Annotated in this window: 107 protein-coding genes, 2 tRNA genes, 1 other RNA gene and 2 pseudogenes (2 of these 112 running past the window's edge); 68 read left to right on the top strand and 44 right to left on the bottom strand. The window is 62.3% G+C overall.

Annotation, left to right across the window (positions count from 1 at the left end; genetic code table 11):
- From ptsP to A2I95_RS05945, 7 genes are all read left to right on the top strand, one after another.
- The coding region (gene ptsP, locus A2I95_RS05975; protein ID WP_291728806.1) for a phosphoenolpyruvate--protein phosphotransferase at window positions 1–2,110 on the top strand (2,110 nt) is incomplete at its 5' end.
- A gap of 176 nt (window positions 2,111–2,286) precedes the next feature.
- On the top strand, window positions 2,287–4,581 hold the full coding sequence (locus A2I95_RS05970) for a bifunctional salicylyl-CoA 5-hydroxylase/oxidoreductase (RefSeq protein WP_291728804.1): 2,295 nt from the start codon (window positions 2,287–2,289) through the stop codon (window positions 4,579–4,581).
- Window positions 4,578–5,303, top strand: coding sequence for an SDR family NAD(P)-dependent oxidoreductase (locus tag A2I95_RS05965; RefSeq protein ID WP_291728802.1), 726 nt, complete (start codon window positions 4,578–4,580; stop codon window positions 5,301–5,303). Before A2I95_RS05970 ends, A2I95_RS05965 begins: the two co-directional genes overlap by 4 nt.
- Window positions 5,300–5,752: a MarR family transcriptional regulator gene (locus A2I95_RS05960; protein ID WP_291728800.1), complete on the top strand. Its 453-nt coding sequence runs from the start codon at window positions 5,300–5,302 to the stop codon at window positions 5,750–5,752. Before A2I95_RS05965 ends, A2I95_RS05960 begins: the two co-directional genes overlap by 4 nt.
- Complete coding sequence (locus tag A2I95_RS05955; RefSeq protein ID WP_291728798.1) at window positions 5,749–6,555, top strand: enoyl-CoA hydratase family protein; 807 nt, start codon at window positions 5,749–5,751, stop codon at window positions 6,553–6,555. Before A2I95_RS05960 ends, A2I95_RS05955 begins: the two co-directional genes overlap by 4 nt.
- 91 nt (window positions 6,556–6,646) lie before the next feature.
- The gene (locus A2I95_RS05950; protein ID WP_291728796.1) at window positions 6,647–7,807 is read left to right on the top strand and encodes an acyl-CoA dehydrogenase family protein; all 1,161 of its coding nucleotides are present in this window, start codon (window positions 6,647–6,649) and stop codon (window positions 7,805–7,807) included.
- 1 nt (window position 7,808) lies between these two features.
- The gene (locus A2I95_RS05945; RefSeq protein WP_291728794.1) at window positions 7,809–9,422 is read left to right on the top strand and encodes an AMP-binding protein; all 1,614 of its coding nucleotides are present in this window, start codon (window positions 7,809–7,811) and stop codon (window positions 9,420–9,422) included.
- A gap of 3 nt (window positions 9,423–9,425) precedes the next feature.
- Here the strand turns inward: A2I95_RS05945 and A2I95_RS05940 are convergent, their stop codons facing one another.
- The 4 genes and pseudogenes from A2I95_RS05940 to A2I95_RS05925 form a co-directional block, all read right to left on the bottom strand.
- Window positions 9,426–9,548, bottom strand: coding sequence for a hypothetical protein (locus A2I95_RS05940; RefSeq protein ID WP_291728792.1), 123 nt, complete (start codon window positions 9,546–9,548; stop codon window positions 9,426–9,428).
- Window positions 9,545–9,814 carry an IS66 family insertion sequence element accessory protein TnpB gene (tnpB, locus tag A2I95_RS05935; RefSeq protein ID WP_291728790.1) on the bottom strand — a complete coding sequence of 90 codons (270 nt, stop codon included), beginning with the start codon at window positions 9,812–9,814 and terminating at the stop codon, window positions 9,545–9,547. Before tnpB ends, A2I95_RS05940 begins: the two co-directional genes overlap by 4 nt.
- Window positions 9,808–10,011 (bottom strand): hypothetical protein, encoded by a 204-nt coding sequence (locus A2I95_RS05930; protein ID WP_291728788.1) that lies wholly within the window; start codon window positions 10,009–10,011, stop codon window positions 9,808–9,810. The genes tnpB and A2I95_RS05930 overlap by 7 nt, the downstream gene beginning before the upstream one ends.
- Before the next feature lie 587 nt (window positions 10,012–10,598).
- Window positions 10,599–11,232, bottom strand: a pseudogene (locus tag A2I95_RS05925) (integrase core domain-containing protein); the annotation flags it as partial.
- Between A2I95_RS05925 and A2I95_RS05920 the strand changes: the two are divergent.
- The 6 genes from A2I95_RS05920 to A2I95_RS05895 all read left to right on the top strand — a co-directional run bounded on the left by A2I95_RS05920 (window position 11,225) and on the right by A2I95_RS05895 (window position 15,647).
- Window positions 11,225–11,572, top strand: a complete 348-nt coding sequence (locus tag A2I95_RS05920; RefSeq protein ID WP_291728786.1) for a hypothetical protein — start codon at window positions 11,225–11,227, stop codon at window positions 11,570–11,572. The pseudogene A2I95_RS05925 and the gene A2I95_RS05920 sit on opposite strands and share 8 nt — an antisense overlap.
- Window positions 11,573–11,619: 47 nt before the next feature.
- Complete coding sequence (locus A2I95_RS05915; RefSeq protein ID WP_291728784.1) at window positions 11,620–11,868, top strand: tail fiber domain-containing protein; 249 nt, start codon at window positions 11,620–11,622, stop codon at window positions 11,866–11,868.
- Window positions 11,869–11,871: 3 nt separating this feature from the next.
- Window positions 11,872–13,452 (top strand): hypothetical protein, encoded by a 1,581-nt coding sequence (locus A2I95_RS05910; RefSeq protein WP_291728782.1) that lies wholly within the window; start codon window positions 11,872–11,874, stop codon window positions 13,450–13,452.
- Entirely contained in the window at window positions 13,449–13,748 is a 300-nt protein-coding gene (locus A2I95_RS05905) for a hypothetical protein (protein WP_291728780.1), read from the top strand. Before A2I95_RS05910 ends, A2I95_RS05905 begins: the two co-directional genes overlap by 4 nt.
- Before the next feature lie 268 nt (window positions 13,749–14,016).
- Window positions 14,017–15,336, top strand: a complete 1,320-nt coding sequence (locus A2I95_RS05900) for a cell envelope integrity protein TolA (RefSeq protein WP_291728778.1) — start codon at window positions 14,017–14,019, stop codon at window positions 15,334–15,336.
- Window positions 15,337–15,344: 8 nt separating this feature from the next.
- On the top strand, window positions 15,345–15,647 hold the full coding sequence (locus tag A2I95_RS05895; RefSeq protein WP_291728776.1) for a hypothetical protein: 303 nt from the start codon (window positions 15,345–15,347) through the stop codon (window positions 15,645–15,647).
- Here the strand turns inward: A2I95_RS05895 and A2I95_RS05890 are convergent.
- Genes A2I95_RS05890 through A2I95_RS05875 form a run of 4 tightly spaced genes read right to left on the bottom strand, consistent with a single transcriptional unit; the run spans window position 15,634 to window position 17,103 of the window.
- On the bottom strand, window positions 15,634–16,176 hold the full coding sequence (locus tag A2I95_RS05890) for a hypothetical protein (protein ID WP_291728774.1): 543 nt from the start codon (window positions 16,174–16,176) through the stop codon (window positions 15,634–15,636). The genes A2I95_RS05895 and A2I95_RS05890 overlap by 14 nt on opposite strands.
- The gene (locus A2I95_RS05885; RefSeq protein WP_291728772.1) at window positions 16,139–16,402 is read right to left on the bottom strand and encodes a hypothetical protein; all 264 of its coding nucleotides are present in this window, start codon (window positions 16,400–16,402) and stop codon (window positions 16,139–16,141) included. Before A2I95_RS05885 ends, A2I95_RS05890 begins: the two co-directional genes overlap by 38 nt.
- 27 nt (window positions 16,403–16,429) lie before the next feature.
- Window positions 16,430–16,687, bottom strand: a complete 258-nt coding sequence (locus tag A2I95_RS05880) for a hypothetical protein (protein WP_291728770.1) — start codon at window positions 16,685–16,687, stop codon at window positions 16,430–16,432.
- Window positions 16,688–16,722: 35 nt separating this feature from the next.
- Entirely contained in the window at window positions 16,723–17,103 is a 381-nt protein-coding gene (locus A2I95_RS05875) for a hypothetical protein (RefSeq protein WP_291728767.1), read from the bottom strand.
- Between the two features lie 110 nt (window positions 17,104–17,213).
- Between A2I95_RS05875 and A2I95_RS05870 the strand changes: the two genes are divergently transcribed.
- The gene (locus A2I95_RS05870; protein ID WP_291728765.1) at window positions 17,214–17,411 is read left to right on the top strand and encodes a hypothetical protein; all 198 of its coding nucleotides are present in this window, start codon (window positions 17,214–17,216) and stop codon (window positions 17,409–17,411) included.
- A 20-nt stretch (window positions 17,412–17,431) separates the two neighbouring features.
- Window positions 17,432–18,058 (top strand): recombinase family protein, encoded by a 627-nt coding sequence (locus A2I95_RS05865; RefSeq protein WP_291728763.1) that lies wholly within the window; start codon window positions 17,432–17,434, stop codon window positions 18,056–18,058.
- A 111-nt stretch (window positions 18,059–18,169) separates the two neighbouring features.
- On the opposite strand, the gene A2I95_RS05860 is transcribed toward A2I95_RS05865, so the two are convergent.
- Both A2I95_RS05860 and A2I95_RS05855 read right to left on the bottom strand, forming a co-directional pair.
- Window positions 18,170–18,243 (bottom strand) — tRNA-Cys (locus A2I95_RS05860).
- Between the two features lie 105 nt (window positions 18,244–18,348).
- Window positions 18,349–19,062 (bottom strand): CbiX/SirB N-terminal domain-containing protein, encoded by a 714-nt coding sequence (locus tag A2I95_RS05855; protein ID WP_291728761.1) that lies wholly within the window; start codon window positions 19,060–19,062, stop codon window positions 18,349–18,351.
- 173 nt (window positions 19,063–19,235) lie between these two features.
- Here A2I95_RS05855 and A2I95_RS05850 point away from each other — a divergent pair.
- From A2I95_RS05850 to A2I95_RS05835, 4 genes are all read left to right on the top strand, one after another.
- A tRNA-Gly gene (locus tag A2I95_RS05850) sits at window positions 19,236–19,309 on the top strand.
- A 166-nt stretch (window positions 19,310–19,475) separates the two neighbouring features.
- A complete protein-coding gene (locus A2I95_RS05845) occupies window positions 19,476–21,275 on the top strand; it encodes an ABC transporter transmembrane domain-containing protein (RefSeq protein ID WP_291728759.1) in 1,800 nt (599 codons plus the stop codon).
- A gap of 208 nt (window positions 21,276–21,483) precedes the next feature.
- Complete coding sequence (locus tag A2I95_RS05840; RefSeq protein WP_291728757.1) at window positions 21,484–23,376, top strand: acyl-CoA synthetase; 1,893 nt, start codon at window positions 21,484–21,486, stop codon at window positions 23,374–23,376.
- Window positions 23,377–23,492: 116 nt separating this feature from the next.
- Window positions 23,493–24,428, top strand: a complete 936-nt coding sequence (locus A2I95_RS05835; protein ID WP_291728755.1) for an alpha/beta hydrolase — start codon at window positions 23,493–23,495, stop codon at window positions 24,426–24,428.
- On the opposite strand, the gene A2I95_RS05830 is transcribed toward A2I95_RS05835, so the two are convergent.
- The 9 genes from A2I95_RS05830 to dtd form a co-directional block, all read right to left on the bottom strand.
- Window positions 24,425–24,982, bottom strand: a complete 558-nt coding sequence (locus A2I95_RS05830; RefSeq protein WP_291728753.1) for a DUF4453 domain-containing protein — start codon at window positions 24,980–24,982, stop codon at window positions 24,425–24,427. The genes A2I95_RS05835 and A2I95_RS05830 overlap by 4 nt on opposite strands.
- A 67-nt stretch (window positions 24,983–25,049) precedes the next feature.
- Window positions 25,050–25,886: an alkaline phosphatase family protein gene (locus A2I95_RS05825; protein ID WP_291728751.1), complete on the bottom strand. Its 837-nt coding sequence runs from the start codon at window positions 25,884–25,886 to the stop codon at window positions 25,050–25,052.
- Between the two features lie 147 nt (window positions 25,887–26,033).
- Entirely contained in the window at window positions 26,034–26,858 is an 825-nt protein-coding gene (locus tag A2I95_RS05820; RefSeq protein ID WP_291728749.1) for a DUF2182 domain-containing protein, read from the bottom strand.
- 7 nt (window positions 26,859–26,865) lie between these two features.
- Window positions 26,866–27,507 (bottom strand): DUF1326 domain-containing protein, encoded by a 642-nt coding sequence (locus A2I95_RS05815; protein ID WP_291728747.1) that lies wholly within the window; start codon window positions 27,505–27,507, stop codon window positions 26,866–26,868.
- Between the two features lie 224 nt (window positions 27,508–27,731).
- Window positions 27,732–29,369 (bottom strand): ABC transporter ATP-binding protein, encoded by a 1,638-nt coding sequence (locus A2I95_RS05810; protein WP_291728745.1) that lies wholly within the window; start codon window positions 29,367–29,369, stop codon window positions 27,732–27,734.
- Window positions 29,366–30,181 (bottom strand): ABC transporter permease, encoded by an 816-nt coding sequence (locus A2I95_RS05805; RefSeq protein ID WP_291728743.1) that lies wholly within the window; start codon window positions 30,179–30,181, stop codon window positions 29,366–29,368. Before A2I95_RS05805 ends, A2I95_RS05810 begins: the two co-directional genes overlap by 4 nt.
- Entirely contained in the window at window positions 30,178–31,134 is a 957-nt protein-coding gene (locus A2I95_RS05800; RefSeq protein ID WP_291728741.1) for an ABC transporter permease, read from the bottom strand. Before A2I95_RS05800 ends, A2I95_RS05805 begins: the two co-directional genes overlap by 4 nt.
- Window positions 31,135–32,718: an ABC transporter substrate-binding protein gene (locus A2I95_RS05795; protein ID WP_291728739.1), complete on the bottom strand. Its 1,584-nt coding sequence runs from the start codon at window positions 32,716–32,718 to the stop codon at window positions 31,135–31,137.
- 448 nt (window positions 32,719–33,166) lie between these two features.
- Window positions 33,167–33,613 (bottom strand): D-aminoacyl-tRNA deacylase, encoded by a 447-nt coding sequence (gene dtd / locus A2I95_RS05790; protein ID WP_291728737.1) that lies wholly within the window; start codon window positions 33,611–33,613, stop codon window positions 33,167–33,169.
- A 196-nt stretch (window positions 33,614–33,809) separates the two neighbouring features.
- Between dtd and A2I95_RS05785 the strand changes: the two genes are divergently transcribed.
- A complete protein-coding gene (locus A2I95_RS05785) occupies window positions 33,810–34,229 on the top strand; it encodes an Hsp20/alpha crystallin family protein (protein ID WP_291728736.1) in 420 nt (139 codons plus the stop codon).
- 93 nt (window positions 34,230–34,322) lie between these two features.
- Here A2I95_RS05785 and A2I95_RS05780 read toward each other — a convergent pair whose 3' ends face one another.
- From A2I95_RS05780 to A2I95_RS05755, 6 genes are all read right to left on the bottom strand, one after another.
- Entirely contained in the window at window positions 34,323–35,444 is a 1,122-nt protein-coding gene (locus tag A2I95_RS05780) for a TFIIB-type zinc finger domain-containing protein (RefSeq protein ID WP_291728812.1), read from the bottom strand.
- A gap of 84 nt (window positions 35,445–35,528) precedes the next feature.
- Window positions 35,529–36,716 carry an SPFH domain-containing protein gene (locus A2I95_RS05775; protein WP_291728734.1) on the bottom strand — a complete coding sequence of 396 codons (1,188 nt, stop codon included), beginning with the start codon at window positions 36,714–36,716 and terminating at the stop codon, window positions 35,529–35,531.
- Between the two features lie 26 nt (window positions 36,717–36,742).
- Entirely contained in the window at window positions 36,743–37,684 is a 942-nt protein-coding gene (locus tag A2I95_RS05770; RefSeq protein WP_291728732.1) for a DUF2927 domain-containing protein, read from the bottom strand.
- 5 nt (window positions 37,685–37,689) lie between these two features.
- Window positions 37,690–38,880: a toxic anion resistance protein gene (locus A2I95_RS05765; RefSeq protein ID WP_291728731.1), complete on the bottom strand. Its 1,191-nt coding sequence runs from the start codon at window positions 38,878–38,880 to the stop codon at window positions 37,690–37,692.
- Window positions 38,881–38,898: 18 nt separating this feature from the next.
- Window positions 38,899–39,792 carry a 5-bromo-4-chloroindolyl phosphate hydrolysis family protein gene (locus A2I95_RS05760; RefSeq protein WP_291728729.1) on the bottom strand — a complete coding sequence of 298 codons (894 nt, stop codon included), beginning with the start codon at window positions 39,790–39,792 and terminating at the stop codon, window positions 38,899–38,901.
- 173 nt (window positions 39,793–39,965) lie between these two features.
- On the bottom strand, window positions 39,966–41,042 hold the full coding sequence (locus A2I95_RS05755; RefSeq protein WP_291728727.1) for a pseudouridine synthase: 1,077 nt from the start codon (window positions 41,040–41,042) through the stop codon (window positions 39,966–39,968).
- 43 nt (window positions 41,043–41,085) lie between these two features.
- Between A2I95_RS05755 and A2I95_RS05750 the strand changes: the two genes are divergently transcribed.
- From A2I95_RS05750 to A2I95_RS05735, 4 genes are all read left to right on the top strand, one after another.
- Window positions 41,086–41,535 (top strand): nucleoside deaminase, encoded by a 450-nt coding sequence (locus A2I95_RS05750; RefSeq protein WP_291728725.1) that lies wholly within the window; start codon window positions 41,086–41,088, stop codon window positions 41,533–41,535.
- Window positions 41,536–41,631: 96 nt separating this feature from the next.
- Window positions 41,632–42,213 (top strand): TetR/AcrR family transcriptional regulator, encoded by a 582-nt coding sequence (locus A2I95_RS05745; RefSeq protein ID WP_291728723.1) that lies wholly within the window; start codon window positions 41,632–41,634, stop codon window positions 42,211–42,213.
- Between the two features lie 21 nt (window positions 42,214–42,234).
- Window positions 42,235–42,528, top strand: a complete 294-nt coding sequence (locus A2I95_RS05740) for a YciI family protein (RefSeq protein ID WP_291728721.1) — start codon at window positions 42,235–42,237, stop codon at window positions 42,526–42,528.
- On the top strand, window positions 42,525–43,148 hold the full coding sequence (locus tag A2I95_RS05735; protein ID WP_291728719.1) for a DNA-3-methyladenine glycosylase I: 624 nt from the start codon (window positions 42,525–42,527) through the stop codon (window positions 43,146–43,148). Before A2I95_RS05740 ends, A2I95_RS05735 begins: the two co-directional genes overlap by 4 nt.
- A 118-nt stretch (window positions 43,149–43,266) precedes the next feature.
- On the opposite strand, the gene A2I95_RS05730 is transcribed toward A2I95_RS05735, so the two are convergent.
- Window positions 43,267–43,959, bottom strand: coding sequence for a metal-dependent hydrolase (locus A2I95_RS05730; protein WP_291728717.1), 693 nt, complete (start codon window positions 43,957–43,959; stop codon window positions 43,267–43,269).
- Window positions 43,960–44,135: 176 nt separating this feature from the next.
- On the opposite strand from A2I95_RS05730, the gene gatC reads away from it, so the two are divergent.
- The 7 genes from gatC (at window position 44,136) to A2I95_RS05695 (ending at window position 48,927) form a co-directional block, all read left to right on the top strand.
- The gene (gatC, locus tag A2I95_RS05725) at window positions 44,136–44,423 is read left to right on the top strand and encodes an Asp-tRNA(Asn)/Glu-tRNA(Gln) amidotransferase subunit GatC (protein ID WP_027259502.1); all 288 of its coding nucleotides are present in this window, start codon (window positions 44,136–44,138) and stop codon (window positions 44,421–44,423) included.
- Window positions 44,424–44,428: 5 nt separating this feature from the next.
- Window positions 44,429–45,916 (top strand): Asp-tRNA(Asn)/Glu-tRNA(Gln) amidotransferase subunit GatA, encoded by a 1,488-nt coding sequence (gatA, locus tag A2I95_RS05720; protein WP_291728715.1) that lies wholly within the window; start codon window positions 44,429–44,431, stop codon window positions 45,914–45,916.
- 41 nt (window positions 45,917–45,957) lie between these two features.
- A complete protein-coding gene (locus tag A2I95_RS05715) occupies window positions 45,958–46,734 on the top strand; it encodes a hypothetical protein (protein WP_291728713.1) in 777 nt (258 codons plus the stop codon).
- On the top strand, window positions 46,734–47,435 hold the full coding sequence (locus tag A2I95_RS05710; protein ID WP_291728711.1) for an N-acetylmuramoyl-L-alanine amidase: 702 nt from the start codon (window positions 46,734–46,736) through the stop codon (window positions 47,433–47,435). Before A2I95_RS05715 ends, A2I95_RS05710 begins: the two co-directional genes overlap by 1 nt.
- 154 nt (window positions 47,436–47,589) lie before the next feature.
- Window positions 47,590–48,017: RNase P RNA component class A (rnpB, locus tag A2I95_RS05705), an RNA gene on the top strand.
- A gap of 119 nt (window positions 48,018–48,136) precedes the next feature.
- Complete coding sequence (gene rpmG / locus A2I95_RS05700) at window positions 48,137–48,304, top strand: 50S ribosomal protein L33 (protein WP_008554190.1); 168 nt, start codon at window positions 48,137–48,139, stop codon at window positions 48,302–48,304.
- 209 nt (window positions 48,305–48,513) lie between these two features.
- A complete protein-coding gene (locus A2I95_RS05695) occupies window positions 48,514–48,927 on the top strand; it encodes a hypothetical protein (RefSeq protein ID WP_291728691.1) in 414 nt (137 codons plus the stop codon).
- A gap of 15 nt (window positions 48,928–48,942) precedes the next feature.
- Here A2I95_RS05695 and A2I95_RS05690 read toward each other — a convergent pair whose 3' ends face one another.
- The 3 genes from A2I95_RS05690 to A2I95_RS05680 form a co-directional block, all read right to left on the bottom strand.
- Complete coding sequence (locus A2I95_RS05690) at window positions 48,943–49,416, bottom strand: GNAT family N-acetyltransferase (protein ID WP_291728689.1); 474 nt, start codon at window positions 49,414–49,416, stop codon at window positions 48,943–48,945.
- Window positions 49,417–49,502: 86 nt separating this feature from the next.
- Complete coding sequence (locus A2I95_RS05685; protein ID WP_291728687.1) at window positions 49,503–50,279, bottom strand: Bax inhibitor-1/YccA family protein; 777 nt, start codon at window positions 50,277–50,279, stop codon at window positions 49,503–49,505.
- A gap of 197 nt (window positions 50,280–50,476) precedes the next feature.
- Complete coding sequence (locus tag A2I95_RS05680) at window positions 50,477–50,713, bottom strand: DUF1127 domain-containing protein (protein ID WP_291728686.1); 237 nt, start codon at window positions 50,711–50,713, stop codon at window positions 50,477–50,479.
- Between the two features lie 125 nt (window positions 50,714–50,838).
- Between A2I95_RS05680 and A2I95_RS05675 the strand changes: the two genes are divergently transcribed.
- Window positions 50,839–51,720 carry a LysR family transcriptional regulator gene (locus A2I95_RS05675; protein ID WP_291728684.1) on the top strand — a complete coding sequence of 294 codons (882 nt, stop codon included), beginning with the start codon at window positions 50,839–50,841 and terminating at the stop codon, window positions 51,718–51,720.
- Between the two features lie 54 nt (window positions 51,721–51,774).
- Here the strand turns inward: A2I95_RS05675 and A2I95_RS05670 are convergent, their stop codons facing one another.
- Window positions 51,775–52,743: an NADPH:quinone oxidoreductase family protein gene (locus A2I95_RS05670; protein WP_291728682.1), complete on the bottom strand. Its 969-nt coding sequence runs from the start codon at window positions 52,741–52,743 to the stop codon at window positions 51,775–51,777.
- Window positions 52,744–53,095: 352 nt separating this feature from the next.
- Between A2I95_RS05670 and A2I95_RS05665 the strand changes: the two genes are divergently transcribed.
- The 3 genes from A2I95_RS05665 (at window position 53,096) to A2I95_RS05655 (ending at window position 55,815) form a co-directional block, all read left to right on the top strand.
- Window positions 53,096–53,467, top strand: coding sequence for a helix-turn-helix transcriptional regulator (locus A2I95_RS05665; RefSeq protein WP_291728680.1), 372 nt, complete (start codon window positions 53,096–53,098; stop codon window positions 53,465–53,467).
- Window positions 53,468–53,564: 97 nt separating this feature from the next.
- Complete coding sequence (gene hisN / locus A2I95_RS05660; RefSeq protein WP_291728679.1) at window positions 53,565–54,356, top strand: histidinol-phosphatase; 792 nt, start codon at window positions 53,565–53,567, stop codon at window positions 54,354–54,356.
- 118 nt (window positions 54,357–54,474) lie between these two features.
- Window positions 54,475–55,815: an 8-oxoguanine deaminase gene (locus A2I95_RS05655; RefSeq protein WP_291728677.1), complete on the top strand. Its 1,341-nt coding sequence runs from the start codon at window positions 54,475–54,477 to the stop codon at window positions 55,813–55,815.
- 40 nt (window positions 55,816–55,855) lie between these two features.
- Here A2I95_RS05655 and guaD read toward each other — a convergent pair whose 3' ends face one another.
- On the bottom strand, window positions 55,856–57,142 hold the full coding sequence (guaD, locus tag A2I95_RS05650; RefSeq protein ID WP_291728675.1) for a guanine deaminase: 1,287 nt from the start codon (window positions 57,140–57,142) through the stop codon (window positions 55,856–55,858).
- A 144-nt stretch (window positions 57,143–57,286) separates the two neighbouring features.
- Between guaD and mgtE the strand changes: the two genes are divergently transcribed.
- The 5 genes from mgtE to A2I95_RS05625 all read left to right on the top strand — a co-directional run bounded on the left by mgtE (window position 57,287) and on the right by A2I95_RS05625 (window position 62,410).
- Window positions 57,287–58,675, top strand: coding sequence for a magnesium transporter (gene mgtE, locus A2I95_RS05645; RefSeq protein ID WP_291728673.1), 1,389 nt, complete (start codon window positions 57,287–57,289; stop codon window positions 58,673–58,675).
- Between the two features lie 9 nt (window positions 58,676–58,684).
- The gene (locus tag A2I95_RS05640; RefSeq protein WP_291728672.1) at window positions 58,685–59,248 is read left to right on the top strand and encodes a 5-formyltetrahydrofolate cyclo-ligase; all 564 of its coding nucleotides are present in this window, start codon (window positions 58,685–58,687) and stop codon (window positions 59,246–59,248) included.
- Window positions 59,249–59,361: 113 nt separating this feature from the next.
- A complete protein-coding gene (locus A2I95_RS05635) occupies window positions 59,362–60,174 on the top strand; it encodes a TIGR00282 family metallophosphoesterase (protein ID WP_291728670.1) in 813 nt (270 codons plus the stop codon).
- A 214-nt stretch (window positions 60,175–60,388) separates the two neighbouring features.
- On the top strand, window positions 60,389–62,167 hold the full coding sequence (locus A2I95_RS05630) for an SLC13 family permease (protein ID WP_291728668.1): 1,779 nt from the start codon (window positions 60,389–60,391) through the stop codon (window positions 62,165–62,167).
- A 111-nt stretch (window positions 62,168–62,278) separates the two neighbouring features.
- On the top strand, window positions 62,279–62,410 hold the full coding sequence (locus A2I95_RS05625; RefSeq protein WP_291728666.1) for a hypothetical protein: 132 nt from the start codon (window positions 62,279–62,281) through the stop codon (window positions 62,408–62,410).
- Between the two features lie 42 nt (window positions 62,411–62,452).
- Here A2I95_RS05625 and A2I95_RS05620 read toward each other — a convergent pair whose 3' ends face one another.
- Window positions 62,453–64,228, bottom strand: a complete 1,776-nt coding sequence (locus A2I95_RS05620) for an SLC13 family permease (RefSeq protein ID WP_291728664.1) — start codon at window positions 64,226–64,228, stop codon at window positions 62,453–62,455.
- 122 nt (window positions 64,229–64,350) lie between these two features.
- Between A2I95_RS05620 and A2I95_RS05615 the strand changes: the two genes are divergently transcribed.
- Window positions 64,351–65,091 (top strand): YebC/PmpR family DNA-binding transcriptional regulator, encoded by a 741-nt coding sequence (locus A2I95_RS05615; protein WP_027259484.1) that lies wholly within the window; start codon window positions 64,351–64,353, stop codon window positions 65,089–65,091.
- A gap of 640 nt (window positions 65,092–65,731) precedes the next feature.
- On the opposite strand, the gene A2I95_RS05610 is transcribed toward A2I95_RS05615, so the two are convergent.
- Complete coding sequence (locus A2I95_RS05610) at window positions 65,732–65,854, bottom strand: hypothetical protein (RefSeq protein WP_291728660.1); 123 nt, start codon at window positions 65,852–65,854, stop codon at window positions 65,732–65,734.
- 129 nt (window positions 65,855–65,983) lie between these two features.
- On the opposite strand from A2I95_RS05610, the gene A2I95_RS05605 reads away from it, so the two are divergent.
- Window positions 65,984–66,571, top strand: a complete 588-nt coding sequence (locus tag A2I95_RS05605; protein WP_291728658.1) for a hypothetical protein — start codon at window positions 65,984–65,986, stop codon at window positions 66,569–66,571.
- 218 nt (window positions 66,572–66,789) lie between these two features.
- On the opposite strand, the pseudogene A2I95_RS05600 reads toward A2I95_RS05605, so the two are convergent.
- The 5 genes and pseudogenes from A2I95_RS05600 to A2I95_RS05580 all read right to left on the bottom strand — a co-directional run bounded on the left by A2I95_RS05600 (window position 66,790) and on the right by A2I95_RS05580 (window position 71,448).
- Window positions 66,790–67,611, bottom strand: a pseudogene (locus A2I95_RS05600) (IS5 family transposase).
- Window positions 67,612–67,842: 231 nt separating this feature from the next.
- Window positions 67,843–68,844: a DUF1036 domain-containing protein gene (locus A2I95_RS05595; protein WP_291728656.1), complete on the bottom strand. Its 1,002-nt coding sequence runs from the start codon at window positions 68,842–68,844 to the stop codon at window positions 67,843–67,845.
- 86 nt (window positions 68,845–68,930) lie between these two features.
- Window positions 68,931–69,767: a hypothetical protein gene (locus A2I95_RS05590; RefSeq protein WP_291728654.1), complete on the bottom strand. Its 837-nt coding sequence runs from the start codon at window positions 69,765–69,767 to the stop codon at window positions 68,931–68,933.
- A gap of 88 nt (window positions 69,768–69,855) precedes the next feature.
- Window positions 69,856–70,548: a nitroreductase family protein gene (locus tag A2I95_RS05585; RefSeq protein WP_291728652.1), complete on the bottom strand. Its 693-nt coding sequence runs from the start codon at window positions 70,546–70,548 to the stop codon at window positions 69,856–69,858.
- Between the two features lie 12 nt (window positions 70,549–70,560).
- Entirely contained in the window at window positions 70,561–71,448 is an 888-nt protein-coding gene (locus A2I95_RS05580) for a LysR family transcriptional regulator ArgP (RefSeq protein ID WP_291728651.1), read from the bottom strand.
- A gap of 89 nt (window positions 71,449–71,537) precedes the next feature.
- Here A2I95_RS05580 and A2I95_RS05575 point away from each other — a divergent pair, with 89 nt between their 5' ends.
- The 4 genes from A2I95_RS05575 (at window position 71,538) to A2I95_RS05560 (ending at window position 75,235) form a co-directional block, all read left to right on the top strand.
- Entirely contained in the window at window positions 71,538–72,140 is a 603-nt protein-coding gene (locus tag A2I95_RS05575; RefSeq protein WP_291728648.1) for a LysE/ArgO family amino acid transporter, read from the top strand.
- A gap of 84 nt (window positions 72,141–72,224) precedes the next feature.
- Window positions 72,225–73,169, top strand: coding sequence for a pirin family protein (locus A2I95_RS05570; RefSeq protein ID WP_291728646.1), 945 nt, complete (start codon window positions 72,225–72,227; stop codon window positions 73,167–73,169).
- Window positions 73,170–73,249: 80 nt separating this feature from the next.
- A complete protein-coding gene (locus A2I95_RS05565; RefSeq protein ID WP_291728644.1) occupies window positions 73,250–74,140 on the top strand; it encodes a DMT family transporter in 891 nt (296 codons plus the stop codon).
- 66 nt (window positions 74,141–74,206) lie between these two features.
- Window positions 74,207–75,235 carry a DUF1036 domain-containing protein gene (locus A2I95_RS05560; RefSeq protein ID WP_291728642.1) on the top strand — a complete coding sequence of 343 codons (1,029 nt, stop codon included), beginning with the start codon at window positions 74,207–74,209 and terminating at the stop codon, window positions 75,233–75,235.
- A 3-nt stretch (window positions 75,236–75,238) separates the two neighbouring features.
- Here A2I95_RS05560 and betI read toward each other — a convergent pair whose 3' ends face one another.
- Entirely contained in the window at window positions 75,239–75,814 is a 576-nt protein-coding gene (gene betI, locus A2I95_RS05555) for a transcriptional regulator BetI (protein WP_291728640.1), read from the bottom strand.
- A 159-nt stretch (window positions 75,815–75,973) separates the two neighbouring features.
- Between betI and A2I95_RS05550 the strand changes: the two genes are divergently transcribed.
- The 5 genes from A2I95_RS05550 to A2I95_RS05530 all read left to right on the top strand — a co-directional run bounded on the left by A2I95_RS05550 (window position 75,974) and on the right by A2I95_RS05530 (window position 82,535).
- Window positions 75,974–77,182, top strand: coding sequence for a BCCT family transporter (locus A2I95_RS05550; RefSeq protein ID WP_291728638.1), 1,209 nt, complete (start codon window positions 75,974–75,976; stop codon window positions 77,180–77,182).
- Between the two features lie 124 nt (window positions 77,183–77,306).
- Window positions 77,307–78,815, top strand: coding sequence for a choline-sulfatase (betC, locus tag A2I95_RS05545; RefSeq protein ID WP_291728636.1), 1,509 nt, complete (start codon window positions 77,307–77,309; stop codon window positions 78,813–78,815).
- A 62-nt stretch (window positions 78,816–78,877) separates the two neighbouring features.
- The gene (gene betB / locus A2I95_RS05540) at window positions 78,878–80,335 is read left to right on the top strand and encodes a betaine-aldehyde dehydrogenase (RefSeq protein WP_291728634.1); all 1,458 of its coding nucleotides are present in this window, start codon (window positions 78,878–78,880) and stop codon (window positions 80,333–80,335) included.
- Window positions 80,336–80,442: 107 nt separating this feature from the next.
- Window positions 80,443–82,098 (top strand): choline dehydrogenase, encoded by a 1,656-nt coding sequence (gene betA / locus A2I95_RS05535; RefSeq protein WP_291728632.1) that lies wholly within the window; start codon window positions 80,443–80,445, stop codon window positions 82,096–82,098.
- 197 nt (window positions 82,099–82,295) lie between these two features.
- Window positions 82,296–82,535 carry a YdcH family protein gene (locus A2I95_RS05530; RefSeq protein ID WP_291728631.1) on the top strand — a complete coding sequence of 80 codons (240 nt, stop codon included), beginning with the start codon at window positions 82,296–82,298 and terminating at the stop codon, window positions 82,533–82,535.
- Between the two features lie 248 nt (window positions 82,536–82,783).
- On the opposite strand, the gene A2I95_RS05525 is transcribed toward A2I95_RS05530, so the two are convergent.
- Together A2I95_RS05525 and A2I95_RS05520 are read right to left on the bottom strand one after the other, a co-directional pair.
- Window positions 82,784–84,172, bottom strand: a complete 1,389-nt coding sequence (locus A2I95_RS05525) for a short-chain fatty acyl-CoA regulator family protein (protein ID WP_291728629.1) — start codon at window positions 84,170–84,172, stop codon at window positions 82,784–82,786.
- 74 nt (window positions 84,173–84,246) lie between these two features.
- Window positions 84,247–85,458, bottom strand: a complete 1,212-nt coding sequence (locus tag A2I95_RS05520) for a multidrug effflux MFS transporter (protein WP_291728627.1) — start codon at window positions 85,456–85,458, stop codon at window positions 84,247–84,249.
- Window positions 85,459–85,640: 182 nt separating this feature from the next.
- Between A2I95_RS05520 and A2I95_RS05515 the strand changes: the two genes are divergently transcribed.
- The 8 genes from A2I95_RS05515 to A2I95_RS05480 all read left to right on the top strand — a co-directional run bounded on the left by A2I95_RS05515 (window position 85,641) and on the right by A2I95_RS05480 (window position 93,528).
- Window positions 85,641–88,415 (top strand): hypothetical protein, encoded by a 2,775-nt coding sequence (locus A2I95_RS05515; protein ID WP_291728626.1) that lies wholly within the window; start codon window positions 85,641–85,643, stop codon window positions 88,413–88,415.
- The gene (locus A2I95_RS05510; protein ID WP_027259467.1) at window positions 88,412–88,795 is read left to right on the top strand and encodes a hypothetical protein; all 384 of its coding nucleotides are present in this window, start codon (window positions 88,412–88,414) and stop codon (window positions 88,793–88,795) included. Before A2I95_RS05515 ends, A2I95_RS05510 begins: the two co-directional genes overlap by 4 nt.
- Before the next feature lie 20 nt (window positions 88,796–88,815).
- On the top strand, window positions 88,816–90,051 hold the full coding sequence (locus A2I95_RS05505; protein WP_291728625.1) for a hypothetical protein: 1,236 nt from the start codon (window positions 88,816–88,818) through the stop codon (window positions 90,049–90,051).
- A 167-nt stretch (window positions 90,052–90,218) separates the two neighbouring features.
- A complete protein-coding gene (locus A2I95_RS05500; protein WP_291728624.1) occupies window positions 90,219–91,751 on the top strand; it encodes an acyl-CoA carboxylase subunit beta in 1,533 nt (510 codons plus the stop codon).
- A 79-nt stretch (window positions 91,752–91,830) separates the two neighbouring features.
- The gene (locus A2I95_RS05495) at window positions 91,831–92,259 is read left to right on the top strand and encodes a hypothetical protein (protein WP_291728623.1); all 429 of its coding nucleotides are present in this window, start codon (window positions 91,831–91,833) and stop codon (window positions 92,257–92,259) included.
- 119 nt (window positions 92,260–92,378) lie between these two features.
- On the top strand, window positions 92,379–92,759 hold the full coding sequence (locus A2I95_RS05490; RefSeq protein WP_367150889.1) for a DUF6497 family protein: 381 nt from the start codon (window positions 92,379–92,381) through the stop codon (window positions 92,757–92,759).
- A 214-nt stretch (window positions 92,760–92,973) separates the two neighbouring features.
- Window positions 92,974–93,114: a hypothetical protein gene (locus tag A2I95_RS05485; protein ID WP_024089507.1), complete on the top strand. Its 141-nt coding sequence runs from the start codon at window positions 92,974–92,976 to the stop codon at window positions 93,112–93,114.
- A 69-nt stretch (window positions 93,115–93,183) separates the two neighbouring features.
- Window positions 93,184–93,528: a hypothetical protein gene (locus tag A2I95_RS05480; RefSeq protein WP_291728621.1), complete on the top strand. Its 345-nt coding sequence runs from the start codon at window positions 93,184–93,186 to the stop codon at window positions 93,526–93,528.
- A gap of 95 nt (window positions 93,529–93,623) precedes the next feature.
- Here A2I95_RS05480 and A2I95_RS05475 read toward each other — a convergent pair whose 3' ends face one another.
- Complete coding sequence (locus A2I95_RS05475; protein ID WP_291728620.1) at window positions 93,624–94,766, bottom strand: DcaP family trimeric outer membrane transporter; 1,143 nt, start codon at window positions 94,764–94,766, stop codon at window positions 93,624–93,626.
- Window positions 94,767–95,443: 677 nt separating this feature from the next.
- Here A2I95_RS05475 and A2I95_RS05470 point away from each other — a divergent pair.
- From A2I95_RS05470 to A2I95_RS05460, 3 genes are all read left to right on the top strand, one after another.
- Entirely contained in the window at window positions 95,444–95,647 is a 204-nt protein-coding gene (locus A2I95_RS05470; protein WP_129370421.1) for a hypothetical protein, read from the top strand.
- Between the two features lie 137 nt (window positions 95,648–95,784).
- Window positions 95,785–97,830, top strand: a complete 2,046-nt coding sequence (locus tag A2I95_RS05465) for an acetyl/propionyl/methylcrotonyl-CoA carboxylase subunit alpha (protein WP_291728619.1) — start codon at window positions 95,785–95,787, stop codon at window positions 97,828–97,830.
- A gap of 159 nt (window positions 97,831–97,989) precedes the next feature.
- Window positions 97,990–98,481: a hypothetical protein gene (locus tag A2I95_RS05460; protein ID WP_291728618.1), complete on the top strand. Its 492-nt coding sequence runs from the start codon at window positions 97,990–97,992 to the stop codon at window positions 98,479–98,481.
- A 22-nt stretch (window positions 98,482–98,503) separates the two neighbouring features.
- Here the strand turns inward: A2I95_RS05460 and A2I95_RS05455 are convergent, their stop codons facing one another.
- The gene (locus A2I95_RS05455; RefSeq protein WP_291728617.1) at window positions 98,504–98,938 is read right to left on the bottom strand and encodes a DUF4174 domain-containing protein; all 435 of its coding nucleotides are present in this window, start codon (window positions 98,936–98,938) and stop codon (window positions 98,504–98,506) included.
- Window positions 98,939–99,115: 177 nt separating this feature from the next.
- Here A2I95_RS05455 and A2I95_RS05450 point away from each other — a divergent pair, with 177 nt between their 5' ends.
- Window positions 99,116–100,048 carry a hypothetical protein gene (locus tag A2I95_RS05450; RefSeq protein WP_291728616.1) on the top strand — a complete coding sequence of 311 codons (933 nt, stop codon included), beginning with the start codon at window positions 99,116–99,118 and terminating at the stop codon, window positions 100,046–100,048.
- Window positions 100,014–102,143, top strand: coding sequence for a methylmalonyl-CoA mutase (gene scpA, locus A2I95_RS05445; protein ID WP_291728615.1), 2,130 nt, complete (start codon window positions 100,014–100,016; stop codon window positions 102,141–102,143). The genes A2I95_RS05450 and scpA overlap by 35 nt, the downstream gene beginning before the upstream one ends.
- Window positions 102,144–102,253: 110 nt before the next feature.
- Here the strand turns inward: scpA and A2I95_RS05440 are convergent, their stop codons facing one another.
- Window positions 102,254–103,270: a hypothetical protein gene (locus A2I95_RS05440; protein ID WP_291728614.1), complete on the bottom strand. Its 1,017-nt coding sequence runs from the start codon at window positions 103,268–103,270 to the stop codon at window positions 102,254–102,256.
- A gap of 73 nt (window positions 103,271–103,343) precedes the next feature.
- Between A2I95_RS05440 and A2I95_RS05435 the strand changes: the two genes are divergently transcribed.
- Window positions 103,344–103,952 (top strand): VOC family protein, encoded by a 609-nt coding sequence (locus tag A2I95_RS05435; protein ID WP_291728613.1) that lies wholly within the window; start codon window positions 103,344–103,346, stop codon window positions 103,950–103,952.
- A complete protein-coding gene (locus A2I95_RS05430; protein ID WP_291728612.1) occupies window positions 103,949–104,470 on the top strand; it encodes a GNAT family N-acetyltransferase in 522 nt (173 codons plus the stop codon). Before A2I95_RS05435 ends, A2I95_RS05430 begins: the two co-directional genes overlap by 4 nt.
- A gap of 9 nt (window positions 104,471–104,479) precedes the next feature.
- A protein-coding gene (locus tag A2I95_RS05425) for a molecular chaperone DjiA (protein ID WP_291728611.1) crosses the window boundary here: on the top strand, window positions 104,480–105,176 show its 5' portion. 2 nt of this gene lie beyond the right edge of the window; 697 of the gene's 699 nt are visible here — the first part of the coding sequence; the start codon lies at window positions 104,480–104,482; the stop codon is cut by the window's right edge — 1 of its three bases falls inside, at window position 105,176.
- Window positions 105,159–105,176: the 5' end (the start) of an endonuclease/exonuclease/phosphatase family protein gene (locus A2I95_RS05420; RefSeq protein WP_291728610.1), read on the top strand. The gene runs 978 nt beyond the window's last position; only the first 18 of its 996 coding nucleotides appear in the window; it begins with the start codon at window positions 105,159–105,161; its stop codon lies beyond the right edge, outside the window. Before A2I95_RS05425 ends, A2I95_RS05420 begins: the two co-directional genes overlap by 20 nt.

The raw sequence follows: 105,176 nt of genomic DNA, 5'->3' as shown, positions 1-105,176 counted from the left end.
GGTGTGTTCGGTCTATCTGTTCCGCGATGACGAGACGCTGGAGCTGTGTGCAACCGAAGGCTTGAACACCGAATCTGTGCACCAGACCCGGATGCGCATCGGCGAGGGCCTGGTGGGGCGGGTGGCGAGATACGGCAAGGTGGTGAACACGCCGGATGCGCCCAATGCCAAGGGGTTCCGTTATATGCCGGAAACCGGGGAGGAGCGGTTTTCCTCCTTCCTCGGGGTGCCGGTGCAGCGGCTGGGCGAGATGCTGGGTGTTCTGGTGGTCCAGTCCAAGGAGGGGCGCGAGTTTTCAGCCGATGCGGTCTATGCGCTGGAAGTGGTGGCGATGGTCATCGCGGAGATGACCGAGCTGGGCGCCTTTGTCGGCGAAGGCGCGGCTCTGTCGCCGTTGCACCAGCAGCCGGTTCTGATCCACGGTACCTCGGCCCAGGAGGGCGCGGCAGAAGGCCACGTCTGGCTGCATGAGCCGCGGGTGATCGTGACCAATCCGATTGCCGATGATCCCCAGCGTGAGCTGGAGCGGATGAACGCCGCGGTCGAGGAACTGCGAGTCGGCGTTGACAAAATGCTGGAAGTTTCCCGCAACGGCGACAAAGACCAGCTGCAAGTTCTTGAGGCCTATCGGATGTTTGCCAATTCCAAAGGCTGGATGCGGCGGATGGAAGAAGACATCGCCCGCGGTCTGAGCGCCGAAGCCGCAGTGGAAAAAGAGCAATCCCAGGCCCGCGCCCGGATGAGCCAGGTTCAGGACGCCTACCTGCGCGAGCGGCTGAGCGACCTGGACGACCTGTCCAACCGCCTGCTGCGGATTCTGACCGGGCAGGGGGCAGACACCGGGGCCGAGCTGCCGGATAACCCCATCCTGATCGCCCGCAACATAGGACCGGGGGATCTTCTGGAATATGGCCGCGGCCTGCGGGGCATCGTGCTGGAGGAGGGCTCGGTCGGATCCCACGCCGCGATTGTCGCGCGGGCACTGGCCATTCCGCTGGTAGTGAATGCCAAGCGGGTCACCACCGAGGCGCTGAACGGCGACCACATCATGGTGGATGGCGATCAGGGTGTGGTGCATCTGCGGCCCGATGAAACAGTTGTCGGCGCCTTCCGCGACAAGATCGCGATGCACGCCCAGGCGCAGGAGCGCTATGCGTCAATCCGCAGCAAGCCGGCGGTCACCACTGACGGCCAGCGCATCAATATGGTGATGAATGCAGGTCTGATGGCGGACCTGCCGTCGCTGGATAGTTCTGGTGCCGAAGGTGTGGGGCTGTTTCGCACGGAATTGCAATTTCTAGTGCGGAATCAGATGCCCAAGCGCTCGGAATTGGTTGCTTTGTACAAGCGGGTGTTGGATGCCGCCCATGGTAAACCGGTGATTTTCCGCACTCTGGACATCGGATCCGACAAGGTTCTGCCCTATATGAAACCGACGGATGAACCGAATCCTGCACTGGGCTGGCGGGCGATCCGGGTGGGGCTGGACAAGCCTGGCATCATGCGGATGCAACTGCAGGCGCTGCTGCGCTCGGCCGAAGGGCGGCCGTTGTCGATCATGTTCCCCTTTGTTGCCCAGTTCGAAGAATACCGCGCGGCCAAGGCCGAAGTGGACAAGACCATCGAGCGCGAGCGTATTCTGGGCCATGTGCTGCCAGCTGAGCTGGAGATCGGCGCAATGCTGGAAACGCCGTCGCTGGCCTATGCGCCGCAGAAGTTCTTTGACGAGGTTGCCTTTATCTCGATCGGCGGCAATGATCTGAAACAGTTCTTTTTTGCCGCCGACCGCGAGAATGAGCGCGTGCGCCGCCGCTATGATACGCTGAATGTGAGCTTTCTGACCTTCATTGAGCGCATTGTAGAGCGCTGTGTAATCTCAGGCACGCCGCTGAGTTTCTGCGGCGAGGATGCGGGCCGCCCGGTCGAGGCCGTGTGCCTGGCTGCCATGGGCATTCGCACGCTGTCGATGCGCCCGGCCTCCATCGGGCCGGTCAAATCGCTGCTGCTGCGGGTGGATCTGGGCGAGCTGCGCAAGATCATCTCGGATGCGCGCCACCGCGGCGACCAGGCGGTGCGCCCGGCGGTGATGAAATACCTGCGGGAACTTTGACCGGCGCGGACCCTGAGTCCGGCAGATGATTTCATTGGGTTTTTGAGCAGACCCGGCAGGGACTGTGCTAAAGCTCCATGCCCATTTACTTCAAGCTTAAAACTTTAGGCTTGAAGTTTTTTTGGACCTGCTTATCCTGACCATCAGAGACGTGCGCTGAGCGGGAAGGGATGATCATGAAAGTCGCCTGTTTGGGAGGAGGGCCTGCGGGTCTTTACTTTGCCATCTCGATGAAGCTGCGCCAACCCGAGGCTGAGGTCACGGTGATTGAGCGCAACAAATCCGATGATACCTTTGGCTGGGGCGTGGTGCTGTCGGATGATGCGCTGGAGAACCTGACTGCAAACGACCCCCAGAGTGCGGCGGCGATCCGGGAAAGCTTTGCCTATTGGGACGACATCGCAGTTGTCCACGACGGAACCCGCACGGTGTCGGGCGGCCACGGCTTTGCCGGGATCGGGCGTAAGCAGATGCTCTTGCTGCTGCAGGACCGGGCACGCGAGCTGGGGGTGGACCTGCAGTTTGAAACCGTGGCCAAGCCTGCGTCGGAGTATCAGAAAGATTATGATCTGGTGGTTGGCTGCGACGGGCTGAATTCCAGTGTCCGCAATGAGTTCGCGGAACATTTTAATCCGGAAATCGACGTGCGCCCCTGCAAGTTTATCTGGCTCGGTACCCATCAGAAATTCGACGATGCCTTCACCTTCATCTTCGAGAAGACCAAACACGGCTGGATGTGGGTCCACGCCTATCAATTTGACGACAACACCGCGACGGTGATCGTCGAATGCTCTGCCGAGACCTGGGAGGCCTGGGGCTTTGAGGGCATGAGCAAGGAGGAGACCGTCCGTACCTGCGAGGAGATTTTTGCCGATCACCTGGGCGGCCACCGGCTGATGTCGAACGCGGCCCACTTGCGCGGCGCGGCGGTGTGGATCAACTTTCCGCGGGTGCTCTGCGAAAAGTGGCACCACGAGAATGTCGTGCTGCTGGGCGATGCCTCGGCCACGGCGCATTTCTCGATCGGGTCGGGCTCGCGGCTGGCGTTTGACAGTGCGATTGCACTGGCGGAACTGGTCAGCACCGAACCCGCACTGGAGCGCGCATTCGAACGCTATCAGGAGGAGCGGCGTCTGGATGTGCTGCGGCTGCAGTCAGCGGCGCGCAACTCGCTGGAGTGGTTCGAGGAGGTTGAACGTTATCTGGATATGGACCCGGTGCAGTTCAATTATTCGCTGCTGACCCGGTCGCAGCGGATTTCCCACGAGAACCTGCGCCTGCGGGATGCGGAGTGGCTGCAAAGCGCCGAGAAATGGTTTCAGGCCAAAGCCGGAGCGCCCGCTGATGCGCCGGTGCGGCCGCCGATGTTCGCGCCCTACCGTCTGCGCGGCATGGAGCTGCAGAATCGCATCGTGGTCTCGCCCATGGCGCAATACAAAGCGGTTGAGGGCTGCCCCGCAGACTGGCATCTGATCCACTATGGCGAGCGCGCCAAGGGCGGGGCGGGGCTGGTTTATACCGAGATGACCTGTGTGTCGGCTGAGGGCCGGATCTCGCTGGGCTGTCCGGGGCTGTATGCGCCGGAGCATGAGGCAGCGTGGAAGCGCCTGACGGACTTTGTGCATGCGGAGACGAACGCCAAGGTCTGCTGCCAGATCGGCCACTCGGGCCGCAAGGGCTCAACCCAGCTGGGCTGGGAGGAAATGGACGCGCCCTTGCCTGACGGGAATTGGGAAACAGTATCTGCGTCGGCCATCCCGTGGTCGGACAACAATCCGGCCCCGAGGGAGATCACGCGGGCGGAAATGGGTCAAATCCGGGACGAATTTGTTGCATCCGTCCAGATGGCAGAGCGCGCAGGATTTGACATGATCGAACTTCATGCGGCGCATGGTTACCTGATATCCTCCTTTATATCGCCAAAATCGAACATTCGGGCAGATGAATACGGTGGCAGCCTGGAAAACCGCCTGCGCTATCCGTTGGAAGTGTTCCAGGCCATGCGCGCGATGTGGCCGGAGGGAAAACCGATGTCGGTGAGGATCTCTGCCAACGATTGGGTTGGCAACGATGGCGTGACGCCGGAGGAGGCGGTGGAGATTGCCAAGGCCTTTACCGCGGCGGGAGCGGATATCATTGATGTGTCGGCCGGGCAGACCTCGACAGAGGCGCAGCCGGTCTATGGCCGGATGTTCCAGACGCCGTTTTCCGACCGCATCCGCAATGAGGCCGGGATTGCCACCATGGCGGTGGGCAATATTTATGAAGCAGACCATGCCAACTCGATCCTGATGGCGGGGCGGGCGGATCTGGTCTGCGTGGGCCGGCCGCATCTGGCGGATCCCTATTGGACCCTGCACGAGGCGGCGCGGATCGGCGACCGGCACGGGCATTGGCCGCTGCCCTATCATGCGGGCCGGGATCAGGCCTGGCGCCTGGCCGACCGCGAAGCGGAGGTGATCCGGGCATGACACGCAGGGTACTGGTCACAGGCGGCGGCACCGGGATTGGCAAGGCAATTGCCCATGCCTTTGCCGCGGACGGCTGCCATGTCACCATCGCCGGCCGCCGCCGGGCACCGCTCGAAGCGGCGGCGGAAGGGCTGAATCTGGATATCCGCGAGGCGGATGTGACGGATGAGGCGCAGGTGGAGGCGCTGTTCGACACGCCCTACGACGTGGTGATTGCCAATGCAGGCACCGGGGTTGCGGCGCGGATCGAGGATGTTGAGCTGGAGGATTGGCAGCGCACGCTGACTGTGAACATGACGGGCACGTTCCTGACCTTCCGCGCTGCGCTGCGGGCGGGGATGAAACCGGGCGGGCGGCTGATGGCCATTGCCTCAACCGCGTCCTTGCAGGGCGGGGCGCAGATCCCGGCCTATGCGGCTTCCAAACACGGGGTGCTGGGGCTGGTGCGCTCGGTGGCGCAGAGCGTGGCCAAGCGCGGGATCACCTGCAATGCGATCTGCCCTGGGTTTGTTGATACCGAGATGGCGGAGAGCGCGATCAACGGGCTGATGGCCCGGCATGATATTGCGCGGGAGAAGGCGCTGAAGATGGTGGTTGGCGGCAATCCGATGCAGCGGCTGATTGCACCGGAAGAAGTGGCCGCAACGGCAGTGTTTCTGGCATCCGCGGGCGCGTCTTCGATCAACGGGCACGCGATGAGCGTTTCGGGGGGAGAGATTTGAGCACGACATCAAAAGACCGGCTGCGGCTGTGGCTGAAGGTGCTGAAGGCCACCAAGGCGGTGGAAAGCGACGTGCGCGAAAACCTGCGGCGGGAGTTTGCAACCACGCTGCCGCGGTTTGACGTGATGGCGGCGCTGATGCAGCACGAAAAAGGCCTGAAGATGAGTGAGTTGTCGGGCGTTCTGAAAGTGTCGAACGGCAACGTGACCGGCATTGTCGAGCGGCTGGTCGAGGACGGCCATGTGTTGCGCGAGAAGGTTGAGGGCGACCGGCGCGCCAATCTGGTGCGGCTGACGGCGGCCGGCCAGACGGAGTTTTCGCGCCAGGCCGAGGCGCATGAGGGTTGGATCAATGCGGCCTTCGACGGGCTGACAGCGAATGAGGCGCAAGCGATTGCGGAAAGCCTGGACGCGGTGGCGCGGCGGCTCGATGAGGGAGGAAAGGCATGAAGGTGAACACGGAGCCGAAGCATTTTCTGTGCCGGATCGAGGAGGGGGTTGCCACAATCTCGCTGGACCGGCCGGAGCGGAAGAACCCGCTGACCTTCGACAGCTACGCCGAGCTGCGCGACTGGTTCCGGGACCTGCATTATGACGACACGGTCAAGGCGGTGGTTTTTGCGTCCAACGGCGGCAATTTCTGCTCGGGCGGAGATGTGCATGACATTATTGGGCCACTGACGAAGATGAGTATGAAGGAATTGCTGGCCTTCACCCGGATGACCGGCGATCTGGTCAAGGCGATCGTGAATTGCGGCAAGCCGGTGATTGCGGCGATTGACGGCATCTGTGTGGGGGCGGGGGCGATTATCGCCATGGCCTCGGATATCCGGATCGCCACGCCTGAGGCAAAGGTAGCCTTTCTGTTCACCCGTGTCGGGCTGGCGGGCTGCGACATGGGCGCCTGCGCAATCCTGCCGCGGATCATCGGCCAGGGCCGGGCGGCGGAGCTGCTGTACACCGGTCGGTCGATGAGCGCCGAAGAGGGCCACGCCTGGGGCTTTCACAACACGCTGGTGGCGCCGGATGAGCTGGAAGGTGAGGCACAGGGCTGGGCGGAGCGGATCGCAGCCGGTCCGAACTTCGGCCACATGATGACCAAAACAATGCTGGCGCAGGAATGGTCGATGTCGATCGAACAGGCCATCGAAGCCGAAGCGCAGGCGCAGGCGATCTGCATGCAGACGGCGGATTTCGAGCGCGCGTATCATGCCTTTGTGAACAAGGAAAAGCCGGTGTTCGAGGGCGGTTGAGCCGCTTCTGGCCGCGGGCCGCGCGCCGGAGGAGGGTAGAGGAGCCTCCGGCGGAGTATTTGAACAAAGGTGAAACAGGGAGGGCCGCGCCATGGCGGACAAGTCGTTTCTGAACTGGCCGTTCTTTGAGGATCGGCACCGGGCGCTGGCGGAGGAGCTGGAGGCCTGGGCCGGGGCGCATCTGGCGGGCATCGATCATGCGGACACGGATGCCGCCTGCCGGGCGCTGGTGGCTGCGTTGGGCGCGGGCGGCTGGACGCAGCACTCCGGCGCCATGGCAGGCGAGCAGCTGGATGTGCGCGCACTGTGCCTGATCCGCGAGGCGCTGGCGCGCCATGACGGGCTGGCGGATTTCGCCTTTGCCATGCAGGGGCTGGGCACCGGGGCGATTTCGCTGTTCGGCACCCCGGAGCAGCAGGCGGAATGGCTGCCGCTGACACGCGCGGGCAAGGCGATTTCGGCCTTTGCCCTGACCGAGCCGCAGTCGGGGTCGGATGTGGCCAATTCCACTATGACGGCCACCCTGGACGGCGATCAGTATGTATTGAACGGCGAAAAGACCTGGATCTCGAATGGCGGGATTGCCGATGTCTACACGCTGTTTGCCCGCACCGGCGAGGCGCCAGGGGCAAAGGGGTTGAGCGCCTTTATCGTGCCGGCTGGCCTGCCGGGGTTTGAAGTGGTGGAGCGGCTGGAAACCATTGCGCCGCATCCACTGGCAACCTTGCGGTTCAGTGACTGCCGGATCCCTGAATCCGCCTTGCTGGGGCAGCCGGGGCAGGGCTTCAAAATCGCCATGTCGGTGCTGGATGTGTTCCGCTCCACCGTGGCGGCGGCGGCGCTGGGGTTTGCCCGCCGGGCGCTGGATGAATCGCTGGAGCGGGTGACCGCGCGGCAGGTTCAGGGGGCGCCGCTTTTTGATCTGCAGATGGTGCAGGGGCACATTGCCGATATGGCTCTGGATGTGGATGCCAGCGCACTGCTGGTTTACCGCGCGGCCTGGGCCAAGGATGCAGGCGCCGCGCGGGTCACGCGGGAGGCCGCGATGGCCAAGCTGTTTTCCACTGACCAGGCGCAAGCTGTGATTGACAAGGCGGTGCAGCTGCATGGCGGCGACGGCGTGCGCCGGGGCCAGAAGGTGGAGGAACTCTACCGTGATATCCGGGCCTTGCGGATCTACGAGGGTGCCTCGGACGTGCAGCGGGTGGTGATTGCCCGCCAGACCCTTGGCGCCTTTCAGGGAGGGAACTGAGATGCTGGGACCAACCGCGCATGCGGACACATTTGCCCGGGACAACCTGCCGCCCATGGACCAGTGGCCGGAGTTCCTGCTGGAGGGGTTTGAGTACCCCGAGTACCTGAACGCCGCGGTCGAACTGACCGATGCGATGGTGGAGAAGGGGTTCGGCGACCGCACCGCGCTGATCGGCAACGGCCGCTACCGGACTTACAAGGAGCTGGCGGACTGGACCAACCGGCTGGCGCATGTGCTGAGCGAGGATCTGGGCGTGAAACCGGGCAACCGGGTGCTGATCCGCTCAGCCAACAATCCGGCGATGGTGGCCTGCTGGCTGGCGGCGACTAAGGCGGGTGCAGTGGTGGTCAATACCATGCCGATGCTGCGCAAGGGCGAGCTGGCCAGGATCGTCGACAAGGCCGAGATCTCCCACGCGCTTTGCGACACAAGGCTGAAGGATGAGCTGGTTGCCTGCGCCAAGGAGTCGAAATTCCTGAAGACGGTTGTCGGCTTCGATGGCACCTCCAACCACGACGCGGAACTGGACCGGCTGGCGCTGGAAAAACCAGTGGCCTATGAGGCGGTGCAAACGGGGCGCGATGACGTGGCTTTGCTGGGCTTCACCTCCGGCACCACCGGGTCGCCCAAGGCGACAATGCATTTTCACCGCGATCTGCTGATCATTGCCGACGGCTATGCGCGTGAAGTGCTGGATGTGCAGCCCGAAGATGTGTTTGTCGGCTCGCCGCCGCTGGCCTTTACCTTCGGGCTGGGCGGGCTGGCGATCTTCCCTTTGCGGTTCGGCGCGGCGGCGACACTGCTGGAAAACGCAACGCCGCCCAACCTCATCGAGATCATAGAGAAATACAAGGCAACCGTCTGCTTTACCGCGCCGACGGCCTACCGGGTTATGCTGCGGGCGATGGAGAAGGGGGCGGATTTGTCCTCGCTGCGCGCGGCGGTGTCGGCCGGCGAGACCTTGCCCGCACCGGTCTATGATGAGTGGATGCAGAAGACCGGCAAACCGATGCTGGACGGGATCGGCGCGACCGAGATGCTGCATATCTTCATCACCAACCGGTTCAGCGATCACCGGCCTGCTTGCACCGGCAAACCGGTAGGCGGCTATCAGGTGAAAGTGCTGGATGCAGACGGCAACGAGGCCCCGCACGGCAAGGTCGGACGGCTGGCGGTCAGGGGGCCTACCGGATGCCGATACCTGGCTGATGACCGGCAGGCTGAATACGTGCAGGACGGCTGGAACATCACCGGGGACAGTTTTATCCGGGATGACGGCGGGTATCTGCATTTTGCCGCCCGCAACGACGACATGATCGTCTCGTCCGGCTACAATATTGCGGGCCCTGAAGTGGAGGCCGCCCTGCTGGCGCATGAAGCGGTGGCGGAATGCGCGGTGATCGGTGTCCCGGATGAAGCGCGCGGCGAGATCGTGCAAGCGCATGTAGTGCTGGCCGATGAGCAGGCGGGGTCGGATGAACTGGTCAAGCTGCTGCAGGATCACGTGAAGTCGGAAATCGCGCCTTATAAGTATCCTCGTTCAGTGGTATTTACCGCAGCATTGCCGAAGACCGAGACAGGCAAGATCCAGCGTTTCAGGCTGAAGGCCTAGCTGTCAGGGCGTTTCCTGGGGCTTATCCTGCTGGTGGCTGTCAAGCCGCTGGCCGGAGAGCTGCCGCAGCCGCCGCCAGTCCGGCCCGGCAAACAACGCCTCGAATTGGGCACGGTTTGAGGTCATCGCCCCGCACGGATGGCGGGCCAGGTGAACGTGCTCTCCTCAAGGCGCTTGTATGCCATGACGAGGCCGCTGGGCTCCGCCCGTTTGGCGCGGAACATGAAGACCGTGCCGGTGAACGGATCTTCCGCCAGCGCTGACTGCACGAGCGCTGCCAGACCGTCATGGCCTTTGCGGAGCAAGCCTTGGGCGCCATTGGTTTGAGCCCAATGGCGAGCCACCGGTTTCGCTGCCACCAGAATCCGGACGCCCTGTGAGGGCATCAGCATGGCGAGGCCCCTAGCGCATGCACCATCTTGGCGGTCCGGGTTGCGGGCGTGCCGGGCGCCAGATCGATCCTGACTTCGCCCGAGACGAGCCGGATCACCTCTTCCGATGCGGCAATGTCCGGCTCGGGCTGCACCTCCGGCACATCGCAGACCACCAGCGGGGCGAAGACCGGGTCGTCCAGCTCCGCCGCTGGCAATACCAGTTTCCCCGGCGTCGCCTGCCGGCGCCAAGCTGATAGCTGGTGTGACGGCCCCCATACCGCGCCGCCACACCAGTCACCGTTGCGCCCGGCTCAAGCGTATCCGCCACCGCCCGGGCCTTGTCCCGCGCCGCCTGTTCCAGCGTCACCTGCGGGGAGGGCCGGGGAGAGAGCCATCTTATTCGGCACGGTTTTCTAGCCATGACGGCATTCGATCATAGCCGACGCGCTGGTTTTCGAAGAAACGGCAAGATTGGCCATAAATTTGGAGACACGGTTGGCCCGTCAAACGGTGTGTTGAGGGCAGCGAAAATCGCAGCTTTGTCGCGGCTGTTACAGCTCAGTATGTCCTCAAGACTGAACAGCGTATTAGGACCGCTAAGAATGGAACGATAGTCCGGCATCAGATTTGCGACGCGCTCGCGGGCAAGGCTCAATAGCTCGGGATAGAGTTTCAAATCGGCCCATAGCGTCGCGCCGATGATACGCACACCTGCAACTTCGGTCGCCGCGCCGTGCAGAGCGCGAATATTCAGACCTTCGGCCCTGAGCTGTAAAACTTCAGACTTGATCTGACGGACACCTCAGCTTTCCGTGCTGAGAACGGGCTGGTGGCTGTCCGATGGTCCGGAAGCCGAGATTGTCTTGTCCCTGGCAATATGTAGCGTTTCGCGGAAAGTCTGCATAGGCGTCTTGCCATAGCAGTATCGTCCCGAATGCGGCCGCTGCTCGTTGTATTTTGCCAGCCAGGCGTCCAGATCCACCTGCAAGTCCTCCACCGTCCGGTAAAGCTTCTTGCGGAGTGATGAGGATCAGAAAAGGCCCCAGTGGGGCGTTTTCCCGAAGAACGATGTCGTAGAACTCGTCCTTGATGGTCCGGTGGAAGCGCTCGCAGATCCCGTTGGTCTGGGGGCTGTTCGCCTTGGTCCTGGTGTGGTCCACGTCCTCGACGGCCAGATAGAGCTGATAGGCATGGTTTTCGACCTTGCCGCAATATTCGGTGCCGCGGTCCGTCAGGATGCGCAGCAGGCTGATGCCGTGTTCAGCAAAGAAGGGAAGGACCCGGTCGTTCAGCAGGTCGGCCGCAGTGATCGCGGTTTTCCCGGTGTAGAGCTTGCAGGCCGCCACCCACTCGTAGGTGTCGATGAAGGTCTGCTGATAAATCCGGCCGACGCCCTTCCTGCTGGGCGGCCAGAAGAGCGTGTACCGCGTGTTTAGTGAAGATGATGGCCGTGCCGGCCGTCTCTATGGGCATTGGGTCCAGAGGCTGCCAAAGGAGTACCGGCGGCAGCTCACCATCAATGGCAAGCCCACCGCAGAGCTGGACTATGGCGGGATGCAAATGGCCCTGCTGTATGCCCGGCAGGGCAAGCCGATGCCGGACACTGAGGACCTTTACGCCGTGCCTGGATTCCACCGGGACGACATGAAGTCGGTGTTGACGCGGTCTGTCGGCACAAGCACCCGTGCAGAGGCTCTGGGAGCCTTGCGGAAGCTGCTGTTGAATGAGGGTCGCTACCGTGAAGGGCGTGAGCTGGAGCTGTACGAGGCCTTCTAGGGCTTTCACGAGGGTATGCCGTCTCATCAGGGTGGCAACCAGGCAGCTTGGGCAGAACTGCAGGCCATGGACAGCCGTCTGGCCCTCCGTGTCCTGGGCAACCTGTTGGAGCAGGGGGTAACCGCCGGATTGGCCAGACTGACGGCGGCCTGACGGTTTATGTCTACCGCTACAAGGGCGACAATACCTTCCATATGGGCGTTATGGCGCAGGAGGTCGAGGCGGTGCAGCCGGAAGCGGTTGTGGAACGCCCGGACGGCCTGAAGGCTGTGCGTTACGACCTGATCGGGGCCTAAGGCATGTTTGACCTGCGGGACGGCATCCAGCGATCTGCGGGCGCCCTTGGCGTGTCGCCGGTGGATCTGGCCACGGCCATTTCCTATGAGACTGCCGGCACATTCGACCCGGCCAAGGCTGGCCCGACAACACAGTGGGGGCAGCACCGCGGCCTGATCCAATTCGGAGAACCGCAGGCGCAGAAATACGGCGCCGACTGGGATAACCCGGTCGGCTCCCAGCTGGGCGAAGACGGCGCAGTGGTGAAGTACCTGCGGGACACGGGCGTAAAACCCGGCATGGGCCTGCTGGACATTTACAGCGCGATCAATGCGGGCGGCGTGGGCCGTTATGGCGCATCCGACGCGAGCAATGGCGGAGCGCCCGGCACCGTGCGCGACAAGGTTGAGCAGCAGATGGCAGGGCACCGCCGGAAGGCTGAAGCCCTGTTTGGCGGCGGCAGCACACCGGGTTTCATGGCAGGCGGCGAAGGCAGCGACAGAATGGGGGCACCTATGCAGCAGGATCAAGAGCAACGCGGCGCGTTCGGCATCAAGCCGGAACTGGCGATGGCCCTGGCGGGCGGCTTCTACAACATGTCCCGGCCCGTCAGCGGCGACCAATTCCTGCAGAACGCCTATCAGATGAGGGCGCGCGGCGAGAAGGACGCCAAGGCGACAAAATCGCGCAACCAAACAGCGGAATGGCTGCGCGGCAATGGCTACGGTGAGTTTGCCGAGCTGGTGGACAGTGGCGCGGTGAGCGCTGGCGACGTGTTCAATGTCGTGATGAAGGAGCGGATGCAGGCGCCCGAGGACAACCGGACAAACGACCTGATCGAGTACGAATACGCTAAAGCACAGGGATTTGACGGCTCCTTTGTGGACTTCCAGCAGCAGAAGCGCGCTGCGGGGGCGACCCAGATCAACAACACGGTCGGCGGCGCTGGTGCGCCCGGCCTTGGCAAGCTGTCTACCGATTACGGCTATGTGCTTGACCCGGCGACCGGCGGGGCGCGGATCGACCCGGAGACGGGGCTTCCGACCGCTGCGCCCATCCCTGGATCCCCGGCGGAGCTTGAGATCCAGGCGCAGGCGGCGGCGGCAGCAGAGCGAGGGGGGCAGGCCAACAGGTCCGCAAACATCGTTCTGGAGGATATCGACCGCGCGCTGGGGCAGTCTGAGGGCTGGGGCACAACCGGAGCTGTCGGCGGGGTTCTGAGCGGCCTTGGCGGGACGGGCGCCCACGACCTGCAAAACACCCTGCGGACCGTGCAGGCGAATATCGGCTTTGACCGGCTGCAGCAGATGCGGGAAGCGAGTCCGACCGGCGGCGCCCTGGGCGCGGTCTCAGAGCGCGAACTGACCGAGCTGCAGGCCGTTCTAGGCAGCGTGCAGCGGTCGCAAAGCAAAGAGCAACTGCAGCGCAACTTGCAACGCCTCCGGGTCGTTTATGACGGCATCAAGCAGAAAGCCGAGGCGTATCCGAACGCCGCAGAATTTGGCTTCGAGCCAGCCGCGCCGCAGGGCGGTGTTATCCCGCCGGGAATCGCCCCGGAGGATTGGGAGTTTATGACCCCCGAGGAAAGGGCTTTGTTCCAATGACACCAAAGCAGCAGAAAGCCCTTGCGCTGGCGCGCGCGAGGCGCCGCCGGGCCGCGGCGCAGCAGCCGCAGGAGCAGGAGGCAGTGGCGACACAGGAAGTCCCTCAAACCAATCTGGTTGAGCAGACCATGAACGGGGTAAACGAGGGGCTGGCAGAGCTGGCAGGCTTGCCTGTAGATCTGGCAACTGGCGCCCTCAACCTTGGGATTTCCGGTGTCAACGCCATGGCGGGAACGGACATTGACGCGATTTCCGACCCGATTGGCGGTAGCGGCTCGTTCAAGGGCGCGCTGTAGGGAACTGAATCCATCACTGACGCGCAGCCGGAGACGGCGGGGCAGCGTTACGCTCGGAGCATCGGGCGTGAGGCTGGCGCCATGGTTATCCCAGCAGGCCTTACAGCAAGGACGGCTAAGGGGTTGATGCCCCTTCTAGGCCTCGAAGCCGCATCGGCGGCAGGGGCGGGTGTTGGTTCACAGGTGGCGCGCGATATTGCCCCTGACAGCCAAATCGCAGAGTTTGCGGGCGGCCTGCTGGGTGGGCTTGCGCCCATTGCTACCTCTCGTGCGGTGCGCGCTACGCCGATACCACGATCAGGACGACGAAAGCGACGACCTGTCGATGCGCCGGGTGCGTTACACTGAGGCCTATATGCGGGTCGATGTGGAGGGCACGGGCGTTGCGCAGCTCTATGCTTTCATCATGGCTGGCAGCAAGTACAAGCTGCTGGACCACTACCCGGTGGATGACACGCCGTTTGCCATCTTTGAGATCGACCCGGAGCCGTATACCTTCTTTGGCCGGTCCTTGGTGGAGCTGATCCAAGAAGACCAGAACGCCAGCACCGCCTTGCTGCGGGGCATCTTGGACAGCGTGGCACTGGGCAACTCCCCCCGCGGGGCTTTCGATGAAGACAACGTTGATTCCGATGACATGATGAACGGCGAGGTGGACGGCCTTGTGCGCGTGAAGGGTACGCCAGCTGACAAGTTCCTGCCGTTGAACACCACATTCCCGGCGGCTGATGCGCTGGCCGCGGCGCAGTATCACGACGTTGTGACGCAGAACAAAACAGGCATCACCGAAGCGGCCAGCGGCCTGAACCCGGACGCGCTGCAGAATGCAAACGTTGGCGCGGTGAACATGCTGGACCGGGCGGCGGCCGCGCAGCCCGAGGTGATGGCGCGGCACCTTGCCGAGGGCGGCATGACGCGGCTTTTCCGCATCGTTCTGCGCCTGCTGAAAAGCGGCGAGGCCGGGCCGGTCACTATGCGTCTCAATGGTCAGTTCACCGAGCTGGACGTGTCGCAGTTCGATCCGGATCTGGATGTGACAATCAACGTCGGGCTGGGCAACGAAGGCGAAATGGTCAAGGTCGCAATGCTCGGGCAGACCTTTGATCGCCAAATGGGCATCTGGAGCGAATTCGGGCCGGAGAATGGCCTGGTGACCATGACCAACATTCGCAACACCCTGGCCGACAGCCTGATGCTGTCCGGGCTGCACAATGTGAGCCGCTACTGGCAGCCGATGAATGAGCAGATCGAGGCGGAGCTTGCCGAGAAATCGGCGGCAGATGCTGCGAACCAGCCGGATCAGCCCGCCCCCCTGGTGCAGGCGGAGCAGGTCAAGGCGCAGGCGATGATCCAGAAGGCGCAGCAGGATGCGCAGATCAAGATTATGCAGAGCCAGCAGAAAGCCGCGCTTGACGTTCAGAAAGCGCAGCAGGACGGCAGCATGAAGATGGCCGAACTGGCAATGAAAGATGACCTCGCCCGCGATCAGATGCTGCAGGATGGCATCTTCCAGGCCGCTGAATACTTGATGCAGCACGGCGTGGGTGTGGACCTGGATCAAATCTACCAGATGCAAGCACAGAACTGAGGGTATCAATGACCGAAAAGACCGAAAAGGCCACTCGCGCGGAAGCGCTGCAGGCCAGCAAACTTTTTCAGGAATACCATCAAGAAACCGTTGAAGAACAAGTGAAAATCTTCGAAAATACGGATGCGAAGATGGAAGATACTTCCGAGGCGCATGCGATGCTTCGCGCCCTCGGGAAGCTCAAGGCGAAGATGGCAAGAGCGGTGACTGCCGCCAAGCTGGAACGCCGGCCGAAGCTCAAGGGCCGAAGCCGCCAACTGCCCCGCCGTGATGGCGACGGCTTTCCTTTAAATGGAGTTACAAATGACTGAAATCAGCACCGGGGCGGATGCCGCGACTGAATCCATGTCCTTTGATCAGATGGTTGACAGCTTGATTGAGCCGGAAGCCGAAGACGACACGCAGGACGACCATGCAGAAACCTCCGACGCACCTGATCTTGAGGAAGATCAGACGGACGATGGCGACGATGAGCGCGATGCGGAAGACGCCGATGACGACGGCGAACAGGATGATGAAGACGAGGAAACCGAGGTAGGATCCGAGGCCCAGCTTTTCACCGTCAAGGTTGACGGCAAGGAAGAACGGGTATCTCTGGAAGAACTGCAGCGCGGCTATTCCGGTCAGAAGTACATCCAGCAGGGGATGCAAGAAGTCTCTGAGGCCCGCAAGCAGGTCCAGACCTACGGGCAGACCATGCAGCACCAGCAGCAGCAACTTGAATACCTGGTTCAGGCGGCCGAGCAGGGCGGTTTCAATCCCCCGCAGCCCCCGGATCACGAATTGCTGCGGACCGACCCGCTCACCTACATGCAGCAGCAGGCGGCGTACAATGAGCATTGGCGGGCAGGGCCTCAACGCCCTTGGGTGTCAGCACGGCGATCTTTGCATCGTCGGTTTTCGGGGCCTTCTCCCATTTGGCCAGGCCGTCAGACATGACCCGGCCAACTACGGTTGGTTGCGAGGGGCCAGTGATCCGCCAGGCTCCATATCCGAAACGGTGATATTGAACTTGGCCATCTTTGATGTGCTGCAGCGCCTGCTGCTGTTTCGGTGTCGGTTTCATCGGTTCCTCCGGGCGGGGATTTCTGGATTACAGGGCGGCAGTGATGGCCAGCAATCCCAGCCATCCACCAAAGATCACGAACAGAAGTCCGTACCAGCCAAGCGCCACCCACATGGCCCACGCCAGCGGCGAGACCTCTGCGGCCAGGCGCGGCTCAATGAACCAGCAGAGCGCCGCCGCTACCCATGCCAGCGCGGCTGGGATGCCGATCAGCGACCACGCAACGCCGTTACCGGAAGCGTGTTCAAGCCAGTGAAAGTTGGTCATTCCGTCGCCGTTAGACATGGCGGTTCTCCTGGTGGTGTTTTATGGATTGGCGGCTAAAGGCAGGCGCGGGCTATGGTGTCAGCAGCACTATTGGCGCCGCGCAGCTGGGCCTTGAGTGTCTCAATCTCTGCTGCAGCTTCAGAAAGCGCCTGTGACAGTTCCTCCTGCGCGGACCGCAGTGTATCGCGTTCAGTGGTCAGCGCGTGGATGCGAATGTCTTTCTCGCAATCGGCTCCGCTCTGAACCTCGCTTTCATGTTTGAACGTAATCCCGTCGCGCGGGCCATTTGGGCCGTTTGGGTGGGAATAGGCGAAGGCATCAGAGTGGGTGAAGCGCCCGGCTTCGTCAGCGTGCAGGGTGTAGCCTTGCGCGCCGGGGCAGTACCATCCGCGCCCGTCCTTGTGGATCAAGTATCCTGTTTCTTGCTGTGCCATAGGGCCTCCGGCGGTTGTTGGAAGTGTTGTTGCATGAATAAGCGATATCGCTTAATGCGGAGCTGACCAGAAAATTGACAGACTTACCGATATCGGATACCGCCACCCCCATGGGTAGACCGCCGCTCAAAGTGAAGCCGACTGTGGTGCGATTGGCGCCAGAAGACCTTGAGCGCATCGACGCGCTGGAGGGGCCTAACAAGCGTGCAAAGTTCATCCGTGAGGCTGTTAAGGAAAAGCTCAATCGTGAAGGGGGGCAGGGCGATGCCGTGTCCAGAAAGCAGTCCAACAATTCGAGCAGCGACTAAGCTGCCGCGTAGAGAAAACAGTGACAGAATCCGAAAAGTTTGCCGTGGGCTATGCCCGCGTTTCAACCGTCGACCAAAACCTTGATATGCAGATCGCAGCCATCAAAAAGCACGGCGTGCCTGATCATCTGATCTTCACCGACAAGATGAGCGGCGCCAGCCAGAAGCGGCCCGGCCTTGATGAGGCGATCCGATCAAGCCGCCGCAGTGGCGCTGAATTCGTGGTCTGGAAGCTGGACCGCCTGGGCCGCACCATGCGCGGCATCATCGACACGATGCATGGGTTTGAGCGCGACGGCGTGCGCCTGGTCAGCCTGACAGAGAACTTTGACCTTGGCACGCCGATGGGCAAGGGCATGTTCCATATCATGGCGGCGCTGGCGCAGATGGAGCGTGACTTGATCCGGGAGCGCACCATGGCCGGGCTGAAGGCGGCTAAGGAGCGCGGGGAAGCGCACGGCCGCCCGCAGACCATGACGCCGGAAAGGGTGGATAAGGCGCGGGAACTGGTGTTGGCTGGCAAAAGTCCGATGCAGATCCTGCATGAGCTGCAGGCGATTGAAGGCCCCAGGATTGGCCGGTCCCGCGTGTATCAGTGGGTGAAGGATTTCAAGTCGCTGTCGCCGGTCGCTCCGGTGGCCGCGTGATACATCAAAGGAGCATGAGAACGGAACGGAACCGAAACAGGAATGTTGAGAGACTTGTTGAGAGCGCTTTTCGCGGGCTTGGGAAAATCAGCGTAAGGGCTTGATTTTGCTTGGAGGCGAGTACCGGAATCGAACCGGTGTACACGGATTTGCAATCCGCTGCGTCACCACTCCGCCAACTCGCCATCCGTGGTGTAGGAGGTGATTAATCATATGCCCGCGGCCGGTGCAAGAGGCGTTTTGCCTCTGTCAGGGCCAAATTTTGCTTTTCTTTCCGGAAGGGTGGAAACTCACCCTCCTGCGCTTTGGTCAAGTGCTGCCACGCGGATGGCTTCGGCGATCAAGGCGGGAATACCGGGCAGCGCACCTGTGACGGGCAGCAAAATTCCTTGGAAACCGGCAGTCTCAAGCGCTTGGGGGATGTCTTGTTTCACATGGTCACCGGCTTGGGCAAAGAATGGCAAGCAAATGGAACAGGCGGGCAGGGACATTGCGGCTGCATCAACCCGGGGGGGCTGTTCCACATAGCCCGGCGAGAGTGTGCAGCCGGGCAGTAAAGGACGCAAGCGGGCTGCAAAATGCTCTGCGGCCTCTGCCGCCTTGGGGCCGCGGGCAGAACCGTGCGCGGCAAGCAGAAGATGCGTTTCCGTTAGTGGCCAGCTTAGCCTTTCTGCGGTCTGTCGGATGGCCTGTGCCGCAAGGGCGGGAAGGGCAGCATCCAGACCAAAAGGCGGGGCCATGCGGTAGCAGCGGCCCTGCAGGCGGTCGGGCAGAACTTTGGCCGTGAACCATCCCTGCGACATGAAAAACGGGTAGATCACCGCGCCTTCGGAGATTTCTTGCTCCAGCCGTCCAGGCGTGGCGAGGGTGGCAGAGCGCACATCCCAATCCGGCAGAAACGCCGCAACCTCTGCCGCAAGACCGGCCAGGGCAGCTTCTGCCGGAGCGGGGTCGGAGGGCTGGCCATGGGCCGTTATGACGGCGGTGCGTGTGGTCTTCGTCAAGGTGGAGGTCCGGATCGTTGAAGTTGCAGACGTTGGCAGAATTGTTCCTATATTTGGGGGGCTTGCCGGGCATCCCGCAAGGCATGGAGAGATTTTATCTGCGGCCCGTTGAGAAACGAAACCTAGGTGGTTGACCTTCCCCGGTGCTTCACCTAAATCAGCAAGCACTCTGAGCGGGTATGGTGAAATGGTATCATAAGAGCCTTCCAAGCTTAAGGTGCGGGTTCGATTCCCGCTACCCGCTCCAGATCCTTCCCGATTGCTATTCTGCTACTCCGTTACGCGGGTTGTCCGCGCTTTCATGTGCTTTTTGAAACGGCTCAGTGCTTGACGCGCGGGGCCTTCAGGGCCATGAACCTTGGCGAATGCGCGGGGTTTCATACCCGCCAGCCCAAAGTGCAGAAGGATCCGGAATGGCGCGGAGACAAGCGGCCCCGAATGCGGAACAGGAGCGCGAAGGCTCCCGGAAAATTGGCGTGCTGTCGGCGTTGTGGCCGTTCATGCGGCCGTACCGCCTGTTGATGATAGCTGCGACCTGCGCGCTTGTAATGACCGCGGCGCTGTCGTTGACGCTTCCTTTGGCGGTGCGTCGGGTGGTGGACAATTTCCGGGTTTCGGATGCTGAACTGCTGAACCTTTACTTTGGTGCGGCGCTGGGGATTGCGGCGCTGCTGGCGGCTGGCACCGGCGTGCGTTATGCGCTGGTGACCCGGCTGGGCGAGCGGGTGGTGGCCGATATCCGTAAGGCTGTGTTTGACCGGGTGATCGGGATGAGCCCTGAGTTTTACGAACGGGTCATGACCGGTGAGGTGCTGAGCCGGATCACCACAGACACCACGCTGATCCAGTCGGTGCTGGGATCCTCCGTTTCAATCGCGCTGCGCAACCTGCTGATTTTCCTGGGCGGCATGGTGCTGATGCTGCTGACCTCGGCCAAGCTGACGATGATGGTGCTGCTGATCGTGCCGGCTGTCATTGTGCCGATCCTGGTTCTGGGCCGCCGCTTGCGGGCGATCAGCAAGGAAAACCAGGATTGGATTGCGGCGTCCTCGGGTAATGCGGGCGAGGCTTTGGGGGCGGTGCAGACCGTGCAGGCCTTTACACATGAGGCCGCCAGCCGCCTGAAATTCGGCGAGATGACCGAAACCGCCTATAATGTTTCCTGCCGCCGGATCCAGACACGGGCCTATTTGACCGTCATTGTCATTTTCCTGGTGTTCTCCGGCATTGTCGGCGTGTTGTGGATGGGCGCCAATGATGTCCGCGCCGGTGCAATGTCCGAAGGCACGCTGATCCAGTTTGTGATCTATGCTGTGCTGGTGGCGGGTTCGGTTGCGGCGCTTTCGGAAATCTGGAGCGAACTGCAGCGCGCTGCCGGCGCGACCGAGCGGCTGGTGGAGCTTCTGAATGCGAAGGATACCGTGCTGGATCCGGTTGCCGCACAGGTGCTGTCGGCGCCAGTGAAAGGCGAGATCACGTTCGAAAATGTGTCGTTCCGCTATCCGTCGCGCCCCGATGTTTCGGCGCTGGACGCGGTGTCCCTGGCAGTAAAGCCGGGCGAGACCGTGGCCTTTGTCGGGCCTTCCGGGGCGGGCAAGACCACCATCATTCAGCTGCTGCAGCGTTTCTATGATCCAAACCAAGGCGCGGTGAAGCTGGACGGCGCAGCGCTGACTGCGCTGCAGCGGGACGAGTTCCGCCGCCATATCGCACTGGTGCCGCAGGATCCGGTGATCTTTGCCGCTTCAGCGCGCGAAAACATCCGGTTCGGCCGGCCTGAGGCCTCGGATGCCGAGGTTGAGGCCGCGGCCCAGGCGGCTGCCGCGCATGAGTTCATCTCGAAACTGCCCGAAGGCTATGACAGCTTTGTCGGTGAACGCGGGGTGATGCTGTCGGGCGGTCAGAAGCAGCGGATTGCCATCGCCCGCGCCATTCTGCGCGATGCGCCGGTACTGTTGCTGGACGAGGCGACCTCGGCGCTGGATGCCGAAAGCGAACGTTTGGTGCAGGCCGCGGTGGACGAGCTGAGCCAGGGCCGCACCACGTTGATCGTGGCGCACCGTCTGGCGACAGTGAAAAAGGCCGACCGGATTGTGGTGATGGATCAGGGCCGGATCGTGGCCACCGGCACCCACGATGAACTGGTGGCGCAAGGCGGGCTGTATGCGCGTCTGGCCAAGCTGCAGTTCACCGAAGGGCTGGCGGCGGAGTAAACGCCAACTCCTGCAAAACACCCTGCACCCCGGACCGGTTCCGGGGTGTTTTTCGTTTCGGAAACTGCAATGGGCGGGAAAATGGCGCCACGTCATGCCGCAACCTGCCTTGGCGTGACCCTGCACCGGCGCTTGCGCAATTGCGTGTTTGCAATAGTCTGGGCGCAAATAGAACACCCCATGCATTGGGGGAACGGGGAGGAGATTTATGGGATTTTCCGGAGTCGCGGACCGCGACGCGCTGCAGAATGAAATGCCGTGGGAGGCGCGGAATCTGCCGGCCACGCTGTACGGGCTGCTGTCACGCACGGCGGGCAAGTATCCGAACAGCAAGGCGGTCAGCTATCAGATTTTTTCCGGCCCCCAGGACAAGGCGGAAACCTTGACCTGGAGCACGCTGAAGGATCAGGTGAGCCAGGCGGCCAACATGTTCCGCGCGCTGGGGATCGGAGAGCAGGATGTGGTCGCCTATGTGCTGCCCAACTGCCACGAGACGCTGGTCACCATGCTGGGCGGTGCTGTGGCGGGGATTGTGAACCCGATCAACCCGTTGCTGGAGCCGGAACAGATCGCCTCGATCCTGCGCGAGACCAAGGCCAAGGTAGTCGTGACCCTGCGGCCCTTTCCCAAGACGGATGTGGCCCAGAAGGTGGCCGAGGCGGTCCGCCACGCACCGGGTGTCAACACGGTGCTGGAAGTGGATCTGAACCGCTATCTGACACCGCCCAAGTCCTGGATCGTGCCGTTGGTCCGGCCCAAATTGGACAATCAGGCCAAGGCGGCCCATGCGGATTACCTGACTTTCTCCAAGGAGATGGCGAAACAGCCCGCCACACTGAATTTCCCCGACAGCGACGGCGACCGGGTTGCCTGCTATTTCCACACCGGCGGCACTACCGGTATGCCCAAGGTGGCGCAGCACAAATATTCGGGGCTGATCTATAATGGCTGGCTGGGGGACACACTGCTGTTCACCGAAGAAGACAATATCATGTGCCCGCTGCCGTTGTTTCATGTCTTTGCGGTGCATGTGATCATGATGGCGGCGGTGTCCTCTGGCGCGCATGTGGTGTTCCCGACGCCGCAGGGCTACCGGGGCGAGGGGGTGTTCGACAACTTCTGGAAGCTGATCGAACGCTGGAAGATCAGTTTTATCATCACCGTGCCCACCGCGGTTTCGGCATTGATGCAACGGGAAGTGGACGCTGATATATCCTCGGTGAAAACGGCGTTTTCGGGTTCGGCCCCCATGCCGATGGAACTGTTCAAGCGGTTTGAGGCGGCGTCAGGCGTGACCATTGTCGAGGGTTATGGCTTGACCGAGGCGACCTGCCTGGTTTCCTGCAACCCTCCGGGCGGTGAAAAGAAGGTTGGCTCGGTTGGGATCCCGCTCCCCTATACGGATGTGCGGATCGTCAAGCAGACCGCGGATGGCCCGCTGGAATGCGATGTCGATGAAGTGGGGGAAATCTGCATTTCCAACCCCGGCGTTTACCCCGGCAACACCTATACCGAAGCCGACAAGAACGTGGACCTTTACTATCAGAACAAATACCTGCGCACCGGCGACCTGGGGCGGACCGACGAGGACGGCTACCTGTGGATCACCGGGCGCGCCAAGGACCTGATTATCCGCGGCGGTCACAACATCGACCCGGCGGAGATCGAAGAAGCCTTGCTGGGGCATGAAGCTGTGGCATTTGCCGGGGCTATCGGCCAGCCGGATGCCCATTCGGGAGAACTGCCTTGCGCCTTTGTTGAACTGGTGGGCGGCGCCTCGGTCAGCGCGGAGGAACTGCTGGAATACTGCAAGATCCATGTGCATGAACGCGCTGCGATCCCCAAGCATCTGACGGTGCTGGATGAGCTGCCGAAAACTGCCGTGGGCAAGGTGTTCAAACCCGACCTGCGCAAACATGCGATCACCCGTGTTTACAATGGTGCGCTTGAACAGGCCGGGCTGGCGGCGCGTGTTGTCAGTGTCACGGACGACAAGAAACGCGGTCTGGTCGCGCAGGTGGCGGCGAATGGCAGTGCGGAGCCTGAAATTTCCGGCGTTCTGGACAATTTCGTCCGGCCTTGGGAGCCGGCGGCGGCCTGAACCGGCCTGCAAACGTGAGATAAAGGGCGCCCTGCGGGGCGCTTTTTCATTCAGGCATTCCATTTGCGGGAATCTCTGCCTAGGCTCTGGAAACAGGCACGCAGGGAGGCTCGCGGATGGATTATGAACGGCTGATCGACGAGGAAACCTGGGACTTCATTCAGAAGACCGGGGAGCTTTACCCTGATGACGCCGTTGAGATGTCCATTGAGGAGCAGCGCCTGATTTACGACGCTATGGCTCGCGAGTTCCGGGTGCCGCGTCCGGATGTGGTTTCGGTCACAGACACCTCGGCCAATGCTGTGCCGGTCCGGGTCTATACCGCAGGCGATCCGACCCGCACGGTTCTGTTCTGCCATGGCGGTGGATTTGTGGTCGGCGGATTGGACAGCCACGACGATGTCTGCGCCGAGATCTGCGCCCAGACCGGCTACCGGGTGGTGGCCGTGGATTACCGCCTGGCACCTGAACACAAGCACCCGGCCAGTTTCGAGGATGCCTGGACCGCCTTGGAATGGGTGGAGGCGGCTTATGGCAAGGGCATTGTCCTGACGGGCGACAGCGCCGGTGCGAATCTTTGCGCAGCGGTTGCCCACCATGCCCGGGGCCGGACGGAAGCGATCCTGGGGCAGGTGCTGATCTATGGCGCCTTTGGCGGCGATGTGAACCAGGGGTCCTATATCGAACACGCCCAGGCACCGATGCTGACCCGCGAGGATGTGCTGTTTTACATGGATATCCGCATCGAAGGCGAGGCGCCTAAGGACGATCCGCTTTTGATACCGCTTGCCGACAGCGATTTTGCCGGCTTGCCGCCGACAGTGCTGGTGACGGCTGATTGCGACCCGGTGCGCGATGACTCCCGCGATTACCGCGACCGCATTCTGGAGGCCGGCGGCAAGGCGCATTGGATCAACGAGCCGGGCCTGATCCACGGATACCTGCGCGCGCGCCACACCGTGGGCCGGGCGCGTGACAGTTTCGAGCGGATCTCAGTTGCGATCGAGGCGCTGGGGCAGGGGATCTGGAGCTATGATGACGAGGCGTCCTAGCCGGCAACCTCGCGGCATTGCTCCTGAACCAGCGATGTATCCAGCCAGCCGCCGCTGGTAGCTTGCCAATCCGGGCCGGAGGTTGTGACGTAGGTCCAGCTGCCAACCGGGATGTGCGAATAGCTGACATAATCCCCGGAACCGATCTGACCGATCAGCGGTGCATCCGGGCGGTGCCCAGCCCGCAGGCCGGTCACCGGACCCAGCCAGCCCAGGCAGGCGCTTTCAAACTCATCCCGCACAGGCAGGTCCCACAGCTGGTATCTGAGGAACAGATCGTCCAGATTCAGATAGGTCTGCTTGTTGTTCACCCGGCAGCCAAAGCGCGCTTCCATCTCCTTGACCAATGCCACCATCCGCTCGGAATGCGGCGGCAAGGATACGGATTTGCCGGTGCAATCCCCGTTGTTGAACACTGCCCGTCCCAAGGGGGAGCCGAAACAGTATCCGGCACGGTCAATCACCGCATTTCTGGTGAACCACAGGTCGTGGCAGGCATCGCTGGCCAATACCGGGGACGCCAGCAGGCATAGCGCGGCAGCAAAAGATTTCATGGCAATCCTTCCTGATCGACAAAACGGCGGCTGAGGGCCATCCTAGCACACAACCGCCGAATTCGCGTTACTTCAGGAACGGTTCTGCTTTCATGGTGCCGGCAATGGGGGCACCCAGACGTTTCAGGATGGTCGGCGCCAGCTGGCGCTGGTCGATAACGTCGCCATGATCCGGCCCTTCTGCCTCGCCAAAGTAATAGAGGGCGGTTTCCTGCTGCAGCGCACCGCGGCCGCCGTGATGGCCGCGCTCGTCCTGGCCGTGGTCGGCGGTGACGATCACATCGTAGCCCAGATCGCGCCAGCGGGTGATGAAGGGGGCCAGCATCTCGTCCATCACGAAACAAGCGTGGTCCATTTCCTGGCAGTCGTGGAAATAGCGGTGGCCCATGCTGTCCAGCGTGCAGGTGTGCAACATGCCGTAGTCGAGGCCAAAGCGCAGGCAGAGGTTGGTCAGCGTGCCGAACAGATCAACATCCGACGGGGTCATCTGATTGTCCTTGCCGTAACCGGTCATCGAGTGGAAGCGGCCATGGTTGATGGTCTTGCTTTCCGGCTCGTCATATTCGATGTCGCGGACGTAGTCGAAGGGATGGCGGTTGAAGAACGAAGACCAGTAACTGTGCGCCACAGCCCCTGTCACGCCGCCCGCATCGCGCACCTGGGAAAACACGTCTTTTTCCTTCAGCCGGAACACATTGGCATTGCCGGTGCAGCCGTGAACGGCAGGTGCCACGCCGGTATGGATCGAGGCATAGCAGCTGGCGGAAATCGACGGCAGCACCGCGCGCAGCTTCCAGACGCGGGCATCGCCGCTGTCCACCCAGCCTTCCAGATTCCCGAACAGGCGGCGGAAGTTGCGCCAGGGCACACCGTCCAGAATGATGAGCAGGAGTTTGTTGTCCATTCGCCGAATCCCTTTTTTCGCGCAGACCTCGGTGCCGTATCATCGTGACGGTTTCTTGAATTGCCATTCAAAAAACGAAAAGTTGGTCAGAAACCGGCATTCGGGCGGGATGTTCCCTTGTTTTACCGGCGAGACGCCGGCCGGATTTCAGAATTCGGTGGCGAGGACATAGCAGCCTGCAAGCACCAGAAGCCCGCCAGTGGAATATGCAAAGAGGCGCGGGCTGGGGACATGCTTTTCCGCCATCACATAAAGCGCAAGCCCGGCAATCCAGTAGAGGTTCATGATCCCGCCGGCAAACAGCAGCAGCATCAAAGCCCAGCAGCAACCCAGGCAAAAGACGCCGTGATGGGCGCCCATCAGTACAGCACCATCCAAACCTGTGCGGTTATGCGCGGTCAGAAATTGTACCGGCATACGGCAATGAATTAGGCAGGCGTGCTTGTAGGGGGTAAACTGATAGGCGCCCGCCGCCAGCAACAACGCACCGCCAAGCGCGCGGCTGCTGAGCGACATCATGGGACCATCTGAGAGGCCCCACGATTCCAGCCACCATTGCAGGGTGGTGGCGATAGCTGAAAAAACGGCCCAAGCCAGCAGATAACCGCTCAGGAATGCCAAGCTCAGCAGCGGTGCCTGGTGCGGCCGGGAGCCGGCCTTTTTGATGGCTGTGTACAGCAACAGCACAGGCGCCGCACTGGGGGTCATCATGGCGATCATCATGATCCACCACATCAGGAAGATCAGCGCAGTATAGGCTGGCGTCCAGGCATTGCCCGCGCCCATCTGCATTGGCTTGCCGATCGGACGGGCCATCCGCGTCATCTCGACCGCGGTCATGTCCATGCCGACGCCGAAGACAGTGTAGGCCGCGCTTAGCAGCACAATCAGGGCCACGGCGCCCAGCACCACTGCCTGGTCGTGGCGCGCCAGCCGCTCCGCCGTTCCCTTGGTCTGCTGCACCGGTGCCATGACCGTGTCAGGCCGCGCGCTCAACGCCTCGGCCGGTCAGGTGCAGATCGGCGATATGGGCGTGGGTTCCGCTGTTCTTGTCCAGGCTGATCGCTGCATTGCGTGTCACGGTTGCACCGCTGGCCATGGCTGCCTCGGCGAATTCGAACCCTTTCGGCAGTGCGATGCTGATGAAATGCGGATCCCCTGAGACGATGTTGGGGATCGGCTGCACCTTGGTTTCCGCGTAATCGCCGACCTTGGCCGATCCTATGCCGGTTTCGCTATCGTAATCCAATGAGATCGCGGCGCTCAGCGTTTCATGCTTGGTCGGGCTCATCAGGCTGAACACGTAGAACATGGTGGCGAACTCATCGGTATCTTCACCGGTCATGATCGCCTCCAGCGCGGCCCGTTGATCTGCAGAGGCGCGCTCATCGATGATCATCTGCATCTGGCCGTTGCCTTCGTGCACCGCGCCTGGCCATTTGTAGATCACTGCCGCATACAGCCCGTCGAGCTGGACATTGCCGTAATGCCCTGTGTCGATGCGGTAGATCAGCATGGCCTCGCAGGTGCCGTCCGTGGGCAGTTGCGAGAACTGGCAGGGGCATCCCGGATTGCAGTTGCAATTGCCGATTTCCTGTCCGTGAATGGCCCAATCTGTCATGACAGTCCCTCCAGCCTGATGCAGTCAAAACAAAACAGCCCGAAGACTTCAGGTTGGCCTGCAAAGCAAAACAGCTGCACTCAGAAACAAAACACTTATTTGCGGCTGGACCCGCCGCATTCTCCCAGCTCCGTTAAATTACCACAAAACAACGAAGGGCAGAAAAGAAAACGCCCCCGCCCGGAACCGGGCAGGGGCATATAGCTTCAGAAAGGGCTGCCGGATCAGTTGCCGGCGCTTTCCATCTTGCGGTTGGCGATCACCTCTTCCAGCCAGCCCAGCTTCATCTCGGGGACGGAACTCAGCAGCAGGTCTGTGTAATCATCAAACGGCGGGCTCAGCACTTTGGTCTTGCCGCCGTAGCGCTGCACCTTGCCCTGATACATCACCGCTATGTTGTCCGAGATGGCGCGCACGGTCGCCAGGTCGTGGGTGATGAACAGATAGGCCACATCCTCGATCTTCTGCAGATCCAGCAGCAGCTTCAGGATGCCGTCCGCCACCAGCGGGTCCAGCGCCGAGGTGACCTCGTCGCAGATGATCATCTTGGGCTTGGCTGCCAGCGAGCGGGCAATGCAGACCCGCTGCTTCTGACCGCCCGACAGTTCCGCCGGATAGCGGTCCATGAACTTCTCGCCCAGCTCGATCTCGTCCAAGAGCTCAATGATCCGCTTCTTCTTCTCGGCGCCGCGCATGCCGAAGTAGAACTCCAGCGGGCGGCCGATGATGGTGCCGACGGTCTGGCGCGGGTTCATCGCCACGTCCGCCATCTGGTAGATCATCTGCAGCTCGCGCAGGTCCTCGCGGCTGCGGCCTTTGAGATCACCTGACAGCGTGCGGCCGGCAAACTCGATCTCACCCTCGCGCGGGGGAAGAAGCCCGGTGATGACGCGGGCGAGGGTGGATTTGCCGGAGCCGGACTCGCCCACCACCGCCAGGGTCTGGCCGGGATAGAGATCAACATTCACATTGTGCAGCACGTCGAACTGGGTGCCCTTGTAGCGCGCGGTGATGTTGCGCACGCTTAGCACTGGATCGGGCGTCGGGGCCTTTTCCTCATGCTCGATGGAGCGGACCGAGACCAGCGCCTGGGTGTACTGCTCCTGCGGATCGTTGATGATCTGATCGACACTGCCGTATTCGATGGTATTGCCCATCTTCAGCACCATGATGTCGTCGCTCACCTGGGCCACAACCGCCAGGTCGTGGGTGATGTAGAGCGCGGCAACGCCAGTGTCGCGGATCGCTTCCTTGATCGCCATCAAAACGTCGATCTGGGTGGTCACGTCCAGTGCTGTGGTCGGTTCGTCGAACACCACCAGATCCGGCTCCGGGCAAAGCGCCAGCGCGGTCATGCAGCGCTGCAGCTGGCCGCCCGACACCTGATGCGGGAAGCGTTCGCCGATATTGTCCGGATCCGGCAGGCCCAGCTTGGCAAACAGGGCGCGGGCGCGCGCCTCGGCGTCCTTGCGGGAGAACTTCTTCTGCTCCACCGCCGCCTCAACCACCTGGTCCATGATCTTCTTGGCCGGGTTGAAGGAGGCTGCCGCCGATTGCGACACATAGGTGACCTCACCGCCGCGAAGCTTGCGCACGTCGCGAAGGCCGGTTTTCAGAATGTCGCGCCCGTTGACCCAGACTTCGCCGCCGGTGATCTGCACGCCGCCGCGGCCATAGGCCATCGAGGCCAGGCCGATGGTGGATTTGCCGGCCCCGGATTCGCCGATCAGACCCAGCACCTTGCCGGGCGCGAGGTCAAAGCTGACCCCGTGCACGATCTCGATGTCCTTGGGCTTTTCCCCCGGCGGGTAGATGGTCGCGCCGATCTTGAGGTCGCGGACTTTCAACAGGGTATCGCTCATCCGCGGCCTCCTTTCAGCGAGGTTGTCCGGTTCAGCACCCAGTCAGCCACCAGGTTGACCGAGATCGCCAGGGTGGCGATGGCAAAGGCCGGGATCAGGGCCGCAGGAATGCCGTAGACAATGCCGTCCTTGTTTTCTTTCACGATGCCGCCCCAGTCTGCTGCCGGCGGCTGAACACCGAGGCCCAGGAAAGACAGGGTGGAGACGAACAGCACCGCAAAGATGAAGCGCAGGCCCATCTCGGCCACCAGCGGTGACAGCGCGTTGGGCAGGATTTCACGGAAAATGATCCACGAGGTTCTCTCGCCGCGCAGGCGCGCGGCCTCGACGTAGTCCATCACCTCGATATCGACAGCCACCGCCCGCGCCAGCCGGTAGACCCGGGTCGAGTCCAGCAGGCCCATCACCACGATGAGGGTGGGAATGGTCACCGGCATGACCGACAGCACGACAAGAGCAAAGATCAGCGTCGGGATCGACATGAGCAGGTCGACAAACCGTGACATTGCCTGATCCAGCCAGCCGCCGGCCTCGGCGGCGATGAAGCCCAGAATGGATCCGGTCGTAAAGGACAGCAAGGTTGCTGCGGTGGCGATGAAGATCGTGGTCTGGCCGCCATAGATCATCCGGGTCAGCAGATCCCGGCCGATGTTGTCGGTGCCCAGGATAAAGTCGGAGCTGGCGGGCTCCCAGACGTCGCCGACAACTTCGCCCACCCCATAGGGGGCCAGCAGCGGCGCAAAGATCGCGCCGAGAAAGTACAGGGCCGTGAAAAACAGCCCGATGAGTGCGGAAATGGGGATATTCTTCATTTCGGATGCCTCAGGCGCGGGTTGCTCAGAATGGCGACGATGTCAGCGATCATGTTCAAACCGATATAGACGGCGGCAAAGATCAGGCCGCAGGCCTGGACAACAGGCACATCACGCTTGGACACATGGTCCACCAGATACTGGCCCATGCCGGGGTAGACGAAGACCACTTCGATCACCACGACGCCCACAACCAGATAGGCGAGGTTCAGCATCACCACGTTGACGATCGGTGCGATCGCGTTGGGGAAAGCATGGCGGTAGATCACCTGAAAGGCGTTAAGTCCCTTCAGTTCAGCCGTTTCGATATAGGCCGACTGCATCACGTTCAGGATCGCGGCGCGGGTCATGCGCATCATATGCGCCAGAACCACCAGCGTCAGCACGGTAATCGGCAGGGCGATGGCGTTCAGCTTTTCAAACAGGCTCATGCTGTCGTTGATCATGGCCACCGATGGGAACCAGCGCAGTTTTACTGCGATGAGATACATCAGCACATAGCCGATCAGGAATTCGGGAATGGAGATCGAGGCGAGGGTGACGCCGGAGATCAGCTTGTCGGGCCAGCGGTCCTTGAAGCGGACGGCGAGCAGGCCCAGGAAAATCGCCAGCGGCACCGCAACCACTGCAGCCCAGAAGGCGAGGAACAGCGTGTTCCAGAAGCGGCTGGCGAGGGCATCGGAAATGTCCTGGCCGCTGGTCAGCGCAGTGCCCAGGTCGCCCTGAATGGCGCCGAACAGCCAGGCGAAATAACGCTGCACGGGGGGATCGTTGACACCAAGCTCAGCCCTCAGGTTGGCAAGCGCTTCCGGGGTTGCCGACTGGCCCAGAATCGACTGGGCGACATCGCCGGGCAGAATCATCGTGCCGGCGAAGATCACCACTGAGATGAGCAGAAGAAGGAGAAGGCTCAGCGCGATGCGCTGAGCCAGGAGTTTCAGGATAGGAGACATTTAGGCTTTGACCCACAGCTTGCTGGCAGCATAGCCGTTCATCAGAACCTGGCCCGGAATACCTTCGACCCAGCCGTCCACATTGTCGGTGGTTGCCTCGACAAAGTCGTTGAACATCGGGCAGATCAGGCCGCCTTCGTCGCGCAGGATTGTCGACATGTCGGCATACATCTGAGTGCGCTTGGCAACATCCAGTTCACCGCGGGCAGCGACCAGCATCTGGTCGAACTGCTCGTTGTTGAAGCGGGTGTCGTTCCAGTCGGCGGTCGACAGGTAAGCGGTCGTGAACATCTGGTCCTGTGTCGGCCGGCCGCCCCAGTAGCTTGTGCAGAAGGGCTGGTTGTTCCAGACTTCCGACCAGTAGCCGTCGTTCGGCTCGCGCTTGACGTCCAGTTTGATGCCGGCGCTGGACAGGGACTGCTGGAACAGTGCGGCCGCGTCCGGTGCGCCAGGGAAGGAGTTGTCTGAGGTGCGCAGCAGGATAGAGCCGTCGTGACCCGCTTTCTTCAGGTGGTGCATCGCCTTGTCCGGATCGAATTGGCGCTGTTCCAGCTCGGTGTACATCGGATAGGAGGCGTTGATCGGGGTGTCGTTGCCCACTGTGCCATAGCCGTTCAGGATCTTGTCGACCATTTCCTGGCGGTTCATGCCGTACTTGAGCGCCATGCGCACATCGTTGTTGTCGAACGGCGCAGTGTTGCAGTGCATGATGAACACATAGTGGCCGGCCGCAGAGGTCGAGTGCACAGTGATGTTCGGCGCGCGATCCACCAGTTTCGCGGTGCGCGGGGGCACCCGGTCGATCACATCGACCTGTCCTGACTGCAGCGCTGCAACGCGGGCGGTGTCATCGTTGATGACGATGATTTCAACGGTTTCGGCATTGCCCAGGTCACCCCAGTAGTTCGGGTTCTTTTCGGCAACGAAGCGCACACCCATATCGGCGGACTTCATAATGTATGGGCCGGTGCCGATGGCGGCCGCCGGATCGTCATTGCCGCCGCCGGGCTGAATGATCAGGTGATAGTCGGCCAGCAAGTAGGGCAGGTCGGCGTTCGGGCTGTCAAGTTCGAAGACAACAGTATCGCCATCTGCGCGCACGTCCTTGATGCCGCGCATGATGCCGAGGGCACCGGACTTGGTGTCTTCGCCGCTGTGGCGTTCCATAGTCTTGACCACGTCCTCAGCGGTGACGCTCTGGCCGTTGGAATAGGTCACGCCGGAACGGAGTTTGAAGGTCCAGGTCTTGGCGTCGGCAGAGGCTTCATAGCTTTCTGCCAGCTTTCCTTCGATGCCGCCGTCGTCGGCCAGCTCGACCAGGGTTTCACCCCACAGGCGGGTGACCATCAGGCCAACGGTGTTGGTGACCAGCGCTGGGTCCAGGCTGTCGGTGGTGGAGCCGCCCTGCAGGCCGAGGCGGATGGTGCCGCCTTTCTGCGGGCCGGCGGCTTTGGCGGCAGTGGACAGCAGCAGGTTGGCGGATACTGCGGTAAAGCCCAGAGCGGCGGCTTTGCCCAGGAAGTCACGGCGCGACAGCTTGCCTGCCGCGGCCTGGCTGGCCAGATACTGCATATGATTGTTCATTGATTTCTCCCGATTGATTGCGGTGCTGCAAGCACCCGTTTTTTGATTGGTGGTTCAAGATTTGCGCATTTGCTGCCACCTCGCAAGCGTTATTCGCGAAACCCTTGGCAGGGGGAAACGGGGACGAGTGAGGTTGCGGAAGGGGGTGTCGCCTTTTTCAAGTAAGGTGCCGTTTTTGGGGGTAATGCCGAGTGTAAATCAAAAAAGCATCCGGAATGCGACAAGAAATTTTTGTGCCTCGGAATGACGGAATTTTTATGAATCTGCCACGACGGGGCAAGCGGTCCGGTTCGAATTTGGAAAGAATCGATGCTTTGAGGTCCAAAAACGTCTTCCGCACCGCAAAAGGACAAGTCCTGGCCTTTTTCTACGAGGAGCGGCGGGGCCGTCGGGGCCAATCCTTGAGGTCGGTTTGCAGCACGCTGGATGGCAGCCTCCCGACGCTGGGTCAGACCTGCTCTGTGTCCATCCAGACAGTGACTGGCCCGTCATTCAGCAGCCGGACCTTCATGTCGGCACCGAACTGTCCTTTTGCAATTTCCAAACCTAGCCGGGACAGTTGGCCGGCAAAGTATTCATACAGATGTTCGCCTTCGCCAGGGGCGGCGGCGGCGGAAAATCCGGGCCGGTTGCCGCGGCGGGTGTCGGCGGCCAGGGTGAATTGGCTGACCACCAGCGCACTGCCGCCGGTATCCAGAACCGACCGGTTCATCTTGCCGGCCGCGTCCTTGAAAATCCTGAGCTTGGAGATTTTGGCCGCCAGTTGTTCCGCCTGCGCTTCGCTGTCGCCTTCCATGGCGCAGATCAGGATCAGCAGGCCGGGTCCGATTTCGCCGATGGTCTTGCCTTCAACAGTGACCGAGGCCTCGCTGACCCGTTGGATAAGTGCGCGCATGTCCGTTTCCCCTTAAACCTGCCAAGACCGGCCGGGCTTTGGCCAGCAGGTCCGTTTACAGCTTTAGTTTCTTTGCCGGACACAGGCGAGAGTGGCGGCTGAAAATTTCCGGCGCATGACCCGGGCTTGCGCCGGATCAAGGCGGTGCCGCGGTGGCGGAGGTACAATGGGGCGCAGCTAGAAAGGAGGCTGAACAATGGTTGAAAAGACCGAACATGGCGGTTTCTGGCCGTCGCTTTACGATCCTTTCCGCAGCTTCGGTGCCCGGCTCGCCGACTGGCTTACACCGGCAACCGAGGCATCCTCAGGCCAGGAGGCCTATGACATCGCAATGGAACTTCCAGGCGTCGCGCTGGCGGATGTGGAACTGACCGTGGACAACGGCGTGCTGACGATCCGCGGCGAGAAAAAGACACAATCGGAGAAGCAGGGCGACACCTGGTACTTCAGCGAGCGCCAGTACGGCGCGTTCCGCCGGTCGTTCCGGCTGCCGGAGGATGCGGACGGGCAGGCGGCCTCTGCCCGGATGGAGGACGGTGTGCTGCATATCGCGGTGCCGAAGAAGGCACAGGAGCAGCCTGAAACCGCCCGCAGGATCGAGATCAGCAAGGGCTGACAGGGAGGCCGGTCTTGGTTCTGGCTCAGATCCGGGGAAAGGAACCGGCCGGTTCAGGAAGGGGACGGCAGCGTCCCCTTCCGCTTTGAAGGGTTACTGCTGGCCGGCCAGCAGGGCGATGCCAGCGCCGATGGCCAGAGCCAGCAGTACCGCAAAGGCAATTTTCCAGGCTGAATAAGGCCGCTCGCCCTGTACGCGCCCGGACTGCCCGTTCACCACAAACCGGTAGGTCTTGCCGCGGTACTTGTAGGCCGCGAGCCAGACCGGCAGCAGGATGTGCTTGAAGGTCACATCTGATACCTGAGTGTCGATATTGCCGATCCGCTGCCGGTCACCGCCAATATCAAAGCGCACATCGCGCTCAATCACCCGGTCCATCTTCTGGCCCGCCTCGGCAAAGCCGGTTTCCAGATCCACTGTGTAAGCCTCGGCCCGGAAGCCCGCCAGATACTGCGGCTGGTAAGGTTCCAGCTGCGACAGATCCCAGGGCTCCAGCGCTTCGGTATAACGTTTGGGCAGGCTTTTGGAGGCCAGCACCAGCACATCGTCAAAGAACCGCTGCACCCGGCCTGACACCGGCGTCCAGCGCACCTTGGACACCTGCCGGGTCTTGGTTTGGCCATCTTGCTGGTAGGTTTCGGTCACGTAATAAACCGTGCCGCGCTGACCGGAGTAGCGGCTGCGGGTTTGGGCGTCATAGGTCCAGTAGGGCACATAGATCCCCTGCATCCGCCGCCCCTTGCGGGCGTATTCCTTCAAACCGCCCGGGGCAAACCACAGGCCGCCCAGCCAGTCGGTCATTGCCTTATGCGCGGCGCGCTCGGGGACTGCGAAGGGCAGCACGCCCTTGGGTTTGATATGGCGGTTTGTCCCCGTACCGGTGACAACAGGCGTGGCGCAGAACGGGCATTCCCTGGCATGGGTGTCCGGGGCGAACTCCACCTGCGCCGCGCAATTGGGGCAGGTGGAAACGCGGGTCACTTCGATCTCCGCCTCTGGCAGCCGGTCTGCGGCGGCCGCGCGGAAGTCCAGCTCCTGAAACGCAGTCCCTTTCCACGGCCCGCTGCGGATGCTTTCGGAATGCCCGCAGTGGCTGCAGGTCAGTGTGCCCGCGGCCGGGTCATAGGTGTAATCCGCACCGCATTGTTCACAAGGGAAGCGATGAGTTTCTTCCTCGGCGGCGGGCATGGTTTCAGCGGGCGGCGGCGGGGGCATCGTCACTTGCGGCAACCTGTCAGGTAAGGGGTCAGAGTATGGGGCGGGCAGCAAAACGCTTGGGGTTGCTGCCTCGGCGCGGTGTTAACCGGCGGGCGGCGGCGGGGGAGGCGGCGGCAGGATAGTGAAGAGTTGCGCCAGTTCCATCACGTCGCCAGCCCGCTTCCAGCCATCCTGGCCAGGGGTCCAGACATGGCTTTCCCGCGTCAGCGTGCCATCCTGCGCCATCCGTCCCATTCTTGCCTTTGAGTAGGGGCCGGAGGTCTGTCCGTCCGCCGCAATGTGCCAGACATGCTCGACCGGCGGCGGGGGCGGGGCAACAGGTGCGGCCTGCGGGGCTGCGGCAGGCGCTGCCGGTGCGGCTGCAGCGGGGGCGGGGCGGGCGCCCCAGGGGCCTGCGGGCTGACCCGCTGCTCCGTTGCCGAACTGATTGCCCATCTGCTGCGCCATCGCCATTCCCATGCCCATTCCCATGCCGGCGCCCATGCCGCTGTTCGGGGTCTGCGCTGCTGCCGTCATCGCTTCGGCAGCTGAGAACTGGGTGTAGCGGCCCAGATCGCCCAGCACCCCCATCTGGGTGCGCTTGTCCATCGCCTCTTCCACCGCGGGAGGCAGCGAGATGTTTTCGATGTACAGCTCAGGGATCGACAGGCCGTATTCGGCGATTGTGCCGGAGATCTCTGCCGCCACCAGCTTGCCCAGGTCCGCGGTATTGGCGGCCATGTCCAGCACCGGAATGCCGGAGCTTGCGATCACGCGGGAGAACTCCTGCACGATGATGTTGCGGATCTGATAAGAAATCTCGTCCATGGTGAATTCGCCATCGGTGCCGACGATCTCGGTCAGGAAACGCGCCGGATCCGCGACCCGCACAGTATAGCTGCCAAAGGCCCGCAGCCGCACCGGGCCGAATTCCGGATCGCGGCAGATGATCGGGTTCTTGGTGCCCCATTTCAGGTCGCTGAACCGGGTGGTGTCGACAAAATAAACTTCCGACTTGAACGGCGACTGAAACGCATGGTCCCAATGCTGCAGCGTCGTCATCACCGGCATGTTGTTGGTCTCAAGCATATAAAGACCGGGTGTGAACACATCCGCCAGCTGGCCTTCATGCACAAACACCGCCGCCTGGCCCTCGCGCACCGTCAGCTTGGCGCCGTATTTGATCTCATGGCCTTCGCGCTCGAACCGCCAGACCATCGTGTCATGGGTGTCATCCACCCAATGGATGACGTCAATGAATTCGCCTTTGAGAAAATCGAAAATACCCATCTGTCAGGTCCTCTTTCTTTGCTGGCCTACAGGTCCTGGCCCATCGCCTCGCGGGCGAGAATGCGGATGATGGGGCGGGCGTTTTCGGCGCTCACCCCCGTTTTCAGTCTTGGATCATACAGCATCTGCAGCAGTTTTTCGTCAAAGCTGGTCAGCAGCGCAAATTCGTCGTCGTCGTTAAAGATTGAGGGCCGCGCCCGCGGGCTGTCATTCCTAAGGCCAAGCCCTTGCGCCATTTCCTCATGCACGCAGCTCTTGCGCACCAGATCGGGGTGCTCGGCCCGGATCAGCGCGACACCGCGGGTGTAGGACAGCGGATCGCTTTGCGGACCGCCGGCAACAACAAGGCAGTAGTAGCTGCGGGGCGGGGCGGCCAGCAGCGACAAGTCCCGGGCGCTGATCGCAGGCAGCAGTTCGCGCACCCGTTCGGCGACAAAAGCGCTGTCATCAAGGCTGGCAAAGATCACGTGGAAGTTTGCCCGGGACGCCACAGTGCTGACTGGATGGCTGGTGATCCGGGCCAGCCGTGCGGCATAAGCGGTGACCGTTTCCTTGTCCGCCGCCCGCTGGGCTGCGGGCACCGAGGGGCCGAATTCAGCGGCGATCCGCACCGGCCCGGCCCAGCGGCCCAAGCCGCCGGAAATGCCGGAGCCGCCGTATTCGTCATAAAACGCCAGTGCCTCAAAACTTTTTGCCAGATCCTCGGCATCATAAGGCGTGTCCGGCCCGCCGCCATCAGTGCGCAGCAGTCCGCGGGTCAGCAGGTCTCGCTGCAAGGCGTTATAGTAATAGGCCAGCTGGGCACTGTCGGCAGAGGGTTTGTAGACCGCCGGAGCCGGCACAGCCGGGCGGGCTTGCGGTACAAGCGATTCAGGCTGGGCATAGGGCAGGCAAGCAGACATGGCAGCCAGCCCGGCCAGGGCTGCGGTGCTTTTCCAGACGGCTTTCGTTGCCTGCACGCCTGCCACTCCGTTCAGGTCGGCACAGCGGTGCCGGCGGTGTCGCCCACCCCGTCGCGGCGCGACTTGGCAGAGGCCAGCGTATCGCGCAGCTCGGCTTCCATCTTCTGCAGGTCGGCCTCGGCAGCGGCGCGTTTGGCCTTGCCCTCGTCAGCGATGCGCAAGCTGTCCTGAATGGTGCCGATCAGATCGGCATTGGCCTGCTTCACGGCTTCAATGTCAAACACGCCGCGCTCCATCTCCTGACGGATCATCTCATTTGACTGGCGCAGATTGGCGGCGTTGGATTTCAGCAATTCGTTGGTCAGGTCATTGGCATCACGCACCGCCGCCGCAGCTTGGGCTGAACGCTGGATGGTCAGCGCCTGGGCCAGCTGGGTCTCCCACAGGGGCACGGTGTTCACCAGGGTCGAGTTGATCTTGGTGATCAGCGATTTGTCGTTCTCCTGCACCAGCCGGATCGAGGGCAGCGACTGCATAGTGACCTGGCGGGTCAGTTTCAGGTCATGCACCCGGCGCTCCAGATCATCGCGGGCGGCGCGCAGATCGCGAAGCTCCTGCGCCTTCATCACCTGATCATCTTCGGGTGCTGCCTGCACTTCGGCTTCCTTGGCCGGGATATCTTCGGCGTCGAGTTTGGCCAGCATCGCCTCACCCGCGGCGATGTACAGGGCCAGCTCATCATAAAAGCTCAGCGTCTTTTCATAGAGCATATCGAGCGATTTGATGTCCTTCAGCAGGGTGTGCTCGTGTCCCAGAAGATCATCGGTGACCTTGTCGATCTGCCCCTGCACGGTTTCATACCGCGCGGTGAACTTGGCAAAGGGGGCTGCCTTGCCCAGCAGCCGCTCCCAGAACGTCGGCTTGCGGCGAATGTCCAGCTCGGACACCGAGAAACCGCGGATGGTGGTCACGATATTGCGTAAGGAATCGCCCGCGGGCCCCACGTCCTTGTTGCGCACATCGGCCAGCATTGCCTGGCTGATCGTCTGCAGTTCGCTTTGCGCGGCCGAGCCGAAATGGATGATCGAATTGGTGTCGCCCATGTCGATCTGATCCATCCGCACCCGGATCGCCTCGCTGGTGGGGGCGTCGGCTTGCTCCAGCGGCTGGATGTCTGCGGCGGGTTCGGGCAGTTCGATCGCCGTCACCTCATTGACCAGGGCCTCGGCTTGGGCGGCTTTCTGTTGCACGGCTTCGGACATGAACGGCTTCCTCGCTAATCAGTTTTGGTCCAGGTGGACCCCTTCACGCTGCAAACGGTCGCGCAGCACATCAATTTCAATAGTCAGATCCGCCCGGTCCTCGACCAGCATCTTGCGGGTGCGTGCGGCAAAATTCTGTTCCAGATCGTCCAGCAGCGCCAGGTAATCGGTGCGGGCCTGAGCGTCCTGGCTGCGGGTGTAGATATCGGCGAATTTCACCGTCGCATCGCGGGCGCCTTGTAAATACACGGTAAGATACTTGCGCGCCGCAGTCAGATCGCGCGGGTCTTCCTCGACCGTGCGGAACAGGTCGCGGGCCACCGCCTGGAACTGCTCCACCCGGGCTTCGACCTTGCGGTCGCGGGCGCGCAGGGCGGCGTCTTTCATTGCCGCAAGGCTCGCTTCAGCCTCGTCCACCGCGCGTGCCACGCGGGACTGCTGGAATTCATCGACGCCCTCGGCGCCCTTGTCCTGCAGGGGGTCGATCCCGAATGCGGTAATGTGCAGCCCAAGGGTTGCGGCGCCATAGATAGCTGCGGTCAGGATGCCGGGTTCGGCTTTCCATGCTGCCAGCGCCGCGCCTGTGCCTGCCAGCAAGGCCGCCAGGATCTTGCGGGGCAGGGCGGGTTTGCGGGCCACTTTGCGCGCAGCAAAGGCCGCCTCGGCCTTCAGCCCTTCGCGCAGCAGGAAGGCACCGCCGGTCCACAGACCTGCGCCAACCAAACCCAGCGCCAGCCCGGTTGCACCGTCATTCAAAGACAAAAGCGTCAGGATCGCAGGCGGCACGAACATCAGGTTGGCTCGCATGCCAACAGGGTCTACTTGCGCATTGCGAAAGGATTGCGCGGGTTCCGAGGGCTGCTGCGCGGGTTTTCCATCGGGGCTGTATTTGCCGCCGTAACGCTGTGCCATAGGATCAGCCCCCGACAATCCAGCCGGTGCTGAGACCCAGCATCAGGATTAACAGGGCAGCATAGGCAAGTTTCTGCACGCAGGTCCCCCCAGAACGGCCAGCAAAGATTAACTGATTGGAAATCTAGGGGATAGCTGGCGGTGTTGCTAGGGGGAAGTCTGCGGGAAATGGCTCAGCGGCGGGGATTCTTGCCGATCGGACGCTTCGCGCCACCGCGCTGGGCAGTGCCGTCGCCGCGGGGCGCTGACGGCTTGCCGGAGGGTTTGCCCGGCTTCCCTTGCGCCTTTTGCCCGGGTTTTCCGCCCGGCTTGGCCATCGGTTTTCCTGCCGGTTTGCCAGCCGGTCTGCCCATTGGCTTGCCGCCGGGCCTGCCTGCAGGCTTGCCGCCGCGCGAACGGGTCGGGCGGGCTTCGGGCTGTTCTTCTTCCGGAGCAAGCCCCAGCTGGTCGCGCACCACGCGCGAGCGCAGCTCCTCGACTTCCCCGGGTTTCAACTCGCCCAGCTGGAAGGGGCCATAAGAAATCCGCAGCAGCCGGTTCACACTATAGCCGATGTCCTCCATCGCGCGGCGGATCTCGCGGTTCTTGCCCTCGCGCAGGCCCACGGTCAGCCAGGCATTGGCACCCTGCTGACGGTCCAATGCCACGGTCATCGGCTGGAACCGTTCACCCTCGATCACCAGCCCCTTGCGCAAGGGAGCAAAATCTTCGTCCTTGGGACGGCCGTTGATCCGCACCCGGTAACGGCGCAGCCAGCCGGTCGAGGGCAATTCCAGCTTGCGCTTGATGCCGCCGTCATTGGTCAGCAGCAGCAGGCCTTCGGAGTTGATGTCAAGCCGCCCGACAGTCATCACCCGCGGCATGTTTTCGGGCAGCTCGTCAAAGATCGTCGTGCGCCCCTTTTCGTCGCTGTTCGAGGTCACCAGGCCGATAGGCTTGTAATACAGCCACATCCGCGGCGCTTCGGCCTCGGGCAGGGGTTTGCCATCGACGCTGATCCGGTCCGCGGCGGTCACGTTCAGCGCCGGGCTGTCGATCTTCTCGCCGTTCACTGACACGCGGCCCTCGGCAATCATCCGTTCAGCCTCCCGGCGCGAGGCGACGCCTGCGCGCGACAAAACCTTGGCGATGCGGTCGCCCTCGGGCGAGGCGCCGGCCTCGGGCGCTGCAGCTTTGCGGGGCTGGGGTTTCGGGCCGGGTTTGCCCTTGGGGGATGCGGGTGTTTTGCTCATATGCGTGCCATAGAGCATTCCGCCGCCTTGCGAAAGCGCACAATCGCGGGCAGGAAGGGGTATGGCATTCAAATCGCATATGGACAAGGCGCTGGAACAGGCGCGAGCCGCGGCAGACCGCGGCGAAGTGCCGGTCGGCGCCGTTCTGATCGCACCGGACGGACAGGTTGCCGCCCTGGCGGGCAATCGCACCCGCGAGCTGAACGATCCCACCGCCCATGCCGAGATCCTGACCATCCGGGAGGCCTGCGCGCGCTTGGGCAGCGAACGGCTCAGTGGCTATGACCTCTATGTGACGCTGGAACCCTGCGCCATGTGCGCCGCCGCCATCGCCGCTGCCCGCATCCGCCGGGTTTATTATGGCGCCTCCGACCCCAAGTCCGGCGGTGTGGCGCATGGCGCCTGCGTCTTCTCCCATCCCCAGGCGCATCACGCGCCTGACGTTTATGACGGCATTGCCGAAGCTGAGGCCAGCGCATTGCTCAAGGACTTCTTCGCAGAAAAACGCTGAGCGGGTGCCCATGATCTTCCGCCGGTCTTCTAGTGGTTGCAGGATTAGGTCATTTGTCCTATAGAGGGGTATAGGTCGTTTGTCCTAGGGGTTTGGATGACGCAGGAAACAACCAAAGACCGGATTGCAGAAGCCGCCGATCAGCTGTTCTATGAACGCGGGTTCGAGGCAACGTCATTCGCGGATATCGCTGCTTTGGTTGGCATCTCGCGCGGCAATTTCTATTATCATTTCAAGACCAAGGACGAGATTCTTGAAGCGGTGATCGCGCACCGCATGGCCAGTACCCGCGCCATGCTGAACGAGTGGCAGGCGGAGGGCAGCAGCCCCGAGCAGCGGATTGCCTGCTTTATTCGCATCCTTATCGCCAATCAGGCCAAGATCACCCTCTACGGCTGCCCGGTCGGCACGCTGGTGGCGGAGCTGGGCAAACTGGATCACGCCGTCCGGGATCAGGCCATTGCCATCTTCACCCTATTCCGTGATTGGCTGTGCCACCAGTTTGAGGAGTTGGGTTGCGGCGAAGGGGCGGACACCCTGGCCATGCACCTGCTGGCCCGCAGCCAGGGGGCGGCAACGCTGGCACAGGCGTTTGGCGATGTGGAATTCATCAATAGGGAAGTGGTGCTGATGCTGGATTGGCTCCGGGATCAACTGCCAGGGGATCAGCCTGCCTAACACTCATCACAGGAGACACGCATGTATTTTATTTTGCTTTCATTCGCGGCGCAGAAGGACCGCCTGGCCGAGTTCCTGGAGGGCCACAAGGCTTGGCTGCAACAGGGGTTCGAGGACGGGGTGTTCCTTGCTGCCGGGTCAATGACCGATGGCGAAGGCGGCGCGATCCTCGCCGTGGGCGAAGGCGAAGAGGAACTGGCCGAACGGGTGGCGCGGGATCCTTTTGTGACCGGCGGCGTGGTGGAACCGGAAATCATCGGCGTGGCGCCCACCATGATGGACCCCCGGCTTGATTTTCTGCGGGGCGGGGAATGAGCCGTATCTTCACCGCTGCCGACGGTCATCCCCGCTGCGCCTGGAGCGCTACGGCCCCGGATTTCCTGCGCTATCACGACGAGGAGTGGGGCTATCCGGTTGGCGATGACATCCGCCTGTTTGAGAAGGTCTGCCTGGAAAGCTTCCAGTCCGGCCTCAGCTGGCGCACCATTCTCGACAAGCGCGAGAATTTCCGCGCCGCCTTTGCCGGGTTCGGTTTCAACGAAATGGCCAAGTTCGGCGCGGCGGATGTGGAGCGCCTGCTTCAGGACAAGGGCATCATCCGCCACCGCGGCAAAATTGAAGCGGTGATCAACAACGCTGCCCGCGCCCGGGAACTGGTGGCCGAGGCCGGTTCGCTTGCGGCGTTTTTCTGGAGCTTTGAACCAAAGGCGGAAGACCTGCCGGAACCGCAGAGCGCCTCAACCAGCCCGGACTCGGTAGCGCTGTCCAAGGCGCTGAAAAAACGCGGCTGGAAATTTGTCGGCCCGACGACTGCCTTTGCCTTTATGCAGGCGATGGGTCTGATCAACGACCACGCCAACGGCTGTATCTGCCGCGAAAAGGCGGCAGAGGCGCGCAACGCCTTTACCGCGCCACGGCTGGAGGCGTCTGGCTGAAAACCTATGAATGAAGCGCAACCGCGCCGGGCCATGAGGCCCGGCGCCCGGCCCAACGGGAGCGGATCCGCCCTGCGGATCCTGCAACGGGCGGGAGCTGCCCGGCGACGGTCCCGGATTAAAGCTCGATCGCCTTCATCACCTCCGGTTCTATGACCTCGACCCCTGGCAGCCCCTCAATCAGATCCGACGCGTCCTGCTCCAGGACCGGGAAGCTTTTGTAGTGGCAAGGGATCACTGTCTTGAAGTTGAAATAGCGCTTGGCCGCATAGGCAGCTTGTTTCATGTCCATGGTGAAATGCCCGCCCGCAGACAGGATGCCGATATCGGGTTTGTAGTAATCCCCCATCCAGTCCATATCTGCCATGATCGCGGTGTCGCCGGACAGGTATACTGTCTTGCCCTCCGCCATCAGCATGTAGCCCGCTTCCGAGCCGCCGGTGCGCAAGCCGTCCTGAGTGTTGAAGGTTGAGCTGTGCGAGGCGGGCACCATCGCAACTTTCACGCCCCCCAGATCTACGGTGCCGCCTTTGTTGAATCCCACGGTCTCCACCCCTTCGGTTTCGCCCCACAGCCCCATCAGGTCGTATTGCCCGATCACCGGCACCTCCAGCCGTTTTGCCAGCGGCAGCACATCCACCACATGGTCGAAATGCACATGTGTGAGCAGGATATGGGTGGCGCCCGCAATTGCAGCGTCATGCTGATCCTCCGGCAAAACCGGATTGCCGCTGAGCCAAGGGTCCACCAGCAGCACCTGGCCGCCTGTTTCAATGCGGAATGAGCCGTGGCCCAGCCAAATGATCTTCATCGGTTTTTTCCTCCCATTGTCCTTGCCGGGAGCCTAGCAGGCTGAGGGCGAAAAGGAATGCGGACGTGCCGGCAAGTTTTCCCTGCAGGTTCGATTGCGGGGCAGCCGCAGCTTGCAGGCTTGCAGGCAGGGCAGCGCAGCGGTAAATGCCTATCCAACACCAGATGAGGGTTTCCATGTCGATTGACCAAAGCACCGCCGCCAAGGTGGCCAAACTGGCCCGGATCAAGGTTGAAGACGCAGCACTTCCGGCGCTGGCAGACGAGTTCAACACTATCCTGGGCTTCATTGAGCAGCTGAACGAAGTGGATGTTGAGGGCGTTGAGCCGATGACCTCGGTCACCCCGCAGCGCCTGAAACGCCGCGTGGATGAAGTCACCGACGGCAGCCAGCAGGACAAGGTGCTGGCCAATGCGCCCGATGCCCGCGAAGGATTCTTCGCAGTGCCCAAAGTGGTGGAGTAAGAGACATGAGCGATCTGAACAAACTGGGCCTGGCTGAGGCCCGCGACGCGCTGCGCAAGGGCGATACCACATCTGTTGAGCTGACCGAAGCCTGCCTCAAGGCGATTGATGCCGCGGACGCGCTGAACGCCTTTGTGCACAAGACGCCGGAGATTGCCATGGACCGCGCCAAAGCCGCGGACGTGCGCATCAAGGCGGGCGAGGCCCCCTCTATGTGCGGCCTGCCGGTCGGCATCAAGGATCTGTTCTGCACCAAGGGGGTGCCGTCGCAGGCAGCCTCGGGGATTCTGGAAGGGTTCAAGCCGGAATATGAATCCACCGTCTCGCAGAAGCTGGCGGATGCCGGTTCCGTCATGCTGGGCAAGCTGAACATGGACGAATTCGCCATGGGCTCGTCCAATGAAACCTCGGTTTACGGCAATGCCGTCAGCCCCTGGCGCCGCGGCAATGATGACGCGCAGCTGACGCCCGGCGGCTCCTCCGGCGGTTCTGCGTCTGCTGTTGCTGCCGGCCTTTGCCTGGCAGCCACCGGCACCGACACCGGCGGCTCGATCCGCCAGCCAGCCGCCTTCACCGGTACTGTCGGCATCAAGCCGACCTACGGCCGCTGCTCGCGCTGGGGTATTGTTGCCTTCGCCTCCTCGCTGGATCAGGCCGGGCCGATGACCAAATCGGTGCGCGATGCGGCGATCATGCTGGAAGCCATGTGCGGCTATGATCCCAAGGATTCGACCAGCGCCGAACTGGCGGTGCCGGATTTCGAGGCGATGCTGACCGGCGACATCAAGGGCAAGAAAATCGGTATCCCCAAGGAATACCGGATGGACGGCATGCCGGGTGAGATTGAAAAGCTGTGGTCCGACGGCGCTGAGATGCTGAAGGCCGCAGGCGCCGAGATCGTTGATATCTCGCTGCCGCATACCAAATACGCGCTGCCTGCCTACTATGTGATTGCCCCGGCTGAGGCGTCTTCGAACCTGGCCCGCTACGACGGCGTCCGCTATGGCCAGCGCGCCGCGCTGGAAGCCGGCGATGGCATCACCGAGATGTACGAAAAGACCCGCGCCGAAGGTTTCGGCCACGAGGTTCAGCGCCGGGTGATGGTTGGCACCTATGTGCTGTCGGCGGGTTTCTATGACGCCTATTACAACCGCGCCCGCCGCGTCCGCACCCTGATCAAACAGGACTTCGAGGACGTGTTTGCTGCAGGCGTCGATGCGATCCTGACCCCGGCAACCCCTTCGGCGGCTTTTGGCCTGGGTGAGATGACGGATGCCGATCCGGTGCAGATGTACCTGAACGACGTCTTTACCGTGACCGTGAACCTGGCAGGGCTGCCGGGGATTGCGGTGCCCGCGGGGCTGGACAGCCAGGGCCTGCCGCTGGGCCTGCAGCTGATCGGCAAGCCCTGGGATGAGGGCGATCTGCTGAACACTGCCTATGCGCTGGAGAATGCCGCAGGCTTTGTAGCCAAGCCGCAGCAATGGTGGTAAAGCTCTGCTCAATGAGTTGAGCAGAACTGACAGGTAACCCCATGCGCGCATTCGCATCTTACGCCGCTGCAGGCAGCCTTCTGGTTATGGCTGCCTGTTCCCCTCAGGTCCCCGACAGCGCCGCAAACGTCGGCATTGACGGCGATCCTTTTGCACCGCCGCCCGCCGCGGGCACCACAATTACGGGTGAGCCGCTGGTGCCGCCTGCGCGGGTCTCCACCGAACCCTATCAAGTGAGCCCGGCGCCGCGCAGTCCCGGCTCGGTTTCGGCGGCAGGCACCTTCACGTCTTCCGCGCCGGCTGCCGGCAGCGACGCCGACATCGCCCGCGAAACGGCGGCGGCCCTTGCGGCATCACAGTCGAACTCCGGGGTCGCGCCGCTGCAGGCCAGCCCCTCCAACCCGGCGCCGCAACCGGGCGGGAATGGCAGCATTTCGGATGAGAACGACTTCCAGGCGGTCTCCTCCCGTCAGTCGATCGAAAGCGATGCCGCCCGGCTGGAGCGCCAGCGGGCGCAATACCAGCAGGTGCAGCCGGTGGCAGTGCCGCAGCGGACCGACGGCGCCAGTCCCAACATCGTGCGTTACGCGCTGAGCACCAGTAATCCCAAGGGCGCCCGTCTCTACAGCCGTGCGGGCATCAACCTGCAGGCGCGCAGCAAGCGCAACTGCGCCGAGTTTGCCTCACCCGACCAGGCCCAGACCGCATTCCTCGAGGCAGGCGGCCCGCAGCGGGACCGCAAGGCGCTGGATCCGGATGGCGACGGATTTGCCTGCGGCTGGGACCCGGCGCCGTACCGGCTGGCCATCCAGAATTGATGGCCCCGGATCCACGCGGGCCTGATCATCCGGGCGCCAGCTGGCACCCCAGCCCGAATTCAGGGCCGCGCAGGGACGGTCTGACGCCGTCCCTGATTGTGTTGCATTACACTGCCATGGATGGCGCGCAGGCCGCGCTTGAGCGGCTCTGCGACCCCGTAGCCGAAGTCTCGGCCCATTATCTGATCGGCGCGGATGGCTCACTCTGGCAACTGGTAGCCGAGGAAAGCCGCGCCTGGCATGCCGGGGCAGGGGAGTGGTGCGGCCAGGCGGACATAAACTCCCGCTCCATCGGCATAGAACTGGACAATCGTGGCACGCATCCCTTCAGCGCACCGCAGATGACGGTGCTTGAAGATCTGATGCACGGTATCATGCAGCGCTGGTCTATCGCTCCGGCCGGGGTCATCGGTCATTCCTGCATGGCGCCGGGGCGCAAATTCGATCCCGGCCCGCATTTCGACTGGCAGCGCCTTGCACGCCAAAAGCTTGCGGCTGAGGGAGGCCGTGGCGAAGGTCCGCAGGATGCATCGGAACAGCCGCAGCTGTTCCGCAATCTAGCGCGCGATGCGGGCTTTACTGCGGATGTTGATGACAGCACACTGCTTCAGGCTGTCCGTCTGCGGTATCAGCCCTGGTTGAAAGGTCCGCTGCAGCCAGCCGACTTTTCTCCCTTGGAAACAGCCCGCAGCTGGACCTAATGCTTGCGGAGCTCTTCCGGGTGGTCCGGGAAACTGTCCAGGGTGTGGGGACGGGGCCGGTCTTCTTCTGGCCGCAGGCCAAGAGGGGCAAAGCCCCTGCCGTCTGCACTATCCGCTTGACGCCGCGCGCCGATGTTTCTACGCCTCCTTTCGCGCAGAAGGCTGGACGGCCGCGTGGGGTTCCGGCCCCGCGAGGAAAGTCCGGACTCCATGAAGCAACGGTGCCGGGTAACGCCCGGGCGGGGAAACCCGACGGAAAGCGCCACAGAAAACAGACCGCCCGCCGGACCGGAGGTTCGCCAACGGAGCATTCGGCGGGTAAGGGTGAAACGGTGGGGTAAGAGCCCACCGCGCTCCTGGCAACAGGGGCGGCACGGCAAGCCCCACCGGGAGCAATGCCAAATAGGGCCCCCGCGCAGGCAGGTCCCGGAAACGGGAAACCGCTGCTAGGCACGCTTCAGCCGAGAGGGGCCGGGTTGGCAGCTAGAGGTGCGCAGCAATGCGCGCCCCAGATGAATGGCCGTCGAGCCCGGGATTACGGTCCCGGGGGGACAGGATCCGGCTTACAGGCCTTCTGCGCATAAAACACTCTGGGATATGGGGCGAATCCTATTGACTTGGGGGCTGGGGCAGGTACAAGCCGGGCTTCAGATAGGAATTTACCGAGAGGCCCCTGCCTTTTCGGACGCAGGAGAAGCACCATGGCGAAGCCGACCACAATCAAGATCCGCCTGAACTCAAGCGCGGGCACCGGCCACTTCTATGTGACCAAGAAAAACGCACGCACCATGACCGAAAAAATGGTCGTGCGGAAGTATGACCCGGTTGTGCGCAAGCATGTCGAGTACAAAGAAGGCAAGATCAAGTAAGCCTTTCCTTTGGAATGATTTCCGGAAACGGGTCGCGCCTGGCGCGGCCCGTTTTCTTTTGGCTGGCCTGGCGTTTTGCGCGGCTGTTTCAAATTCTCGGAAAATGCAGGGCTGATTCCGCCGCGCGGCCGGCTGCCGCGGCACGTTTGCGCCCCAATTCCGGCCTAGCCTTAAGCCCGTGGGTTAATGAACAAACGGGTGGATGTGCTGTGAAGGTTTACATGATTGCGGCTGCACTGACAGCGGCCGGGGCGCCGGTCTCCAGTTCCTTTGACGCAGGCAAGGCGGTGCCGCCACCGCCCGCAGTCGAGGCACAGCATCTGCAGGCCGCATCGCCAGCCCGTGCTGGCGGTCAGCGGGCGGTGGTGGACAAAATCGTGCATCTGCAGGGGCGCAGGCTGGCGCTGTGCCTGGTCCGTTCAGGCAGTGCCGGAATGGCGGTTCTGAGCGTCCCGGAGGACAGTGCGGTGCCCAGCCTGCCGGAGATCCCGGCGGCTGAGTTCCTTGATTTGGTCACGGATGCTTCCGGCTGCCGCCCGGACGGCGAAGTGCGCGAGGTGTCGAGCCGCCGGGGTACAATTGCCATCTCCGCCGGGCTGGACTGCACAGCCGCCGGATCCTGACGTCAGAGGCTTACACTAGGCGCGCCACTCGGCCATTGTCAGCACCGGATCCATTCCCATCCCCTGCAACAGCGCGGCTGAGGCGGTGTTGAACGGCGCATAGGTGGCTGCAACCACTGTGGCGCCCGCCGCCAGCGCCTGTGCCCTCATCGCCTCGAGCAGCGCCTTGCCAACCCCCATCCGGCGCCAGGCTTCGGTCACCGAGATATGGTGCAGCATGGCGCGGGTCTCAGCCGCACGGATGGGCAGCGCCGGGCGGTTCTGCAGCTCGTAGATCAGATAGCCCAGCAGCATTCCTTGCGGGCTTTCTGCGGCCAGCGCATAAACGTTGCCCTCCTGCAGCCAGTCCTGCAGCCAGGCGGCCAGATCATCGTTGCCGGGGGCCGGGACATGGCGCTCCGGCTGATGTTCGGCGTGCAGCGCATGCAGGTCCTGCAACAGCGGCAGCAGACGGTCTGCCTCCACCGCGGGAATCTCGATAATCTTCATGGGGTCATCCCTCTTATTGTTGTTGAAATGAAAAAGGGCGGATCGTTGTGACCCGCCCCTCGCTGACTTTGGAATACTTTGAGTGCTTATTCGCGGTTTCCAAGCAGATGGAGCAGCATCATGAACATGTTGATGAAGTCCAGATAAAGGCTGAGTGCGCCCATGATGGCGGACTTTGCCAGCCATTCCTGGTCGCCCGAGTGGGCCATCTGCAGATAGTCATTCTTGATTCGCTGGGTGTCATAGGCGGTGAGGCCTGCAAAGATCAGCACGCCGATCACCGAAATCGCAAAGGCCATCGCCGACGACGCCAGGAAGATATTGACGATCGAAGCCACGATCAGGCCGATCAACCCCATGATCAGGAAGGCGCCCATGCCGGACAGGTCCTTTTTGGTGGTGTAACCAACCAGCGACAGACCTGCAAAGGCGATGGAGGTGATCAGGAACACCTGCACGATGCTCTCGCCGGTGAACACCAGGAAGATCGAGCTGATCGACAGACCCATGACAGTGGCGAAAACATAGAACAGCAGTTGAACGCCGGCTGCCGACATGCGGTTTGCAGCCGCGCCGATGCCAAAGACAAAGGCCAGCGGTGCAAACATGATAACCCATTTCAGCGGCGAGGCATAAAGCGCATAGCCGATGTTGGTCAGATACTTGTCCGCGCTCAGCTGGGCCACGGCATTGGCCGGGTCTGCAGTGACGGCCAGGCCGGAAATGGCCCAGGCTGCGAGGAAAGTGATGAACGTGCCTGCGGCCATGGTGCCGTAGACCTTGTTCATATGGGCGCGCAGGCCCTCATCAATCTGCGCGGCGCGGGCGCCGGCGGCAGACCGGATGGTGTCGAATTGTGCCATCTTGGGTGGTCTCCGTATATTACTCCCTAGCTGCCGGCACACGAACTGGGCCGCGGCCGGCAGCATTCCCGCTAAATATCGGGGGAACTGCGTTCCGGTTCAAGTATTTCAGGGCAATAAATACATGAAAAACGAGGAAACGGGCCGCCGGCTGGCGGCCCGCCTCGAATGCGGGCATCAATTGGGGCTGCGGTTGCTCAGCGGGTCCAGTGATCCGGTGCGCTCCAGAACCCGCGCCGGGCCTCGGCGTCGGCTTCGGCGCGGGTCACGCCGATGTCGTCCAGTGCGCGGGCGTCCAGCTTGGCCAGCTGGCGGCGCTGCCGCCATGCCGATACGTGCAATTGCAAGCGGGCGGTCAGTGACAGCGGCGGCTTGGCGGCGGAGCACGAGGGGGGGCAGGACGGGGCGGAGCAGGAAGAGCTTGCAAAGGTCATGGCGCGGATCCTTCAGTTGAGTTTGTGATGCGTCCCTTTTGGGTGATCAATTGTGTTGATGAATATGGCGTCTTGTGGCACATTTTAAAAACGAATGTTTTTGATCTAATGCATCAGGTGCTGTGATGATAAGGAATCTCGATATCACGACGCTCCGCTCTTTTGTGGCGGTGGCGGACAATGGCGGCGTCACCCGGGCGGCCGGCTTTCTGCATCTCACCCAGTCGGCGGTCTCCATGCAGATGAAGCGGTTGGAGGAGCTTTTGGGGCTGAGCCTTCTGGACCGCTCCGGGCGCACCATTGCGCTGACAGCGGAAGGCGAGCAGATGCTGGGGTATGCCCGCAGGATGGTGGCGCTGAATGACGAGGTGATCGGCAGGCTGACAGACCAGGCCTTTGAAGGCGAGGTGCTGCTGGGGGTGCCGCATGACGTGGTGCATCCGGTCATCCCGCAAGTGCTGAAGCGGTTCAATCTCAGTTACCCGCGGGTGAATGTAAACCTTTGCACGTCCAACACCCGCGACCTCAAAACCGAATTCGGGCGCGGCGCCTTCGATCTGATTCTGACCACGGAAAACGGTTCAGGCGATGGTGGCGAGACGATCCACAGCATGCCGCTGCGCTGGGTTGGCGCGCCGGACGGATCGGTCTGGCGGCAGCGTCCTCTGCGGCTTGGCTTTTGCCGCAACTGCAGTTTCCGCCCTGTGGCCACAGCGGCGCTGGATCAGGCTGGCATCGAATGGGAGATGGCGCTTGACAGCGATTCCGACCGGACCGTCGAGGCAACGGTCAGCGCCGACCTGGCCATCGGTGTGCTGCTGGAGGGGACGCAGCCGGGCTATCAGGAACTGGTCGAACAGGGCTGCGGCCTGCCGGATCTTCCGATGCAGCACATCAACCTCTACGGGGCCGAGCGCGTGCGCGCGCCCTATGTCGAGGAGCTGGCGGAGTTCATCCGCCAGGCATTCCAGGGGCTGTGGTCGGCGCCGTTGCGCGCTGCAAGCTAACGAACTGATGCTCCGACCGCGGCTGGAGAAGTCCAGTCGCGCGGTTTCTTCCGGTCAGCTGTTGCTGCCAATCGTGATCACCACCTTTCCGGTGGACTTGCGGCTGCGCAGCAGGTCCAGCCCCTCAGCGGCGCGGTCCAGCGGCAGGGTGTGGCTGATATGCGGCTTGATGCGGCCTTCTCCATGCCAGGCAAACAGCGTCTCAAAGGACCGGCGCACCGCTTCGGGCCGGAATTTCATGTAGCCGCCCAGATAAAACCCGATCACCGTCAGGTTCTTCACCAGCAGGTGGTTGGCGGGGATTTGCGGTACTTCACCGCCGGCAAACCCCACCGGCAGCAGCCGCGCGCCTGGGTTGGCAGAGCGGAAAGCGGCCTTCCAGACGTCTCCGCCGATTGCGTCATAGACCACATCTGCCCCGCCCAAAGCCTTCACAGTGCTGCGCAGGTCTTCACCGGCATCGATTAGGTGGTCTGCACCGGCAGCGGCAGCCACTTCCAGCTTCTCCTGCCCGCGGGCCTGGGCAATCACTGTCGCGCTCATCAGTTTGCCGATCTCAACAGCCGTCAGCCCGACGCCGCCGGCGGCCCCCGTTACCAGCAGCGTCTCGCCCGGCTGCAGGCGGGCGCAATGATCCAGCGCCATATGACTGGTGCCATAGGCGATCTGCATTGCCGCGGCGTGCTCGAAACTCATCGCATCGGGGATCCGGATCAGCTGGGCCGTGTTGAAAACCCCGGCTTCCGCCAGCCCGCCGGAGCCGCCGAACACTGCGACCCGGTCTCCCGGAGCAAACCCTTTTGCGCCATCGCCCAAGTCCGTCACCACGCCTGCCGCTTCCAGTCCCAGGGTAAAGGGGGGCTCGGGCGTGTCCTGATAGCTGCCCTTCACCATCAGCAGGTCGGCAAAGTTCAAACCGCAGGCCCGCAGCGCAACGGTTGCTTGCCCGGGCCCCGGCGGCGGGACGTCTGTTTCCGTCAGCGACGCCGGACGGTCAAAGGCTGGAACTTGGAAAGCCTGCATGTTTTTTCCTCACCTTCTGCGGGAATCTGTGTGATTCGCGCCCTCACACTGGCGGGGTGCTGCGCCTGGCTGCACCTCGCTATTTCTGGGGAGGTACGTGATCGTCAGCCGCTTGGCAACAAAACCTTTAGAAAAATGATACATGAAATCATGCGCTTGAACGTGTGGGCTGCGCATGGGGCGACGGCAGCCTTGCAATCAATCGCAAGGGTTGTACACTTTTGCTCAGAGGTTGAGCTTAGATCGCTCTGATGGGGAACCTTGTTCCGGCAAAGATATGACGCAGCCAGAACAGGTTATAGGAATGCAGCGGTCCGGGTTGCGGCCGGATATTTGGACTTAGGAGAAACGCATGGCTCATCCAGTTGACGTGCATGTGGGAAAGCGCATCCGCCACCGCCGGTGGCTGATCGGCATGACACAGCAGCAACTCGCCGAGCAGGTCGGCATTAAATTTCAGCAAATTCAGAAGTACGAGACCGGTGCCAACCGGGTCAGCGCCTCGCGGCTCTGGGATATTTCCGACGCCCTTGAGGTTCCGGTGAGCTTCTTCTTCGAAGGGCTGCAGGAAGAGGGCAAAGCCCCTGCGGAGAAAGCCTCCGTTCCGGAAGACCTGATGGGCGACAAGGAAGCCCTTGATCTGGTGCGCTCCTACTATGCAATCCCGGAAAACCAGCGTCGCCGCCTGTTTGAACTGGCACGTGTGCTAAGCGACGTCGCCTGAAATCCGGACGGCGAATGAAGAATAATTGCAAGCGCAAAACCTGCGATGGCGGGGTTTGCGCTTGCAATCGTGCCGGGCGAGTGGCACCCGTCACGGTATGAAACAGGCCGCTTTATCTGATCTTGACGTTGCACACAGACTGGCAGACGCAGCCCGCGCTGCCATCTTGCCGCATTTCCGCACATCTTCGCTGACGGCTGAGAACAAACTCGAAGGCGGGTTTGATCCGGTCACTGTTGCGGACCGGGCCGCCGAGCAGGCGATGCGGGCGATCTTGGCAGATACGCGCCCTGACGACGGAATACTGGGCGAGGAGTTCGGCACCGCACCGGGCACGTCCGGCCGCACTTGGGTGCTGGACCCGATTGACGGTACCCGCGGCTTCATCAGCGGCACGCCAACCTGGGGTGTCCTGATCGCATTGTCGGATGAAAACGGTCCATTCCTGGGGGTGATCGACCAGCCCTATACCGGCGAGCGTTTCTGCGGCGGGCCGGAAATTGCTTCCATGACCGGCCCGTTAGGCGAAAGATCTTTGCAGACCCGCGCCACTGCGGCGCTGAAAGACGCCATCCTGTTCACCACTTTTCCGGAAGTCGGTACGCCAGAGGACCGCGCTGCGTTCGAACGGGTCTCGGCCCGCGTCAAGCTGACCCGCTATGGCACCGACTGTTATGCCTATGCGCTGGTGGCGGCGGGGCAAGTGGATCTGGTGATCGAGGCCGGTCTCAACGCTTATGACATTCAGGCGCCGATTGCGCTGATCCAGGCGGCAGGCGGCATGGTCACTGATTGGCAGGGCAACCCGGCCCACAACGGTGGCCGTGCCCTGGCCGCGGCCAACGCGGATATCCACGCGGCTGCGCTGGAACTTCTGCAACAGACGTAAACGGGTTGATAATGGCGCCCCCGGCCTGTAGTTTTCCCGGCAGGCCGGTTCTTCGCCCGTTTTCCATCGGCTAATCACACATTCCTCTGAAGCGGGCTGTCTTTTGGAGTGTGTGTAAATGACAGAGATCCTGATACAAAATGCCGATACCATCCTGACCATGGATGACAGCCGCCGTGTGCTACATGGCGCCGATGTGCTGATCCGCGGCGGCGGGATTGCCGCGGTGGGGCAGGGGCTGCAAACCAGCGGAGACATTGTCTCCGGCCGCGGCTGTGTGGTGACGCCGGGGCTGGTCAACACCCATCACCACCTCTACCAGAACCTGACCCGCGCGGTGCCCGGCGCCCAGGACGCGCTGCTGTTCGGCTGGCTGCAGCGGCTCTATCCCATCTGGGCGCGATTCACCCCGGATGAGATGTTCGTCTCTGCCCAGCTGGGCCTGGCAGAACTGGCGCTTTCCGGCTGCACCCTCAGCTCCGACCACCTGTATCTCTACCCCAACGGATCGCGGCTGGAGGATACCATCCACGCTGCCCGCGACGTTGGCCTGCGCTTCCACCCGACCCGCGGCGCCATGAGCATCGGCGAAAGCGATGGCGGATTGCCGCCCGACAGCCTGGTCGAGAAAGAGCAGGCCATTCTCGACGACATGATCCGCGTGGTGGACACCTTCCACGATGCCGGCGAGGGCTCCATGTGCCGCGTCGGCCTGGCGCCATGCTCGCCCTTTTCGGTCAGCCGCGAGCTGATGCGCGATGCCGCACTGCTGGCCCGCGACAAAGGCGTGATGCTGCACACCCATCTGGCCGAAAACGACGAGGATATCGCCTATTCCAAGGCCAAGTTCGGTTGCCGCCCCGGCCAGTATGCCGAGGAATTGGGCTGGACCGGCGACGACGTCTGGCACGCCCATTGCGTAAAGCTTGACGTGCAAGAGATTGATCTTTTTGCCAGAACCCGCACCGGCGTTGCACATTGCCCCTGTTCCAACTGCCGCCTGGGCAGCGGCATCGCCCCGGTGCGCGCGATGCGCGACGCTGGCGTGCCGGTCGGGCTGGGCGTGGACGGCTCCGCCAGCAACGACATGGCCAGCCTCAGCGCCGAGGCACGTCAGGCCATGCTGCTGCAGCGGGTTGCCAACGGCGCCGACGCGATGAGCGCTTATGAAACACTCGAGATCGCCACCCGCGGCGGAGCCGATGTGCTGGGCCGCCCGGACTGCGGCCGCCTGGCGCCGGGCAAACGCGCCGATGTCGCGGTCTGGGACACCACCGGCATTGCGTCCAGCGGCAGCTGGGATGCTGCAGCTCTGCTGCTGGCCGGCCCAACCCAGGTCAAGCACTTGTTCGTCGAAGGCAAGCAGATCATCCGCGGCGGCGAGCTGACCACCCTCGACCTGCCGCGTCTCATCGAACGCCACGGCCGGCTGGCGCAGGCGCTGGCTTCATCTTTCTAAAAATACTCCTGCCGCAGGCAGAGGCGCGCCAGCGCCTCTCCTATACCCGCCTGCCACCGATCCAGACTTCGGCGACCGAGCGGTCATCCCCCATCATGATGGTCGGGAACACCGCTTCCCACAGGTCCTCGGCGCGTTCCGCCCGCTGGGCGATGGCAGGGGTGGAGGCAAGATCCAGCACCACCAGATCCGCCTCCATACCTGCGGCGATATTGCCGATCTTTGTCTCCATCCGCAGCGCCGTGGCGGATCCTTGGGTCGCCAGCCACAACAGCTGCGCCGCATGCAGCGGCGTGCCGCGCAGCTGGCCGATCTCATAGGCCGCCGCCATCGTGCGCAGCATTGAAAAGCTGGACCCGCCGCCGGTATCGGTGGCAAGGCCGATCCGCTGCCCCTCAGCCATCAGCCCGGCCATATCGAACAGCCCGGAGCCGATAAAAGTGTTCGACGTCGGGCAATGGATCAGCGCCGCGCCAAAGTCCCGCAGCCGGTGCCGTTCACGCTCCTCCAGATGGATTGCGTGACCGTAAAGACCCCTGGCGCCCAAAAGGCCGAACTCCTCATAGGTGTCCAGATAGTCGCGGGCCTGCGGAAACAGCGATTTCACCCATTCGATCTCATCAATCTGCTCGCTCAGATGCGTTTGCATCAGACAGTCCGGGTGCTTGCCCCAAAGCGCGCCCATTGCCTCCAGCTGCTCCGGGGTGGATGTGGGGGAAAACCGCGGGGTGATCGCATATTCCAGCCGGTCCACCCCGTGCCAGCGGCTGATCAGCGCTTCTGATGCGTCATAAGCCGACTGCGCGGTGTCCCGCAGCCCGTCCGGTGCGTTGCGGTCCATGCAGGTCTTGCCCGCAACCACCCGCTGCCCGCGGCCTTGCGCCGCCGTGAAAAACGCATCCACGCTTTCGGGATGAATGGTGCAATAGCTGCAGACCGTGGTGGTGCCATGGGCGGCTGTCAGGTCCAGATAGCGATTGGCAACATCATCCGCATAGGCGCGGTCGCCGAACCGCATCTCCTCCGGGAAGGTATAGCTGTTCAGCCAGTCAATCAGCCGTTTGCCCCAGCTGGCGATGATGGCGGTCTGCGGATAATGCACATGGGCGTCCACAAACCCGGCCATAACCAGCTTGCCGCTGTAATCCACGGTCTCCGCCTCCGGCAGCAGCGCCTGCATTTCTGCCAGCGGACCCGCGCCCGCGACCTTGCCGTCCTGCACCGCCACCGCGTCCTGCAGCCGGACGGCATCTTCCGGCTGGCCGGCGGTGAAGGGAGAGCCGGCAAAAGACAGCACGTGCCCTTTCAGGATGTAATCGGTGCCCATTCTTCCAACCCTTTCCTTGCAAAATGGCTCCGGGCAGGATACCCGCCGCATCAGCTCCGGTAAATTATGCCGATGACATTGTTTTCCGGTAGCCGCTTCTTCTATTTTGCAGGCAAACACTCACAAAATACCCGGGGGCACCACATGAGCAGCGGCGACAACATCACCGGCGACCTGTCTCAGGACGACTCCTATGACCTGGACCGCAAATTGGTTGCCCAGATTCTGGGTGCGGTGGAGCAGGGCGATCAGCAGGCGCTGACGGATCTGCTGGAAGACCTTCACGCCGCCGACATCGCCGACCTTTTGGAGCAGATCGATGCCAGCGACCGGGCGCGGCTGATCCGCCTCTATGACCGTGAGTTCGACGGCGAGATCCTGTCCGAACTGGACGAGTCGATCCGTGAAGAGGTTATCGAGACGCTGAACCCGCTGGTTCTGGCCGACGCGGTCCGGGAGATGGAAAGCGACGACGTCGTCGATCTTCTCGAAGACCTTGAAGTGCCGCAGCAGGAAGCCATCCTGGATGCGCTTGAAGACGCCGACCGGGTCGCGGTTGAGCAATCTCTGAGTTATCCGGAAAACTCCGCCGGGCGCTTGATGCAGCGCGAAGTGGTGATGGCACCCGAGCACTGGAACGTCGGGCAGGCCATTGATTTCATGCGCAACTCGGATGATCTGCCGGATCAGTTCTATCATGTTGTTCTAGTCGACCCGCGCCTGCACCCGATTGGCAATGTCACCCTTGGCCGGATTATGGCCACCAAACGCGAAGTGCCGCTGAGCGAACTGGTCGAGGACACCTTTCAGGTGATCCCCGCCGACCAGGACGAGGAAGACGTGGCCTATGCATTCAATCAGTACCACCTGATCTCGGCGCCCGTGACCGACGCTGAGGGGCGACTGGTCGGTGTGATCACCATCGACGATGCGATGATCGTGCAGGATGAGGAACACGAGGAAGACATTCTGCGCCTGGCTGGCGTGGGCGAGGAAAGCTCGCTGGCTGACCGGGTGATCGAAACCACCAAGCGCCGCTTCCCCTGGCTGGCGGTGAATCTGGTAACCGCGGTGCTGGCCTCGCTGGTGATTGCCCAGTTCGAGGACACCATCGCCCAGTTCGTCGCCCTTGCGGTGCTGATGCCGATTGTTGCGTCCATGGGCGGCAATGCCGGCACCCAGTCGCTGACGGTTGCGGTGCGCGCGATTGCCACCCGCGACCTGACCGGCTCCAACGTCTGGCGGGTGATCCGCCGGGAAGTGCTGGTGGGGCTGGTCAACGGGGTGATCTTTGCCATTGTGATGGGGCTGGTGGGCTTGGCCTGGTTCGGCTCGCCAATGCTGGGGGTGGTGATTGCCGTCGCTATGGTGATCAATCTGGTCGTGGCGGGGCTGGCGGGCACGGTGATCCCGGTTCTATTGGAGAAAGCCGGTATTGACCCGGCGCTGGCCTCAGGCGCATTTGTGACCACTGTGACCGATGTGGTCGGGTTCTTTGCCTTCCTCGGGCTTGCCGCCACCGTTTTGCTGTAGGAGACCGCGATGACGGATCTGACCGAGATTAAAGCCGCCGCCCGCAAGGCCGCCTTTGCCCGCCGCAAGGAGGCGCATGCCCGCAATATCCCAGGTGCCGCAGGCCATCTGTCCGAGGTGCTGGCGGGCTACCGCGGTGTGCCCCTGTCTGGCTTTCTGCCGATCCGGACGGAAATCGACCCGGTGCCTGCGATGGCCGAAGCCGCTGCGCACGGGCCTGTGGGCGTACCGGTGATCATGGGGGCAGGGCAGCCGCTGAGATTCAGCCGCTGGCAGCCCGAAGGCCCGTTGCGCGACGGCCCCTTTGGCGCCATGGTTCCCGAAACAGATGACTTTTTCGAGCCTGAGATCCTGATCGTGCCACTGGTTGCCTTTGATGCCAAGGGCGGGCGTCTGGGCTACGGCGGCGGCTTTTATGACCGCACGCTGGAATTGCTGCGCGGCAAGCGGGCGACGCTGGCGATCGGCTTTGCCTTTGATGCGCAGGAGGCCGAAGACCTGCCGCTGGAACCCACCGATCAGCCGCTCGACATGCTGGTGACCGAAAGCCGGATCCTGCAGTTCAGCCGCTGACGCTTGCCGCGCGACCAGGGTTTTTCGAAAAATCTTGGCAAAACTTTTCAGAAAAGTTTTGCGCGCTTGCCGCAGGCCTTGTTCTGCCGTCCGCATGCGGGTACCACGCCTGCATGCGAATTCTGTTTCTAGGCGATGTGATGGGCCGCGCGGGGCGCAGTGCCATTACTGAAAATCTGCGGCGTCTGCGCCAGGACTGGCGGCTTGATTTTGTTGTGGTGAACGGCGAAAACGCCTCCAACGGTATGGGGTTGAGCGGCGAGCACGCTAAGCTGCTGCTGGAGGCCGGAGTCGATTGCCTGACCCTGGGCGACCATGCCTTTGACCAGAAAGACATGCTGCAATTCATTGAAAAAGAACAGCGCATCATCCGTCCGCTGAACTTTGCCAAAGGTGCGCCGGGCCGCGGCTACCGGCTGTTTCAGGCTCCGGGCGGACGCAAGGTGCTGGTGGTGCAGGTGCTGGGCCAGGTGTTCATGAAACGCGCATTCGATGATCCCTTCGGTGCGGTCGAGGCGGTGCTGAAATCGCATCCCCGCGGCGGGCTGGCACAGGCGATCATCGTTGATATGCACTGCGAAGCCACCTCCGAGAAAATGGCGATGGGCCATTTCTGCAATGGCCGCGCCTCACTGGTGGTCGGGACCCATACCCATGTTCCGACGGCTGACGCGCAGATCCTGTCCGAAGGCACGGGATATCTGACCGATGCCGGGATGTGCGGCGACTATAATTCAGTCATCGGCATGGATAAGGCCGAACCGATGCGCCGTTTCCTGACGGGTATGCCCAAGGCCCGCTTTACCCCTGCAAATGGCGCAGCCACCCTGTCCGGCGTGTTTGTCGAGACAGACGACCGCACAGGTGCTGCCAAGCAGATTCGCATGGTGCGCAACGGCGGGCTGCTGCAGGAGGCGGCCCCCTAAGGCCGCACCCTGCCGCCATGCGGTGCAGCCTGGGCCGGGATGATTTGCCGGTGCAGCCGCGAATTTCCGCATAAATTCCCGAATTCAGGCCCCTGCAGCGGGGCGAATGCGGAACTTCTTGCTCAGGTCAGGGGTTTCAGGGAAACTGCGCGATGGCGGAGCGTGCAGCAGCGCGCTAAACCCGTCTGAAACAATATGGGCATCGTCACGGTATATGCAGTTCTTCCAATTTGGTGACACCGGCAGCGCGGTCCTGGCAATAGCCATTGTCCTGGCCATGTTCGTGGCTTTCCTGCGTGAATCCTATCCCACCGAAGTTGTGGCGCTGACCGGCGTTGCGGCAATGCTGGCCACCGGCGTTCTGCCCTACAATCAGGCGCTGCCGGTGCTGTCCAACCCGGCGCCTTGGACCATTGCGGCGATGTTCATCATCATGGGTGCCCTGGTGCGGACCGGGGCGCTGGATGCCTTCACGCAAATTGCCAAGAAGCAGGCCGAAGTGAACCCCAGGCTTGCCATTGCGCTGCTGATGGCCTTTGTGGTTGCTGCCTCTGCTGTGGTGTCAAACACGCCGGTGGTGGTGGTGATGATCCCGGTGTTCATCCAGATTTCCCGCACCCTGAATGTCTCCGCCTCCAAAATGCTGATCCCGCTCAGCTATGCAGCAATTCTCGGCGGCACGCTGACGCTGATCGGCACCTCGACCAACCTGCTGGTGGATGGTGTTGCGCGGGCGCAAGGTCTGAAACCCTTCACCATTTTTGAGGTCACGCCGCTGGGTGTGATCCTGGTCATCTATGGCATGATCTACCTGCGTTTCATCGCGCCGCGGCTGCTGCCGGACCGGGACAGCATGGCGATGCTGCTCAGCGATAAGTCCAAGATGAAGTTCTTCACCGAGGCAGTGATCCCGCCCGAAAGCAACCTGATCGGCCGCGAAGTCACCGGCGTGCAGCTGTTCAAGCGCCCTGGTGTGCGGCTGATCGATGTGATCCGCGGCGATGAATCGCTGCGCCGCAACCTCAAAGGGGTGGAGCTGCAGGTCGGCGACCGGGTGGTGCTGCGCACCCGGATGACTGAGCTGTTGAGCCTGCAAACCAACAAGGAGCTCAAGCGGGTGGATCAGGTTTCCGCCGTCGAGACCGAAACCGTCGAAGTGCTGATCACCCCGGGTTGCCGCATGGTCGGCCGCAGCCTTGGCGCCATGCGCCTGCGCCGCCGCTACGGCGTCTATACCCTGGCGGTGCACCGGCGGAACCAGAACATCGGTGTGCAGCTGGATGACCTCGTGGTGCGGATCGGCGACACCCTGCTGCTGGAGGGGGCGCCCGCCGATATCCAGCGTCTGGCCTCCGATATGGATCTGGCCGATGTCTCGCAGCCGACTCAGCGCGCCTACCGCCGCAGCCACGCGCCGATTGCCGTTGTTGCGCTGCTGGGGATCGTTCTGCTGGCCGCCTTTGGCGTCGCACCAATCCTGATGCTGTCGCTGCTGATGGTATCGCTGGTGTTCGTGACCCGCTGTATTGATGCGGACGAGGCGTTCTCATTTGTCGATGGGCGTCTCTTGGCGTTGATTTTTTCGATGCTGGCCATCGGCGCCGCGCTGGAGAGCTCCGGCGCAGTCAGCCTGATCGTCAACGCCATCGCGCCCGCCCTCTCGATGCTGCCGCCGTTCCTGCTGGTCTGGGCGGTCTATCTGCTGACCTCTGTCCTGACCGAGCTGGTCTCCAACAATGCTGTCGCGGTTGTGGTGACACCGATTGCCATTGGCCTGGCCCAGGCGATGGGGGTGGATCCGCGCCCCTTGGTGGTGGCCGTCATGGTGGCCGCCTCGGCGTCTTTTGCCACTCCGATCGGCTATCAGACCAACACGCTGGTTTATGGCCCCGGCGGCTATAAATTTACCGATTTCCTGCGTGTCGGCATCCCGCTGAACATTAGTGTCGGCATGGTTGCGTCGCTGATCATTCCGTTTTTCTGGCCGCTCTGATGGCACCGGACACCATTGGCGATGGCGTTTTTTCGCCTCACCAGTGTCCGTTTACGTGAAATTGTTAAAACCGGCCCCATATGAAACAGGGAGTATTTCATGGGGTGCAAAATGGATTTCAAAAAACTGTTCCTGATCGCTGTCCTGGGCGGATCAACAGCCATTGTGGTGATGTCGCAGGCTTGGGCAGACCGGCAAGCACAGTCTGCTGAGGTGCCCGCGCAGGCCGCAAAATCCTTGTGAAAGGATTTTACCAAAACTTTTCCGCAAAAGTTTTGGTCCCCGTTACAAAGGCCAGAATACCAGGATTGCCGGAATAGAGACGGCAATGATCAGAACCTCCAGCGGCAGCCCCATCCGCCAGTAATCGCCAAAGCGGTAACCGCCAGGACCCAGCACCAGCGTGTTGTTCTTATGCCCGATCGGCGTCAGGAACGCAGCCGAGGCGGCAACCGCCACCGCCATCAGGAACGGGTCAGGAGACACCCCCAGGGACTCCGCCATCTGAATGCCCACGGGTGCCGCGACAATGGCCGTCGCGGTATTGTTCAGCACATCCGACAGCGTCATGGTGACGACCATCAGCACTGTCAGCACGGCCCAGGCGGGCAGGCCTGCGGTCAGGCCCGTCAGCGCATTGGCAATCAATGCGGTGCCGCCTGAGCTGTCCAGTGCCGCCCCCAGCGGGATCATCGACCCCAGCAGCACCACCACCGGCCATTCCACGTGGTCATAGATTTCCGCCACCGGCAGGATTTTGAGCAGGACATAGCCGATCGCCACCAGACCCAGGGCCACCGGCAGGTAGATCAACCCGGCAGAAGCCGCCAGAACGGCGGCGGCAAACAGGCCGATTGCGGCCCAGGTCTTGTCATTTGCCGTTACCGCCAGCCCGCGCTGCGCCAGCGGCAGGCAGCCCAGCCAGTCAATGACATCGGCACTGCGCCCGCGCGGGCAGAGCAGCAGCAGAATATCCCCTGCTTCAATTTCAGTCTGACGGATGTGTTTGGTGATCCTCCTGCCCTGACGGGAGATTCCCAGCAGCACCGCGCTTTGCCGCCAGGCCAGGCCAATGGATTGGGCGCTGCGGCCGCGCACGCGGGCGGTTTCCGGCACCACGACCTCAACCAGTTCCAGCCCGTCGCCTGCAGCCGTCAGTTTTTCCTGCCGTGCGGCGTCGGCAAAATCCAGTTTCAGGGCGCTGCGGAATTCATCCAGTGCCTCCGGTTCGGCCTCGATCACCAGGGTATCCCCGTCCCGCAGCATGGCAGCGCTGGAGCGGCCATAGCGGCGCTTGCCATCCCGGATCAGCCCGATGATCGCCACATCCGCCTTCTCAGCCTCTTCGTCCAATTCGCCCAGACGTTTGCCGGTCAGCTCCGAGCCTTCGCCTACAGTCAGCTCAGCTATATACGGCGCCAGCTGCGCCTCGGAGGCGCCGGCCGCATTCTCCCGTGCCGGGATCAGCCGCCAGCCGATCAGCGCCACAAAACCAAGCCCCGCCAGCGCCGCCACGCCGCCCACGGGGGCAAAATCGAACATCCGGAACGGCTCTCCCAGCCGCTCCTCCCGGATCGCGGCGATGATGATGTTGGGCGGGGTGCCGATCAGTGTCGCCATGCCGCCCAGAATGGTGGCAAAAGACAGGGGCATCAGGCTCAGCCCTGGTGCCCGGCCTGCCTTGCGCGCGGTCTGGATATCTACCGGCATCAGCAGCGCCAGCGCCGCGACATTGTTCATGAAGGCCGACAGCACCGCACCGACCCCGCCCATCAGCGCGATGTGGCCGCCAAGGCCCCGGGCGCTGTCCACCAGCGTCCGGGTGATCAGGAACACTGCCCCCGAGCGCACCAGCCCTGCGGACACAATCAGCACCAGCGCCACCACCAGCGTTGCCGGATGGCCAAACCCGGCAAAGGCGCCGCCAGCGGGCACCACCCCCAGCACCACCCCTGCCATCAGCGCGGCAAAGGCGACCAAATCATATCGGTAGCGCCCCCATAAAAGCAGGGCAAAGACGGCAGCAAATAACGCAAACAAAACGGCTTGATCATATGTCATCGGGCCAGCTTAACTCCGAAACCCCGCGTAGCAAGGGCCAAGCCGGGGCAGGGTGCTTGAAACCCGGCACTGACAGAGGCTATATGGGCGCCAATTCAGATATTCAGCAGCAAGGATGCACCATGGCAGGCCATTCAAAATGGGCAAACATTCAGCACCGCAAAGGCCGTCAGGACGCGGCGCGGTCGAAACTGTTTTCCAAGCTGGCCAAGGAGATCACCGTGGCCGCCAAGATGGGCGACCCTGATCCCGACAAGAACCCGCGTCTGCGCCTGGCCGTCAAGGAAGCCAAAAGCCAGTCCGTCCCCAAGGACGTGATTGACCGGGCGATCAAGAAGGCCGTAGGCGGCGACGCTGAAAACTATGACGAAATCCGCTACGAGGGCTATGGCCCCAATGGCGTTGCGGTGATCGTCGAGACGATGACCGACAACAAGAACCGCACCGCCTCCAACGTCCGCTCCACCTTCTCCAAGAACGGCGGCAATCTGGGCGAGACCGGTTCGGTCGGCTTCATGTTCGACCGCAAGGGTGAAGTCACCTATCCGGCTGCCGCTGGCGACGCCGACACCGTTATGATGGCCGCCATCGAAGCCGGCGCAGAAGATGTCGAAAGCTCCGAGGACGGCCATATCATCTATTGCGCCGATACCGACCTCAACGATGTGTCGAACGCATTGGAAGCAGAGCTGGGTGAATCCGAGAGCACCAAGCTGGTCTGGAAACCGGGCACCACCACCGAGCTGGATCTCGAAGGCATGCAAAAGCTGATGAAGCTGGTTGATGCGCTGGAGGACGACGACGACGTGCAGCGTGTCACCACCAACTTTGAAGCTTCCGACGAGGTCATGGCGCAGCTTTAGATCGCTGCTGTTGTTTTATACTCTAGGCCCGCCAGCCCTGGCGCATTCCGGACTTTGGGACACAAAAGCAACGCCTGCCGAGTTTTTGCCCGGCAGGCGTTTGATATTGAAGAATATTTTCTGATAGCACATTGTTAATTGCCCGGGAGAAAAGTCCCGGGGCCACACTTTTCAAAAAATGCGCTGAAGTCTTCGGTTTGGGAAGATTTGGCCAATATGAGCACTGCCTGACGGAGGGCGACTTGACCAAACGAAACAGAACGAAAGGCTGTGTCGCTGTGAAGTCCGTGCCCAAACTGTCTCTTCCTCAAATCTCCCCCGAAATCGGGGATACAATCAACCTCAACTGCTGCGGCGATCCCGATTGCGGGAACTACGGCGTTGCGCCTGACTTCATCCATTAATCCTTCGTAGGTAGAAACGCACAGTCGAGAAAGAAAAAGGCGTTTGCGGCAATTCCGTCTCTGGGAAAAGGTAGAGGGAAATACACCATCACAGGCGACCAAGATTCCCAGGTAGTCTCGACAGCCCTTGAATATTCGAAGGATCCTCGCCAGTGGGAAGATGGAAAGTCTCTGGTGTGCCACCACCAGCAAGGCAATCACGACTGTGATGTGTCTTTCAGCGTTCTTTCGAACAATCATTTCGAGGCGAGTTTGACCGGCTGATCACTCAAAATGGAATTCTGGAAGGCCCAGCTTGCGGCCGCTGCGGCGCAAGATATCCCGAAAAGCCGGGCGACTTCATTTTCAATGGAACCCATGGAAAGATCCCCGCCGGAAAGAACGGGCGTAAAGCAAAGCCAGCTGGATTCAGGGTTATTCACAAGCCCTGCAAAGGCAAGGCTGGCGCACGCTTCTCAGTGTCTCTTGATCACCAGCAGCAGGAAAAAATGCATGACAACGTCAGACTGCTGCGTGCGTTGGTCAATGGTGCCAGTATCTCCGCGCTTAGGAAGCTGTTGGCTGATCCAGACACGGGTAAGAAATGCGGGGTTGAGCGGGTTTATAACAGAATATTCTGGCTGGAAAAAACACTGCTGGCCTATGAGCGAGCGAAACTGAAAGAATGGAGGGAGAAGAGCGAGGCAAAGGGCGGCGACCCTCACATGAGGGTCGCTCATGACGATGTTGTTATCAGCGTCAATTGGGAAAGCCGCTCCGATCGACGCCTGACACTTCTGCAGTGCTCTGTCAGTGCCGATATCGACACAGGCTATGTGTTTCGCATAGATGCAAACTTCGACACAACGGTCGACCCAGGTCAGGCAGTTCAGGAGAATTACCTGGACGACCAACTGATGCCCACCAATGTGCGGCAAGCCTATGCACAGAAATCCGGGCACACTTTTACCGTTCCATCAATGCATTTCCAAAGACCAACGGGGGCTACGAAGAAGCCGCACTGTTTGCCAGTGCTGAAAGCCATTGGCGTGTCTTCAGTCAAAGGCTCGACAAGGCATATGCAGCCCAAGGGCTGACCCAACTTCCACAGGATGCCCTGGATGAGATTGCCAATGCTAACGAGCATCGGAAAGTCATCAATACTTTGCGCAATGGATAATTCAGCTTTCAGGAAACAGACCGCGATTCCCGTGGGAGTTTCAATGGATCTATTGTGAAACCAGCATACACCAGGGCCGCCCACCTGGCGTGTCTTCGTGATCTAATGCCTGCTAGGCTCTGGACTCATTAAGTTTCAAAGCCAGTAGATAACGAGGGCTGCAAGCGCGATTGCTGACAGGAAGACTTTTGGACATCTGTCGTATCGTATCGTATCGTATCGTATCGTATCGTATCGTGTCGCGACGCCAGTCCTTCAGCCTGCCGAACATAATCTCAATGCGGTTGCGCCGCTTATATCGGCGCCTGTCGTATCTGATAGCTTTCTTGCGCTGCTGTCGACCGGGGATTCAGGCGCGTATCCCTTTGTCTTTCAACGCCTCTCTGAACCAATCGGCATCATATCCGCGATCCCCAAGAAGCCACTGGACATTAGGCAGGCCACTCAGCAGCGCCTTTGCACCGGTGTAATCACTGACCTGCCCGGCGGTCACGAACAGGTTCAGCGGACGCCCCTGGCTGTCACAGATCGCGTGCAGCTTGGTGTTCATGCCGCCCTTGGTGCGCCCCCTCTCGGGACATTGCTGCGCAATGCCCTGCCGGGCAAGGGATCAGGCGGCCACGCCCCCCTTTTTACCCCAAGACTGGAGGCCGTGCGGTGTGCTTTCAGGTAAGTTGCATCGATCATCACGGTCGTTTCCTCGCCGTGATCAGCAGCCAGACCGGCCATCATCTGGGCAAAGATGCCTTTGTCGCTCCACCGCTTCCAACGGTTGTACAAGGTCTTGTGCGGGCCGTAATCTTTGGGCGCATCACGCCAGCGCAAGCCATTCCGATTGATGAAAATAAATCCGCTCAGAACCCGCCTGTCGTCGACCCGGGGCTTGCCATGGGACTTCGGAAAATGAGGCTCAAGACGCGCCATCTGCGCGTCCGTCAGCCAGAAAAGATCAGACATACCACCGCTCATTTTTCGAACCGTGAATCACGCCGCCCAGCGGAAATCAATGGGTCCTGACCCTACGGTATGACGGAAGGGCCGCAATGCGGCCCTTCTTTTTATTTGTGATTGGTCATCGGCGAAGAATTATTGAGCGACCCGTGTTGTGTCCCAAAATCCGGAATGCGCCACGCCAGCCCGGCGGGCCTTTCTTTTGCCCTGCGCCCCCTCCCTCAAGCTGTGCCGGGGTCAGTCCAGCTTGCGGTAGCGCAGGATATTGCCGCGCGGCAGATACATCAGCGTCAGCTCCAGGTGATCCACATAGTCGATCACATAGCAGTAGTCTTCGCCGGTCTCTTCCTCACGGGCATAGAGATACGGCCCGCCGCCCTCGAAATTGAAGCACCGCTCCGAGACGGCCAGATAGTCCCGCCCGGCATAGGCACCGTCATAGCTGTTGTCCCGCTCCGCCCCCAGAACGGTAAACTGCGCATTGGGATCGTCCACCGAATACCAGTGCCCCTGCAGCTTGTTCAGAAGACCGTCATGTTCGTTCCAAGACCGCACCGAAACATCCCGCAGCACAACATCCGCGGTCCGGTCGTAAACCGCTTCCAGATCGCCCTCCACTGTCATTGGCGTACCGCTGTCCAGCGTTTCCATGACCGAAAAGACAAACTGCGGCGTGCGCCCGTCATCGCGAACAAAGAACTTGGTGCCGCCAGCGTGGAAACTGCACTCCCGCTGGCCTTCTGAATAACAGCCCTGCAGGGTCACATTGTCCGAATAGGGCTCGCCAAAGCTGCCCGGGGTGCTGCCTTGCGGCTGGGCCGGGGCCTGTTTGGCCGGCGTTTCAGCCGCAGCATTCAGTGTCAGAGTGAAATGCGTGGCAGTTTCGCCGGTGTCCAGCTTGCGAAACCCCTGCGTCTCATACCCGCGCGGACCGCATCGGGTGTCGCCGTGAATGGTAAAAGGCTCAGGTGACGTGCAGAATGTGTAATCACCGCTGGCAAAAGCCTCGCCCGATGCATTGGCCCGGTAATAATAATAGCGTTTCTTCAAATCACCGCCGACCGGCGTTTTGCACGCCCCGGCGGGAATGTTCCACCAGCCTTCAGAGATCCAATCCCCGTCGCTGGAATAGCCGATGGCCAGGCTCAGGCTTTGCCCGGCTTTGTTGCAGACTTCCAGCCCGGAAAAGGCAGGCGATGCTGCTAGCCCCAGGCCCGCAGCAAATAGAATATGCTTCATACAAATGTCCCTCGGTTGCTGGCTGAAACGCTAGGGGGCAATAGCGGAGGCGGCAAGAAAAACCCGGTTGCACGGCGGCTGACCGGTCAATCGGTGATGACACCGCCAATTCGCAGGACCGTGGCATCCGGTATCCATATCTCCCGGTGGGGGATGGCAAAGACCCTGTTTGCAAACTCGGCGCTCACCCCTTGCTGCAACAGAAAGGCGCGGTCCTTTTCCTGCTCCCTTTCCAGATCTATCTGCGGCAGGCCGCTTTCGAACTGCAAAGCATAGCTATGAAAGCCAAGCCGCCCGTCCCCGCCGAGGCTGCGCCGGGGGCCGGCTGCGAACATCAATGTGCAAGCCGAAGCACACAAACCCTCTGCGCGGGTGGCAAAACCGTGTTCGCGGATCAGTCTGGCAGCGCCCCGGGCCTCGGCAATCAGACCGCCGGGGCTGGTCAGGGTCATTCGATGCAGACCGGGATGCTGGCTGGCCATCTGCGCAATCCGCCGGGTGAGACCAAAGGTGATCTCACCTTCAAATATCAGCGCGCGGCCGTCATTGGAAACTGTCAGCCTGTAAAGCGCTTCGCGCGCCTGCCGCCGCTGTTCGGCATAGTTGGGTTCCTCCTCCGTCCGGGCGATCAACTGCGCATCCCACCACAGGGTGATCGCGGTGAAACCCGCAAACAGCAGCACCAGATAACCACCCCAAACCGGCGCCATCGCCCCGGTGCTGCGGACATGCGCATCAGCGCTTAGCAGAAAGGCACGGGCCTGCCACAGCAGAAACACCCCGTCCGCCGCCATCAGAATAAAGACCAGCGGCACCGGCAGGCGGATCCATTGGTTCAGCGCCAGCCAGATCAGCACAATCCCTGCGCGCGGCAGCAGCACTTGCAGGCCCAGGCTGCGGCGCACGGAGGCAGGCGCGGGCATCAGCCGCACCGCCCGCCGCAGGCGGTATAATTTTCTTGTAAGAAAATTGGCCGGAAAATTCGAATTTTCCGGGTGCCAGCGGCAAGGGCTACTCTAAAAATGCAGAAATCTCCTCCAGCGGTTTTTTCAGCTTGGCCACGGATGGCACTGTCGCGTCCTTTGCCGGATGGCCCAGGGCGATGATCATCGTCGGTTTTTCCGATGCCGGGCGGCCCAAGGCGTCATTCAGGAACTTCATCGGGTTTGGTGTGTGGGTAAGGGTGCACAGCCCGGCCGTATGCAGCGCCGTCAACAGAACGCCGGTGGCAATATTCACGCTTTCCGGCACATAATAGTTCTTGTAACGGCTGCCGTCCTCAAAGGCGCCCCAGCGCTGGGCAAAGACCACGATCAGCCAGGGCGCGGTGGTCAGATGCGGCTTGTCGGCATTGGTTCCGATCGGCTCCAGCGCCTTGATCCACTCATCACCCGCACCGCCAGCATAGAACTTCTTCTCCTCTTCCTCGGCCTCTTCGCGGATCTGCGCCTTCAGCTCGGGATTGGAGATTGCGGCAAAGAACCAAGGCTGGTGATTGGCTCCCGAGGGTGCGGTGCCGGCGGCGCGGATACATGTTTCAATCACCTCCCGCGGCACTGGCTGATCCGTAAAGTCCCGCACCGTATGCCGCCGCCGCATATGGGCCAGGAATTCCGCCGCCTTTTCCAGCATTTCTGCGTCGGAATACCCCGCACGGTCCGGCAAGGGCAGGGGATCATAGCTCAGGGCGTCTTTTGAAAACATCGGCGGCCTTTCTTATGCGGCTTGCGTCAAATACGTCTTTGCTGATTTCTGCACCGCGCGGGTCACCTCCGCAAGGGCAGGGGCCATCACCCGCGCCACCTGCCAGGTCAAGGGCACCGGCAGCGTGGTCCCGGGTATCAGCGGCACCAGCCGCCCGCTGCGGATATCCTCTGCGACCATGGCCAGCGGGTTCATGCCCCAGCCCAGGCCCGCCGCGGCGGCATCAATGAAGGCCTGGGTTGAAGGCAGGTAATGGGCGGGCGGGGCCAGCTGCGGCGCCACGTTCCGCTCCAGCCACAGCCGCTGCAGATTGTCCTTTGCGTTGAAGATCAGGCAGGGCGCGCAGGCGGCAGCCTCCGGCGTCACCCCCTCCGGAAACCAGCGCGCCATGAAGTCCGGACTGGTGGTTGCCACATAGTCCAGCGTGCCCAGCGGATAGGCATCAAACCCGGTCACGGGCTTGGAGCTGGCGGTCACCGCCGCCGAAACCTCCCCCCGTTTCAGCCACTCCGCGCTGTGGTCCTGATCATCCACTAAAAGGTCGAACAATACCCCGTCCACCTCTGCCATTGCCTCGATAAACCAACTGGCAAGGCTGTCGGCATTGACCGCGATCCGCAGCCGCACCGGGCCGTGGTCCGCCTCCAAGGACAATTCGCGCGCCAGCTGCGCCTCCAGCAGGCCGATGTCCTCGGCATGTTTGGCTATCCTCAATCCCGCTGCCGTCCCGGTGCAAGGCGACCCGCGCAGCACCAGTGCAGTGCCGATACGGTCCTCCAGCGCTTTGATCCGCTGCGAAATGGCCGAGGGTGTCACGAGCAAGGAATGCGCCGCCGCCTCAAAACTGCCAAGGCGCAGCACCGTGCTCAATGCGGCAAGCTGGCTGGGATCCATCTGCATTAGCAACTCTAATCTGTCGTAAGTCTCTTTAACTGGATTAAAGTCGCCGCGGGCATTAGTCAAATCCCGGCACAACAATGGAGACCGTGATGCCCCCCAGCCTGCTTGCCGGATTTGCCCTTGGCCTCAGCCTGATCATGGCGATAGGCGCCCAGAATGCCTTTGTCCTGCGCCAGGGGCTGCGGCGCCAGCATGTGTTCTGGATCTGCCTCACCTGTGCAGGCTCTGATGCACTGCTGATCACCGCAGGTGTCCTTGGCTTTGGTTCGCTGGCGCTGGCGGTTCCGTGGTTCGAACAGGCGATGCGGCTTGGCGGTGCAGCTTTCCTGCTCTGGTACGGCGCCCGCGCCCTGCGCAGCGCTTGGCAGGGCGGCGAAACACTGGACACGGCGGGCGAGGGCGCAGGCGCTGCCCTGCTGCCGGTGCTGGCGACGGTTCTGGCACTGACCTGGCTGAACCCGCATGTCTACCTCGATACAGTTGTTCTCCTTGGCTCGATCTCAGCACAATACCCCGAGCCGCTGGTCTTTGCCGCCGGCGCTGCCATCGCCAGCTTCACATTCTTTTTCACGCTCGGCTACGGCGCCAGCCTGCTGGCTCCGGTCTTTGCCCGCCCGCGTGCTTGGCAAGTGCTGGATGCCATTGTCGGCCTCACCATGTGGGCGATTGCGCTTAAGCTGTTGATGATGTGACGAACAGCATCTGTGCGCAGGCCGCCCTAACGCCTGTGCAAAAAAACGCTACCTTCCTTCTGAAGCCGCTAACAGGAGGGAAGGATGAGCTGGAACCCGGCACTGGAACCGCAATGCCCCGATGCGGGCAGCCTGGACGCTATCGAGACGGTGATCATCCCGCGCGCCCGCGACCTCGGCGGCTTTGAGGTCCGCCGCGCCTTACCCGCACCGCGCCGTCAGATGGTTGGCCCCTTCATCTTCTTCGATCAGGCCGGACCTGCCGAATTCCTGACCGGGCAGGGCATCGACGTGCGCCCGCACCCGCACATCGGCCTTGGCACCGTGACCTACTTGTATCAGGGCGAATTCGAACATCGCGATTCCTTGGGCACCCACCAGATGATCTATCCGGGCGAGGTGAACTGGATGGTGGCAGGCCAGGGCGTCACCCATTCCGAACGCACCTCGGCCACCACCCGCGCAGGCCCAAGCAGCCTGTTCGGTATCCAGACCTGGATTGCGCTGCCCGGAAGCCATGAAGACACGCCCGCCGCCTTTGAACACCACGGCAAGGACGCACTGCCGCTGCTGGAGGGCGAGGGCAAGGCCGTGCGCCTGATCCTCGGCACTGCTTGGGGTGAGAAAGCCCCTGCAACGCTTTATTCCGAAACCTTTTATGCGGATGCGGTGCTGCAGGCCGGCGCCAAGCTGCCGCTGCCCTCGGATCACGAGGACCGGGGGCTCTATGTCACGCAAGGATCGGTCGAAATCGCCGGTGAAACATTTGAGGCCGGCCGGATGATGGTGTTCCGGCCCGGTGACGAGATCACCGTGACCGCAGGCGCCCAGGGTGCACGGCTGATGGCACTGGGCGGCGAAACGCTGAACGGGCCGCGCTATATCTGGTGGAATTTCGTCGCCTCCTCCCGCGATCGGATCGAAGATGCCAAGTCCGCCTGGGCCGCGGGCGACTGGCAGCATGGCCGCTTCCAGCTGCCGCCTGGCGATGATGAGGAATTCACCCCGCTACCTGAGCGGCGAAAATAATTCACATGTGAAGCCTTGCGCCGCCGCCCGAACGGGTGTTCTGTCCGGCCATGTCCCAATCCGTCCAATTCGATCAAACCATGCAAAACCCGCTCCGAGGGGTGTTCTGGATGGTTGTCACCGGCCTTTGCTTTGTGGCGGTGACGGCGCTGGTCAAGCATCTCGGCACCCGCATCCCGCCCGCCGAAAGCGCCTTTCTGCGGTACTTGCTGGGGCTGGTGTTTCTGATCCCGATGGCCGGGGCCTTGCGCCGGGCGCAGCTGACCCCGCGGCTTTGGGCACTGTTTGCGGGCCGCGGCGTGGTGCATTCGGCGGGGGTTATCCTTTGGTTCTATGCCATGACCCAGATCCCGCTGGCCGAGGTTACTGCGATGAACTACCTGTCCCCGGTCTATGTCACCTTGGGGGCCGCGCTGTTTCTGGGGGAGAAGCTGGCTTTCCGCCGGATTTCGGCAATTGCCGTGGCCCTGATCGGCTCGATGATCATTCTGCGCCCGGGCTTCCGCGAGGTCTCGCCCGGCCATATCGCCATGCTGTTCACCGCCGTCTCCTTTGGCGCCTCTTACCTGATCGCCAAGTTTACTGTTGGCAGCAACAGCCCGGCGGTTGTGGTCGGCATGCTGTCGGTCTTTGTCACTCTGGGCCTGGCCCCCTTTGCCCTGGCGGCCTGGGTGACGCCCACGCTGGCCGAGCTTGCAATTTTGTTCGGGGTCGCCTGCTTTGCCACCGCGGGCCACTACACCATGACGCTCGCTTTTGCTGCAGCACCCGTGGCGGTGACGCAGCCGGTCACTTTCCTGCAGCTGGTCTGGGCGACGCTGCTTGGCGCCCTGGCGTTTGGTGAGCCGGCTGACATCTGGGTGATGTCCGGCGGCGGGCTGATCCTGGCTGCTGTCAGTTTCATTTCCTGGCGTGAAGCCAGAACAAAAAAGAAGGCTCTTACACCTTCCGGTAATGCGACTGGTGTTTGATCGTCTTATGGATGTTACAAACCCGAAGTAATCTCCCGCTCTTACTGATGCTGTCGGAGACCGCGCATGGCGAATTGGCTTTGGCCCACGGCATTGCTGCTGGCGGCCCTTCTTGATCTGCCGGCCGCCCAGGCCGGCACCAGTATCTGCAACGATACGGAGGCCTTGCATCAATTGGCCGTCACCTTGCGGGCCGATGGCCGCTGGGTGGTGAAGGGCTGGCAGCAGCTGATCCCGGGGGCCTGCGCCGAGCCGGTCCCCGAAGGGTATCAGGGCCGGTTCTTCTACTTCCGCGCCGAAAGCCCCGGATACCGTTTCCGCGACGACAGTGTGCGCTTCTGCACAGGCCAAGGCCGGTTCCGGATTGAGGACGGCAGCGATTGCTCCACGCAGGGCTATGCCGAGCAGGGGTTTGCCAAGGCTGTCACGGGACCTGACCAACAGCAGATCCTGCTCAGTACCCGATCGAAGCCCGAGCGCCGGAAGGCCGCGGTTGCTGCCGCCGGGGACGGGCATGATGCAACAGAAGACGAGTTTCACTACGCCGCTGAGGTGGTCTTTCAAGGCTGCGAGCAGCAAAAAAGCCCGGGCGCCGTCACCTGCAGATTTGTCGGCGGCGGCATGGAGATTGGCGCCGTGGGCAAAGTCCGGATCTCTGATCCGGTCTTCACCTTCCTGCTGGGGCTGGTGCGCGGCACCCCGCTGGCAATTGATGGTGAGATAGTCACCCGTTTCGGTTCCTTTGCGGAGCTGGACTTGCACAGCGTCACGCCGCGCTCCCCGAACCGGTTCGACAAGATGCTGCAGCACATGCAGGGCGAGTGGCGGTCCGTGCAAAATCCAAAGGACCGGATTGTCATTTCCGGCGCTGTGCGCCAGGTCCGGTACGGTGGCAGGCAAATGACTCCGGAGTTTATCACGATCCAGCAAAGCTGCCGCGGCATGGAGTTTTCGGGGGACTTCCTGATGGCCTGGGACCGCCAGAGCGGCACCAGGCTGTGTTACCGGATCAAATCCCTGACCGGCGACGGGATGACCCTCATATATATGCCGCGCGGAACCCGGCTGGACTACGAACGGGTGCCTGGCGGCTAGGCCTTAAGGGATCACCAGATCCACAACCAGATGCGCTGCGGCACGCGCGGCCTTGGGGTTCAGCGGATCTTCCGACTGCGCGGCCTGCAGCCAGACCCCGTCCATATAGCATTGCAGTGCTTGGCGTGCGGTTTCCAGCTGTCCGCCCGGCAGCAGCGCCCGCAGCTCGGCCAGGACATGGCTGCGCACCCGGGCGCGGTTGATTCGGTGCAGGCGGCTCAGCCGGGGCGAATAGGGGGCATTTGCCCAGAACTGCATCCAGATACTGCACTGGGGCACGGTGAACAGGTCGTCGGCAAAATTCGCATCCATCACTGCATAAAGCCGCTCACGCGGGGTGCGCGCGGTGGCATAGCCATCCGCCATTGCCCGCCGCAGCTTGCCCAGAAGATGCAGCATAGTGGCTTCCATCAGCCCTTCCTTAGAGCCGAAATAATAGTTTATCGAGGCCGCCGAAGCGCCGGCCTCCCTGGCGATTTCCGCCATGGTTACAACACCGTAACCGCGTTCATGCACCGCAACGATAGTGGCTTCGATCAGCTCTTCGTTGCGGATATCCCGGATGCGTTTCCTGCTCATGATAAAGTTGTGCGGCAATTGGGGCGCCGTTTCAACTGTTGTTAGCGTGAATTGAAATCTTGAATGGCTGTTCAAAAAACTGTTTGGCGCCTCAGTGTGCTGTGATATGTACCCGTCCCATGTCTTAGGGCGGGAACCGCCTGGAAATGGGAGGGACATATGACTTCAATCATTTCATTCGGGATTCTGCTGGCCTTTGCGCTGGTGGTGTTCTGCGTGATCAAGTGGTGGAACGTCCGCAACGTCGGCGTGACCCCGGTCCACTTGTTCACCTTCATCGCAATTCTGTTCACCTCGGGCCTGGACGTCGGCCTGATCATGTTCCCGCTGGCCTGGGACTTCCCGCTCTATGCCGACACCGCGGCAGAGCCCGCCTATGGGTTCACCAACCCGCTGGCGCTGGAGTTCGGCTTTTGGGGCTTTTTGATCTGGGGCTTCTACTTCCTCACCACCTTCTACTTCTGTGTGGTTGAGCCGCGGGTGAAGTTCTTTGAGATCCCGCTGGTGAAATGGATCAACAACATCGTGATCATCGGCACCTGCGCCTTCACCGGCGCGCTGTTCCTGATCTACCTGCCGTATTATGCCACTTTCCTGGGCGACGGTGAGAGCGTGATCCCGGAATTCTATGTCATCACCTTCCTGGTGATCCTGTTCGCCGCTTTCTCCTCCACCGACATCAAATACGTGCGTATCCTGTCGGTTGGCTCCACCGCGCTGTTCCTGGCACTGATCCTGGGCATGTGGGCCTATGCGGGCATGGGCCTGGGCGCCTTTGCCGACACCGCGTCAAACATCGGCGGCTACTTTGGAAACATCCACAAGTTCATCCTGCCGCTGACCGACTATCACGAATTCTACCTGTTCTGGTGGTTCGCATGGTCGATCATGATCGGCCAGTTCACTTCCCGCTTTGTCGGCGGCCTGCGCACCTGGCAGGTTCTGGCAGCGCTGCTGATCTTCCCGTCGATCCCGCTGGGTGTGTGGTTCTCGGTTCTGTACTACTACCACCTGAACAGCATCGAGACGACGCTGCTGATCAATGTCTCCATGGTCGCGGTGGGCATTATCTTTGTGGTCAACTCGTTTGACTCGCTGATCCGCCTCTACACCGACAACCTGAACCTGTCGGCCAAGCGTTTCGGCACCATTCCTTACGTTGTCGGCAATGCGGTTGTGCTGTTTGCCCTGACCCTCGCCTTCCAAAGCCAGTGGCTGCAGATCCAGTGGATCGGCACCGTGGTGATCGGCATCTATGTCGCATGCCTGGCCTACATCGTGCTGTTCAAGCGCAGCGAAGTGATGAGCATCACCGCCTCGCCCGAGGAAAACACGCTCGACTTTGAAAAGATCAAGACAGCCCACTAAGGGCGGTCTCCCGGCTGGCCCCCAAGTTTCCCCGAATGAGGGGACCAGCCACCAACTGCCTGGCAGTGCTTTCGGGCTTGCCAGGCGCCTTTACGAAAACATCGCTTTATCTGGGAGGTCCGCGATGAGTGCCCCGAATATCCTGATCCTGATGGTTGACCAACTGAATGGGACACTCTTCCCGGACGGCCCCGCCGACTGGCTGCATGCACCGAACCTGAAGAAACTGGCGGAACGCTCAACCCGCTTCGCCAACGCCTATACAGCGTCGCCCTTGTGCGCGCCGGGCCGCGCCTCCTTCATGTCGGGCCAGCTGCCGTCGCGCACCGGCGTCTATGACAACGCCGCAGAATTCCGCAGCGACATCCCGACCTACGCCCACCACCTGCGCCGCGCGGGATATTACACTTGCCTCAGCGGCAAGATGCATTTTGTCGGCCCTGACCAGATGCACGGGTTCGAGGACCGCCTGACCACCGATATCTATCCCGCTGATTTCGGCTGGACCCCGGACTACCGCAAACCGGGGGAGCGGATCGACTGGTGGTACCACAACATGGGCTCCGTCACCGGGGCAGGGGTGGCAGAGACCTCCAACCAGATGGAGTATGACGACGAGGTCGCCTACAACGCCACTGCCAAGCTCTATGAGCTGTCGCGCGGGCTGGACGACCGCCCCTGGGCGCTGACCGTCTCCTTCACCCATCCGCATGACCCCTATGTGGCGCGCAAGAAATACTGGGACCTCTACGAGGACTGCGAGCATCTGCTGCCGCAAGTCCCGGCGATGGACTACGAGGACCACGACCCCCACGCCCAGCGGATCTTCGACGCCAACGACTGGCGCAGCTTCGACATTACCGAAGAAGACATCAAACGCTCCCGCCGCGCCTATTTCGCCAATATCTCCTATCTGGACGACAAGATCGGCGAAATCCTGAACGTGCTGGAAACCACACGGCAGGAGGCGATCATCCTGTTTGTCTCCGATCACGGTGACATGCTGGGCGAGCGGGGCCTCTGGTTCAAGATGAGCTTTTATGAGGGCTCCTCCCGCGTTCCATTGATGATCTCGGCGCCGGACCTGCCGGCGGGGCTGATCGAAACCCCGGTGTCCACGCTGGATGTGACCCCGACGCTGGGCGCGCTGGCCGGTGTCGACATGGCTGAAATCGAACCCTGGACCGATGGCCAGAACCTGGTGCCGCTGGCCACCGGCACCGAACGGACCGAACCGGTCACTATCGAATACGCGGCAGAGGCGTCCTACGCGCCGCTGGTGTCGCTCCGCTATGGCAAGTGGAAATACAACCGCTGCGCGCTGGATCCCGATCAGCTGTTTGATCTGCAAGCCGACCCGCACGAGCTGACCAACCTGGCAGCCGACCCGGCCCATGCCGGCACGCTTGAATCCTTACGCGCCAAATCAGACGCCCGCTGGAACCTGGAGGATTTCGACGCAGAGGTGCGCGCCAGCCAGGCCCGCCGCTGGGTCGTCTACGAGGCCCTGCGACAGGGCGGCTACTACCCCTGGGATTACCAGCCGCTGCAAAAGGCCTCCGAGCGCTACATGCGCAACCATATGGATTTGAACACCCTCGAGGAAAACAAGCGTTTTCCCCGCGGCGAATAACCCGAAATCAACACCCCGCCAGTTCATCTGGCCCCAAATATCCCCGCCGGAGGCATAAAATCATGACTCATCCCGCTCAACCCAAAGCCAGCCACTTCATCAACGGCGAATACGTCGAAGATACCGCAGGCACCCCGATCCCGGTGATCTACGCCGCCACGGGTGAACAGATCGCCACCGTCCACGCCGCCACCCCGGCGATCGTGGAACAGGCGCTGTCCACCGCCAAGGAAGCCCAGAAAGAATGGGCCAAAATGACCGGCACCGAACGCGGCCGCGTGTTGCGCCGCGCCGCCGATATCATGCGTGAACGCAACCACGACCTCAGCGTTCTGGAAACCTACGACACCGGCAAGCCGCTGCAGGAAACCCTGGTCGCCGACGCCACCTCCGGCGCCGACGCGCTGGAGTATTTCGGCGGCCTCGCCGCCTCGCTGACCGGCGAGCACATCCCGCTGGGTGAGGACTGGGTTTACACCAAACGCGAAGCGCTGGGCCTCTGCGTTGGCATCGGCGCCTGGAATTACCCGACACAGATCGCCTGCTGGAAAGGCGCGCCGGCGCTGGCCTGCGGCAACTCGATGGTGTTCAAACCCTCCGAGACCACGCCGCTCTGCGCGCTGAAGGTGGCCGAGATCCTGATCGAGGCCGGCGCTCCCGCGGGCGTCTTCAACGTCGTTCAGGGCATGGGCGAGGTTGGCGGCGCATTGGTCACCGACCCGCGTGTCGACAAGGTCTCGCTGACCGGCTCCGTCCCGACCGGCAAGAAGGTCTATGCCGCCGCCGCCGAAGGCATGAAGCACGTCACCATGGAACTGGGCGGCAAGTCGCCGCTGATCATCTTTGACGACGCCGACATCGACAACGCCGTCGGCGGCGCTATCAACGGCAACTTCTACTCCTCCGGCCAGGTCTGTTCCAACGGCACCCGCGTGTTTGTGCAGAAAGGCATCAAGGAGAAATTCCTCGCCCGTCTGGCCGAGCGCACCGGCAACGCCATCCTGGGCGACCCGATGGATGAGGCCACCAGCTTTGGCCCGATGGTCACGGAAAACCAGATGAACATCGTGCTGGGCTACATCGAGAAGGGCAAGGAAGAAGGCGCCCGCCTGATCTGCGGCGGCAACCGCGCCGACATGGACGGCTACTTCATCGAGCCCACAGTTTTCGCCGATGTAACCGACGACATGACAATCGCCCGCGAAGAAATCTTTGGCCCGGTGATGTCCGTTCTGGACTTCGAAACCGAAGAAGAAGTCGTTGCCCGGGCCAATGATACTGAATTCGGCCTGTCCGCCGGTGTCTTCACCAAGGATTTCACCCGCGCTCACCGCGTGATTGGCAATCTTGAGGCCGGCAGCTGCTTCATCAACTCCTACAACGACGCGCCGGTCGAGGCGCCGTTTGGCGGCGTGAAGGCATCCGGCGTTGGCCGCGAGAACTCGAAAGAGGCGATCAAGCACTTCAGCCAGGTGAAATCCGTCTACGTCCGCATGGGCGATGTCGAAGCGGCGTTCTGATCGGCCCCGCCTGAAACCAACAGCCGGGCAGGGCGCACAGCGCGCCCGCCCAATCTGAAGAAAACGGCAGCAGTCCAGATCTTCCGGCTGCCGGATGGAGAGAAGAAATGAACGCGGATTATGTGATTGTCGGGGCCGGGTCTGCCGGTTGTGCAATGGCCTACCGGCTGTCGGAGGCCGGCAAGAAGGTTCTGGTGATCGAACACGGCGGCACCGATGCCGGGCCGTTCATCCAGATGCCGGGCGCGCTCAGCTACCCGATGAACATGCCGCTTTACGACTGGGGCTACAAATCCCAGCCCGAGCCGCATCTGGGCGGGCGCGAACTGGTCTGCCCGCGCGGCAAGGTGATCGGCGGCTCCTCCTCGATCAACGGCATGGTCTATGTGCGCGGCCACGCCGGCGACTATAACCACTGGGCCGACAGCGGCGCGGCTGGCTGGTCCTACGCCGACGTGCTGCCGTACTTCAAACGCATGGAAACCTGGAATGACCGCGGCCATGGCGGCGACCCGGACTGGCGCGGCACCGACGGCCCGCTGCATGTGACCCGCGGCCCCCGCGACAACCCGCTGCATGACGCCTTCGTCAACGCAGGCGCGCAGGCGGGCTATCCGGTCACCTCCGACTACAACGGCGAGCAGCAGGAAGGCTTCGGCCCGATGGAGATGACGGTCTACAAAGGCCAGCGCTGGTCCGCGGCCAACGCCTATCTGCGTCCGGCGCTGAAACGTGAAAACTGCAACCTGATCCGCGCCTTCGCCCGCAAAGTGGTGATTGAGGACGGCCGCGCCGTCGGGGTCGAGGTTGAACGCGGCGGCAAGGTTGAAGTGATCCGCGCCAATACCGAAGTGATCCTGGCCGCCTCCTCGCTGAATTCCCCAAAGATGCTGATGCTGTCCGGCATCGGCCCGGCGAAACACCTGGCCGAACACGGCATCGACGTGGTCGCCGACCGCCCCGGCGTCGGCCAAAACCTGCAGGACCACCTGGAATTCTACTTCCAGTTCGCCTGCAAGCAGCCGATCACCCTGTTCAAATACTGGAACCTGTTCGGCAAGGCGCTGGTAGGGGCGCAGTGGCTGTTCACCAAGACCGGCCTTGGCGCTTCGAACCAGTTCGAAAGTGCCGCCTTTGTCCGGTCCGGCAAGGGGGTGGATTACCCGGACATCATGTATCACTTCCTGCCCATTGCCGTCCGCTACGATGGCCAGGCAGCGGCTGAGGGCCATGGTTTCCAGGCCCATGTCGGCCCGATGCGCTCGGGTTCGCGCGGCGAGGTCACGCTGAACTCCGCTGATCCGAAAGACGCGCCAAACATCCTGTTCAACTACATGTCGACCGAACAGGACTGGATCGACTTCCGCAAATGCATCCGCCTGACGCGCGAGATCTTCGGCCAGGAAGCGATGAAACCCTTCCTCAAGCACGAGATCCAGCCCGGCGATGCGCTGCAATCCGACGAGGAGCTGGACGGCTTCATCCGCGAGCATGTGGAAAGCGCCTATCACCCTTGCGGCACCTGCAGGATGGGCGCCGTGGAAGATCCGATGTCGGTGGTCGATCCGGAATGCCGGGTCATCGGCGTCGACGGGCTTCGGGTTGCCGACAGCTCGATCTTCCCGCGCATCACCAACGGCAACCTCAACGGCCCCTCGATCATGACCGGCGAGAAGGCGTCGGACCACATTCTGGGCCGCCGCCTGCCGTCCTCGAACGCAGAACCGTGGTTCAACCCGAACTGGCGCCAGGCGCAACGCTGATCCTGTTGCGCTGCCAGCAAGCCGCCCGCCACCTCCCCGTTGTGCGGGCGGCTTATTTTTTGAAATTCCGGCCTGAGATTGGGCCTGAAATCAGGCCTGAAAATCAGCGTGTTTGCCGCATCTTTTGATCCGCGTCAAAGTGGCGGGGCAGCGCTGGGCATAACCTGCAACCGACCCTAGGAAAAAGGAGCGAGCAGGTGTCCAATACCCCCCATGAACTGGCCGAAGAATTCCCCGAAAAGGCCGCGCAGATCAGCCGGCTGAAACAGGCAGATGCCCATTTCGCCAAGCTGTCGGACGAATACCACGCGGTGAACCGTGCCGTGCACCGGGCGGAAACCAACGTGGAGCCGGTGAGTTCTGATGCCGAAACCGGCCTGCGCAAACAACGCGCCGCGCTGAAGGACGAGATCTGGGGCATCCTGTCGAAGGCGTGAAGGCTGTGAATTAGCAGAGTAGGAGGAGGGGTATCAACGGTACCCCTCTCTTTTGCAAATGCCTTTGTCCGCTTGGCAGACACGGGCGAAGCCGCTCTTGCGGCATTGGCGCATGTGCTTTGCTGGTATAAAGCGGCAGCGACCAGCGTAACGGCGCCATCCCGCAAGCAGTTGCCCGCCCGGCGCCAAGGATTTTTTGAAAATCCTTGGCAATTTTCTTCATAAGAAAATTGCGCCTTCAGCCGCCCTCAGCTCACCTCATACGGCAGCACACCGCGCTGGTCCGTGTTGATTGTCAGCCGCCGCTCCAGCGGTGGAACCGAGCGCTGGTGGCAGTCCTTGCGCTCGCAGATCCGGCAGGAAATGCCGATCGGCTCATAGGCGCTGTCCTGGCTCACATCCATTCCGTCCGCATAGACCAGCGCATCCGCGTGGCGCACCTCGCATCCCAGCGCAATCGCATAGCGCCGCACCGGCGCGCCGAACGAGCCGCCGGGCTTGGACACGTCCCGCGCCAGCGAGATATAGCGCACCCCGTCCGGCGTTTCCGCCAGCTGGCGCAGGAACCGGCCCGGGGTCTCAAACGCCCGGTGCACGTTCCACAGCGGGCAGGCGCCGCCGAAACGGGCAAACTGCAGCCGCGTCGCCGAGTGCCGCTTGGTGATCGTGCCGGCCTGGTCGACGCGCACGAAAAAGAACGGCACCCCCTTGGCGCCGGGCCGCTGCAGGGTCGACAGCCGGTGCGAGATCTGCTCGATCGAGGCGCCAAAGCGGATCGCCAGCAGCTCCAGGTCATGGCGGCAGGCCTGCGCTGCCTCCAGGAACCGTTTGTAGGGCATCAGCGCGGCGCCGGCGAAATAATTGGCAAGGCCGATCTTGGCGATGGCGCGGGCCTCCTCGCTTTGAAACTTTGCAAAATCCAGCGTCGCTTCCAGCAGCGCATTCTGGCGCAGCAGCGCCACCTGCAGCAGCATCTGAAACAGCTGCGTCTGCGGGGCTGAGCGGTTGGACAGATTCAGCACGCCTGTCTCCGCATCAAAACTGCGCAAGCCTTCCATTTCGGACTGGCGCACGGTCACACCGCCGCGCTCCAGCTCGGCCACGGCAGCGGCGCGAATATCGCTGGTGGCGGCAAAATGCTCTGCCGCGTGGTCCACAGCATCTATGTAATTGTCGCAGTAATGGAAGAAATCGCGCACCTCTTCCCAGGGGCTGGCCTGAATGCGCGCGTCCTCGCGCCCCAGTGCCTCGTCCAGCGAGGCCAGCCGCTCATGGGTTTGCCGGTAGGCCCGGTGCAGCGACAGAAACGCCCGCGCCAGAGCCGGCGCGTTCGAGGCTGTCAGCCGCAGATCCGCCAGCGGCGGCGCGTCGTCGGCAAACACCGGATCCGCCATCGCCTCGCGCATGTCGCTGACCAGCCGTTCGCTGTCTCCAGCGCTCAGCTCGGTCACATCCATGCCGAACTCCTGCGCCAGTGCCAGCACCACGGTGGTCGAGACCGGGCGGTTGTTGTTCTCCATCTGGTTCAGATAGGGCAGGGAGACCCCCAGCTTGGCGGCAAAATCCTTTTGCGTCAGCTCCAGCCGCTGCCGCATTTCGCGCAGCTTGGCGCCGGCGTATAGTTTCTGGGTGGCCATGGGCGTGCCTTTGCAAACTCAATTCTTGCGAATGGTATAATTGCAAACCCGGCCCCGCAAGCCCGCGGCGGTGCTCATGCGCCGATCTGCCGCTCCCGCCGGACCACCAGCAGGATTGCAACCAGCCCGCACATTGCGGTGCCGAACATGATCGCCAAGAGCGGCACCGCGGTTGATCCCGGCACCAGCAGCATGCCCGCAAAGGCGCTGAGCGCTGCCCCCGCGCCGATCATGATCGCTCCGCTAAGGCCGGATGCTGTTCCCGCCAGATGCGGGCGGACAGAGATGGCGCCCGCAGTGGCATTGGGGATTGCCATGCCGTTGCCCAGGCCGACAAAACACATGAGGCCAAAGAAGGTGTACACGTTGTCGGCGCCTGCCATCGCGATCAGCAGCGACAGCAGCACCCCGCCGCCATTGATTATACAGCCCCACAGCACCATGCGGTTGACCCCGATCCGGGTGGAAAACCGCCCCGAGATGAAGTTGCCGGCAAAATAGCCCACTGCCGGGGTGGAGAAATAGACCCCCAGCTCTGCCGTGCTCAGGCCATAGACCTCGGTGCCGACAAAGGGCGCGCCGCCCAGGTAAGCAAAGAAGGCGCCTGACGCGAGGCCCGAGGACAGTGAATAGCCCCAGAACCGGGGCGAACGCAGCAGCTCCGGATATTCACGGAACTGCGCCATCAGCGTCTTACCGCTTTTGTGGGCCGTCTCTCCGAAATCGGTGAAGGTGATGGCCAGCGTCGCTGCACCGACCAGGAACAGCAGCCAGAAGTTGGCCTGCCAGCCCATCCACTGATCCAGGAAACCGCCGATTGCGGGGCCGATCATCGGCACGATTGCCATGCCCATGGTGACATAGCCGATCATGCTGGCAGCTTGGTTGGTGTCATACATGTCGCGCACCGCAGCCCGGCTCAGCACCATGGTTGCAGCCACCACCGTCTGTGCGATGCGGAACAGCAGGAACGCCTCGGCTGTCGGCGCATAGATGCAACCAAGGGTTGCCAGCAGGAACAGCACGATGCTGACCAGGATCACCGGCCGCCGCCCCATCTGGTCCGAGATCGGCCCGACAAAGATCTGCACCACCGCATTGCCCGCCAGATACAGCGCCACCGACAGCTGCATCACCCGGTAATCGACGGCATAATACTCGGCCATCCCCGCCAGCGACGGCAGATGCAGGTTCATGCCAAGCGCCGACAGGCCTGCCAGCAGGATCAGGGTGAAAATGCGCGGAGGCGTCCGCTGGCCGGACACGCGGGAATTATATGTGGACATACCATCCGGTTAGAGCAGTCCGCCGCCCTTGTCCATCAGTCCTCTGCGCGGCTGGGCATAAGGTTGCCGCAGCGTCAAAAGACTCTTGCATGAAATTCACCGCCTCACCTATGGTTGCTTAAGCACTGCATTTTTCCCCGCGTTTCCCGAAGGCTTGGCCTTTAAATCTGTTGAGGTGGCACATGGCCAATACCCCTGATCCGCTTGCCAACAATCCGGCCATCCGGCAATGGGCCGAACGGTTTTACAGCCTCAAGGCTTGGGATATGCCGGACCTCCCCGATCCGGGGGATGAGGACGTGGACAACCGGCGCAAGGCGGCCCTGACGGAGCTGAACAAGATTGCCATTCCCGCTGACCTCAGCTCAGGCGCGCGGCGCAGCCTGGCGGGCGGGCGCAAGGCGCTGAAAAAGGAAGTCCTCAGCGCGGCTGAGGCCGGCGCCTTTGACAAGATCGACAGCGATATCACGGATCTGGCCAGCCAGATTGCCGCGCAGCAGGCCGTTGCGGCAGCGCGGGACAAGGCGCGGGCCGCCCTGGCCGCGGCAGAGGATAAGTTCGCATCGGTGCGCGACAGTCTGGATCAGGGCGCCTTTACCTATGTGGAGGGCCTGATCAAGGCGGCGCAGAAAGCCATGGCTGCCGCCGTCACCGGCACCGATTTCGAGGCGGTGGAGGCATCGGCCAAGGACATCTCGGCCAAGGCCGAGACCGCCAATACCTATGGCATCTTCTTCGACAATTGGACGCATGCCACGCTGTCGCTGATCAACGCGATGGCCGGCGTCGCCAAGGACACTGCCGAAGCCGCCCGCGACACGCAGATGAAGATCGCCGCCGGCCATTCCAAGGCCGGGGATTTCGGTGCCGCCAAAGCCGCGCTGGAAGCCTGGAAAACCAATCTGGGCGATGAGGATGATCTGGCAGAGGCTCTCAGCTTTGCGGCGCTGATGGACGACTATATGGCGAAGTCTCATGCGCGCTGCGAGTTTATCCTCGCCAGTGCGGTGCCGGACGCCAGGGATTTCCGCAATCACCTGAAAAACGTCAAGAAGAAAGCCTATAAGGAACAGAAGTTCGGCGAGGCCAAGGTGCTGCTGCAGGAATTGATCGACTACAGCACCAAAGACCGCGGCAAGCTGGCCCGCTACATGCAGGGCTTTGACGGCTCCCTGCGTGCGGATGAGGGGTTCCGCAACGCCTTGGCGGCGGCGGATACCAAGCAGAAATTCAAGGGCACCAATGATCCCGCAGGTGCGCAGACGGATCTGAAGGTCTGGGAAAAGGCCAACCGGGCCCTGATGCGCAAAAGCCATTCCAAACAGATCGTCAAGGCGCTGGAAAAGAAATACGACGCCCTGAAAAAGGTGCTGGCAGAGCCCGAGCTGAGCGACCTGACCACCACCTGGGACGCGCATAAACTGCTGGCCGATGCGGATAATTTCGACAAGAAAACCGGCGCGCCGCAGTATCATGTTAAGCTCAACCAGCTGTTCCAGCTTGAAAAAGTGGTGGATGACCGGCGCGAGATGGCACAGATCCTGGCCCGGCACCCAGGCGCTGCGGGATATGATTTCCTGAAACCAGTGACGGATGCCATCACGGCGCAGAAATACCCCGAAGCCATTGCTGCCGTGCCTGCCGCGCTGGCGCTTTTGCGCGCAATGCCGGCCTATCTGACCGCCAAACAGGCCGCCGAAGATCTGCTTGCAGTGCTGCCCGGCGATGCGGATGCTCTGAAGGGCACGCTGGATGACGCGATCAAGGCTGCGGAACTCACAGCCCGCGGCGGTGATCCGGCCAAGGCAGCAGGTGATCTGCAGACAGTTCTGGATGGCACCGACTTCATGGATCTGGTGCTGGCCATGGCCGACTACCGCGCCAAGCTGGCCAAGGTCGAAAAACAGCACGACCGGACCAAGAAATACCTCAAACTGCCGGCCGCAGAGAGCAAACTGGACGATGCCCTGCAGGCGGCCAAGGACCGGGCCGGAACCGACAGGGAATACGGCGACGCCTTCCTGATGCTGGACACCCATGAAAAGCTGCTGGCGACGGTCAGGCCGATGGCCACAGCCCGTTTCCAGGTGCAGGGCATCATCGGGGCGCTGAAACGCGCGGGCTTGGAGGCAGAAAAACTGGATCCGCTGGAGGTCCGGGTGTCCGCTGCCGAGGATGAGGCAAAGAAGCCGGACTTTGAAAAGGCCAAGACCGCCTTTGACGGCATCCGCACCGACCTCAAAGGGCTGAGCAATGAAGCGGCCGAAGCCTATGAAATGCTGGACGGTGTCGGCAGCAACGCAGGCCATTCTCTCGACCGCCACGGCCCGGACGTCAGCGACGAGGACCTGATCATCCGCCTGAAAACCGGCAAGCCGCCCAATGCGCATTCCGACGATGAACGCTCCTACACTGGCGCGTCTTCCAAGTTCCACAGCCCGCAGGACTGGCTGGCAGGCCGAGAGATTGCTGCTGAGGCGGCATTGGCCAAAGGTGTCGATATCACTGAAACCGAAATGACATTCACCGGCGATCCGCTGACCGATCCCGATGAAAGCGCCGATTTCACCGTCGAGCACGGGCGCCCCATCGACAAGGCTTATATCGGCCACAAGAAACAGGTGCGCTCCGATGACAACGGCGAGCCGATCGCTGATAAGACCTATGAAAGCTTCGAGGAGGTCGAAGGCCTGACCCGCGCCTATGTGAACTTCATCTGGGAGCCGGAAAAACTGCCGGCGGAAACCACGGATCATCCCGATCCCGGGACGGTCTATGATGAAGAAAAAGCGCAGGATAACGCGGACTATGTGACGAAATACACCACCCGCCATAACGCCCCCCCGGCCAAAATACCGGGCCGCTGGGTGATGATGCAGCAATACCCGGTCGCTGATGGCTGGGATAACGAGACCAAGACCTACACCAATGGCAATCCGGGGAACATGATCCCATGAAAATCCGCAAGGAACTGATCGCGGGCTACCTGCGGCTGCTGACCATGGGCCGGGCGGTCAATGCTCCCGATCCGATGGCTGACCTGGCCCAGTTCGACGCCGACATCCGCAGCATGCACAAACGCGCCTACAAGGAGGGCAACCTCGACTGGCTGCGGCTGGCGCTGGACTCGCTGATCGCCAGCCCTGCCGGGCGCATCGGCCAGTTCGCAGGCCAGCAATACCCGTTTGACGATGCTGAACTGCAGGCGCTGTTCCGCCGTGCTTACGGGATGATCTGGCCCGACCAGCCGCTGTCCGAGCCGGGCGACGAGGCCGATCTCGATTTTGTGGAAATGAGCGCTGAGGACTGGGATGCCTTCACCGGCACCGCCAGCTAGGAGCCAGCAAGGAGACTGCCATGCCTGACCAGGCTTTTGACGCCGACGCCGTCCTGAAACTGCTGAAAAAGGCCAAGGCCTCCGGCAAGGAGCTGCCGTTTGCCTTTGGCCTTGCTGGCAAGCCTGAAGACTGCGGGCTGATGATCGACCTGCGCAAGCCCGGCAAGGTGCTGCGCGGCGATCTGAAAAAGGCGCCGGGGATCAAGAAATCCTGCTTTGGCACACTGCGGGTTGAGGAAAACGAAGTTTTCCTGCAGCCGGAAAAGCCGCTGAAGGGCATCGTCAAGCAGCTGAAGAAAAAGTTCATGAAGGAGGGCATGGTCAAGTTCAAGCCGGTCCTGGTCGGCCCGGACGGCGGCGTCATCGACGAAGACAGCCTGCCGGATGACGACGGCGACACCGCAGAGACCAGCCCCGAAACCTCTCCCGCCGAGGGAAACACGCCTGATGCAGGTGATGCTGCTGCCTTGAAAACCCGCATCGCAGCCGCGGCTGAGGCAATCAAGGCGCTGGGCAATCCGGACTTGGCGGGCAAGCTGGCGCCGGAAGTCAAAGCCAGCGTGAAATTGCTGGGGCAGGGTGATCACGACGCTTGCGCGGCGCGGCTGGACCGGCTTGAGGCGGCGCTTGCCAAACTGGGCGGTCAGCCCAAGCCGCCGCCTGCAGACCCGGCCCAATCCGAACAGGCCGCAAAACTGGGTAAGCTGCTGACCGCTCAGGCGGCCAAGCTTAAATCCCTGCCGCCGGAACAGGCGGCGCCTTTGGCCGAACAGGCCCGCACCATCGCGGCCAGTCTGAAATCCGGCGCGCTGCCCGAGGCTGCGGAGGGGCTCAAAGCGCTGATCAAAGCGATTGAGGCACCGGCGGAGACGGACCAGCCCGCGGCGGACCCAATGGAAATCTGGCAGGCGGCCAAGGAGGACGTGGACCGCGGTGTCTCCGGCCTGCAGGACGCGCTGAAATCCCAGAACCACCCGGTACTGGCGCAAATCGCCGATGCCGGACTGGCCGGTGTCACCGATGGCAACCAGACCGCGCTGATGAAGGCGCTGTTCGAAATGAAATCAGCCACTGGCGACGCCCGCAAAAAGGCCGCGCAGGCCCTGCTGGCTCAGATCGCCGCCTACCTGAAATTCCTCAAGGACGACCCGGTGATCGCGATGGTCGAAGATAACCCCTTTGGCGTTAAGGCCCCGGTCAAAACGCCGCTGACCAATGCCCTGCGGCAGATGGCCGAGATCGCCAAAGCCGCCTGACGCTGCTCATCCGGCCCCGGGGAAGGGCCGGTATCCGAGCTGAAACTTTGCTGATTTACTGGTTTGCATCCTACGTATGCAAACGATTTGCAAATTTGCGATAATGTTCTTTGGCTTCGCCGCAGCGCAATATATGGTCCCGGTGAAATCTACAGGGGACATGTGCCATGAAAGACATCCTTTCCGAGCTGGAAGACCGCCGCCAGGACGCGCGGCTGGGCGGCGGCCAGCGCCGCATTGATGCGCAGCACGGCCGCGGCAAGCTGACAGCCCGCGAACGGATCGAACTCTTGCTGGACGAAGACAGCTTTGAAGAGTTCGACATGTTCATCAGTCACCGCTGCACCGATTTCGGCATGGAAGACAACAGGCCGTACGGCGACGGCGTGGTGACCGGCTGGGGCACCATTAACGGCCGCCAGGTCTATGTGTTCTCGCAGGACTTCACCGTGCTGGGCGGCTCGGTCTCTGCCACTCACGCCCAGAAGATCTGCAAGATCATGGATATGGCGGTGCAAAACGGCGCGCCGGTGATCGGCATCAACGATTCCGGCGGCGCCCGGATCCAGGAAGGCGTCGACGCGCTGGCAGGCTACGCCGAGATCTTCCAGCGCAACATCATGGCCTCTGGGGTGATCCCGCAGATCTCCGTCATCATGGGGCCCTGTGCCGGCGGCGCGGTATATTCACCTGCAATGACCGACTTCATCTTCATGGTCAAAGACACGTCCTACATGTTCGTGACCGGCCCGGACGTGGTGAAAACCGTGACCAACGAGGTGGTGACCGCTGAGGAGCTGGGCGGCGCCTCCACCCACACCAAGAAGTCCTCTGTCGCCGACGGCGCCTTTGAAAACGACGTCGAGGCGCTGGCCGAAGTCCGCCGCCTGGTCGACTTCCTGCCGCTTAACAACCAGGAAAAGCCCCCGGTGCGCCCGTTCTTTGACGAACCGGGCCGCATCGAGACCAGCCTCGATACCCTGATCCCGGATAACCCCAACAGCCCCTACGACATGAAGGAGCTGATCACCAAAGTGGCGGATGAGGGCGACTTTTACGAGATCCAGGAAGATTTCGCCAAGAACATCATCACCGGTTTCATCCGCCTTGAGGGTCAGACCGTCGGCATCGTTGCCAACCAGCCGATGGTGCTGGCGGGCTGCCTCGACATCGACTCCAGCCGCAAAGCCGCCCGTTTTGTGCGCTTCTGCGACTGTTTCGAGATCCCGATCCTGACCTTTGTCGACGTGCCGGGCTTCCTGCCGGGCACCAGCCAGGAATACGGCGGCGTCATCAAGCACGGCGCCAAGCTGCTGTTTGCTTACGGCGAAGCCACCGTGCCAAAAGTCACCGTGATCACCCGCAAGGCCTATGGCGGCGCCTATGACGTGATGGCCTCCAAGCACCTGCGCGGCGATTTCAACTATGCCTGGCCGACCGCCGAAATCGCGGTGATGGGTGCCAAGGGCGCAACCGAGATCATCCACCGCGCCGACCTCAAGGATGCGGACAAAATCGCGGCCCACGCCAAGGACTATGAAGACCGCTTCGCCAACCCCTTTGTGGCGGCGGAACGCGGCTTCATCGACGAGGTGATCATGCCCCAGTCCACCCGCCGCCGCGTCTCCCGCGCGTTTGCATCTTTGCGCGGCAAGCAGCTGAAGAACCCGTGGAAAAAACACGACAACATTCCGCTGTAAGGCAAATGTTGAGCGGGGGCTGTCTGCCCCCGCACCCCCGAAGGTATTTTTAACCAGAAAGAAGAGGGAGGCTTCGGATTTGCGCAGCAACCGTTGGCATATCACACCGGATGAAGGAGGGCTGACGCTGTCGCGCCGTTTGCCTGCGCAGTTCGATGTGGCGGCGGAAACCCTGCTGCCTGCCGCTGATCCGCTGCGGCTGGCGCATCAGATCCGTCAGGACATGTGGCGGCGGCTGCAAGGCTTGCGGGGCTTCTCCCCGGTGGTGGAAATCACGGCCAAGGGTCAAGGCTTGCGGGTCCGTGCGGGCGGGCAGGTGACGGGCCGGGTGCCCTCCAATGCGGCCGGGCTGATTGCGGATGTGCTGGAAAACCCCGCCAACCGGGACCGCTGGCTGCGCCATGCCGCGCCGCGCCGAGGCGCAACATGCCTGAAAACCGGGTCAAATGCGAAGAATGCGCCCGAAATTGCGGCAAAAATTGACATGAAGGACGAATCAGTCTCATGATCCGCGTCAGCCGAATTCAGACAGCGCGCGCGTTGAGCGCTGCGCCAGCAGCCCCGGCCGGAGGAGCCTGGGAAACCGGGGGCCGGGGTTGCGGATTTTTGGCGGCTGTTCCCTTTGCATTGTCCGCTTTGACCGCTGCTGCGGCTGAGCCGGTTGCGGTTCCCTCGGGCCAGCCCGTGACCCTGGCCGAGGTGCTGCTGGATGACGCGCCAGGGCAGGCGGGCCAGGCAGGCTCAATCTGGGTGCGGTTCCGCTTTGTTGCGCCGGAAATCGCCCGCGAAACCGGCACTGTCAGCTATGACGCTGCAGCCCCCGACATGGACCACCTGTGCGAAACCCAGGCGCTGCCGTATCTGGCCGAACACCGGATTACCGCAGCCAAGGTGGTTATTTCGCTGTCGGACCGGACCGTGCCCTTTGGCGCGCAGGACCCTGCCGCCACCCAGTTTTTCGAAGCCTACCGCCCCGAATCCACGGGCTGCATGTGGGAGGCTTTCTGATGCATCCACAACATCTTGCGGGGCGAACTTCAGATCGGCGGATTCTTGCGGCATTGCAGCCACAGCGCTGTCAATTGCCGCTATTGCCATGTGACTCGGATGCAAACCCCGTTATCCTTGGCGCGGGCGGCCCGCGGGCTGCCTTCACATTGAGGTTGAGGCACGCGGAGGCTGAAGCTCCCGCAGGTTTCGCATTTTTTATCAGGAGACAGAAATGTCCAAGAGCATCAAGCTTATCGCCCTGGCAGGCCTGCTGGCCGCCGTCACTGCCTGCGCCCAGCAGGAAGAAGAATTTGTCGTGGTCGAGCCCGAGCCGATCTCGCAAGAGCCGGAATTCACCGGCAAGTACAAGTAACGACCACAAGGGTCCGGCCCTGCGGCCGGCCCTTACCCGCCCGCAGGGTGCCGGACAGGAGGCACCCAAATGCTGAAACACCGCGGGTTCCCGGGCCGTATGCCTGGCACCGATTTCCAATTCACCGTCCGCCGCCCCAATCCCAAGGGGGTCACACCGCTGACCCGGCGCGAGCGCTATGCCGACCGCAAACACGTCGACCGGCGCGTCGACGCCATGTTCATGCAGGCGCTGTGGGAGCAGTTCGGCGATCAGCCGTTCGAGCGCGGCAATCTGGACGCCGGCCGTCTCAGCTGGCTGTTCGGCCGCGAGGTGATCCCGGCCGAGGATCCGTTCGACCCGGCCAGCTATGAGGCGCTGCTGGTCATTGACGTGGCCGTCGCGCAGGCGTCTTTCCCGGACGCATTCACCTGATGGCGCGGCCCTGGACGCATATCACGGATCAGGCACCGCGGATCGCTCCGCGATGCCTGCCGCTGCGTCCGGGGCGCCGCCCGTCACTGGTTCTGTCAGAAGTTCAGCTGCACCGCCAGCTGCACCCGGTCGCCGTCAAAGGTATTGCCGGAAACCGCGTCATTGCGCTCGCCAAAGATGTATTCAGCGCTCAGCGTCAGATTGTCGGTGGGGTTGAAGAAGGCATTGACGTGAATGGTCTCCAGCTCGGTGAAAGACAGCGTGCCCGTAGAGGTTGGCAGATCATAGTCCTCGCGCCCGTAGCCGATGCCGACGTTCCATTTGTCGCCGATGTCCTGGCGGAACTCGAGGGTGTATCCCTCCACGTCGTTGGCCTGGCCGCCGACCACCGCATCGCCCAGCCCGATCAGCAGCGGCCCCAAGGCCTCGCCGTCAACATAGGTCGCCTGGAACAAACCGCCTTGCCAGGGCGCGATGGAGCCGGAGAGGGTGACACCAGTCTGATCAACGTCAACGCCGCCGCTTTGGACGGTGCCGGCAAGGCCCGCTACACGCGCGGTGAACAGATCGTTGCTGTACTGGAACGCTGCTGTGGCCACCGGATCGCTGGAGGCGGCAGTGTTTTCCTCCAGCGACAGGCTGTAGTCGAAACCGTCGCCAAAGCTGTTGCTGTAGCGGACCTGCGGCACCCGGGCAAAGGCGATGCCGACCGGCCCGTTGAATTCCACACTGGCGGGGTACTGGCCCAACGGCATGAAGTTGGTCCAGGTCTGGCCGATCAGCCAGTGATCGCCGATCTGCACATTTGCGTGGCGCAACCGCAGCTCAGAGGTGCCGCCCGAGGCGAACAGGTCAAACTCCAGCTGGCCCTGCAGGGTGCCGATGCCGCTTTCGGTGGTGGTGCGGATGCCCAGCCGCGACTGACGCACGGTGGCGCCGAAATCGCCGTCGGTGGCATTCACCGGCTCGCCGATATTGTTGACAAAGGCCGTGTCACCCTGGACGAAGTCGAAATCATAAAAGAAATCGGCCTTGACATAGCCGTAGATGTCGACCGCGGTATTGCCCAGGCGGAAGTCGCCGGGCGCGCCGGTCACCTGCTGGTTCTCCGCTTCCAGCACCTCGACCCGGTTGCGCAGCTCTTGCAGCTCGGACTGCGTATCCGCCTGGGCCAGGCCTGCGCTGCCGGCAAGTGCAGCAGCAGCCAGGGCGAAGCGCCCTCTATGCACTTTGTTCATGGGGTTATCCCTCCTCCTTATGTGTCGTGCAGCCAGACTCCCACGTGTGCAAACAGGGGGGAAATGACTTCAAAGAGAGCCGCCGTGAGGATTTACGCCAGAAAAAGTGCGGAATTTTCACGGGCTGGTCACGCTGCAGTGTTTGCGCAGGCCAAGGTACTGGCGGGGCTGCAAATCTCCGCGCCGGTCCGGCGCTGCCGTTCACAGCGCTTTGACGGCCGCTTGTCGGGCCGAACAGCACAGCGTCAGGGTTGTAACGGCGATGTGACAGGGCTGACGCGGCCCTGCGCCACTGCCCGTCCGGCGGTGCGTGATTTCGGCGTGAAATCGCACAGCTGCCGCGCAATTCAGCAGGAATCTGCCCAAATCCGCAGCCTTGCATTTCAGGGGCTTACAGCAGCGCCGGGGCTGTGCATCGTGGGTCAAGCAGCGCAGCCACGCTGCTGTGCCGAGCATCTGTTCCGGCCCCTTCGCCTGAACGGGCAGGTCTGCGCCCCCATCCGCGGCCTGCCCGTCTTTTATCCCCTTCAGGCGCCGGCGGAAGCTTGCCGTATATCCCCCCCAATGCGGCAAGCCTCCGCCCAACTGAAGGGCCGTGCCTGCACTGCATTGCGCGGCCGCGCCCTGGCTGCAAATTCCGCAGGGACACTGACGTCCCCGGAAGAAGGAAACTGGACATGCGGGCAAAAACTTTCATCGCGGCCCTGTCGCTCTGCGGCTTTGCGGCGGCCTGCGGCGACACCACTGGCGAACGTATCGTATACGGTGCAGGCGCAGGTGCCGCAGGCGCTGCGCTGCTGGACGGCAGCCTGGTCACCGGCGCAGCCGTCGGCGTCGCCGCAAACCTGGTCTATTGCCAGCAAAACCCCCGCAAGTGCTAAGGCCGCTGTTGCTGCCGCTGCACTGCTGAACACCCGGCCCGCTGCGGCCGGTGCATATATCGCGCAAACGCCGTGCCTGGGTCTGCCCCGGGCGCGGCGTTTTGCATTCCTGAATACCAAGGAACAAGGGACTGCCTATGTTTGATAAGATCCTGATCGCCAACCGGGGCGAGATCGCCTGCCGCGTGATCAAAACCGCGCGGAAAATGGGCATCAAGACGGTTGCCATCTACTCCGACGCCGACAAGCAGGCCCTGCATGTGCAAATGGCCGACGAGGCTGTCCACATCGGCCCGCCGCCCGCCAACCAGTCCTATATCGTCATCGACAAGGTGATGGAGGCGATCCGCGCAACCGGCGCCCAGGCGGTGCATCCGGGCTATGGCTTCCTGTCGGAAAACTCCAAATTCGCCGAGGCCCTGGCCGCCGAAGGCGTCGCCTTTGTCGGCCCCCCGGTCGGCGCGATCGAAAGCATGGGCGACAAGATCACCTCCAAGAAAATCGCCCAGGAGGCAGGCGTCAGCACCGTGCCCGGCTACATGGGGCTGATCGCAGACGCGGACGAGGCGGTGAAGATCTCCAACCAGATCGGCTATCCGGTGATGATCAAAGCCTCCGCCGGCGGCGGCGGCAAGGGCATGCGGATCGCCTGGAACGACGAAGAGGCCCGCGAAGGTTTCCAGTCCTCCAAGAACGAGGCCGCGAACTCCTTTGGCGACGACCGGATCTTCATCGAGAAGTTCGTCACCCAGCCGCGCCACATCGAAATCCAGGTGCTCTGCGACACCCACGGCAACGGCATTTACCTGGGCGAGCGTGAATGCTCGATCCAGCGCCGCAACCAGAAAGTCGTCGAAGAGGCCCCGTCGCCGTTCCTCGACGAAGACACCCGCAAAGCCATGGGTGAACAGGCCGTGGCCTTGGCCAAGGCGGTTGGCTATGCCTCGGCGGGCACCGTGGAATTCATCGTTGATGGCGACAAAAACTTCTACTTCCTGGAAATGAACACCCGCCTGCAGGTGGAACATCCGGTGACCGAACTGATCACCGGCGTTGACCTGGTGGAACAGATGATCCGGGTTGCCGACGGCGGTGAGCTGCCGCTGCGTCAGGAAGACGTCAAACTCACCGGCTGGGCGATTGAAAACCGCCTCTATGCCGAGGACCCGTACCGCGGTTTCCTGCCCTCCATCGGCCGCCTGTCGCGCTACCGCCCGCCGGCAGAGACAGCCGCAGGCCCGTTGTTGGAAAACGGCAAGTGGCAGGGCGATGCTCCCGCAGGCGAGGCCGCCGTGCGCAATGACACCGGCGTCTACGAGGGCGGCGAGATCTCGATGTACTACGACCCGATGATCGCCAAGCTCTGCACCTGGGCCCCGACCCGGGACGCGGCGATCGACGCCATGCGCATCGCGCTCGACAGCTTCGAGGTGGAGGGCATCGGCCACAACCTGCCGTTCCTGTCTGCGGTGATGGACCACCCGATCTTCATCGACGGCACCATGACCACCGCCTTTATCGAAGAACAGTACCCCGAGGGTTTCGAGGGCGTCGAACTGCCCGAGGCGGACCTGCGCAAGATCGCGGCCTCCTGCGCTGCTATGCACCGGGTTGCCGAAATCCGCCGCACCCGCGTGTCGGGCCGGATGGACAACCATGAACGCAAGGTCGGCACCGATTGGAGCGTCTCGCTGCAGGGACAGTCCTACAATGTGGTGATTGATGCCGACCGCGACGGCGCCACCGTGCGGTTTGACGATGGTGCCGAACTGCGGGTTGCCTCTGATTGGACACCGGGTGATCAGCTGGCAACTGTTGACGTGGATGGCGAGATCCTGGTTCTGAAGACCGGCAAGGTCACCCAGGGATTCCGCATCCGCTCCCGCGGGGCGGATTTGAAGGTGCATGTGCGCACGCCGCGTCAGGCGGAACTGGCACATCTGATGCCGGAAAAGGTCGCGCCGGACACCTCCAAAATGCTCCTGTGCCCGATGCCCGGCCTCATTGTGAAAGTCGACGTCGAAGTGGGGCAGGAGGTTCAGGAGGGCCAGGCCCTTTGCACCATCGAGGCGATGAAGATGGAAAACATCCTGCGCGCCGAGAAAAAGGGCGTGGTGTCCAAGATCAACGCGGGTGCCGGCGACAGCCTGGCGGTCGACGATGTGATCATGGAATTCGAATAATGCACCACGGGGCAGGCATATGCGCGGGCGGGCAGGCGGTTTTTTCCGCCGGCACCCGCATGCCTGCCCCGGACCGCATGGCGCCATGCACGAAATCTTCAGGAATCTCTGCCATTCTGCCTGGGTTGAACTTCCTCAAGGTGCTGCATGTTCCGTTTAATGACCGGTCTGCTTTCGGGCATTCTCTTGCTGACGGGCTGCACGCTCGACAAGGAAGAGGAGGTGCGCGTGCTGCTGTCCGATTGGACCGAGCTGGGCGAAACCTTCTTTTTCCAATCCTCGTCCACCTGCACCGCTGCGGTGTTTCATACAACGGAACAGCCGCGGATCACCTCGCTGCTGGGCAGGGCACGGTCCGTCAACACGGGCATGAAAATGCTGGCAGACGGCAAGCCGGTTGTGTTCCGGGTGGCAGGAAAGTCCCCCAATGCGGTGACCGAAGCGATCATGTCGCGGGATCTGCCGCAGGGCATCGGAATTCTGAATTCAGGCCTGGCCGGCGTCAATTGCATGAGCGAGATCGTAAAAGGCGTTTACTACCGGGCCATCCTGAACCCGCAATCCAATCTCGTCTTTGTGCCGGACACCCATGCCATGGTTGTGCTCGACAAACAGGCGATGGCGCTGATCTACGTCCGCGGCAACAGCTGACAGCGGGCGCTGCCGGGCCTGTTCAGCCGCCGCGCCGCTCTTCCACTTCGCGCAGGCGTTCCGGGAACTTATCGATGGTGCGGGACAATTCGCGTGCCGTCCAAGGGTGCGGTTTGCGCAGCTTCACACCGCCGTCCTTGCCGACCAGAACCAGCATGAACCCGCGCGGCCGCAGCTTTTTGCGCAGCGCGGATTTGGCCGCCGGGTCGGTGTCGGTCAGCACCACCACATCGCGGTCCTTCAGCGTCTCGGCGCCTTGCATCAGACGCTCCATCTGCTCGTGGAAGCGCGGATCTTCCGGGCTGTCGGCAAACACCACCACCGGGCGGTGCGTCCACTGGAAATCGTCCAGGTCCGCGTCGTACCCGGGCCGGACCCAATCAGGCGCACTGCCGTCGGCCGCCAGGGCCGCAAGCGGAAGAAAACCTGCCAAAACAACGGTTAGGATTGCTCTCATGATCTCTCCTGTCCCGTTGAATATATGTGCCGCGGCGGCAAATGCGACCGGGAAATCCGGCACTTGGCCAAAAAACATCATCGTTAACGGGATAATGAGGGGTTGCCGGCCATGATTGTGCCATTCCCCTTGACCGGGCTGCGGCCTGCGGCCCTCCAGAAGAGGTCCCGAAGCACGATGAAAGTGATCCTTCATACCGGCGCGCACCGCTGCGCCACCACGTCGTTCCAGGAATACATGCGCCAGAATGCCCAAGGGCTTGCCAAACAGGGCATTGGCTTCTGGGGGCCGTTCCGCACCCGCGGGGGCCTGTTCCACGGCATCCAGCCAGGGCCTGCGCGGGTGACCGGCCGCGATCTGGCCCTGCGCGCCCGCGGGCGGCTGCAGATCCAGATTGGCGGTTGCCGTGAACAGGGCGTGCATCAGCTGCTGGTAAGCGAAGAGAACATGATCGGCTCCATCCGCGGCAACCTGCGGCTTGGCGATCTTTACAGCGGAGTGGGGGAGCGGATGGCGCGTTTTTCCCAGGCCTTTGGCAGCGCTGTGACAGACGTGGCGCTCAGCATCCGCAGCCTGGACGGCTACTGGACCTCGGCGCTGGCCTATGCTGTGGCCCGCGGCCACCGGGTGCCCTCTGCGGCGCAGCTCGACCGTCTGGTGCAGGCGCCGCGCAGCTGGCGCGATGTGATCACCGATATTGCCTGCGCGGTGCCCGATGTGCGCCTGCATGTGCTGCCGTTTGAAACCTTCGGCACCAGGCCCGAGGCAGCGCTGACGGCCCTGACCGGGGCAGAGGCGCCGCGCAGCCATGCGCGGGTGCGCCTCAACGCCTCGCTCTGCCTGCAGGACCTGCGCGCCAGCCTGCCGTCCTCCGCGGCGGCCAACCTGCCAGAGGGCTTCGGCCGCTGGCGCCCCTTTGACGACGCGCAGACCGCAATCCTGCGCGAACGCTATGCCGACGACATGATGTGGCTGGCCAGCGGGGCCGACGGCCTCGCCGCGCTGGCACACGACCCGGATAAACAGGCGGCGGGCACGAACCCGCTCCGTATCGCACTGACAAGAGGAAGACCTGATGACAAACAAAGACGAATGGCGGGCTCTGGCTGAGAAAGAGCTGCGCGGACGGGCGGTCGACGACCTCAATTGGCAGACGCTGGAAGGCATCGAGGTCAAGCCGCTCTATACCGAAGACGACACCAAGGACCTGCCGCATATGGGCACGCTGCCCGGTGTCGGCCCGTTCACCCGCGGCGTGAAAGCCACCATGTATGCCGGCCGCCCCTGGACCATCCGCCAGTATGCGGGCTTCTCCACCGCCGAGGAATCCAACGCTTTCTACCGCCGCAACCTGGCCGCCGGCCAGCAGGGTGTGTCGGTCGCCTTCGATCTTGCCACCCACCGCGGCTATGACAGCGACCACCCCCGCGTGGTCGGCGATGTCGGCAAGGCAGGCGTGGCGATTGACAGCGTCGAGGACATGAAAATCCTGTTCGACGGCATCCCGCTGGACAAGGTCTCGGTCTCGATGACCATGAACGGCGCGGTGATCCCGGTCTTGGCTTCTTTCATCGTCGCGGGCGAAGAGCAGGGCCACGACAAGAGCCTGCTTGCGGGCACCATTCAGAACGACATTCTGAAGGAGTTCATGGTCCGCAACACCTATATCTATCCGCCGAAACCCTCGATGCGGATCATCTCGGACATTATCGAATACACCTCGAACGAGATGCCGAAGTTCAACTCCATCTCGATCTCCGGCTACCACATGCAGGAGGCCGGCGCGAACCTGGTGCAGGAGCTGGCCTATACCATCGCCGACGGCCGCGAATACGTGCGTGCTGCGCTGGATGCCGGCATGGACGTGGACAAGTTCGCAGGGCGCCTGTCGTTCTTCTTTGCGATCGGCATGAACTTCTTCATGGAAATCGCCAAGCTGCGCGCCGCCCGCACCCTGTGGCACCGGGTGATGACCGAATTCGGCGCCAAGTCCGAACGCTCCAAGATGCTGCGCACCCATTGCCAGACCTCGGGCGTCTCCTTGCAGGAACAGGATCCCTATAACAACGTGATCCGCACCGCTTACGAGGCGATGTCGGCAGTGCTCGGCGGCACGCAATCGCTGCACACCAACGCGCTGGACGAAGCCATCGCGCTGCCCACCGATTTCTCCGCCCGCATCGCCCGCAACACCCAGCTGGTGCTGCAGGAGGAAACCGGCGTCACCAATGTGGTCGACCCGCTGGCCGGCTCCTACTACGTCGAAAGCCTCACCAACGATCTCATCGAACAGGCCTGGGCGCTGATCGAAGAGGTCGAGGAGATGGGCGGCATGACCAAGGCGGTTGAATCCGGCATGCCCAAGCTGCGCATCGAAGAAAGCGCCGCCCGCCGCCAGGCCATGATCGACCGCGGCGAAGAAGTGGTGGTTGGAGTCAACAAGTACCGCAAGGACAAGGAAGACCCGATCGACATCCTGGATGTCGACAACCACGCGGTGCGCGACGCCCAGATCGCCCGTCTGCAGAAGATGCGCGATACCCGCGACGAGGCCGCCTGCCAGGCCGCCCTCGATGAACTCACCCGCCGCGCCCAGGCGGGCAGCGGCAACCTGTTGGAAGCCGCAGTCGAAGCTGCCCGCGCGCGGGCCTCAGTCGGAGAGATCTCCATGGCGATGGAAAAGGAATTCGGCCGCCACCGTGCGGAAGTGAAGACTTTGGCAGGCGTCTATGGCGCCGCTTACGAGGGTGACGAGGGCTTTGCCGCGATCCAGAAATCGATCGAGGATTTCGCCGAAGAAGAGGGCCGCCGCCCGCGCCTGCTGGTGGTGAAGATGGGCCAGGACGGCCACGACCGCGGCGCCAAGGTGATCGCGACGGCCTTTGCCGACATCGGCTTTGACGTCGACGTGGGCCCGCTGTTCCAGACCCCTGCCGAGGCCGCACAGGATGCAATCGACAACGACGTCCACGTGATCGGCATCTCCAGCCAGGCTGCGGGCCACAAAACCCTCGCGCCGCAGCTGGTCGAGGCGCTGAAAGCTGAAGGCGCAGGCGACGTTATCGTGATTTGCGGCGGCGTGATCCCGCAGCAGGATTACGAGTTCCTGTACTCAAAAGGCGTCAAGGCGATCTTCGGCCCCGGCACCAACATCCCGGAAGCCGCCCAGGACATCCTGCGCCTGATCCGCGAAGCGCGCAGCTGAACAGAGCAGGGGGGCTGTCTGCCCCCCTGGCCCCCCGGGGGTATTTTTGACCAGAAAGAAGGGGGCGGCGCGTCTTTTTGGGTCCGGATGCGGTTTTGCGGAGGCGCGGGCTACCCGCCCCAGCCAAGAGAGACGTTATTGCCGCGATCGAAACAGTGGTAGTTCGGAAACTGCGGATCGAAGGCGTTCTTTTCATACAGATACCTGAACGCGGCGTGAAATGCGCTCCGGGCTGGCGCCGGAAGACGGCTGTAGCCGCGCCACTGTCTTTTGAAGCTGAACTCAGCGTTTGACCGCTCATCCAAAGTGCGGACCGCATCCAGCAGCAGAATTGCGGTGCTGGGGAGCCAGCCGGTGTGCCTTTGGACATGAGAGACCAATTCAATAACCTCGGCAGGAAACCGCAATTCATTCGGCGGGTAAGCCAGTGCCGGGCTGTTCAGCAGATCGAAAAGGGCGCTTTTGTGCTCTTCGATGTCCATTCCAAAATCCGCTGCGGCGACGCATTCGATTTCAGCCGGGGTCATGCTCCTGGCAATTGGGGTCAGCATCTCTTCTGCTTCAGTCCGGTCCCGGGTGAGCAAGTCTTCCTCTGAAGGCCTGCAATCATCCGGCAGCAGGCAATGGTGCCGCAACCGCTCGAACCCGTTCATCAATGCGGCCCGGACAGGCGGTGCCGAGGTTCGGTAATGGCCGCTGTAATCCTCCCAAAGCCAGCTCAGATCCTGGGCGTATTCCCGGTTCGCAAGTGCATTCTTAATCAAGGCCGACGTGGCAGTCAGGAAGGCGTTATAGTGGACTTCGGGAGAAACAGCTGCCATCCAAAGCGCGTCTCTTAGGGTTTGTGAGCATTGCGTGCCGGAAGACGGTGACGGTTCCCGCAGGAATTGGGTCAGTTCCTCCAGAAGCGCGTTGTTTCCTTGCGTGATCGGGAAGACAGAGTCCGGCCCAAGGAATCTGTGCACCCGGTAAAGGTCCGTCAGGGCCTGGTATGTTCTGAAGTCGAACGGACTCATTGAAGGACGCACTTTGGTTGAGAAACACAATGTATTGGGCTGAAGTCCAGCACAATTATAGGGTGAGTTCCAGACCTCAAACGGGGGAACGCGGAAATCCCTGAACGTCAATCCAGCCGCAATTCCAGCCTTGCACACCGCGGCCCCGCCGGTAGTCTCTGGCGCCAAAGGGGAGGGCGCGCAAATGATACTTGATCACCTGGCTGTGGCAGGCGAAACGCTGGAAGAGGCCGTAACGCATACCGAAGAGGCCCTCGGCGTCCCGCTTGGTCCCGGCGGCGCGCATGCGCGCTATGGCACACATAACCGTCTCATTGGGCTGGAGGACGGGCTGTATCTTGAGGCCATCGCCATCGCCCCCAATGCCCGGCCGCAGGAACAGCCGCGCTGGTTCAATCTCGACCGGTTCAACGGTCCTGCACGGCTCAGCAATTGGATCCTGCGCAGCCAGGACCTGGAAGCGGAGAAACCCCTGCTGCCGCCCCATGCGCGGCGCCATGTGCAGATGCAGCGCGGGGACCTCAGCTGGCTGATGACCGTGCCTGCGGACGGGCTGCTGCCCTATGACAACATCTTTCCCGCCGTCCTGCAGTGGCAGGCAGAGCCGCCGGCAGGCAAGCTGCCGCAGTCACACTGCCGTCTGACCCGCCTGATCCTCAGCCACCCGGAGGCCAAAGATCTGCAAGCCGCGCTGGACCGCATCCTCGCCGACCCGCGGATCAAGGTGGAGCCGGGGGCACCTGCCATGATTGCGGAATTCGACACGCCCCATGGCAAAAGGCAGCTCAGATGATCATCCGCCCCGCCCGCGAAGAAGACGCCGAAGCCGTCTGCGCCATTGCCAATTGGGTGATCCGCGACACGCTGGCGACCTTCAACACCGTTGAAAAGACACCGGAGCAGGTCCGGGATCAGATCACCGCCAGCGACGGCGCCTATCTGGTGGCGGAGCAGAATGGCGAAATCCTCGGCCACGCGTATTTCTTCCCGTTCCGCTCCGGCCCCGGCTACCGCTTTACCGCGGAACACACCATCCACCTGCTGCCCGCTGGGCAAGACCAGGGTGCAGGCCGCAAGCTGATGCAGGCGCTGGAGGAGAAGGCGAAAGCAGCGCAGATCCATGTGCTGATCGCCAGCGTCAGCAGCGCTAATCCTGCGGCCATTGGTTTTCACGCCGCCCTGGGATATGCGGAAACCGCCCGGATGCCGGAACTGGGCTGCAAGAACGGCCGCTGGCTCGACACTGTTTTCATGCAGAAAATCCTGACACCGGGTATTCCCGCCCCTGACAATCCCGGCAAAGACGCATAGGCTGATCCCATGTCACTCTGGACCCGCATATCCGACGCGCTGGCAGCCCTTGCTGCAGGCGAAAGCCTGTCTGAAGTCTTCGACCGCCTGCGCGCCCCGCCTGAACGCACCGTGGCTTTTGCCATTGCCGTCATTGCCCTTGGCGCCAAGATGGCCAAGGCCGACGGCCAGGTCACCCGCGACGAGGTCACCGCCTTCCGCGAGGTGTTCCAGATCGCCCGCGATGACGAAACCGGCGCTGCCCGCGTCTTTGACATGGCGCGCACCGATGTGGCCGGTTACCAGGAATACGCCCGCCGCATCCACAGCATGTTTGCCGATGACCCCACCACCCTGTGCGACCTGATGGAGGGGCTGTTCCACATCGCTATGGCGGATGGGTTCTATCACCCCGGCGAAAATGAGTTCCTCGAAGAGGTAAGCCGCATCTTCGGCCAGACGCCGCAGCAGTTCCAGGCGCTTAGGGCGCGATTTGTGCCGGATGCGCCCAAGGACCCCTATACTGTGCTGGGCGTCAGCCCCGATATGGCCAAGGACGAGATCCGCAAACACTGGCGCAAGCTGGTGCGCGACACCCACCCGGATGCGATGATCGCCCGCGGCGTGCCGGAAGAGGCGGTGCGGCTGGCGGAGAAGCGGATGACCGACATCAACCGCGCCTGGGACGAAATCAACGGATGCTGCGGCAATGCGGCTGGCAACCTAT

The sequence above is a fragment of the Leisingera sp. F5 genome, assembly GCF_001593695.1.
This window is presented reverse-complemented; position numbering and strand designations above follow the sequence as displayed.

Excerpts from the sequence above, each read along its gene's own strand:
- A2I95_RS05970 (WP_291728804.1), top strand. The coding sequence starts at position 2,287 with ATGAAAGTCGCCTGTTTGGGAGGAGGGCCTGCGGGTCTTTACTTTGCC.
- A2I95_RS05965 (WP_291728802.1), top strand. The coding sequence starts at position 4,578 with ATGACACGCAGGGTACTGGTCACAGGCGGCGGCACCGGGATTGGCAAG.
- A2I95_RS05955 (WP_291728798.1), top strand. The coding sequence starts at position 5,749 with ATGAAGGTGAACACGGAGCCGAAGCATTTTCTGTGCCGGATCGAGGAG.
- A2I95_RS05950 (WP_291728796.1), top strand. The coding sequence starts at position 6,647 with ATGGCGGACAAGTCGTTTCTGAACTGGCCGTTCTTTGAGGATCGGCAC.
- A2I95_RS05945 (WP_291728794.1), top strand. The coding sequence starts at position 7,809 with ATGCTGGGACCAACCGCGCATGCGGACACATTTGCCCGGGACAACCTG.
- A2I95_RS05940 (WP_291728792.1), bottom strand. The coding sequence starts at position 9,548 with ATGACCTCAAACCGTGCCCAATTCGAGGCGTTGTTTGCCGGGCCGGAC.
- tnpB (WP_291728790.1), bottom strand. The coding sequence starts at position 9,814 with ATGCTGATGCCCTCACAGGGCGTCCGGATTCTGGTGGCAGCGAAACCG.
- A2I95_RS05910 (WP_291728782.1), top strand. The coding sequence starts at position 11,872 with ATGTTTGACCTGCGGGACGGCATCCAGCGATCTGCGGGCGCCCTTGGC.
- A2I95_RS05905 (WP_291728780.1), top strand. The coding sequence starts at position 13,449 with ATGACACCAAAGCAGCAGAAAGCCCTTGCGCTGGCGCGCGCGAGGCGC.
- A2I95_RS05895 (WP_291728776.1), top strand. The coding sequence starts at position 15,345 with ATGACCGAAAAGACCGAAAAGGCCACTCGCGCGGAAGCGCTGCAGGCC.
- A2I95_RS05890 (WP_291728774.1), bottom strand. The coding sequence starts at position 16,176 with ATGCTCATTGTACGCCGCCTGCTGCTGCATGTAGGTGAGCGGGTCGGT.
- A2I95_RS05885 (WP_291728772.1), bottom strand. The coding sequence starts at position 16,402 with ATGAAACCGACACCGAAACAGCAGCAGGCGCTGCAGCACATCAAAGAT.
- A2I95_RS05880 (WP_291728770.1), bottom strand. The coding sequence starts at position 16,687 with ATGTCTAACGGCGACGGAATGACCAACTTTCACTGGCTTGAACACGCT.
- A2I95_RS05875 (WP_291728767.1), bottom strand. The coding sequence starts at position 17,103 with ATGGCACAGCAAGAAACAGGATACTTGATCCACAAGGACGGGCGCGGA.
- A2I95_RS05870 (WP_291728765.1), top strand. The coding sequence starts at position 17,214 with ATGGGTAGACCGCCGCTCAAAGTGAAGCCGACTGTGGTGCGATTGGCG.
- A2I95_RS05845 (WP_291728759.1), top strand. The coding sequence starts at position 19,476 with ATGGCGCGGAGACAAGCGGCCCCGAATGCGGAACAGGAGCGCGAAGGC.
- A2I95_RS05840 (WP_291728757.1), top strand. The coding sequence starts at position 21,484 with ATGGGATTTTCCGGAGTCGCGGACCGCGACGCGCTGCAGAATGAAATG.
- A2I95_RS05835 (WP_291728755.1), top strand. The coding sequence starts at position 23,493 with ATGGATTATGAACGGCTGATCGACGAGGAAACCTGGGACTTCATTCAG.
- A2I95_RS05830 (WP_291728753.1), bottom strand. The coding sequence starts at position 24,982 with ATGAAATCTTTTGCTGCCGCGCTATGCCTGCTGGCGTCCCCGGTATTG.
- A2I95_RS05825 (WP_291728751.1), bottom strand. The coding sequence starts at position 25,886 with ATGGACAACAAACTCCTGCTCATCATTCTGGACGGTGTGCCCTGGCGC.
- A2I95_RS05820 (WP_291728749.1), bottom strand. The coding sequence starts at position 26,858 with ATGGCACCGGTGCAGCAGACCAAGGGAACGGCGGAGCGGCTGGCGCGC.
- A2I95_RS05815 (WP_291728747.1), bottom strand. The coding sequence starts at position 27,507 with ATGACAGATTGGGCCATTCACGGACAGGAAATCGGCAATTGCAACTGC.
- A2I95_RS05810 (WP_291728745.1), bottom strand. The coding sequence starts at position 29,369 with ATGAGCGATACCCTGTTGAAAGTCCGCGACCTCAAGATCGGCGCGACC.
- A2I95_RS05805 (WP_291728743.1), bottom strand. The coding sequence starts at position 30,181 with ATGAAGAATATCCCCATTTCCGCACTCATCGGGCTGTTTTTCACGGCC.
- A2I95_RS05800 (WP_291728741.1), bottom strand. The coding sequence starts at position 31,134 with ATGTCTCCTATCCTGAAACTCCTGGCTCAGCGCATCGCGCTGAGCCTT.
- A2I95_RS05795 (WP_291728739.1), bottom strand. The coding sequence starts at position 32,718 with ATGAACAATCATATGCAGTATCTGGCCAGCCAGGCCGCGGCAGGCAAG.
- dtd (WP_291728737.1), bottom strand. The coding sequence starts at position 33,613 with ATGCGCGCACTTATCCAACGGGTCAGCGAGGCCTCGGTCACTGTTGAA.
- A2I95_RS05785 (WP_291728736.1), top strand. The coding sequence starts at position 33,810 with ATGGTTGAAAAGACCGAACATGGCGGTTTCTGGCCGTCGCTTTACGAT.
- A2I95_RS05780 (WP_291728812.1), bottom strand. The coding sequence starts at position 35,444 with ATGCCCCCGCCGCCGCCCGCTGAAACCATGCCCGCCGCCGAGGAAGAA.
- A2I95_RS05775 (WP_291728734.1), bottom strand. The coding sequence starts at position 36,716 with ATGGGTATTTTCGATTTTCTCAAAGGCGAATTCATTGACGTCATCCAT.
- A2I95_RS05765 (WP_291728731.1), bottom strand. The coding sequence starts at position 38,880 with ATGTCCGAAGCCGTGCAACAGAAAGCCGCCCAAGCCGAGGCCCTGGTC.
- A2I95_RS05760 (WP_291728729.1), bottom strand. The coding sequence starts at position 39,792 with ATGGCACAGCGTTACGGCGGCAAATACAGCCCCGATGGAAAACCCGCG.
- A2I95_RS05755 (WP_291728727.1), bottom strand. The coding sequence starts at position 41,042 with ATGCTCTATGGCACGCATATGAGCAAAACACCCGCATCCCCCAAGGGC.
- A2I95_RS05750 (WP_291728725.1), top strand. The coding sequence starts at position 41,086 with ATGGCATTCAAATCGCATATGGACAAGGCGCTGGAACAGGCGCGAGCC.
- A2I95_RS05745 (WP_291728723.1), top strand. The coding sequence starts at position 41,632 with ATGACGCAGGAAACAACCAAAGACCGGATTGCAGAAGCCGCCGATCAG.
- A2I95_RS05740 (WP_291728721.1), top strand. The coding sequence starts at position 42,235 with ATGTATTTTATTTTGCTTTCATTCGCGGCGCAGAAGGACCGCCTGGCC.
- A2I95_RS05735 (WP_291728719.1), top strand. The coding sequence starts at position 42,525 with ATGAGCCGTATCTTCACCGCTGCCGACGGTCATCCCCGCTGCGCCTGG.
- A2I95_RS05730 (WP_291728717.1), bottom strand. The coding sequence starts at position 43,959 with ATGAAGATCATTTGGCTGGGCCACGGCTCATTCCGCATTGAAACAGGC.
- gatC (WP_027259502.1), top strand. The coding sequence starts at position 44,136 with ATGTCGATTGACCAAAGCACCGCCGCCAAGGTGGCCAAACTGGCCCGG.
- gatA (WP_291728715.1), top strand. The coding sequence starts at position 44,429 with ATGAGCGATCTGAACAAACTGGGCCTGGCTGAGGCCCGCGACGCGCTG.
- A2I95_RS05715 (WP_291728713.1), top strand. The coding sequence starts at position 45,958 with ATGCGCGCATTCGCATCTTACGCCGCTGCAGGCAGCCTTCTGGTTATG.
- A2I95_RS05710 (WP_291728711.1), top strand. The coding sequence starts at position 46,734 with ATGGCCCCGGATCCACGCGGGCCTGATCATCCGGGCGCCAGCTGGCAC.
- rpmG (WP_008554190.1), top strand. The coding sequence starts at position 48,137 with ATGGCGAAGCCGACCACAATCAAGATCCGCCTGAACTCAAGCGCGGGC.
- A2I95_RS05690 (WP_291728689.1), bottom strand. The coding sequence starts at position 49,416 with ATGAAGATTATCGAGATTCCCGCGGTGGAGGCAGACCGTCTGCTGCCG.
- A2I95_RS05685 (WP_291728687.1), bottom strand. The coding sequence starts at position 50,279 with ATGGCACAATTCGACACCATCCGGTCTGCCGCCGGCGCCCGCGCCGCG.
- A2I95_RS05680 (WP_291728686.1), bottom strand. The coding sequence starts at position 50,713 with ATGACCTTTGCAAGCTCTTCCTGCTCCGCCCCGTCCTGCCCCCCCTCG.
- A2I95_RS05675 (WP_291728684.1), top strand. The coding sequence starts at position 50,839 with ATGATAAGGAATCTCGATATCACGACGCTCCGCTCTTTTGTGGCGGTG.
- A2I95_RS05670 (WP_291728682.1), bottom strand. The coding sequence starts at position 52,743 with ATGCAGGCTTTCCAAGTTCCAGCCTTTGACCGTCCGGCGTCGCTGACG.
- A2I95_RS05665 (WP_291728680.1), top strand. The coding sequence starts at position 53,096 with ATGGCTCATCCAGTTGACGTGCATGTGGGAAAGCGCATCCGCCACCGC.
- hisN (WP_291728679.1), top strand. The coding sequence starts at position 53,565 with ATGAAACAGGCCGCTTTATCTGATCTTGACGTTGCACACAGACTGGCA.
- A2I95_RS05655 (WP_291728677.1), top strand. The coding sequence starts at position 54,475 with ATGACAGAGATCCTGATACAAAATGCCGATACCATCCTGACCATGGAT.
- guaD (WP_291728675.1), bottom strand. The coding sequence starts at position 57,142 with ATGGGCACCGATTACATCCTGAAAGGGCACGTGCTGTCTTTTGCCGGC.
- mgtE (WP_291728673.1), top strand. The coding sequence starts at position 57,287 with ATGAGCAGCGGCGACAACATCACCGGCGACCTGTCTCAGGACGACTCC.
- A2I95_RS05640 (WP_291728672.1), top strand. The coding sequence starts at position 58,685 with ATGACGGATCTGACCGAGATTAAAGCCGCCGCCCGCAAGGCCGCCTTT.
- A2I95_RS05635 (WP_291728670.1), top strand. The coding sequence starts at position 59,362 with ATGCGAATTCTGTTTCTAGGCGATGTGATGGGCCGCGCGGGGCGCAGT.
- A2I95_RS05630 (WP_291728668.1), top strand. The coding sequence starts at position 60,389 with ATGCAGTTCTTCCAATTTGGTGACACCGGCAGCGCGGTCCTGGCAATA.
- A2I95_RS05625 (WP_291728666.1), top strand. The coding sequence starts at position 62,279 with ATGGATTTCAAAAAACTGTTCCTGATCGCTGTCCTGGGCGGATCAACA.
- A2I95_RS05620 (WP_291728664.1), bottom strand. The coding sequence starts at position 64,228 with ATGACATATGATCAAGCCGTTTTGTTTGCGTTATTTGCTGCCGTCTTT.
- A2I95_RS05615 (WP_027259484.1), top strand. The coding sequence starts at position 64,351 with ATGGCAGGCCATTCAAAATGGGCAAACATTCAGCACCGCAAAGGCCGT.
- A2I95_RS05610 (WP_291728660.1), bottom strand. The coding sequence starts at position 65,854 with ATGGGTTCCATTGAAAATGAAGTCGCCCGGCTTTTCGGGATATCTTGC.
- A2I95_RS05605 (WP_291728658.1), top strand. The coding sequence starts at position 65,984 with ATGCATGACAACGTCAGACTGCTGCGTGCGTTGGTCAATGGTGCCAGT.
- A2I95_RS05595 (WP_291728656.1), bottom strand. The coding sequence starts at position 68,844 with ATGAAGCATATTCTATTTGCTGCGGGCCTGGGGCTAGCAGCATCGCCT.
- A2I95_RS05590 (WP_291728654.1), bottom strand. The coding sequence starts at position 69,767 with ATGCCCGCGCCTGCCTCCGTGCGCCGCAGCCTGGGCCTGCAAGTGCTG.
- A2I95_RS05585 (WP_291728652.1), bottom strand. The coding sequence starts at position 70,548 with ATGTTTTCAAAAGACGCCCTGAGCTATGATCCCCTGCCCTTGCCGGAC.
- A2I95_RS05580 (WP_291728651.1), bottom strand. The coding sequence starts at position 71,448 with ATGCAGATGGATCCCAGCCAGCTTGCCGCATTGAGCACGGTGCTGCGC.
- A2I95_RS05575 (WP_291728648.1), top strand. The coding sequence starts at position 71,538 with ATGCCCCCCAGCCTGCTTGCCGGATTTGCCCTTGGCCTCAGCCTGATC.
- A2I95_RS05570 (WP_291728646.1), top strand. The coding sequence starts at position 72,225 with ATGAGCTGGAACCCGGCACTGGAACCGCAATGCCCCGATGCGGGCAGC.
- A2I95_RS05565 (WP_291728644.1), top strand. The coding sequence starts at position 73,250 with ATGCAAAACCCGCTCCGAGGGGTGTTCTGGATGGTTGTCACCGGCCTT.
- A2I95_RS05560 (WP_291728642.1), top strand. The coding sequence starts at position 74,207 with ATGGCGAATTGGCTTTGGCCCACGGCATTGCTGCTGGCGGCCCTTCTT.
- betI (WP_291728640.1), bottom strand. The coding sequence starts at position 75,814 with ATGAGCAGGAAACGCATCCGGGATATCCGCAACGAAGAGCTGATCGAA.
- A2I95_RS05550 (WP_291728638.1), top strand. The coding sequence starts at position 75,974 with ATGACTTCAATCATTTCATTCGGGATTCTGCTGGCCTTTGCGCTGGTG.
- betC (WP_291728636.1), top strand. The coding sequence starts at position 77,307 with ATGAGTGCCCCGAATATCCTGATCCTGATGGTTGACCAACTGAATGGG.
- betB (WP_291728634.1), top strand. The coding sequence starts at position 78,878 with ATGACTCATCCCGCTCAACCCAAAGCCAGCCACTTCATCAACGGCGAA.
- betA (WP_291728632.1), top strand. The coding sequence starts at position 80,443 with ATGAACGCGGATTATGTGATTGTCGGGGCCGGGTCTGCCGGTTGTGCA.
- A2I95_RS05525 (WP_291728629.1), bottom strand. The coding sequence starts at position 84,172 with ATGGCCACCCAGAAACTATACGCCGGCGCCAAGCTGCGCGAAATGCGG.
- A2I95_RS05520 (WP_291728627.1), bottom strand. The coding sequence starts at position 85,458 with ATGTCCACATATAATTCCCGCGTGTCCGGCCAGCGGACGCCTCCGCGC.
- A2I95_RS05515 (WP_291728626.1), top strand. The coding sequence starts at position 85,641 with ATGGCCAATACCCCTGATCCGCTTGCCAACAATCCGGCCATCCGGCAA.
- A2I95_RS05510 (WP_027259467.1), top strand. The coding sequence starts at position 88,412 with ATGAAAATCCGCAAGGAACTGATCGCGGGCTACCTGCGGCTGCTGACC.
- A2I95_RS05505 (WP_291728625.1), top strand. The coding sequence starts at position 88,816 with ATGCCTGACCAGGCTTTTGACGCCGACGCCGTCCTGAAACTGCTGAAA.
- A2I95_RS05500 (WP_291728624.1), top strand. The coding sequence starts at position 90,219 with ATGAAAGACATCCTTTCCGAGCTGGAAGACCGCCGCCAGGACGCGCGG.
- A2I95_RS05485 (WP_024089507.1), top strand. The coding sequence starts at position 92,974 with ATGTCCAAGAGCATCAAGCTTATCGCCCTGGCAGGCCTGCTGGCCGCC.
- A2I95_RS05480 (WP_291728621.1), top strand. The coding sequence starts at position 93,184 with ATGCTGAAACACCGCGGGTTCCCGGGCCGTATGCCTGGCACCGATTTC.
- A2I95_RS05475 (WP_291728620.1), bottom strand. The coding sequence starts at position 94,766 with ATGAACAAAGTGCATAGAGGGCGCTTCGCCCTGGCTGCTGCTGCACTT.
- A2I95_RS05470 (WP_129370421.1), top strand. The coding sequence starts at position 95,444 with ATGCGGGCAAAAACTTTCATCGCGGCCCTGTCGCTCTGCGGCTTTGCG.
- A2I95_RS05465 (WP_291728619.1), top strand. The coding sequence starts at position 95,785 with ATGTTTGATAAGATCCTGATCGCCAACCGGGGCGAGATCGCCTGCCGC.
- A2I95_RS05460 (WP_291728618.1), top strand. The coding sequence starts at position 97,990 with ATGACCGGTCTGCTTTCGGGCATTCTCTTGCTGACGGGCTGCACGCTC.
- A2I95_RS05455 (WP_291728617.1), bottom strand. The coding sequence starts at position 98,938 with ATGAGAGCAATCCTAACCGTTGTTTTGGCAGGTTTTCTTCCGCTTGCG.
- A2I95_RS05450 (WP_291728616.1), top strand. The coding sequence starts at position 99,116 with ATGAAAGTGATCCTTCATACCGGCGCGCACCGCTGCGCCACCACGTCG.
- scpA (WP_291728615.1), top strand. The coding sequence starts at position 100,014 with ATGACAAACAAAGACGAATGGCGGGCTCTGGCTGAGAAAGAGCTGCGC.
- A2I95_RS05435 (WP_291728613.1), top strand. The coding sequence starts at position 103,344 with ATGATACTTGATCACCTGGCTGTGGCAGGCGAAACGCTGGAAGAGGCC.
- A2I95_RS05430 (WP_291728612.1), top strand. The coding sequence starts at position 103,949 with ATGATCATCCGCCCCGCCCGCGAAGAAGACGCCGAAGCCGTCTGCGCC.